We start from the raw sequence: 112,948 nt of genomic DNA on the forward strand, positions 1-112,948 counted from the left end.
GCCGCCGGCAACGGTCGCTTCCGCGGCATCAGGCATTCCTCCGCCTGGGACCAGGACCCCGTCGTCGCCGGCATGTACGCGAACCGGCCGAAGGGCTTGCTGCAGGACCCGACCTTCCGCAAGGGCTTTGCCTGCCTCGCGCCGCTCGGCCTCAGCTTCGATGCCTGGCTGTTTCATCCGCAGATCGGCGAACTCGCTGAACTGGCGCACGCCTTCCCCGACACCAGGATCGTGCTCGACCATTGCGGCGGGCCGGCCGGCGTGGGCCGCTTTGCCGGGCGGCGCGAAGAGGTATTCCCGCAGTGGCGCGCCGCGATCCGGGAGATCGCTCGTTGCGAGAACGTGGTGGTGAAGCTCGGCGGGCTCGCAATGTGCCTGCTCGGCTACGACTTCCACCTGCGCGAGAGGCCACCGTCGTCCGAGGAACTCGCCGCCGCGTGGAAGCCTTATGTCGAGACCTGCATCGAGGCCTTCGGGCCGAAGCGGGCGATGTTCGAAAGCAACTTCCCGCCGGACAAGGGCCAGTGCAGCTACCAGGTGATCTTCAACGCGTTCAAGCGCATCGCGGCACCCTTGAGCGAGGCCGAGCAGACGGCGCTGTTCTCGCAGACCGCGACCGACTTCTACCGGCTCGAATTGCCGTCATGACACGAAAAAGGGGCCGGGATGTTGATCCCGACCCCTGTTCCGTCGTGGTCGCTGGGAAGCGCCCGTGAATTCGACTAACCGGCACCCATGAGGGTCGCGGGGCGGCGCTCGCCGGCCGAGAGGAACATCCGCTTCAGCTTGTTGACGACGCGGACCATGAAGCCGATCACGGCGGGGTTGGTCTTGCGGCAGAATGCGATCTTCTTGACGTGGCCTTCGACATGCCATTTGGCATGCGCGCCGTCGCGGAAGAAGATGACGTCGCCGACGCCGTAGCGCTTCGGCGGCAGCCCATCGCTCTCCAGCACGATCGATCCTTCCAGGATCATGATCGTCTCGTCGAAATCATAGTACCAGTTGAAGCGGCCTTCGGTGCAGGACCAGATGATGGTCGAGGAGGTGCCGTCCGAACTGGTCGAGAGGATGTGCGAGCGCGAGACCGGGTTACCCTCGATGATCCAGGCCGGCTCGATAGGCCGTAGCTCCAAATCCACATTGCAACTACCGATTTCAATCAACGCGCGCGACATCTGCTTCCCCAGGGGATATAATATCGATGGCCGGGTCCAGGCCCGGATTGTTTCGAAAGATGTTGGAACGCTAGTGGCCGGCTTTTAATTCTTTCTTACGCGGGCCCCGACAATCAGCCGCAAGTTGCAGATGCGAAGCGGTTAACGCTTGGATTTGCCTGCAAATTCGCGCACATGAACCCATCTTTTCCGGGGTGCGACAAAATGCGCGACACGACTGAGAAGGAGCCGCATCGATGCCCCTGACCCCGGAGGCCCTGACAGCCCAAGGCGAGGTCATCGCCTGGCTCGGCAGCCTCGGTGTCTCGTTCGCGCCGGACGAGGAGCCCTGGTTCACCATCGACGGCTTCGAAAATCCTCAGCAGATCGGCAGCGACGGCTCAGGCGGCGCCTTTGTGCTGCTGCCGTCGCAGAATGTGCTCTACGTTTCGTCGGAGGGACGCGCCGGCATCATCGCCGAGAGTTTCGAGGCGTTGATCCAGCTGGTGGTCGCCCGCCCCTACTGGCTCGACATCCTCAAATTCTCCGCCGGCGGCGATCTCCAGGAAATGCGGCGCGCGGCGGATGCGCTCGAAGCGACACTCGAGGACGAGGACGACGTCAACGAGGCGAGGGAGGAAATCCGGGAGCGCCTCGACCTGCCCGAGCCGGACGATCCGGTCGGCGCGCTGTACGACGCGGTCGCGGCGTCCGACGCCATCGTGCGGGCCACCGACGGCAGCCCGTTCACGACACTGTTCAACCGCTTCAGCATCGACAACAACCCGATGCTGCGCAACGCGGCGGCGTGAGTGACGCGCTAACAAATAAGTTCGGGAAAGATTGTCGGCCGCCGCCGGGAACTCACCTCTCCCCGACGGGGAGAGGTGAAGAGTTACTTCGCCCACTCGCCCTTGCGGAACACCGGTACCTTGCTGCCGTCGGCAAGAATGCCGTCGATGTCAGTTTCGGCCGATCCGATCATCCAGTCGATATGGATCAGGCTCTGGTTGCCGCCTTGCGCTGCGATCTGCTGCGGTGTGAGCTGTGCGCCGTTGATGAAGCACTTCGAATAGCACTGGCCGAGCGCGATGTGGGACGCGGCGTTCTCGTCGAACAGCGTGTTGTAGAACAACAGCCCGCTCTGCGAGATCGGCGAGGAATGCGGCACCAGCGCCACCTCGCCGAGACGCCGCGCGCCCTCGTCGGTGTCGAGCACCTTGTTCAGCACTTCCGCGCCGCGCGAGGCCTTGGCATCGACGATCTTGCCGTCCTCGAAACGGACCGCGATGTTGTCGATCAGCGTGCCCTGGTAGGACAGCGGCTTCGAGCTCACGACATGGCCGTAGACCCGCCGGCAGTGCGGCGTGGTGAAGACCTCTTCGGTCGGGATGTTGGCGTTGCAGCTGATGCCGTTCTTGGACAGCGACGCGCCGCCTTCCCATTCATGGCCGTCGGCCAGCCCGATGGTGAGGTCGGTGCCGGGGCCCGAATATTGCAGCGCGCGGAATCGCTGGCCGTTGAGCCAGTTGGTGCGCTCGCGCAGCACCGCATTGTGGCTCGCCCAATTGGCCATGGCATCCTCGCGGTCGACGCGGGACGCCGCAAAGATCGCGTCCGCGAGCTTGCCGATCGCAACCTCTTCGGAATCGTCCGGGAAGACCTGCTTGGCCCAGGACGGACTCGGATAGGCGATGATGTTCCAGTTGGTGTCGAAATTGACGATCTTTTCCAGCGCCGGCTGATAGGCCATGGAATTGGCCTTGCTGGCGCGCGCGACTTTCGACGGATCCTCGTTCGACAGCAGCATCGGATTGTCGCCGACGATGGCGAGGCGCGCGGTATTCTCCGAGAACGCCTTCGCCATGCCCTCGTAGAGCCAGTTGGCCGCGCGATCGAAACTGTCGTCGTGGCCGTAGCGGTAGCGCGCCAGCGTCATCTCCTCGTCGGAGAGGATCGGCGTCACGATACCGGCACCGGCCTTGTAGGCGTGCGCGGCGATCCGGCGCACCAGCGGCAGCGCGATCGCCGGTGCCGTCAGGAGAAGATCCTGTCCCGGCCGCAAGCCCAATCCCACCTTCACCGCCACCTCGGCCAGCCGGTCGAGCTTGACGGGATCGATGGACGTGGCGGAATTGCGTTGATCGGTCATGCCGGGTCCTCTGTCGAAATCTCTCTTTCAATCTAAGCCTAGCATCACGAGACACAAGTGTGCGAGCGTCCTGCAAGACGTGAAAGATACGGAGTTTCACGCAGTTTGGTTTTCAACGCGTTGCCGATTTCAGCACCCGGTCGACCATGGCAGGAGCAAGACCAAGGTAATTTTTCGGTGAAGTGAGCGCCTCGATCGTAGCACGATCGATCCGGCTCGAGACGCGGGCGTCGGACGAGAGCGCGTCCGCGAGCGTCAGGCCCTTCTCGTTGGCGAGCCGGCAGGCATCGTAGACCACATCGTGCGCCTCCTGCCTCCCGATCTGCGGCGCCAGTCCCATCATGACCGCTTCGGCCACGATCAGGCCGCGACTAAGGGCGAGGTTGTCGTTCATCTTCGTCTCGTCCACGATGAGCCCGGCGAGCGCGAACTTCGCCTGGTGCAGCGCGCCTGCGGTCAGCACGAAGCTTTCCGGGATCGCCATCCATTCGGCGTGCCACGGACCGGTGGCGCGCTCGAAATCCTGCACCATGGCATCCAGCATCAGGCCGGCCTGCTGGCGCACCGCCTTGCTAGCCGCGAGCATCAGTTCCGAAGAGATCGGATTGCGCTTCTGCGGCATGGTCGAGGAGGCGCCGCGCCCCTTGACGAATGGCTCGTAGACCTCGGCGAATTCGGTCGAGGCCATGATCATGATGTCGAGCGCGATCTTGCCGAGCGAGCCGGTGACGAGTGCGAGGAAATTCACCGCTTCCGCGAATCCGTCGCGCGCGACGTGCCAGGTCGAGGCGGGAACGCCGAGCTCGAGCTCGGCGCAGAGCGCCTCCTGCACCTCGAACCCCTTGTCGCCCAGCGAGGCCAGCGTGCCGGCGGCGCCCGCGAACTGCCCGACCAGGACGCGCGGCTTCAGTTGAGCGAGACGCTCGGCGTGACGATCGAACATCGCGAGCCAGATCGCGGTCTTGTAGCCGAAGGTCACCGGCAGCGCCTGCTGGAGATGGGTGCGGCCGGCCATCGGCGTGTCGCGATGGCGCCGCGAGAGGTCGGCGAGGATCTTGCGCAGCTCGGCGATGTCGCGTTCGACGATCTCCAGCCCCGCACGCAGTTGCAGAACCACGGCGGTGTCCATGATGTCCTGCGTGGTCGCGCCCCAATGCACGTAGCGGCCGGCCTCGCCGCACTGCTTCACCATCTGATGCACCAAAGGGAGGATCGGATAGCCGACGATGTCGGTCTCCTGCCGCAGGAGATCGAAGTCGAGCGCGGCGACGTCGGTCCGCGCCGCGATCTGGTCCGCGGCCGACTGCGGGATCACGCCGCATCGCGCCTCCGCCCTGGCCAGCGCCACCTCGACCTCGGCATAGCGCCCGACCAGCGCGACATCGGAAAACACCTCGCGCATCGCGGGCGTGCCGAAGGCATCGCGGAACAGCATGGAGTCGAGCACGGTGGTCGAGGCAGGAAAAGCGGGCATGAGCGTTTCTTTTCGGCTGTTGTTGCGTGGGAGCAGCTTACGCGGGATATCGAGCCGAGCAATCAACATTCACTGTTCGACACACAGCCATCGTCGTCCTGGCGAAAGCCGGCGTTCGCCAGGACGACGATAGAGAGATGTCAGGCACTGTCGCAGTACCACCTTCCTGTCCAAACTTTAATTCAGCGCGCTTCTTCGACTGCACTATCACTTGTCACGCGGCGCGAATGCCGCCGCATGACGAGGAGAGCACAATGTTGAAATCGTTTCGCTTCGTTGCCGGCGCCTGCGTGCTGGCAGGCCTGTCGGCTGCGACATTGACCGCGGCATCGGCGGCGCCGATCGGACAGCCGCTCGCGATGGCAGAATCTGCGCCCGGCCGGATCGAGCAAGTGCGCTGGTATGGACATCGCGGCTGGGGCTGGGGCGGCGGCGCGTTCGTCGGCGGGCTTGCGGCCGGCGCGATCATCGGCGGCGCGGTCGCGGCGCCCTATTACTACGGTTCACCTTATTACTATGGGCCGGCCTATCCGCCGCCACCCGCCGGCTACGCACCGCCACCGGAAGGAGACGTCCAATACTGCATGCAACGCTACAGGTCCTACAACCCGAACACGGGTCTGTATCTCGGCAACGACGGCCGGCGCCATCCCTGCCCTTGAGGCTGTGCCGCGGCATCCGGATATCGCCCGGGTGCCGCGACAATCCGGCCAAAGGCGGCCACATTCTAACCCGGGTTGCATTCCTCGGCGCAAATGGCATAGCAGCCATCCGGACGTCGCGATGAACCGGATCGACCTTTCGTCGGACTCACAGACTTCAAGTCGAAATCCATTTGATTTCATCATTGCCTGAAGTCGCCGTGAGGCCTGAGTTTTCGACGTGCAGTTTCTGTTCCGGGATCACCTTCTCGACACCGACTTGCGCGAGCTGAGCCGCGAGCAGGTTCCCGTTTCCGTGGAACCGCAGGTTTTCGACCTCGTGGTCCATCTCATGGAGAACCGCGACCGGGTCGTCAGCAAGGACGAGCTGATCGACAAGATCTGGCACGGCCGCAGCGTCTCCGAATCGACATTGACGAGCCGGATCAACGCGGCGCGCAAGGCGATCGGCGACAGCGGCGCGAACCAGTTGCTGATCCGCACCATCGCGCGGAAAGGCTTTCGCTTCGTCGGCGACGTCGAGACCAAGTCCGGAGGCGTGGCTGTGGAACCACGCCGCAGCGTCACAGCGTCGCAGGCGACGCCCGCGCTGCCCGACCGGCCCGCGATCGCCGTGCTGCCCTTCACCAATATGAGCGGCGACCGCGAGCAGGACTATTTCTCCGACGGCATCAGCGAGGACATCATCACAGCGCTGTCGAAGCTGCGCTGGTTCTTCGTCGTCGCACGCAATTCCTCCTTCGTCTACAAGGGTCGCGCCGTGCATCTCAACGAGATCGCGCGCGAGCTCGGCGTGCGCTACGTGCTCGAAGGCAGCGTGCGGCGAAGCGGCGACCACGTCCGCATCTCGGCCCAGCTCAACGACGTCTCGACCGGCGGCCATCTCTGGGCCGAGCGCTACGACCGCGAGCTCGCCGACATTTTCGCCGTGCAGGACGAGATCACCGAAGCCATCGTCGCCGCGATCGAGCCGCAGCTCTATGCCGCCGAGAGCTTTCGTGCCCAGCAGAAGCCACCGGGCAGCCTGGACGCCTGGGATTTCGTGGTGCGCGCGCTGTCGCATTACTGGCGCATCACAGGCGAGGACAATGCCTCGGCACAGAGGCTGCTCGAGCAGGCGATCGCGATCGACCCCGCCTATGGCAAGGCCCTGGGCCTGCTCGCGACCAGCCACATCTTCGGCGCGCATATGGGCTGGGCCGACATGGGCGCAACCGTTCCCATCGCGGAAGCTGCGGCACTCGCCGCGGTGGAAGCCGATCGCGACGATGCCTGGGCCCATCACGGCCTTGCCTATACCTATCTATTCCGCCGCCGCTTCGACGACGCGCTGGCGGAGTTCGAGCTGGCGCTGTCGCTCAACCCGAATTTCGCGATGGCGCACGCCTTCTACGGGGTCACGCTGTGCTACGCCGGACGATGGCAGGACGGCGATGCCGCGGCGCGCCGCGCGCTCAGGCTCAGCCCGCGCGATCCGCTTGCGGCGATCTATTGCGGTGTAGCGGCCTATGCCCAGTTCATCGGCCGCAATTACGACCACGCCGTGCAGTTGGCGCGGGAATCGATGCGGCAGCGAGCCGATTTCGTCGGCGCGCATCGCGTGCTGACGGCGGCCGCCGGCATGTCAGGCGATCCTGCCCTTGCGGCCTCCGCGCTGGAGGGATTGCGCCGCACCCAGCCCGGCATCTCGCTGGCATGGCTCACGCGGGAGCTGCCGATGCTGCGCGACGAAGACCGCGCGCACTATCTCGACGGATTTCGGCGCGCGGGGATGAGGTAACGCCTTCTCTCTCCGCAAGCGGGGAGAGAGGTCCTACTCCTGCATCATCTCGCCGCTGCCGCCGAACTCGGCGGGAAAATCCTTCAACTTGGGCAAGCCGTCGCGCATCGGCAGCACCGACTCGGCATAGTTGACGTGGACGCCGGGGGTGAAGGCGAGCGTCGGGATGGTCGCCGCGAACACGTCGATCAGATCGAGCGGCGGGTGATTGGTCATGAGATGACCGCCGCACTTCTTGCAGTATTTGCGCTGGCTCAGCGGCGTCTTGGCAAAGGTCTCGACGTTCTGCGCGCCTTCGGTAATACGCACGGCTTCCGGCTTCCACAGGCTGAACGCGTTCACCGGACCGCCCGACCACGAGCGGCAGGATCGGCAATGGCAATAGCCCATCGCCGCCGGCTCGCCGGTGACCTCGACTGTAACGGCGCCGCAGAAGCAGTGTCCGACATGTTTCATCCTGGTTCTCCTGAGATGGACTGGGGTAGGAATGCTGGATTAGAATTGTTGGGTTGCAAATGAAGCCCCGCCACGCATCCTCCGTTCGGCGGATGCGCGGCAGAGGATGCGACGGCTAGACTGACCGGCGCCAGGGAATAAGCATCGACACCCGTTGCTTGTACTGCCGATATTCGTCACCGAAAAGATCGACGAGATCGTGCTCCTCCAGGGCGATACCGACGAAGATGTAGGCGGTGGTCACGGCCGCAAACAGCAGATGGCCCGCGGTCATGGTCGGTGCCGCCCAGAAGGCGATGATGAAGCCGAGATAGATCGGATGACGGACGAATTTGTAGAGCAGCGGCGTCTTGAACCGCGGCGGCTCGACCTGCTTGCCGACGAGGTGGTTGGTCACCTGATGCAGTCCGAACAATTCGAAATGATTGATGATGAAGGTCGAGGTGAACACCAGCACCCAGCCCGCGAAGGACAGCGTGACCAGTGTCACGGCAAGATCGGGGTCACCCGCGTCCCATACGACCGTCGGCATCGGACGCCACTGCCAGAACAGGAGGAGCAATGACAGGCTCGCGAACAGCACATAGGTCGAGCGTTCGACCGGCTTGGGGACGAACTGCGTCCACCATGCCTTGAAGCGCTGGCGCGCCATCACACTGTGTTGAACGGCGAACAGCGTCATCAGCAGCAGGTTGATGATCACTGCTTCGGCGGTCGGCGTGTCGGCTCCGGTGTCGATGGTCTTCGGCACCACCAACCCCATCACAAAGCCGATGGCATAGAGAATGGTGACGAAAAACACGAGATACGCCGCAATTCCGTAAAGAAAGGCGATGAACTTGAAAATGCGCGAGCCCGCAATCTCCGGGCTGATGGAATGAACCTGATGATCGATTTGGGTCATAGAAAGCTCCGTTGTGCCGAGGCATCGGCACTTTTTGGTCTCTGCACCATGCCGGACCGGACGGTTGAAGACTTTCGCGGACGGTTGATTTTCGCCTGAGACGACTTTGATTTTTGCTTGAGACGACAGAAACGTGCGATTTCTCTTTGAAAACAACGTGCTCGACGGCGACCGGCGCGAACTGACCTGCGCCGGGACGACCGTGCCGCTGCAGCCGCAGGTGTTCGATCTGCTGCTTTACCTCGTCGCGGAGCGCGCTCGCGTCGTCAGCAAGGACGATCTGATCAGCCGGATCTGGAGCGACCGCATCGTCTCGGATTCGGCACTGAACAGCCGAATCAATGCCGCGCGCAAGGCGCTCGGGGACGACGGCACGACGCAGCGGCTGATCAAGACGATCCCGCGCAAGGGGTTTCGTTTCGTCGGCGACGTCAGGGCGGAAGCGTCAGCAAAGCCTGCGCCGGCCGGAGCCGCCCCCAGTTCCCCACGCGTCGTGGCGGACCGTCCCGGCATTGCCGTGCTCGCCTTCGAGAACATGAGCGGCGATCCCGCCCAGGACTATTTCGGCGACGGCATCAGCGAGGACATCCTCACCGCGCTGTCGAAGCAGCGCTGGTTCATCGTGATCGCCCGCAACTCGTCCTTCACCTACAAGGGGCGCGCGGTACACATCAAGCAGATCGCCGAGGAGCTCGGCGTCCGCTACATCGTCGAGGGCAGCGTGCGCAAGGTGGACAACCGCGTGCGCATCACCGCACAGCTCAACGACGCCACCACCGGCGGTCATCTCTGGGCCGAGCGCTACGACCGCGAACTGGTCGATGTGTTCGCCGTGCAGGACGAGATCACCGAGCGGATCGTCGCGGCGATCGAACCGCAGATCCACGCCGCGGAGAATTTTCGCACGCATCGCAAGCCCCCGGCGAGCCTCGATGCCTGGGACCTCCTGATGCAGGCGCTCTCGCATTACTGGCGGATCACGCCGCAGGATCACGCCGTCGCGCAAAAGTTGCTCGAGCGTGCGATCGGGATCGATCCGGACTACGGCCAGGCGCTGGCGGTGCTGGCGGCGAGCCACATGTTCGGCGTGCATCTGGGCTGGGCCGAACTTGCCACCACCGCGCCGATCGCCGAGAACGCAGCGCTCGCCGCGATGCGCTGCGACCACGAGAATGCCTGGGCCCATGCCGCACTCGGCAGCGTCTGCTTCTCGACGAGCCGGCTTGCGGAAGCACTGTCCGAGTTCGAACAGGCGCTCGCGCTCAATCCGAACTTTTCGCTGGCGCAGGGATATTATGCGCTGGCGCTGTCCTATGCCGGGCGATCCGGCGATTCTTTCGAGGCGGCTCAGAAGGCGATCAGGCTCTCGCCGCGCGATCCGTCGCTGGCAATCTACTACGGCATCGCAGGCTATGCCCGCTTCACCGAGCGGCGCTATGACGAGGCCATCGCGCTGGCGCGCGAGGCGATCCGCCATCGCGGCGATCTCACCGGCGCCTATCGCGTGCTCGCCGTTTCCGCCGGCATGACCGGCGACAGCGCGCTCGCGGACATGGCACTGGGCGAACTCCGCCGCACCCAGCCGAACATCTCACTGGATTGGATCGCGACTCAGCTGCCTTGGGTGAACGATGCCGATCGCGAGCACTATCTGGAGGGATTTCGGCGCGCGGGATTGAGCTGATCGGTGCTGCCGCTACGGCCGCTTCCGGCGCAGATGGACAATGACGTCGAGCCGCTCGATCTCGTGGCCTGGGAGTGGATCCGGCAGCTTGCTGAAGGCAAGGCCGCCGGCAACGTCGACCAGCGCATCCTCGCCCTCCAGATAGAAGTGCGGATGGACCGATGTGTCGGTGTCGAAGAACGACTTGATGCCGTCGGCCGCGATCCGGCGCAACAGGCCGGCTTCGGTGAACTGGTTCAACGTATTGTAGACGGTGGCAAGCGACAGCCGCAGATTTGCGGCCGAGGCCTCCTCATGGAGGCCTTCAGCCGTGACATGCCGGTGGTCGCCCAGCAGCAGCATCTTGCCCAGCGCGAGGCGCTGCCGCGTCACCCGCATGCCCGCATCGGCAAGGACTTGCGCGCAACGCACGGCCGCCTCGTCCACGACCGGCACGGCGAGATCGTCTAAGTCCGTTTCGCGAAGGCCCGAGCTAACGTCCATCGTATAATCAGATCGCAGAAGCGACGGCCCGACTTTGATCCGGATCAAATTTGCGGCAACGGGCGCAACCTACTTCGCCTTGACCTGCGTTGGCTTCGGCGGCGGGACCTGCGCCCATTCCTTGTCGGCGCGGGGGCCATTGAGATCGCCGGTGAGGCCGATGAGCTGTCCGGGCTGGACGTCGAGGGTCTGCTGCCAGGTCTGGGTCTGGCACAGAAACTTGATCAGGCACCCCTTGAGCTTGAGACGGTCTGCGGATTCGCGCCACAGCGAGACCGAGTAGGATTTGCCGTCTTCGGCATTGTAGATGTCACCGGCGAACCGGCCCTCAGGCGTCGCCTGCAAGCCCATGATCAGCTGGTGGCCGAGCAGCGGGCGGGCGCGCTTGTCGGCATCGGGGTTTTCCCTGTCGCGAAGAGGCTGGCCGCGCTTGTCGGCCGGCTCCTTCATCCAGACGATGAAGCCGCAGATGCGATCGCGCGACGGACCGCAGCGCTCCAGCCTGATGCGGGCGCGGCCGTCCTCGACGAGCCAAGTGCCGCTGGGATCGGCGGGCGCAGCGGCGCCTGCGCGACCGCCGAAGGCCATCATCGCGATGGTGATGGCGACGCGCAGCACGAAGCGAAGGAGAATGTTCATCAGCGGCACCTGTCGTTGAATGGGTTGTGGGGTCAGTTCAGCTGCGCCATCAGCGCATCGGCGCCCTTGTCGACGCCGGCATAGGCGGCCGCGAGCGCACCGACGCTCGCCTCGATGTCGTAGGCGCCGGGGTATTGCTTGGTGACGTAGGCGGAGAGCAGCCGCGCGGTGGAAGCGTCGAAGATCTCGACGCCGTAGATCACCGAGCCGGTCAACATGCCCTCGCCGCCGCGCGCGGCCTGCACGCCGTTGTAGACCGCGCCGGCCATGTCGAAGCGGGAGAGCGTGCCGAGCACCGGCGTGTTGGTCACGGCGCCGGTGAGCGTGAGCCGGATTCGCAGCGTCTCGGGTCCACGCTCGCGCACGAGGCTGAAGCGGCTGCGCAACCGCTCGGCGAAGCGGCTCTGCATGTAGGCGGCGAGCAACGCCTTGTCCTTGTCGGACATGCCGCCGAACTGGTGATCCCTGCCGCGATAGATCACGACAGGCTCGAGGATCACCTTGCGATACCCGCGCCAGTCGACCGAGGTGGAATAGCGGTAGGGCACGCGGCCGGACGCGTCGGACTTGTCGGGCGCCATGTAGGCGGAGGACGCCATCTCCGAATAGGGCACGGGCGCAACCGAGGCGCAGCCGGCCAGCGCGGCGCCAAGCAACAGCATTCCCAGACCGCGCAGGGCGATCGAGCGATCCATTCCAGAACTCCTCTTGCGGCTGTTCGAAAGGCAAAGGCGACCGCAGCCGCGTGCGGGACCAGACGCGGCTGCGGCGCTCACCATTGCCAGCCCAAGGCACCGTCCGGGGCCATGTCAGACGCCTTGGGCCGCCTCAGCGTTTCGGTTTATAAAACCGACTAGTTGGTTTGTAAACAGCAAAAACGACGCTCCGGCACGTTTGACCGCAGGCGCGACTTTGGGCAGCGGCAGGACTTCGTTAACGATGTCTCAGGCGCGCTTGCGGGGGCTTGCAGCCTTTGCCGCCGATGATGCGCCGGATTTGGCAGGACGCTTCGTGGCCGGCTGTTCGAGGCCGGTCCACTGCGCGTCGTCGGCCAGACGCGCGAAAAGCCGCTGGTGCTCCTCCTTGCCGAGCGGCGACATGCCGAACAACGAGCTCAGCAGCAATCCCATCGCGCCAGCCCAGCGCAGCATCGCGAGGTCGGGATCGGCTGCCTCTTGCCTGATCGCTGCCATGCGCTCCATTTCGCGCCCGCGCGGCAGCGCCATCAGGCTGGGGTTTTCAACCATGGCTGCGACCAGCGCCAGCGCAGCGGAATTCGGCGATGTGGCCGCTTCTCGAATCGTGGCGAGTTGAGTCGCCAGATTGGGATTGGCGGAGTTGGTGCCCACCTTCGCCATATAGGCTGTCGAGAATTCCTCGAAATGCGCCATCTGCCGCTCGAGCAGCGCCTTCAGCACCGCTTCCTTGGTGCGGAACTGGTGCATCACGCCGCCCTTGCTTAGCCCGCTCTCGCGCGCGATCGCATCAAGCGTCAGCCGGCCGGGCCCGTCGCGCGCGATGATCGCGATGGCTGCTTCGAGCGCAGCATTGCGGGATCGTTCGGAGCGTGTGGCATTGTCCATGGGCCGACTTGTCTCCGTGACACGACAATGAATCAAGTGAAAACAGGACGCGCTGTACATTTTTTGTGCGAACAGTGTCGAGACTTTCATCTTGCGGCGCGGAACGGGACCGTGTGAGCCTCGCGCCCGGATGGGGACTGGGATGGGCCGCCGTCGCTTCGCGCGCGAGGACGTCGCGAAGCGTTCACGGCCGGTCGCGCTTGAGAAAGATACGACATGTCGAAACGAGTGTTGCTTGGTCTCCTCCTCGCTTGCGGCCTTACGGCCTCGGCGCTGGCGCAAGAGCCGAAGACGGGAGGCGTGATCAATGCGGTGATCCAGCCCGAGCCGCCCGGCCTGATGCTTGCGATGATTCAGAACGGTCCGACCCAGATGGTGTCGGGCAACATCTTCGAAGGCCTGCTGCGTTACAGCCCCAAGCTCGAGCCGCAGCCGCAACTCGCCGAAAGCTGGAGCGTCAGCGAGGACGCCAAGACCTACACCTTCAAGCTCCGGAAGGGCGTCACCTGGCATGACGGCAAGCCTTTCACCTCCGCCGACGTGCTGTTCTCGATCGAGATGCTGAAGCAGACCCACGCCCGCGCCCGCACCAACCTCGCGCAGGTCGACAAGGTCGAGGCGCCCGACGACTACACGGTCGTGTTCACGCTGAAGCAGCCGTTCGGCCCGTTCCTCGGCATTTTCGAGGTCGGTTCGATGCCGATGGTGCCGAAGCATCTGTATGAAGGCACCGACTGGAAGACCAATCCCTACAACAACGCGCCTGTCGGCACCGGCCCCTTCATGTTCAAGGAATGGCAGAAGGGCTCGTTCATCCGGCTGGTCAAGAACCCGAACTACTACGAGAAGGGCAAGCCCTATATCGACGAGATCTACTGGCAGATCATCCCCGACGCAGCCGCGCGCTCGGTAGCCTACGAGACCGGCAAGGTCGACGTGCTGCCCGGCGGCTCGGTCGAGAACTTCGACGTGCCGCGCCTGTCCAAGCTGAAGGACACCTGCGTCACCGGCGCCGGCTGGGAGTTCTTCTCGCCGCTGGCCTGGCTGTGGCTGAACAACCGTCAGGGTCCGCTCGCGGACAAGCGGGTACGGCAGGCGGTCATGTACGCGATCGATCGCGACTTCGCCAAGGACGTGATCTGGAACGGGCTCGGCAAGATTGCGACCGGCCCCTCGTCCTCGGCCATCAAATACTACACCGACGACGTGAAGAAATATCCTTACGATCCGGCCAAGGCGAAGGCGCGGCTGAAGGAAGCCGGCTACAAGGGCGAGAAGATCCGTCTGCTGCCACTTGCCTATGGCGAGACCTGGCAGCGCTGGGGCGAAGCCGTGAAGCAGAACCTCATCGACGTCGGCATGAACATCGAGACCGTCTCGACCGACGTCGCCGGAGGTAACCAGAAGATCGGCGACTGGGACTACGACATCGCCTTCACCTATCTCTACCAGTACGGCGATCCCGCGCTCGGCGTCGGCCGCAACTACATCTCCAGCAACATCGCCAAGGGCCAGGTCTTCAACAACGTCGAGGGCTACTCCAACCCCGAGATCGACAAGCTGTTCGCCGACGGTGCGGTCGCAACGCCCGACTCCAAGCGCAAGGAGATCTACGAGAAGGCGCAGAAGATCCTGGTCGAGGACGTGCCGGTGGCCTGGATGCTCGAGCTGCAATTCCCGACCATCATGCGCTGCAAGGTCAAGAACCTGATCACCACGGCGATCGGGGTCAATGACGGCTTCAAGGACGCATGGCTCGACAAGTGAGTTGTGATTCTCGATCGAGCGGCGACGACGATGTACCTCTCCCGCTCGCGGGGGAGGTCGGCGCGAAGCGCCGGGTGGGGGCTCCCTCCACTCGGGGTCCTTCGCCGCGGAAGCACCCCCGCCCCGGCCCTCCCCCGCGAGCGGGAGAGCGGGCGCACCGTCGCCGCGGCGACATTCTCGCAAGCCTGATTCAGTTCTAAAATGCTCTCCTTCGTCGCTCAGCGTGTCGTCAAGGGCGTGATCGTCCTGCTTGCGATCGTCGTCCTCAATTTCTTCCTGATCCGGCTTGCGCCCGGCGATCCCGCGGTCGTGATGGCGGGCGAGGCCGGCGCCAGCGACCAGGTCTTCGTGCAGCAGCTCCGCCAAAAATTCGGCCTCGACAAGCCGCTGCCCGAGCAGCTCTTCATCTACGTCAAGGGCATCGCAACCCTCGACCTCGGCTTCTCCTTCCGCCAGCAGGCCCCGGTCGCAAGGCTGATCGCGGAACGACTGCCGGCCACGCTGCTGCTCACGCTCACCGCATTTGCCATCTCGCTCGCGCTGGGCGTTCTCTTCGGCACGTTCGCCGCGCGCTTCGCCGGGACCTTCCTCGACACCGGCATCACGATCTTCGCGCTGATCTTCTACGCCATGCCGATCTTCTGGGTGGCGTTGATGGGAATCCTGCTGTTCTCGGTCACCGTCGATTGGCTGCCGAGCTTCGGCTACGAGACGGTCGGCGCCAACCTCACCGGCTTTGCCCATGCCGTCGACGTCGCAAAGCACCTGATCATGCCGGCGATGACGCTCGGCTTGTTCTTCACGGCGACCTACACCCGCATGACGCGCGCCTCGATGCTCGAGGTGAAACGGCTCGACTTCGTCAAGACCGCGCGCGCCAAGGGCCTCTCGGACGCCGTGATCCAGCGCCGCCACGTGCTGCGCAACGCGCTGCTGCCCGTGGTGACGCTCGCCGGCGTTCATGCCGGCACGCTGATCGGCGGCGCCGTCATCACCGAGACCGTGTTCGCCTGGCCCGGCATCGGGCGGCTGATGTACGACGCGCTGCTCCAGCGCGACTACAATCTGCTGCTCGGCGTCTTCGTGACCTGCTCGGTCATGGTCCTCATCTTCAACCTCATCACCGACCTGGTCTATCGCCTGGTCGACCCGCGCATCGAATTCGCCGCATGAAACAATTCTGGAAGGCGATGCTCAAGAGTCCGAGCGGCGTCATCGGCCTCATCATCCTGCTGCTTGCGATCTCGGTCGCGGTGTTCGGGCCGCTGCTGTTTCCGAACTCGCCCTGGCGCATGGTGCAGCGGCCGTTCCTGCCGCCCTTCACGCTGTCGACCGTGCCGCTCGGCACCGACGCACTCGGCCGCGACGTGTTCGCCGGCATGATCTTTGGCGCCCGCGTGTCGCTGCTGGTCGGCCTCGTCTCGACACTGGTGGCGCTCCTTGTCGGCGTCCCGATCGGGGCCATGGCCGGCTATTTCGGCGGCAAGGTCGACGATGCCCTGATGCGCTTCACCGAATTCTTCCAGACCATTCCGAGCTTCGCGCTCGCGATCGTGCTGGTCGCGATCCTGCAGCCCTCGATCTATTCGATCGTGGCCTCGATCGCGGTGGTGAGCTGGCCGCCGGTCGCGCGTCTCGTCCGCGGCGAGGTGCTGTCGCTGCGCACGCGCGAATATGTCCAGGCTGCCGTCGTCACCGGCCAGAGCAACAGCTGGATCATCCTGCGCGAGATCCTGCCCAATGCGCTGTCCCCGGTGATCGTGCTGGCCTCGCTGATGGTGGCGACCGCGATCCTGCTGGAGTCTTCGCTGTCCTTCCTTGGGCTTGGCGATCCCAACCTGATCTCCTGGGGCTACATGGTCGGCGCCGGCCGCACCGTGATCCGCCAGGCCTGGTGGATCACCGTGTTTCCCGGTGTCGCCATCCTGATCTCGGTGCTGGGGCTGAACCTGATCGGCGAAGGTCTCAACGACGCGCTCAATCCGCGCCTGTCGCGGGAAGGACGCTGATGATGACCGCCCTGCCCGCCGTCTCCATCAAAAATTTGCGGATCGCACTGCCCAAGGGCGCCGAGCGGCCATTCGCCGTCGACGGTGTTTCGCTGGACTTGCGGCCCGGCAGGATCGTCTGCGTCGTCGGCGAATCCGGCTCCGGCAAGTCGATGTGCGCGCATGCGCTGATGGGCCTGCTGCCGGACACGGTCTCGGTCACGTCAGGCCAGATCCAGTTCGAAGGCCGCGACCTGCTCGAGCTCGACGATGACGGCTGGCGTGACCTGCGCGGCCGCCGTCTCGCGATGATCTTTCAGGAGCCGATGACGGCGCTCAACCCGCTGATGCGGATCGGCGATCAGATGGCGGAGATGTTCGAGGCGCACGGCCTGCTGACGCCCAGGGAACGGCGCGCGAAGGCGCTGTCGCTGGCGCGCGAGGTCGGCCTGCCCGACCCCGAGCGTATCGTGCGCGCCTATCCGCACCAGCTCTCCGGCGGCCAGCGCCAGCGCGCCATGATCGCGATGGCGCTCGCGCTCGAACCGGCCGTGCTGGTCGCGGACGAGCCGACCACCGCGCTCGACGTCACCACGCAGGCGCAGATCCTGAAGCTGATCCGCAACCTCCAGCGCAACCGCAACATGGCGGTGATGTTCATCACCCATGACTTTGGCGTGGTCGCAGATATCGCCGACCAGGTCGTGGTGCTCCGTCATGGCAAGGTCGTCGAGGAGGGCCCCGCTGCGACCGTGTTCAACGAACCGCAGCACGACTACACCAAGGCGCTGCTCGCTGCCGTGCCATCGATGCACCCGCCGGCGCGCGCGCCTCTTGATGACCAGGCCAGAGCGGTCGAGGTGATCGGGCTGGACAAGACTTACGTCACCTCGGGCGGCTGGTTTCGCGAAGACCGCCGTGTCGATGCCGCGCGCGCAGTGAACTTCAACATCCTCAAGGGTGAGACGCTCGGCCTCGTCGGCGAGTCCGGATCGGGCAAATCGTCGGTGGCACGGCTGGTGATGCGGCTGATCGAAGCCGACCGCGGCACGGTGCGGATCGGCGACACCGACCTGACGCAGCTCTCGGGCAAGGCGCTGCGCGCCGAGCGCCATCGCATCCAGATGATCTTTCAGGATCCGTTCGCCTCGCTCAATCCGCGGCGCAAGATCGGCCACATCATCGCCGACGGCCCGATCGCGGCCGGCACCGATCCGAAAGTCGCGTTCGACCGCGCCCGCGATCTCCTCAAGATGGTCGGCCTGGATGCCGGCGCGCTCGAACGCTACCCGCATGAATTCTCCGGCGGCCAGCGCCAGCGCATCGGGATTGCGCGCGCGCTCGCGCTCGAGCCGGAGATCATCGTCGCGGACGAGGCCGTCTCCGCGCTCGACGTCTCGGTGCAGGCGCAGGTGCTCAAGCTGCTCGAGGACCTCAAGGCGCGGCTCGGCCTCTCGATGCTGTTCATCACCCACGATCTTCGCGTCGCCGCGCAAATCTGCGACCGCATCGCGGTGATGCAGCGCGGCGCCATCGTCGAGCTGAAGCCGACGGCGCAGCTCTTCGCGGCGCCGGAGCACGCATATACGCGCGAGCTGCTTGCGGCGGTGCCGGGGCAGAAGGAACGTGCGCCTGCGGCGTAAAGCGGTTCCGCTTGGTATCCCGGTCCGCTTAGGAACGGATCGGTCACGGGCTTTTTATCTGATGTGACCGCCTGCACGGCTGCAACGATGAAGCCGGCACCCCACATCCGCATGAAATGATTCCCATCATCTGATGACGGATCGAACATCGATTGGAGGCCGACATGGGCCAGATCATTCAGTTTGTCTCGAAATCCGAGCGCGAGCGTCTTCGCCTCATCCAGGAAGCGCGCGCGATCTACGACAGCATCTTCCCGCCGACTGATGCGGCCGGCGAGCAATCGAGCGCAACCAACGGGCGCCAGAGCGACCGGGGCAACCTCGCATGATCAAGATCATCGCGGTGCTTTGCAGTCTCGCCTCTCCGTCCAATTGCCACGAGCAGCTCGTCACCAGCTCCGACTTTGAGCAAGTCTCGGTGCAGTCCTGCCTGATGGGCGCGCCACAGCTCGCCGAATGGATGAACCAGCATCCGGCCGAGCGTCTGGCGGCCTGGCGCTGCGTGATCGGCCAGCAGACCGGCCGGGGAATTTAGCGGCGCAAGGCCGCCCATTCGGGGGCGGCGCGGTCCGGTTGAACCGTGACGAGCAGGCATCGCCAAGCTAGAGTGGCGATCTTGCTTGGCAGAGGGGCACACCGGATGGAGGTCGCCAGCCTCGTTCTTCCCGTCTTCGCGATCATCGTCACCGGGTGGCTCGCCGGGGCATCAGGCTATCTCTCACGCTCGCTCGCCGATGCGCTGGTGCATTTCGCCTACAACGTCGCGATGCCCGCGCTGCTGATCGTCACGATCGCGCAGGAGCCGGCTCGCAATCTCCTGGAATGGCGTTTCCTGCTCGCCTTCGGCGGCGGCTCCCTCATCTGCTTCGCGCTGGTCTTCCTGGCGGTCCGCACGGGCGGGCAACGCGACCTCGCCAGCAGCACGATCCACGGCATGGCGGCGGCGATGACCAATACCGGCTTCGTGGCGCTGCCGATCCTGCACGCGATCTACGGCCAGCCCGCCGTTCTGCCGGCCGCGGTGGCGACGGTGTTCGTCGCCGCCGTGATGTTTCCGATCACGGTCATCCTGCTGGAACGGGATGCGCACGGACCTGCGCAGTCGGCCGGCCTGGCGAAGCAGATCCTGCTCAATCCGATGGTGCTGTCGACGCTCATCGGCCTCGTCTGGGCGATCACCGGCCTGCCGATGCCGGCCGCCGTCGCAGGCTATCTGAACATGATCGCCGCGGCGCTCACGCCTTGCGCGCTGTTTGCCATCGGGCTCGGCCTGTCGGTCGACGGCCTGCGATCCAGTCTCGGGACGTCGTTCGGGCTCGCCGCCGTGAAGCTGGTGGTGATGCCGCTGATCGTCTACGGCTTCTGCGTGATATCAGGCCTCAATCCGCTCTACACCGTCGCCGCCGTCATCTGCGCGGCCGTGCCGACGGCGAAGACCGTCTACGTGCTGGCGCACGAGCACAAGGTCGAGGAGAAGCTGGTTGCGGCCACGGTCTCGGTCACGACGATGCTGTCGGTCGCGACCCTGCTGGTCGCGCTCTATCTGCTGTCGGGCCTCGCGACGAGCACGCGCTAGCCGCGTTGGAAGGCCGGGGCATGGCGCAGTCGCGCTGGATCTCACTTGGGATTGGTATTGCTCCAGGTCGGGACCGAATTGGTCACGCCGACCGACGGCCAATTATATGTTCCGATCGATGGCGCCGTGACCGTGCCGACCGTCGATCCTGACGACCCGTAAGTCGGCCTCGGCTGTGTCGCGGTTAAGCCGGAGCTTCCATACGACGGGGCGAGCACGCCCGTGCTGTGGGATCTGTGCGACCTCGACTTTTTCGCTTCCGCCGCAAAGGGCGCCAGGGCCAATCCGGTCGTGACGAGCGCGGCAAAGATGAACCTGGTCGTCGTCATCGCTGATCACCTCATTCGCGGCGGGCCTGTTCTCTCATGTGGTCATCCGCCCGAGAATTCCCATAGGCCCCCGTTCGTAACGCCCTGGAGGTGGAAATGTGCCGGAGCACGACCTGCCCGTGCCCGATGCGCCCGTGATCGAAGCCGACCGTCCCGAAACCGGACCCGCCATTCGCGTTCGCTTAACCCTGTCGGCGGATGGCAGGGTAAACGGACGCCATCCGGATACCTTGCGCAACCTGCCGCAACCATTGCTTACCCTTCCGCCCTCTACCGTCTCAGGTGAGGGGTGGTTCCAGATGACGACGATCGAGTTGCCCGCGGCCTCGCCGCCTCAAGCCGCTGCGCCCGCGCGAGTCCGAATCCTCTGCGTCCTCTTCTTTTTCTCCGGCTTCCCGGCGCTGATCTACACGTGCTGTCATCGCCACAGGAACAACCCGAATCAGGTCTAGCGCGTTCCGCTTACCGCATTTTCGGAACGAACAGCATGACCGGCCCCGAACTGAAGCAACTCCGCGACGACCTCTCCGAAGCCATCGAGCGAAAGCTCACCGCGGCCGACATGGCGAAGCTGTGCGCATTGCCTGAGCCGGGCGGCGCCGACACGATCCGGCGCTGGGAAGTACGTGGCCCGACGCTCGCCGCGACCAAGGTGCTGCGCGTGCTGGCGATGGCGAGCGAGCGCTATCCGATCCTGGAGAAGTTCGACATCTTCGATCGCCATGACGTGCGCGAGGAAGACCGGCCCGCCAAGCGCGCCGCCTTCCGCGCGCAGATGCGCGACGAGGTGCGGCGGCGTCTTGGTTAACGAGACGCGCGCGCGAGTTACCGCAAGCCTCGCGAATTAAACCTTCCTTCACCATTTCTTAAGCCGGCATTAAGCACGAAAATCATTTGCAGCCCAATAAGTTAGGTTGGGCACCGATGTGCCACGGATGTGACAGCATTTTCGTCGAAAGCGAGCTATCTGCAAAACCAACGCGGCGCGGACAGCGCGCCTGCCGGGGACCTTAGTGTTGGAGTTAGGACGATGAAGAAGATTCTGTTTGCAACCGTTGCGCTGCTCGTGGTGGGCGCAGCCGCCCCGGCGATCGGTGCCGATCTCGGCGCCCGCCCCTATTACAACAAGGCGCCGGCCTATGCCGCGCCGATCTACAACTGGACCGGCTTCTATATCGGCGCGCATCTCGGCGGCGCGTTCTCCAGCGACAACAATTTCAGCGGCCTCTCCACCGGCAACAACGGCAACGGCCGCTTCCTCGGCGGCTTGCAGGCTGGTGCAGACTGGCAGTTCCACCCGAACTTCGTGCTCGGCGCCGAGGCCCAGTATTCCTGGCTCTCCGGCAGTGTCGGCGCGGTGTTCCCGGGCGGGACCTACACCAACGACCAGCGCGGCCTCGGCTCGATCACCGGCCGCGTCGGCTACACCTGGGGTCCGGGCTTGGTCTACGTGAAGGGCGGCTACGCCTATTCGGACAACAACGAAAAGGTCACCGTCGGCGGCGTGCCGGCCGCCTTCATCATCGATGGCGATCATCGCAACGGCTACACCGTCGGCGCCGGTCTCGAATACATGTTCGCGCCGAACTGGTCTGCCAAGGCCGAGTACCAGTACTACAATTTCGGCGACGCGCACTTCACTGCGGGTCCGCTGGTCGGCACCGGCAACTTCACCACCGACGACCACACCTTCAAGGCCGGCGTCAACTACCGCTTCAACTGGGCTACCCCGGTCGCCGCGCGCTACTGATCGCGCCTAGAACTTTCGTCGCTATCAAGGGCCGGCAGACTTGCCGGCCCTTCTGTTTTTCGTCCTGCGGAACTGCCAAGCACTTGTGCAACTTGCGATTTTTTAACCCGCACCAAGGATACTCCGCAGCGAAAATACAAGATTACGGGTGTGGGGGAATTTTCGATGGCGATCCGTCTGGGTGTTGGCCGTGTCCTTGGCCGTCTCAAGCCTCGTTTCAAAATGCCGAAATGGGGCCTGCGCGGCAGCCTGTTTGCGGCCTTCGCCGTGATCGCGGGCATGGGCCTCGTCATCGCCGGCGGCGCCGGCTTCGTGTTCAGGCATCTCGGTTCGACCATGATGGATCTGAGCGGCCGCGACATCCCGCGCCTGTCCGCCAGCCTTCAACTCGCCTCGCAGAGCGCGACGCTCGCAGCGCAGGGACCGGGCCTGCTTGCTTCTCCAAGCGACGATGCGTTGAACGAGCGCACCAAGAACGTGAAGGACATCCAGCAGCTGGCGATGGCCAAGCTCGGCGAGATCATCGAGCTCGGCGCCGACCAGCAGACCGCGAGCGCGCTGCGCGACACCGCCAAGAGCATTGACGATGCCACGCAGAGCCTGGTCTCCGCGGCCCGCGAACGGCTCGACACCGGCGCGCTGCACGAGAAGCAGTATGAAGCGCTGCGCAAGGCGCAGATCGCGTTCGTCGGCGCCGCCGGCCCTGCGATGCTGGACGCACAGACGCGCCTGAACGCGATCCTCGGTTCGGCCGAAGTGTCGGCCGATGATGCCACCGAAGCCGCCCGCACCGTCGCCCAGATCTCGACGATCTCCGCCAATGGCAATCTGATGGCCGCCGACATGATGGCGGCACTCTCGGCCAACGGCAGCGACACGCTGGAGGCGATCGAGAAGGAATTCAAGACGACCCGCGACCGCGTCAAGTCCAACCTCGAGGACCTCCCGAACTTTACCTCGATGCAGGCGGTGCGCGACTCCGTTCAGAAGCTGTTTGTCTTCGGCGAGGGCAAGACCGGCGTGTTCAAGATCCGCCAGAAGGAGCTCGACTCCATCGACTATGGCCAGACCATCCTGGACGAGACCCGCAAGCTCAACGTCGGCCTCGGCATCAGCGTGCAGGCGCTCGTCGACGGCGTGCAGAAGGAGACCGATGCGTCGACCTTCCAGGCGCGCCAGGAAATCTCGCTCGCCACGACCGCAATGCTGGGCCTGGGCGGCCTGATGCTGATCGGCTCGGCCCTGTTCGTCTGGCTCTATGTCGGCCGCAACATCCTGCGCCGCATCCGCGAGCTCCAGCGCGCCATGCAGCTGCTCTCGGCCGGCGACCTCGACACCGAGATCGTCCGCTCGCGCCAGAACGACGAGATCGGCGCGATGAAGGAAACGCTGACGGTGTTCCGCGACAGCATGATCGAGGCCCGTGCGCTGGCAGGCGAGCAGGACAAGGATCGTGTCGCCAAGGCCGAGCGTGCCGCTCACATGGAAGCGAAGATTGCGGAGTTCGAGGGCACGGTGCGCACCGCGCTCGACAATCTCGCCCAGTCGGCCAATTCGATGCAGTCGACCGCGCAGAGCATGTCGACCACCGCGGACCAGTCCAACGTGCTGGTGAACGCGGTCGCCTCCGCCGCGGAGGAGACCTCGGTCAACGTGCAGACCGTGTCCTCGGGCACCGAGCAGCTGTCGTCCTCGATCGAGGAGATCAGCAAGCAGGTCGTCACTTCGGCTGCGATCGCCAAGAAGGCGGTCGATGAGGCCGGCGCCACCGATACGACGGTGCAGAGCCTTGCCGACAGTGCAAGCCGCATCAGCGTCGTGGTCGACCTGATCCAGACGATTGCCTCGCAAACCAATCTGCTCGCGCTCAACGCCACCATCGAGGCGGCGCGTGCGGGCGAAGCCGGCCGCGGCTTTGCGGTGGTCGCGTCCGAGGTGAAGAGCCTTGCGAGCCAGACCGCGAAGGCGACGGAGGAGATCCGCACCCAGATCGCCAGCATGCAGCAGGTCACGACCTCGGCTGTCGGCGCCATCCAGGGCATCGGCCGGATCATCGGCGAGATCAACGACGTCACCACGACCATTGCGGCTGCGGTCGAGGAACAGGGCGCGGCCACCCGCGAGATCGCCCGCAACATCCAGCATGCGGCCGGCGGCACCAGCGAGGTCTCCAGCAACATCGTCGGCGTCTCCACGGCTTCGGCCGAAGCCGGCGCTGCGGCGAGCGAGGTGCTCGGCGCCTCCGATGCGCTCCGCCGCGAGGCCGACATGCTGCGCGGAGAGATCGACGCGTTCCTCAACAACATGCGGGCGGCGTAAGCCGCTCTCCCGCGGCCCGGATCGAGTAATCCGGGCTGCGGAAAACCGCCCGGAATGACCGCTATGCGGGCTCGCCGCGCGTCCTTTTTCGGCTGGCGCGGCGCCCGCGGTGGGTTTAAGCGGGTAGCATGAACGCAAAAACCGACACCGTGCAGTCCTCGGCCGAGGCCCTGCGCTATCCCTGGGACCAGCATCCCGGCCCCGAAGAGGTCGTGGAGGTGCGGCCCGGCGTGTTGTGGGCGCGGCTGAAGCTGCCGTTCCGCCTCAACCACGTGAACATCTACCTGCTCGCCGACGGCGACGGCTACGCGATGGTCGATGCCGGCTTCGGCAACGAGGAGACGATCGAGGCCTGGACCAGGCTGTTCGAAGGGCCGCTGAAGGGCGTCAACATCACGCGCCTGATCGTCACGCATTCGCACCCCGACCATGTCGGTCTCGCCGGCTGGATCGTCGAGCGGTTCAAATGCCCGCTGGTGATGTCGCAGGTCGAATATCTGCAATCGGTCTATCACCAGAACCGCGGCACCGAGGAGCGGCGCGAGGCGCAGCGGCTGTTCTTCCGCCGCCACGGCATGGACGAGTCGCTCACCGAAAAGCTGCTTGGCCGCGGCCAGGATTATCTCAAGCGCGTCTCGGTGCTGCCGCCGTCCTACCGCCGCATCTCGCATGGCGACGAGGTCGTGATCGGCACGCGCCGCTTCAAGGTGATCACCGGCGGCGGACATGCGCTCGACCAGGTGATGCTGTATTGCGCCGACGACAAGCTGTTCCTCTCCGCCGACCAGGTGCTGAGCAAGATCTCGCCCAACGTCAGCGTGTGGGCGGTCGAGCCCGACCAGAATTCGCTCGGCGAATATCTGGCATCGCTCGCGAGCCTCACCACCACACTGCCGTATGATTTGCTGGTGCTGCCGGGCCACGGCGTGCCGTTCTACGGGTTGAAGACCCGCATCAAGCAGCTCGCCGACCATCACGAGGAGCGCTGCCGCCTGATCGCGGAAGCCTGCCGCGAGGTGCCGCAGACCTCGCGCGCGCTGGTGCCTGTCGTCTTCAACAAGCACGTGCTCGACGAGCACCAGATGGGCTTTGCCGCCGGCGAGCTCGTCGCCCACGTCAACTACATGATCGTCGAGGGCCGCCTGACGTCCGAGACGAAGGACGGCGTGCTGCAGTTCAGGACGACGTGAGCGCAAAGGCCGGCGGGACTGGCCTCGCATCGATGGTGCAGAGCAGCATAATAAGTCGCGTGGACTTGATCGGGATCAACTTTCAATTCGCACGATAGGGCATTTTGCCCAAATGCCCCTCACGGCCAAATGTGGGATAGCGCATAGACATTGGAGCTGGAAAAGCTCTAAGGATATCGCGCCCTTTTGGTCAGTTCCGTCTCAGGTTGCACCGATGGATTACGCTGAATTCTTCAATTCCGCCCTCGATCGCCTCCACACCGAGCGCCGCTATCGCGTGTTCGCCGATCTGGAGCGCACGGCCGGCCGGTTCCCGCACGCGGTCTGGCACTCGCCGAAGGGCAAGCGCGACGTCGTGATCTGGTGCTCCAACGATTACCTCGGCATGGGCCAGCACCCCAAGGTGGTCGGCGCCATGGTCGAGACAGCGACCCGCGTCGGCACCGGCGCAGGCGGCACCCGCAACATCGCCGGCACGCATCATCCGCTGGTGCAGCTCGAGGCCGAGCTCGCCGACCTCCACGGCAAGGAAGCCGCACTGCTGTTCACCTCGGGCTACGTCTCGAACCAGACCGGCATCGCGACCATCGCCAAGCTCATCCCGAACTGCCTGATCCTGTCGGACGAGCTCAACCACAATTCGATGATCGAGGGCATCCGCCAGTCCGGCTGCGAGCGCGTCGTGTTCCGCCACAACGATCTGGCCGATCTCGAAGCGAAGTTGAAGGAAGCAGGTCCGAACCGGCCGAAGCTGATCGCCTGCGAGAGCCTCTATTCCATGGACGGCGACGTCGCACCGCTCGCCAGGATCTGCGATCTCGCTGAAAAATACAATGCGATGACCTATGTCGACGAGGTCCATGCCGTCGGCATGTACGGCCCGCGCGGGGGCGGCATCGCCGAGCGTGACGGCGTCATGCATCGCATCGACATTCTCGAGGGCACGCTGGCGAAGGCGTTCGGCTGCCTCGGCGGCTACATTGCCGGCAACGGCCATATCATCGACGCGGTGCGTTCCTACGCGCCGGGCTTCATCTTCACCACCGCGCTGCCGCCGGCGATCTGCTCGGCCGCGACCGCCGCGATCAAGCATCTGAAGACCTCGAGCTGGGAGCGCGAGCGTCACCAGGACCGCGCCGCCCGCACCAAGGCGATCCTCAACGCCGCCGGCCTGCCTGTCATGTCGAACGACACCCACATCGTGCCGCTGTTCGTCGGCGATCCCGAGAAGTGCAAGCAGGCCTCGGATATGCTGCTCGAGGAGCACGACATCTACATCCAGCCGATCAACTATCCGACCGTCGCCAAGGGCACCGAGCGCCTGCGCATCACGCCCTCGCCCTATCACGACGACGGCCTGATCGATCAGCTCGCCGAAGCGCTGTTGCAGGTCTGGGACCGCCTCGGCCTGCCCTTGCGCGAGAAGTCGCTGGCGGCGGAGTGATCTGCCATCCCTGGTGAAAGCCAGGACGACGTTGGGGTCCGCACCTTAACGACAACCCCAGTTCCCGCCTGCGCCTGGCATTTCGCTGTCGCCTCCACCCGGCCAACGCGCTAGATTTGCTGGGAAAATGACAGCGGGCGAGGCCCGCGCCTTCGGAAGACGGGCGCTGCCGCGCCATGGGAGAAGCACGCTCGCCATGATGCACGATTGGGGCGTGATCGCCGCCGCCTTCGGCTATATCGGCTTTCTGTTCCTGGTGGCGAGCCATGGCGACCGCCGCTCGCCGGCCCGACACGGCCGCGCGGCCGGGCTGATCTATCCGCTGTCGCTGGCGATCTACTGCACGTCCTGGACCTTCTTCGGCTCGGTCGGCTTCGCCACCCGCACCTCGACCGACTTCCTCGCGATCTATGTCGGCCCGATCCTGATGATCGGGCTCGGCGCCGGCGTGCTCCGCCGCGTGATCCAGCTTGCCAAGGCGCACAACATCACCTCGATCGCCGATTTCATCGGCGCGCGCTACGGCAAGAGCCAGGCGGTGGCGGCAACGGTGGCGCTGATCGCGATCATCGGCTCGGTGCCCTACATCGCGCTCCAGCTCAAGGCCGTCGCCTCCTCGCTCGAGGTCATCCTGAGCGAGGACCAGGCGTTCTCCCACATCCCGATCCTCGGCGACATTGCGCTGATGGTGACGCTGGCGATGGCGGCCTTCGCGGTGCTGTTCGGCACGCGGCAGACCGATGCCACCGAGCACCAGCACGGCCTGATGCTCGCGGTCGCGACCGAGTCCATCATCAAGCTGACGGCCTTCCTCACCGTCGGCATCTTCGTCACCTTCTGGATGTTCTCGCCGCACGAATTGATCGAGCGCGCGATGAAGACGCCGGAAGCGGTGCGCGCCATCGACTATTCGCCGTCGATCGGCAACTTCCTGACCATGACGCTGCTGTCGCTGTGCGCGATCATGCTGTTGCCGCGGCAGTTTCACGTCAGCGTCGTGGAGAATTCCTCGGACGCCGAGGTCAGCCGGGCACGCTGGATGTTCCCGCTGTATCTCGTCGCCATCAATTTGTTCGTGATCCCGATCTCGCTCGCCGGCCTCATCACGTTCCCGTTCGGCGCGGTCGATCCCGACATGTACGTGCTGGCCCTGCCGATGGAGGGCGGTGCCGGACTTCTCAGCGTCGCCGTCTTCGTCGGCGGCCTGTCGGCGGCGACCGCGATGGTGATCGTCGAATGCGTCGCGCTCTCCATCATGGTCTCGAACGATCTCGTGGTGCCGCTGGTGCTGCAGCGACGGCCCGAGAGGCGCAGTGGAACCACCGACTTCGGCGACTTCCTGCTGCGCTCGCGGCGGCTTGCCATCTTCGCCATCATGGTGATGGCCTATTTCTACTATCGCGCGCTCGGCAACACCCAGCTCGCGGCGATCGGCCTGTTGTCCTTTGCCGCCATCGCCCAGCTCGCGCCGAGCTTCTTCGGCGGACTGCTGTGGCGGCGCGCAACCGCGCGCGGCGCCATCGGCGGCATGCTGGTCGGCTTCGCGGTGTGGCTCTACACGCTGTTCATACCGAGCTTCATGGATTCCTCGACGGCAGGGATCCTGCTGCTCCAGCATGGCCCGTTCGGGATCGAGGCGCTGCGGCCGCAGGCGCTGTTCGGCGCCGACCTGCCGCCGCTGATGCACGGCGTCGTCTGGTCGCTCTCGCTCAACGTCCTCACTTACGTGCTGCTGTCGCTGGCGCGGCAGCCCTCGTCCATCGAGCTGGTGCAGGCCGATCTGTTCGTGCCCAACACGCTCGCCCCGATCGCCCCGAACTTCCGCCGCTGGCGCACCACCATCACGGTGCACGACATCCAGACCACGGTCGCGCAATATCTCGGGCCCGATCGCGCCCGGCATTCGTTCGAGGCGTTCTCGGCCCGGCGCAACATGCGGCTGGAATCCGGAGCGCCGGCCGATTTCGAGCTGCTGCAGCACGCCGAGCACCTGATCGCCTCGTCGATCGGGGCGGCCTCCTCGCGCCTCGTGATGTCGCTGCTGCTGCGCAAGCGCACGGTCTCCGCGAAGGCCGCGCTGAAGCTGCTCGACGATTCCCATGCCGCGCTGCATTTCAACCGCGAGATTCTCCAGACCGCGCTCAACCATGTGCGCCAGGGCATCGCGGTATTCGACGCCGATCTGCAGCTGATCTGCTCCAACCGGCAGTTCGGCGACCTGCTCAACGTACCCCCGCATTTCATCCAGTTCGGCACGCCGCTGCGCGAGATCCTGGAATTCATGGGCGTGAGCGATCCCGCCGGAAAGAGTGACCGCGAGGCGATGATCGAGCAGCGGCTCGTGGCCTACACCACCGACAGCGAGCCCTATCTCGAACGCCTGCCGGAGCGGCACATGGTGATCGAGGTGCTCACCAACCGCATGCCCGGCGGCGGCTTCGTCATCACCTTCACCGACGTGACGCCGACCTTCGAGGCGGCGGAAGCGCTGGAGCGCGCCAACGCGACGCTGGAAAAGCGCGTGCGCGACCGCACCGAGGAACTGACCCGGCTGAACTCGGAGCTGGCGCTGGCCAAGAGCAGCGCGGAGGACGCCAGCATCTCCAAGACGCGCTTCCTTGCGGCCGCCAGCCACGACATTCTCCAGCCGCTCAACGCGGCGCGGCTCTACGTCACGAGTCTCGTCGAACGCCAGCACAATGGCGAGGAGACGCGGCTGGTCGAGAACATCGACGAATCGCTGCAGGCGATCGAGGAAATCCTCGGTGCGCTGCTCGACATCTCCCGGCTCGATGCCGGCGCGATGGCAACCTCGATCTCGAGCTTCAAGATGGCCGATCTGATGCGCTCGCTGGAGATCGAGTTCGCGCCGATCGCGCGCGCCAAGGGCCTCGATCTCACCTTCGTGCCCTGCTCGCTGCCGGTCGAGTCGGACCGGCTGCTGCTGCGACGGCTGCTGCAGAACCTGATCTCCAACGCGATCAAGTACACGCCGCGCGGGCGCGTGCTGGTCGGCTGCCGCCGGCACGGGGCGGCGCTCGGGATCTGCGTCTACGACACCGGCGTCGGCATCCCCGCGGTCAAGCGCGGCGAGATCTTCAAGGAATTCCACCGCCTCGAACAGGGCGCGCGGATCGCGCGCGGGCTGGGTCTGGGGCTCTCGATCGTCGAGCGGCTGGCGCGGGTGCTCAAACATGACATCGCCATCGACGCCAATGCCGGCGGCGGCTCGCTGTTCTCCGTGACGGTCCCGACCGCGAAGGCCGTGACGCTGACCGCGGCGGTGACCAGTGCAACGCCGCTGGCGCGCACCTCGATCACCGGCGCGCTGATCGTCTGCATCGAGAACGACGCCGCGATCCTCGACGGCATGCGGACGCTGCTCAAGGCCTGGGACGCCGAGGTGATCGCGGTCACCGACCCCGAAGGCGCGATATCGGCGATCGAAGCCGCCGGCCGTCGCGTGACCGGGCTGCTCGTCGACTATCACCTCGATCGCGGCAACGGTATCGCTGCCATCCGCGAGATTCGCCGCCGCTTCGGCGACGATATCCCCGCGATCCTGATTACCGCCGATCGCAGCCCCGCCGTGCAAACGGCTGCCCGCGACGAGAAGATCGCCGTGCTGAACAAGCCGGTGAAGCCGGCTTCGCTGCGCGCCCTGCTCGGACAATGGCGGACGCAGCAGATGGTGGCGGCGGAATAGCAAGCCGCCGCCGGGAATTCTCAGGCGCCCCCGTCGGCATCGATGACGGCCTTGGCAAAGGCCTGCGGCGCCTCCTGCGGCAGGTTGTGACCGATGCCGCCCGTGACCAGGCGATGGTCGTAGCGGCCGGAGAACTTCTTGGCGTAGGCGCCGGGATCGGGGTGCGGCGCGCCGTTGGCATCGCCTTCCATCGTGATCGCTGGCACGCTGATGATCGGAGCAGCCGCGAGCTTGTTTTCGATGTCCTCGTACTTCGCCTCGCCCTTGGCGAGCCCGAGCCGCCAGCGGTAATTGTGGATCGAGATCGCGACGTGATCCTTGTTCTCGAAGGCCTTCGCACTGCGATCGAAGGTGGCGTCGTCGAACTTCCACTGCGGCGAAGCCAGCTTCCAGATCAGCTTGGCGAAATCATGCGTGTACTTCTCGTAGCCGGCGCGGCCGCGCTCGGTCGCGAAGTAGAACTGATACCACCATTGCAGTTCGGCCGCCGGCGGCAGCGGCGCACTTCCCGCAGCCTGGCTGGAGATCAGATAGCCGCTGACCGACACCAGCGCGCGGCAGCGCTCCGGCCACAGCGCCGCGATGATATCGGCGGTGCGCGCGCCCCAGTCGAAACCGGCAACAACGGCCTTCTTGATCTCGAGCGCATCCATCAGCGCGACGATGTCGACGGCCAGCGCCGCCGGCTCCCCGTTGCGCAGCGTCTCGCCGGAGAGGAAGTTCGTCGAGCCGTAACCGCGCAAATAGGGGATGATGACGCGATAGCCGGACTGCGCCAGGATCGGCGCGACGTCGACGAAGCTGTGAATGTCGTAGGGCCAGCCGTGGAGCAGGATCGCGACCGGGCCGGTCGCGGGGCCGGCTTCGGCGTAACCGACATCGAGCACGCCGGCCTTGATCTGCTTGATCGTGCCGAAGGAGGCCTTCGTCGCCGGGGATGCCGAGGCTGCGGCTTCGGCGTGCGCGAGGTCGATCGAACCAAGGCCGACGGTGGCGACCCCGGCGGCGATGCCGAGGAAGCGGCGGCGATGCTGGTCGATAATCTGTTTCATCTCTTGGTGCCTTGTTGATGATCGTCCGAGTCGTCAGGTCAGATCGACACAGGCGTGGCTCGGTTGGGCTCTTCGTGCCGTCACGCAGCTGACTATCAGCGCCTGCCCTGAAAGGCTCGTTTGGACTTGTGAGAAGTTGTGAGGCCGGCATGGCATCCGCTTGCGGGGATCTGCAAGCAGGGCTTGCTTAGGGCTTCTGGAACCCGGATCAACGCACTCTCCTGTGAGATTGACGGGCCATGGCCTTCAAGAACTCGTCATTGCGGGAGTATGAGGACGCAGCCTCGCTGTTTCAGTTCGCTACTTGCAGACATACCTTCGCCTTCCCGCGGCGCGTTTCGCCCGGGGTTTGCTGTTCGCGTCACGCCCTCAAAACAAAGGGCGCAGGGAAGGCCGGGTGCCGGCCGGCACCCACGGTCCGCTGTGCGCATGTAGCGCAAAAAGAACTGCACAGCGGCATACAGGTGTGGCCGAACACACGGCCTTCCCTGCGCGATGGTTGGACGGCTTATGCCGTGCTCTCCCGGGAGCCGAATTCCTTCTGGCCTCCCTCGCCCGACGGAAGTCACCGGCACCGCGCCGGTTGGCGCAATGCCGCATCCGCAAGGCTTGACCGTAGCGACGACGGCCGGGACCACACGGTTTTGCCGTACGCAAGCGACCCTGCTTCGCCAAGAGGCTTCGCAAGACATCGAGCGCCGTTCGTACAACGCGGCTTGCGAGACGCTCACGGGGTTCGGCTCAATCCATCGCCCCGCCCTGCGACCCGCATCCGCGACGGCGCTGCCCGCGTCCACCGCGACCCGATCCGCGGCTCGTGACGACGTACGACCGCCCCTTTTCGCCGGATCAGGATGGGCGACACATACGACAAAACCGAATTTCGGTAAAGTAGAATATTTTGGCGCAGGCCGATTGACCTACCCGCTGCTGTTTTGCCCGACGAGGCTGGGCAAGAACGGGATTTTTTGAGAGTTGATGTAGGATTCGTCTTATGGCGAATCGCACATTTAAGACCGGCGAGAGCCGGGAGCAACCCAGTCTTCTGCCAGCGCGGATTGAGGACTATGTCGGGCCGGACAATCCGGTGCGAGCGATCGATGGCTTCGTTTGCGCGCTCGATCTTGCAAAGCTTGGCTTCGGCCACGCGGATCGTGGCGCGGAAGAAGTCGGGCAGCCGCCGTACGATCCTGCCGATCTGCTGAAGCTCTATCTTTACGGCTACATCAACCAGGTCAGGTCGTCGCGCCGGCTAGAGCGGGAAGCTGGCCGCAATCTGGAGCTGATCTGGCTGCTGAAGGGACTGAAGCCGGGTTATCGGACGATTGCCAACTTCCGCAAGGAGAACTGGAAGGCGCTGAAGGCCACGAACCGGAGCTTCGTGCTGCTGGCTCGGGAGCTTGGGCTTGTCGGCGGCACGATCGTAGCGATTGATGGTTCCCTGTTCCAGGGCGACGCCAGCAAGGCTTCCATCTTCACGCGCAGGCGGCTTGGCGAGCAGATCGCAAGGCTGGACCAGGAGATCGAGGCTTACCGCAAGTCTCTTGAAGACAATGATGCAACAGAGGCCAAGAAGCCGGGGACGGATCGCGCGGGCGGTGATGGCCGAGGAGATGGCGGCGATATCGGTGCGAAGGTCGCGGCGTTGATGGCGAAGCGTTCGCGTGCCGAGGCCGATGTGGCTCGGCTGGAAGAGAGTGGCGAGACACAAATGTCGCTGACGGATCCGGATGCCCGGCTTCTGGTCAAGAACGGTCAGGGCATTGCAGGCTACAATGTGCAGACCGCGGTTGACGACAAGCACAAGCTCATTGTCGCGAGTGAGGTGGTCAACGACAGCAGTGATGTTCGACAGCTCTCTGCGATGGCCAAGGCGGCCAAAGAGGCCCTTGGAGCCGAGACACTGCAGGCGCTGGCCGATGAGGGCTATTACAGCAGTGTCGAACTGAAGGCCTGCGAGGACGAGGGCATCATCGCCTATGTGCCGCTGCCCGAAGCTAACGCGCGGCTCGAGAAGCAAGGCCGCTTCGCGCTCAAGGACTTCAACTATGACGGCGCAATCGACGCCTACCGCTGTCCCGCGGGCCAGCTGCTGCATCCGTTCAAGAGCAGGCAAAAGAACGTCAGTGGCCGCGTCGAGATCCGCTACGCGGCCCGCGGAGTGACCTGCAGGAGCTGCCCGCTCAAGGTCCGCTGTCTCTCACCAACCACCACCTACCGCACCATTGGTCGCTGGGAGCATGAAGATGTTCTCGAACGCCACCGCGCACGGATGCAGGGCGCGGGCGAGCTGATGCGCCGTCGTTCGGGGATTGTCGAGCATCCGTTTGGCACGCTCAAATGCCGTGCCGGCTATCGTCATTTTCTGGTCCGCGGCTTCGACAAGGTCCGCGGCGAATGGAGCCTGATGGCGCTCTGCTACAATTTCACCCGTGCGCTCAACATCCTTGGATTTGACGGGTTCCTGGCTGCGCTCGCAAAGACGCTTGTCATTTGCCGAGGTATCCTCGCAGCCCTCCTGCAGCACATCCAGGTCACTCCAGAGGCACTTTGGACCAATATCCGGCCGCCGCTCCCAATTGGCCGCTTCGTTCCAGTCTGAAGCCGCCAACGCCCAATTCTTGCCCAGCCTCGACGAACAGCCCAAGAGCTTGGGGTGAGCGTGCTCATGGAATCGATTCCTTGAAGACCGCGCAATTGATGTTCGGCGCGCTCGCCCAGCGCGCGCCAAGGCTTTTGCGCCCAGCCCGCCACAGAACCGGGGCGAAGCGTCGGGCGGAGTTCGCCCCCCGGACCGCTCAACCTGGAACTAGACGCCATAAGCGGGTGTTTTGCCGCTCATCGTCGCAACGAGTGCGGCCAGCGCCCCGGCGTCGAGCATGACAGGTCGTTTCCGCGATCGAGATCACGGGCGCGCGGTGTGCGTGTCGATGCCGAGAAAGATGCGGCGATAGCGGGCCGAACGGGTTGCGCTTCGCGCTCGCGCGCATCAGCGCCTTACCCGGCCGGGGTGCCCTGCTTCCACTGGCTGCCGGCGATCTTCGCGGCGGCGATCACGGCCTGGGTGCGGCTCTCGACGCCGAGCTTTTGCAGGATCGCCGAGACATGCGCCTTGATGGTCGCCTCGGAGACGCCGAGCTCGTAGGCGATCTGCTTGTTGAGCAGTCCCTCCGACAGCATCATCAGCACCCGCACCTGCTGCGGCGTCAGCGTGACCAGGCGGTCGCGCAGCTTGGTCATGTCGGGGTCGGAAGCGGCCGTCAGGTCGGTGTCGGCAGGAACCCAGACATCCCCCTCCATCACCTTGAGGATGGCGTCGCGCAGCGTCTCGACCCCGAACCGCTTCGGGATGAAGCCGGAGGCGCCGAAATCGAGCGAGCGGCGGATCGTGGCGCTGTCGTCGGAGGCCGAGACGATCACGACCGGGATCGCGGGATATTGCGCGCGCAGATAGATCAGGCCGGAGAAGCCGGAGATGCCGGGCATCGAGAGGTCGAGCAGGACCAGATCGACGTCGGAGGTTTGTTCCAGGAGCCTTGTCAGGTCCTCGAACGATCCGGCCTCGTCGATCTTCGCCGTGCTGAGGACGCCCGCCACCGCTTGCCGCAGTGCATCGCGGAACAACGGGTGGTCATCGGCAATGACGAGATGGGTGGAAGGAGCGTTCATCGATCTCTTGCTGTCGTTCACGTCAGCGCCAGTAATCCGGACCGGCGCAATGGTCAATTCTTTCCCGGCCGGCCGTGGCATGCAAGGGCACAATATTCCTTTGCCGGAAAGGGGTTAATCCGCAGCCCGTGTGCCGGGTGCTGCACTATACACCCACATCGTCAGTTGCGTGTCAGGGCGCCCGGCCGAAAGTCGTATTGGGGCGGGTTTCACGCCGATGTTACTTTGAGGCAAGACCTCGGTTGATCCGGCATGCCCGGACAGCCGGGACGTGAGGAAACGAGCTTCGGGGAGCGCATTCACGATGTCCACAATGGCTGCAACGTCGGCAAGATCGACCGGCATGACGAAGGATGAGCGGTTCGTCATCCTCGCATCGTCACTCGGCACTGTCTTCGAATGGTACGACTTCTATCTCTACGGATCGCTGGCCCCGATTATCGGCGCGCAGTTCTTCTCGGCCTATCCGCCGGCGACCCGCGACATCTTCGCATTGCTGGCCTTTGCCGCAGGCTTCCTGGTTCGCCCCTTCGGCGCAATCGTCTTCGGCCGCATCGGCGACATCGTCGGCCGCAAATATACCTTCCTCGTGACCATCCTGATCATGGGTCTGTCGACCTTCATCGTCGGCCTGCTGCCCAGTGCGGCAACCATCGGCTTTGCCGCTCCGGTGATCCTGATCGCGTTGCGCCTGTTGCAGGGCCTGGCCCTCGGTGGGGAGTATGGCGGTGCTGCGACCTACGTCGCCGAGCATGCCCCGCACGGCAAGCGCGGCTACTACACCTCCTTCATCCAGACCACGGCGACCATGGGCCTGTTCCTGTCGCTGCTGGTGATCCTGTTCACCCGCACCGCGACCGGCGAGCCGGACTTCGCGGCCTGGGGCTGGCGCATCCCGTTCCTGGTTTCGGTGCTGCTGCTCGGCGTGTCGGTGTGGATCCGGTTGCGCCTCAATGAATCGCCGATCTTCCAGAAGATGAAGGAAGAGGGCAAGAGCTCGAAGGCGCCGCTGACGGAAGCTTTCGCCAACTGGCAGAACGGCAAGCTCGTGCTGCTGGCGCTGCTCGGCGGCACCATGGGCCAGGGCGTGGTCTGGTACACCGGCCAGTTCTATGCACTGTTCTTCCTGCAATCGATCCTCAAGGTCGACGGCTATACCGCCAACCTGCTGATCGCGTGGTCACTGCTGTTCGGCACCGGCTTCTTCGTCGTGTTCGGCGTGCTGTCCGACAGGATAGGCCGCAAGCCGATCATCCTCGGCGGCTGCTTGATCGCGGCGCTGACCTTCTTCCCGATCTTCAAGATGATCTCCAGCAACGCCAACCCCGCGCTGGAAAAGGCGATCGAGGCCACGAAGGTCGAGGTGGTGGCCGATCCCGCGGGCTGCGGCGACCTGTTCAATCCGGTCGGCACCCGTGTCTTCACCGCGCCTTGCGACACTGCCCGCGCCTTCCTCGCCGCCTCGTCGGTCAAGTACTCGACGAGCGCCGGCGCGGCCGGCTCGGGCGTAAAGGTCATGATCAACGGCAAGGACATCGCCTATCCCGACGCGAAGGCGGGCAACCCGGCGATCACGGCTGCGATCGCGGCGGCGGGCTATCCCAAGGCGGGCGACCCCGGCATCGTGAAGATGTCCAACCCGTTCGACATCTTCCGTCCGCAGGTTGCCGCAATCATCGGCCTGCTCTTCGTCCTGGTGATCTTCGTCACCATGGTGTACGGCCCGATCGCGGCGATGCTGGTCGAACTGTTCCCGACCCGCATCCGCTACACCTCGATGTCGCTGCCCTACCACATCGGCAACGGCTGGTTCGGCGGCCTGCTGCCGGCGACCGCGTTCGCGATCGTGGCCTCGACCGGCGATATCTACGCCGGCCTTTGGTACCCGGTCGTGTTCGCCGTCATCACGGCGGTGGTCGGCTTCCTGTTCCTGCCGGAAACCAAGGACGTCGATATCCAGTCGACCTGATTGCGCGCTGGCCGGCACGAGGCCGGCAGCATCCAAACGAACCGGCCGCGGCCTCCGCGGCCGGTTTTGTTTTGCCGTCTACTGATTGCTGCCGATGAATTGCAGCACGACCTCGCGCCGGTGCGGACGCGCGCGGTGCTCGACCAGGTAGACCGCCTGCCAGGTGCCGAGCGCGAGCCTGCCGCCCAGCACCGGCACGTGCAGCGAGGTCTGCGTCAGCATCGTCTTGATGTGCGCGGGCATGTCGTCGGGCCCTTCGGTGTCGTGCGTCCACGGCACATTCTCCGGCGCCAGCCGCGACAGCGCGGTGGCGAGATCGACCAGCACGGAAGGGTCGGCGTTTTCCTGGATGGTCAGCGACGCCGAGGTGTGGCGAATGAACAGCGTCAATGCGCCTTCGCCGGCGCGCGCCTCATTGATGAACTTCGCGACGTCGCCGGTGAGATCGGTGAATCCGCAACCGGGCGTCTGCACCGTCAAGAGCGACGAGACGATCTTGGTGGCTTGCACCGACGATGGCGCGGAGCGAGTGACGGACTTGGTCGACGTCATGAAAGGTCCCTCGTCGAGTCGTCCTGCCGAAAGCCAGGGCGACAAAATTCAAATCTTCCCCGACACGTCCTTCTGCACGCGATTGGCCATGTCGATGAGCCGGCGCCAGGCCTTTTCCAGGAACGACATCACGCGGTCCATGTCCTGGTCGCTCGGCAGCGGAATCTCGAACTTGCGCTCGCCCTCGGCGACCTTTGGTTCCTTTGCCTGCGGCTCGGACTTCTTCAGGGAATCGGACTTCGGCAGCGCCTCGTCGATCTTGCCCGAGACGGTCGGCCCGGCGGCGAGCTGCCCCTTCAATTTCTCGACCTCGGACTGGAGACGGCCGATCTCGGCATCGAGCGCCGAGCGCTCGTCGGGCACGGCGTAGCAGGCCCAGCCGGCGTCGTTCTTGGTGCAGGTCGAGACCGTGCCGGTGCGGGTGTCGAGCCGCAGCACGCCTTCGGGGATCGGCGTCATGCTGTAGCGGCCGTTTTCGCCGTCGGGCGCCGATTGCGCGGCAACCAGGCCGCCGCCGACGGTCGTCACCACGACGATCGCGGCCGCAAGCCATGATGTTGTGGATGATTTCGCAGGTCTCATCGCGCTCTCCGCCACGCCGCGCAGGTGGCCCATCGAAGGATTCTACACCCCGGCGGGCCATGGCGCATCGCCAACACCCGCGAATCCGCCGTCAAAAACCGCATCCGCGAAATCAACATTGGCGGCCATCGCTTTGATCCAACCAGAGCGGCGAAATATCGGCCATATCGGCAGATCGCGCGGAGAGCTGCTGCGGTGCGGCGTCACGCTGTGTGCAGCGCTGGCGCGCAAGGCAATATCATGAATAAAATCAAATATATAAACGAACACGACGCGATCGTGACTTGGCTTGACTTGATTATGTGCGGTCAGTATGGTCCGCGCGGCTTTTGAGGGTGGCGGGCGTAATTTCCATTCAACCGCAGCGTTTCGGGTCTTCGTGGCATGGCTCAAGACACGGGACACGGCGAGAATGGAGATCGCGATAGATCGCCTGAGGAAGCTGCGCTTTCCGAACGGCTCGGAAGTCTTGATAAGCGGTTGTCCGAATTTCGCGATCGCCACATCAAGACCGAGCAACCCGCAGGTGACGGTGGAGACGGAGCGGCCAGAGCCTCGGCGATGGCGCTTGGTTTTCGGTTATCCTCCGAGTTGGTCGCCGGTGTCGCTGTCGGAGCGGGGATTGGCTGGGGTTTCGACCGCTTGCTGTCGACGTCGCCCTTCGGATTCATCGTGTTCCTGCTGCTGGGCTTCGTGGCCGGCGTGGTGAACGTGGTGAGATCGGCGGGCGCGGGTCAGAACAGGCGCGGTGGTTCTTAAGGCCGATCCGACACGAGGAGAGGAATGTCGCGCCGGCTTCGCCGGTGCGGGCCGGCCCGGCCGGCAGACCGAGACCCGCCGGCGTTGCCCGGCAGACCAAGAGATGCCGCGCCGATGAAAATCGATCCGATCCACCAGTTCAACATCGAGCCTCTCTTCACGATCGGCCATATCGGCCATCAAACGATCGCCTTCACCAATTCGTCGCTCTACATGCTGGTGGCCGTCGCCATCATCTCGATCCTGATGCTGGCGAGCGGCACGCAGCTGGTTCCCGGGCGCCTCCAGTCGGTCGCCGAGATCTCCTACGAATTCGTCGCCTCGACCATCCGTTCGACGGCCGGCTCGGAAGGCATGAAGTTCTTCCCGCTGATCTTCTCGCTGTTCATGTTCATCTGCGTCTCGAACCTGGTCGGCGTCATTCCCTACACCTTCACGATCTCGAGCCATTTGATCGTCACCGTGGGGCTGGCGCTGCTGGTCTTCTTCACCGTGCTGATCTACGGCGTCGCCAAGAACGGCCTGAAATTCTTCTCGATTTTCGTTCCCCACGGCGTCCCCGGCTACATCCTGCCGCTGGTCATGTTCATCGAGATCCTGTCGTTCTTCCTGCGGCCGGTCTCGCACAGCATTCGTCTGTTCGCCAACATGCTGGCCGGCCACATCGCGCTGAAGGTGTTCGCGGGCTTCGTCGCCATGCTCGGCTTCTCGCTCGGCGCCATCGGCTGGGTCGGCGGCGTGCTGCCGCTGGCGCTCACCATCGCGCTGTACGCCCTCGAGATCCTGGTCGCGTTCCTGCAAGCCTATGTGTTTGCGATCCTGACCTGCATCTACCTCAACGACGCCATTCATCCGGGACACTAAGCGGTCCGGGGAATTTCCACCCAAAACCCAATCTTTCTTCCAAGGAGTCTAAAATGGATCCGACAGCAGCAAAACTTATCGGCGCGGGCATCGCATGCATCGGCATGGGCGGCGCGGGCGTCGGCGTCGGCGTGATCTTCGGCAACTACCTCGCCGCGGCCGTCCGCAACCCGTCGGCCGCTCAGGGCCAGTTCGGCAACCTGATCTTCGGCTTCGCCGTGACCGAAGCGCTCGGCATCTTCTCGCTGCTGATCGCGCTGCTTCTGCTGTTCGTTTTCTGAAGAACGACTTCTTATCGCGCCGCTTCATCCGAAGCGGCGCGTGACAGCAACAGGAGTACTCCATGGCCGAGAGTCATGGCGGGGCGAAGGGTCCGGCGACCGACGCTCACACTGAAGCCGATGGCGGTCATCACAGCGGCGGTTTTCCGCCGTTCGAGAGCAGCACCTTCGCTTCGCAGCTGGTGTCGCTCGCGATCTTCTTCGTCTTGCTCTACGTGATCGTGTCCAAGCTCGCTCTGCCGAAGGTCGGCGGTGCGATCGAGGCGCGTCAGAACAAGATCGAGGGTGACCTCGCCGAGGCGCAGACGCTGAAGGACCAGTCCGACGCGGCGCTGAAGGCCTATGAGGGCGAGCTCGCTTCGGCGCGTTCGCGCGCACAGGCGATCGGCAACGAATCCCGCGACAAGGCGAATGCGCAGGCGGAAGCCGAGCGCAAGGCCCTGGAAGAGCAGCTGGCGGCCAAGCTCGCCGAGGCGGAGAAGACCATCGCCTCGACCCGCACGGCCGCCATGAGCAACGTCCGCGGCATCGCGGCCGATGCGGCAGGCACCATCGTGCAGCAGCTCACCGGCGTCGTTCCGGATGCGGCATCGGTCAATGCCGCCGTTGATGCGTCCTTGAAGGGTTAGTCGATATGTTCTTCGATCCTGAAACCTGGGTCGCCGTCGCCTTCGTGATCCTGATGGTCGTGTTCGGCTATCTCGGGATCTTCAAGTCGGCGATGACGGCGCTCGACCACCGCGCCAACCGCATCAAGGCCGAGCTCGACGACGCGACACGCCTGAAGCAGGAGGCCGCCAAGGTGCTCGCCGACTACAAGGCGCGCAGCGCCTCCGCCGAACGCGAGGCCGCCGACATCATCGCCAACGCCAAGTCCGAAGCCGAGCGCATCGCGACCGAGGCCAAGGCGAAGATGGAAGACTTCGTCGCCCGCCGGACCAAGACCGCGGAGAGCAAGATCGCGCTCGCCGAGGCCCAGGCGCTGGCCGATGTCCGCGCCGCAGCCGCGGAAGCCGCCGTCCAGGCCGCTTCCACGATCCTGTCGCAGTCGGTCAAGGGCCAGGTCGCCGACGACCTGCTCGCCAAGGGCATCACCGAGGTTCGCCAGAAGCTGAACTGAGGGCAGACGCCTCCCCGATCAAAAAGCCGGCGCTGATAGCGCCGGCTTTTTTTGTTGGGGACGCTGGGCCGGCGAAGCTGCAGCGAAGACGGCAAGCCGGAGCATGACGACCGAGCTCGTTGCTACTTCCTCTTCCGCGCCTTCGGCTCGGGACCGAGCGCCTGCGGGTCGAAACCGACGTAGAAGATGTAGGAATCGGCGACTGCGGCCGACGGCACCGGATAGGACAGGTCCTCGGCGACGAAGGTGAAGGGCACGCTGCCGTTGTCCGACATCGCAACCGTGGTCCGGTAGGCCTTTGAGGCGATCACCTTCTCGCCGACGCCGCCCTGCACAACGGCAACGCGCAGCGGCACCTCGACCGTGGGAGGCGCGCCGGCGGGGCCTGCGATGACGCGGCCCTGGATGCCGATGCGCGCGGTGATCTCGCCGCCATTGCGGGCGCATTCCCGCGCCATTTTGGTGATCGAGGCCTGGAAACGCACGTCGTTGCCGACGGCCGGCTTGCCGGTCGCGCCGACCCCGTAGGTGGACGCACCGGCGCGCACCGTGACCTGCGGGCACTCGATATCGTCATCGGCGGCCGGCTGGCCTGGCGCAGGCGCCGGCTTGGGCTGGGCAGGCTGCTCGTCGGATTTGCCGCCGAACAGGCTCTTGAAGCGGTCGGTCAAGGACTGCGCCGCGACCGGCGAGATGGTCGCGAACGAGACCGACAGCGCCAGCGCGATCACCGGGCCCCGCCGCAGCGCATTCCGCAATGATCGAAGCTCATTCATGAACGCCAGTACTCCATGACAACATTCCCGGCCGATCGCCGGCTCGTGCGGGTTATATCGCCAAAATCGGCGATCCCAAGGCGATAAAACAAGACAGGAAAAGGGTGAACCCGGCGTACGCGCGAGCTCCGCTCAGCCGCGAAAATCCTCATGCAGCATGCCGAACAGCAGATGGTCCTGCCAGACCCCGTTGATGCAGAGATAGCGGCGCGCCAGGCCCTCGCGGGAGAAGCCGCATTTCTCCAGCACCCGGATCGACGGCGCATTGGTGGGGATGCAGGCGGCCTCGACCCGGTGCAGGTTGAGCTCGCCGAACAGCGTCGGCAGCAGCACCCGCAGCGCCGCCGTCATGTAGCCGCGATGGGCGTGGGGCTGTCCGACCCAATAGCCGATGGTGCCGGCCTGGACGATGCCGCGCCGGACATTGGCCAGGGTGATGCCGCCGACCATGGCGCCGTCGAGCTCGCGGAAGATCAGGAAGGGATAGGAACGGTCCGCGGCGATATCCTCGGAATAGCGGCGCAGGCGGCGGCGGAAGCCGGACCGGGTCAGATCGTCCGACGGCCAGATCGGCTCCCAGGGCGTCAAATAATCGCGGCTGCTCTCGCGCAGATGCGCCCACTGCAAGAAGTCCGACATCTGCGGCGCGCGCAGCAGCAGGCCGTTGCCGCGGGGGGCGAGAGCAGCAGGTCCACTGGATGGCAGTCGAAACAGGGCCATGGTGATGCTTCCCGGGACGGGCGGTCCCTGGCGCGGCTCCTAGTGCAGCCGCGCCTTGGCGCGCGCCCGGGTCAATCCTTCCGCAAAAGACACCGCCGTGTCCAGACCCCTGCCGCTGCCCAATGCAACCACCGCAGGGCGGCTGCGCGAAAGCAGTGCACGCGCCGCATCGCGGGTCGATTCGACGCTGACCGCGTCGATCCGGGACACCAGCTCCTGCACCGTCTGCGGCCGGCCATAGGCCAGCACGTGCCGGGCGAGCTGCTCGGCGCGCGAGGAGCAGCTCTCCAGCGCCATCAGCAGGCCCGCCTTCATCTGCGCCTTGGCACGGGCGATCTCGGCCTCGGTCAGGGTTTCGACCGAATCATTCATGATGTCGACCACGACCTCCATCATCTCCGGCGCGTCGGCGGGATCGGTGCCGGTGTAGAGGCCGAAGAAACCGGTATCGGTATAGGGCGCGTGGAACGAATAGATGGAGTAGCAGAGGCCGCGCTTCTCGCGCACCTCCTGGAACAGCCGCGACGACATTCCGCCGCCGAGGATGTTGGTGAAGACCTGGAGCGAGAACAGCGACAGATCGGTCTGCGGCACGCCTTCCAGCGCCAGCGTCAGATGCGCCTGTTCGAGCTCGCGATGCACGACCTTGGCGCCGCCCTTGCCGAACATGGCCGCTTGCGGCTTCGGTCCCGGCGTCGCCTCGAAGCTTGCAAAACGCTTCTCGACCTCGGCCACGACCTGCTGGTGGTCGACGGCACCGGCCGCCGCCACCACCATGTCGGGGCCGCGATAATGCGTCGCGAGGTAATCGCGCAGCGAATCGCGGTTGAAGGCGCGCAAGGTCTTGGCGGTACCGAGCAGCGAGCGCCCCATCGGCTGGTCGGGATAGCAGAGCTCGTTGAGATGCTCGAACACGACGTCGTCGGGCGTGTCCTGGGCTGCGCCGATCTCCTGCACGATGACGTTCTTCTCGCGCTCCAGCTCGTCGGGCTCGAAGGCGGGATTGGCCAGGATGTCGGCGAGCACGTCGAGCGCCAGCGGCACGTCGGCCTTCATCACGCGGGCATAGTAGGACGTCGTCTCGGTCGAGGTGCCGGCATTGAGGTCGCCGCCGACCGCCTCGATCTCCTCCACGATCTCGCGCGAGGAACGCCCGGTCGTGCCCTTGAACGCCATGTGCTCGAGCAGATGCGAGATGCCATGCTCGTTCGGCTTCTCGTCGCGACCGCCGACGCCTGCCCAGACGCCGAGCGCTGCGGTCTCGAGGTGAGGCATGTTGTCGGTGACGACGGTCAGGCCGGAGGCAAGCTTGGAAATCTCGACGCTCATCCGGCAACTCCCTGTTTAGCGGCGCGGCTGACCGACAGCACGAACCGCTCCACCTCGGCCTGATCGTTCTTCATCACCTTCATGTGTTCGGATTTGGTCATGAGACCGTCGAGCCAGGCCGGCAGTTGCGGCCGCTGGCCGCAGGCCGCTTCCACCGCATCAGGGAATTTGGCGGGATGCGCGGTCGAGAGCACGATGCTGGGCACGGTCGTGTCGGTGGTGTCGCGATCGGCGACCGCGAGCGCCACGGCCGTGTGCGGATCGACCAGTTCGCCGGCCTCGCGCCAGGCGGCGCGGATCGCAGCGGCGGTCTCGGTCTCGTCGGCGCGGCCGGCGTCGAATTCCGCGCGGATCGCGGCCAGCGTCGCATCCGGCAGCACGAAGCGGCCCGACTGCTTCAGCGAATCCATCAGCCGGCGCACGCTGGTCGCATCGCGATTGCTCGCTTCGAACAGCAGCCGCTCGAAGTTCGAGGAGATCTGGATGTCCATCGACGGCGAGGCGGTGGCGTGCACCTCGCGCACCTCGTAGATGCCGGTCTTGAGCGTGCGGGCGAGGATGTCGTTGACGTTGGCGGCGATGCGCAGCGTGCGAACCGGAAGTCCCATGCGCTTGGCGACGTAGCCTGCGAAAATGTCGCCGAAATTGCCGGTCGGCACGATGAAGTCTACCGCGCGCGCCGGCGCGCCGGCAGCGACCGCCGAGGTGAAGTAGTAGACCACCTGGGCAACGATGCGCGCCCAATTGATGGAGTTGACGCCGGACAGCGAAGTCGCATCGCGGAAGCGATGGTTGTTGAACATCCCCTTCACGAGCGCCTGGCAGTCGTCGAAATTACCCTCGATCGCGAGCGCGTGGACGTTGGCGGCGCCTGTCGTCGTCATCATGCGCTGCTGCACCTCGGAGATGCGCTTGTGCGGGAACAGCACGATGAGGTCGACATTATCGAGCCCTGCGAAGGCCTCGACCGCCGCGCCGCCGGTGTCGCCCGACGTCGCGACCACGATGGTGGTGCGCTGGCCGCGCTTGGCCAGCACATGATCCATCAGCCGCGAGATCAGCTGCATCGCCACGTCCTTGAAGGCGAGCGTCGGACCGTGAAACAGCTCCAGCACGAATTGATGCGGCGACATCTGGCGCAGCGGCACCACGGCCGGATGGCGGAAGGTGGCGTAGGCCTCGTTCGCCATGCGGCCGAGCTCGGCGTCGGACATCTCACCGCCGACGAACGGACGGATGACGTCAACCGCGACCTCCCAATAGGGACGACCGAAGAAGCCGGCGATGGTCTCGGTCGAAAGCTGCGGCCAGGTTACCGGCACGTACAGGCCACCGTCGCGGGCGAGCCCGGTCAGCATCACGTCACAGAAGCCGAGCTCAGGGGCCTCGCCCCGGGTCGAGATATAACGAGTCAAACTGCCCTCCAAAGGCCGGCCCGGCTTGAATTCGGGCCTTAAGCCTTTGATTTCACGATGTTCCTAGTTCTTGAGCCAGAGGCTTGCGGCACCATAGAGGGTTTTGCCGGGCCGCACCATGCCCCAACGAAAAGGGGCTGCGGCGATGCCGCAGCCCCTCTCTTGGAAGGTCTGTCGTTGATGTGTGCAGACCCGGTTTTCCGTGGTGGGGCACCTGCCCCGAAATCGTCGGTTCGAGCTATCGTCGCCCGTCATGGGATCGTCAAGGAGAAAAACGGCGCGCAGCGCCGAACGTTCCTGTTTTTCCTGACGCGCCTCGGTTGCATCCGATACCAGCGCACGGCTTGGGCGGCCTTCGATACCTGTTTTTCCCGAAGTGCCGCGCCGGGAAAGGAACGAACGGCGCGTCGGCCCATTGTGTCCGCGGATGGTATCAGCCGTCGTCCACGCATTGCCCGGACGCGCGGCGACGCCGATCCGTCGACTGAGCCGGCTGCATCCTGGAGCAGCCGGTTCGGTCCCTGACGGTGTCAGCCAATCCCGATTTCCACCGCGATCCGGATCAGGTCGGAATGGTTCTTGGCCCCTAGCTTCTGCTTGAGCAGGGACGTGGTGTTGGCCACGGTCTTGTAGGAGATGCCGAGGGCCTCGGCGACCTCGACGATCTTGTCGCCGCGCCCGAGCAGGCGGAGAATCTCGAGCTCCCGCGGCGTCATCTGCGAGGCCGGATTGGCCTTGATCGCAGCACCCGAGAACGTCACCGCCTCCGCAAGCTGGGGCGAGATGAAATTGTCGCCTGCGACCACCTTGCGCACCGCCTTGAGCAGGATCCGGGGATCGTCGCCCTTGGAGACATAGCCCTGCGCCCCAAGCTCCACCGCACGGACCACGAAGGCCGGATCGTCGTTCATGCTGAACATGATGATCTTGGCGTCAGGGTCGTCCTTGCGGATCCGGCGCATCAGCTCGAAACCGGAGACATCGGGCAGGCTGATGTCGATCACCGTCACGTCGGGGCGCTTGCTGATATAGGCACGATGGCCTGATTTGGCGTCGGTTGCCTCCTCGATCCGGATCGAATGGTCCGATGCGAACAGGGTCCGGCAACCGGACAGCACCACGGGATGGTCGTCGACAATCAGGACTCGGGTCGCCGGCTTGGCGGTATCTTGCATCGCGCGCTCTCTTGCTGACTGGACTCATAGACTGGCAGGAACAAATGGAAAGAGAAAATCCCGCGGGAGGGCGTTAGAATTGCCCAAATGTGGCAACGACTTTCGTTTAAAACCCAGCTGGTTCTCCCGCTCCTGGTGAGTTTTCTCGCCGCCCTGGCGCTGGGTGGCGTACTGCTGCAGATTTTTGCAGCCGGCCAACTGGCTGACGAGAACGAGCCCGGTCGACGCTCGACCCGGACCGTCGCTGACGCGCTCAACAGCAGCCTGGGCGCGTCGGACAACCCCCAAAAAATGCTCGACGCCTTTGTCGGCTCCTTGGGCAGCTCCTCCGATATCCAATTCCGGCCGCTGGAAGCGGGTCCTCCGCCACCCGCGAGGGAGCGCTTGCAGGATTTGCATGGCGTACCGCAATGGTTCGTGGACCTGATCGCCGTCCCCGAGATAGACGCGGCCACTCCGGTCATCATCGGCGGCCGGCGTGTCGGCGATATCGTGTTCGTGCCGGACCTGTCGGCCGAGCTGTTCGAGAAATGGATCGGCTTTCTGGCGCTGACGGGCCTGATTGCGGTGTTGATGGTGCTGACCGGAACGATCGCCTATCTGTTCGCGGGATCCGCGCTGCGCCCGCTGCGAGATCTCGGCACAGGCCTCACCCGCATCAGGCGCGGCGATTACACGACGCCGATCCCGGTCGCGGGCCCGCCGGAAATCCGGCAGAGCTGCGAGGAGGCCAATGCGCTGGTGACAACGCTCGCGCAATTGAGCGAGGACAATCGCGATCTGCTGCACCGGCTGGTGTCGCTCCAGGACAATGAGCGGCGCGATCTCGCCCGCGAACTGCATGACGAACTCGGCCCGCTGCTGTTCAGCATCCGTGCCGGCACGATCGCGCTGAGCGAAGCTTCACCGCAGACGGGGCATCTCGGCAATTCCGTGCAGGAGGTGATGCGGTCGGTCGAGGCGCTTCAGCAGACCAACCGTCGCATCCTCGACCGGCTGCGTCCGCTCTACATCGAGGAACTGGGACTCGAGACCAGCCTGCAAACGCTGCTCCAGAACTTTCGGAAACAGGCGCCGCATATCGGCCTGACGACCGCGCTCGACCCTGATCTGAACGGGATCGACGGTCCGCTGGCCCAGACGGTCTATCGGCTGATCCAGGAGGCGCTGACCAACGTGCTGCGCCATGCTGCGGCACGCAACGCCCATGTACAGGCGAGCATCGCCGGCAAGGCACTCGCCATCGAGATCTCCGACGACGGCGCCGGCTTTCCCGCCGACAACGTCTTCGGCCGGGGCCTGACCGGGATGCAGGAGCGGGTACGTGCGCTCAGCGGATCGCTGACGCTGCTGCGGGCGGATGAGCGAACCTATGTGCGCTGCCGGCTGCCGTTGGAAACGGCACGAGACGGGTCTGCCTCGATCTAGCTAGTGCCGCGTTGCTTCGCTCGAAAACGCTTTAGCAGACGCAGCCCTCGTACGCATCCTGATGAGCCGGTTCGCACAGCGTGCTGTGGATCTTGCCTTCCGCACTGAACCGAAACGAGGCGCGAATCCGCAGCGCGCCTGCAACGGAATATTCGAGATCGACGCCATTCTGCGCGGGATGGATTTCCTCCAGACCAAAACCCGCTGACGGGAAAGCGTTGAGCTTCGGTCCCCAATAGGTCTCGAGCTCGCGCCGGCCGCGATAGAGACGCGTGCCGTTGCAGGTGCATTCCACTTCGGCATCGTCGGCATAAAGGTCGAGCAGCGTCGCGAGATCGCCCCTCCGACACGCATCCACCCAATCGACAACGAGTCCCATCTGATCGAAATCGCGCACGCCAGCCATCCTGTTTGCCGCGAAAAAATCAGACGCGGCTTAAAATCACCCTCGTGAATATGGGCTGAATAATAAAGCCCGGATGATTCCGGGTTCCTACCGGGAACCTACGGATGTCCACCACTCTGTCCACGTCCCCTCAGCCAGACACCGAATGCGATCAGCACCGCGCCGGCAAGCGTGAACCACGTGATGGCGTATTGCAGATGATCGTCCTTCAGATGCACGTCGAGCGGCCCCGGACGCGGAATGCCGTTCTCGGGCGCCGGCTGTTCGAGATCGATGTAGAACGGCGCGACCGTGCCCCAGCTCAAAGCGCTTGCGATCGCAAGATGGTCACGCACGAACCACAGCCGCTTGTCCCGATTCTCCGCCGGCGTGAGCCAGCCTGCCTGTTCCGGGAAGCGCAGATAGCCCGTGAGCACGACGGGCGCCCCGGTGACGAGCTTCTTCACCGCGCGATCCTCGACACTGCGCTCCTGCATCGTGTTCTCGACGAAGCCCGCATCGATCACCACGATCTCACCGCTCGGCAGCCGCGCCGGCAGGAAGGCCCAGGTGCCGGGACCGGAGGCATCCTTGCGCACCGCGGAGCCGGAGGAATAGACCATCGCATCCGGCGCAGCCACATAGGTCGCGGTGAAGCTGACGCGGCGAAACTCGTCGCGCGCAGGCGTCAGCGCGGCCCATTGCGCGGGCGGCAGCAGCGCGATGGGTGCGGCTGCGAGGCGCTCGGTGAGCGCAGCGATCAATTCGTGCTTGGCGGTGCGGCGCTGCAATTGCCAGACACCGAGCGCGACGAAGGCCGCGGTCAGCAGCAGCGTGAACAGCATGAAGCCGGCCACGCCGGGCTTGCGGGCAGTCTCGTTCATTTCGCGCGGTCGACCAGTCGGCCAGGTGCCGCCTTGTGATGGAATTGCAGCGCGATCAGAAGCGACTTCATCGAGCGGAGCGGCAGAAGCGTGGTGGCCAGGATCAGCGGCAGCCACAGCACCGCATGAACCCAGAACGGCGGCTGATACTTGACCTCGACGACGAGCGCGCAGCCGACCACGATCGCGCCGGCCAGCATGATGATGAAGATCGCCGGGCCGTCGCCGGCATCGATGAAAGCGTAGTCGAGGCCACAGCGGTTGCAGGCGGGCGCCAAGGTGAGGAAGCCCGCATAGAGCTTGCCCTCACCGCAGCGCGGGCATTTGCAGGCGAGCCCGCGCAGCGCGCTTTGCAGGACGGTGGGTTGGGACTGAGGTGTGTCGGCGGTATCGTTCATCGCAAGCAAGCCTATCACAGTTTCGGACGAGACTCCGGGCTCTGGAAAGCGAAAGGGCGGCCCTGCGGCCGCCCCTTGCAGATTGATCCGTCGCGGCTCAGTGCGCGCCGTGGGCCATGGTCTCGGCACCGTGTCCCCAGACGTAGATGCACAGGAACAGGAACAGCCAGACCACGTCGACGAAGTGCCAGTACCAGGCAGCGAACTCGAAGCCGAGATGCTGGGTCGGCGTGAAGTGGCCGGCATAGGCGCGCGCCAAACACACGATCAGGAAGATGGTACCGACCAGCACGTGGAAACCGTGGAATCCGGTCGCCATGAAGAAGGTCGCGCCGTAGACGTTGCCGGCGAACGAGAACGCCGCGTGGCTGTACTCATAGGCCTGTACGCAGGTGAAGGTCGCGCCCAGCAGCACCGTGAGGATCAGGCCGTACTTCAGGCCCTGGCGATCGTTCTCGAGCAGCGCGTGGTGCGCCCAGGTGACCGTGGTGCCCGAGGTGAGCAGGATCAGCGTGTTGAGCAGCGGCAGATGCCAGGGATCGAAGGTCTCGATGCCGTGGGGCGGCCAGGTGCCCGGGACCGCGCAAGCGCCGGCAGCCGTGCCGAGACCGCAGCCGAACACGGCGTCGCGGGTGGCGTGGACGGCATCGGCCGGGAACAGCGCGGCATTGAAATAGGCCCAGAACCAGGCGACGAAGAACATCACCTCGGAGGCGATGAACAGGATCATTCCGTAACGGTGATGCAACTGCACGACGCGGGTGTGGTCACCCTTGTACTGGGCTTCCTTGATCACGTCGCCCCACCAACTCGCCATGGTGTAGAGCACGCCGATGGTGCCGACACCGAACACGATCGGCGCGGCCGAGAACATGTGGTGCATCCAGGAGATCGCGCCGACCGCCATGATGAAGGCCGAGACGGAGCCGACCGCCGGCCACGGAGAGGGATCGACCAGATGGTAGTCGTGATGCTTGCCTTGCGCGGTAGCCATTGCGGTCTGTCTCCTCAATCCCGTGCCTGTCGGGCACTTATCCCCTTGTTCCAACCCCTGAGCATCAACCCGGCGGCTGGAGATTTCCCTTGCGCTTGTCGTCGTCGCCGGATGCGAGCGGCTTCACCACCGGATCCTTCACGGGATAGAACGTGTAGGACAGCGTGATGGTGTTGAGCCCGTCATTGTCGTGATCCTTGACGATCGACGGATCGACATAGAACACCACCGGCATCTCGCGCTTCTCACCGGGCGCCATGGTCTGCTCGGTGAAGCAGAAGCAGTTGATCTTCTGGAAATAGGACCCGACCGTCAGCGGCGCGACGTTGTAGGCGGCCTGGCCCGAGGTGGTGCGCGCGGCCTGGTTGGTCACGTTGTAATAGATCGTCGTGACCTGGCCGATATTGACCTCGATTTCGGTCTGCTCCGGCTCGAATTTCCAGGGCAGGCCGGGCGCGACGTTGGAATCGAAACGCACCGCGATCTTGCGGGCGATTGGGCCGCTGGCGGGCGCCGAGGTCGCGACCTGGGTCGTGCCGTTGAAGCCGGTGGCGCGGCAGAACCAGTTGTAGAACGGCACGGCTGCGTAGGACGCGCCGACCATCAGCGCGACAACGCCGCCGCAGATCGAAGCGACCAGCACATCACGACCCAAGGCCCCTGAACGGCCCTTGCTGGCCGTTCGGCTCTGATCCTGCGGTATGGTCGGCTTCTGATCCATCTCTGTCACATTGGGCGAACTAGAACCGCCGGTCCCTTGACCATGGTGACGGCGAAGAAAAGGATGACGAGCACACCGAGCGCGAGCGCGATTGCGATCGAGCGCTGACGACGGCTCTTCTTCTGCGCCTCGGTGAGGACGATTCCATCTGGCTCGGGTTTGTCAGCCATTCCTGCCTCATGCGCCCCCGACCATCGGAGCAAGCGCCCGGACCACGACCTCGGCCAGCAAGGTCGCGAACAGCGCGAACAGATACAGGATCGAGAAGGCAAACAGTTTTCGCGTTGCGCGCAGCGACTGGCTGCGTTCGCGGCGCATGTAGACGTTGATCGCGAGCACCAGCATGCCGGCCCCGAGCACCAGCGAGGTCACGCCGTAGATGGCATCGAAATAGCCGAGCGCCCAGGGTGCCGCGGCGACCGCGATCAGCACGATGGTGTAGAGCAGGATCTGGAGGCGGGTCGCGTCCGGACCGGCGACGTTGGGCAGCATCGGAATGCCGGCGCGGGCATAGTCGTCGGAGCGGAACAGCGCCAACGCCCAGAAATGCGGCGGCGTCCAGAAGAAGATGATGGCGAACAGCAGCAGCGGCTCGACGTCGACCGTGCCCGTGACGGACGCCCACGCCACCACCGGCGGCAGCGCGCCCGCGGCGCCGCCGATCACGATGTTTTGCGCGGTCCAGCGCTTCAGGCCCATCGTGTAGATCACGACGTAGAAGAAGATGGTGAAGGCGAGCAGCGCGCCCGCGATCCAGTTGACGAGAATGCCGAGTGTCATCACCGAGAAGAAGGCGAGCGTCATGCCGAACGCCATCGCCTCGGGCCGGGTGATGCGGCCGCGCGGGATCGGACGGTTTGCAGTGCGCGACATCTTGGAATCGATGTCGCCCTCGAGCGCCATGTTGAGCGCGCCGGAAGCGCCGGCGCCGACGGCGATGCAGAGCATCGAGGTGATCGCCAGCACCCAGTGGAAGCGTCCGGGCGCCATCGCCATCCCGACCAGCGCAGTGAAGATCACGAGCGACATCACCCGCGGCTTGAGCAGCGCGAGGTAGTCACCAACCTCCGCTTCAGAGATGCGAGGATTGATGTCGATGGCGTTCTGATCGAGGACGGACACTTAAACCTGCTCGTTTCGTTGCCGAGCCGCGGCGCCCGTCACGGGCGCCGCGGGAGTTTCATCGCTTACTGCACGCGAGGCAGCACTTCGAACTGGTGGAAGGGCGGCGGCGAGGACAGCGTCCACTCCAGCGTGGTGGCGCCCGCACCCCAGGGATTGTCGCCCGCCGGGACCTTCTTCATGAAGGCGTCGAACACGCAGTAGAGGAAGATAAGAACGCCGAAGCCGGAGATGTAGGAGCCGATCGACGAGATCAGGTTCCAGCCGGCGAACGCATCCGGATAGTCGACGTAGCGGCGCGGCATGCCCGACAGGCCGAGGAAGTGCTGCGGGAAGAACACCAGGTTGACGCCGATGAAGGTGACCCAGAAGTGCGTCTTCGCGATCGTCTCGTTGTACATGTAGCCCGTCATCTTCGGGAACCAGTAGTACCAGCCGGCGAAGATCGCGAACACCGCACCGAGCGACAGCACGTAGTGGAAGTGCGCGACGACGTAATAGGTCTCCTGCAGCACGCGGTCGACGCCGGCGTTCGCCAGCACGACGCCGGTGACGCCACCGACCGTGAACAGGAAGATGAAGCCCACCGCCCAGATCATCGGGGCGCGGAATTCGATCGAGCCGCCCCACATCGTGGCGATCCAGGAGAAGATCTTCACGCCGGTCGGAACCGCGATGACCATCGTGGCGGCGACGAAATAGGCCTGCGTCGCCGAGGACATGCCGACCGTGTACATGTGGTGCGCCCAAACCACGAAGCCGATGCCGCCGATCGCGACCATGGCGTAGGCCATGCCGAGATAGCCGAACACGGGCTTGCGCGAGAAGGTCGAGACGATCTGGCTGATCATGCCGAAGCCGGGCAGGATCAGGATGTACACTTCGGGGTGACCGAAGAACCAGAACAGGTGCTGGAACAGCACGGGGTCACCGCCGCCCTCGGGGTTGAAGAAGGTGGTGCCGAAATTGCGGTCGGTGAGCAGCATGGTGATCGCACCGGCGAGCACCGGCAGCGACAACAGCAGCAGGAACACCGTCACCAGGATCGACCAGACGAACAGCGGCATCTTGTGCAGGGTCATGCCCGGCGCGCGCATGTTGAAGATCGTGGTGATGAAGTTGATGGCGCCGAGGATCGACGAGGCGCCCGCCAGATGGAGCGAGAGGATCGCGAAGTCGACGGCCGGGCCGGGATGGCCGGAGGCCGACAGCGGCACATACATGGTCCAGCCGGCACCGACGCCGTTGGCGCCCGGCTCGCCTTCGACGAAGGTCGACAGCAGGAGCAGCGCGAAGGAGGCCGGCAGCAGCCAGAACGAGATGTTGTTCATGCGCGGGAACGCCATGTCGGGCGCGCCGATCATCAGCGGCACGAACCAGTTGCCGAAGCCGCCGATCATCGCGGGCATGACCATGAAGAAGATCATGATCAGGCCGTGCGAGGTCACGAACACGTTATAGGTGTGCGTCTCGTGGAATATCTGCACGCCGGGATACATCAACTCGGCACGGATCGCGACCGACATCGCGGCACCGATGATGCCCGCGATGACCGCGAAGATCAGGTACATCGTGCCGATGTCCTTGTGGTTGGTCGAATAGACGTAGCGACGCCATCCGGTCGGATGGGCGTGCTCGTGGTCATGTCCGTGGTCTTGCGCGTGATCGCCGTGTGCCGCTGCGCTGGTTGCCATTTTCAAATCCTGCCTTGCGTCCCGTTCGGACCGTTGGAGGTCCCGCCCTTTATGTCGCTTTCAGTCCCTCAAGCCGTCGCCCGGCGCTTACTGCGTCGGGCCGGCTGCGGAGGCGAAGGTGCTGGTGTCGCCGCTCGCAAACTTCTTCTTCGCCGATTCAACCCAGGAGGCGAAATCCTGGTCGTTCACCACGCGGATCGCGATCGGCATGAAGGCGTGGTCCTTGCCGCAAAGCTCCGAGCACTGGCCGTAGAACATGCCGGTCTTGGTGGCCTTGAACCAGGTCTCGTTCAGCCGGCCCGGAATGGCATCGATCTTGACGCCGAACGCCGGCAGCGCAAACGCGTGGATGACGTCGGCGCCGGTGACCTGAACGCGAATCACCTTGTTGACCGGCACCACCATCTCGTTGTCGACGCCGAGCAGGCGGGGCTGCTTGTCCTGGGCCATCAGCGAGTCGAACTCGAACTTGCCGTTGTCGGGATAGGCGTAGGACCAGTACCACTGCTTGCCGGTCGCCTTGATCGTCAGGTCCGCCTTCGGCACGTCGAGCTCGAGGAACAGCAGGCGGAACGACGGCACCGCGATGCCGACCAGAATCAGCACCGGCACCAGGGTCCACACCACCTCGATCAGCGTGTTGTGGGTGGTCCGCGACGGCACCGGATTGGCCTTCGCGTTGAACTTCACCACCACGATGACGAGCAGCGCCAGAACGAACAGCGTGATCAGGATGATCAGCACCGACAGGAAATTATGGAACCAGACGATGTTGTCCATCACCGGGGAACCGGAGCCCTGCAGGTGCCACTCCCACGGCTCAGGCTGACCGAGCTCGGCAAATGCCGCGCCGCCCGTCGCCAGCATGATGCCAGCCGCCACTACGGCGATGGTGGCCATTCCCAGCAAATGCCGGCCCACCCGACCCATCGACATCCTCATGCCGTTCGCGCTCCCCTTACGAAATCACCCCAAGTGCATCCCCCCATTTTGTGGGGAACGCTTATTCGATCCGCCCGTCTGACAAACCGCCGCTCAAGAATACCTCTAAGAGGAATTGGGGCCAGATCGCTAGAACGCCGAAATCAAGCCTCTCAAACCATAATTCTTGATCTATCGCAATGCAGTCTTGAGCCCCCTCTGTCAGCGATCACCCGCAAGATATTTCCCAGTAACATCAGACAAAAATACCGCTTGCCGGGATGCCGCGGCTTGACAGCCGGATTGCCCGCTGTAGGCACAGGCGCAGGGCCCCGCAGGAACCTGATTCGTGGCGGCAATGGCGGCCAAGGCGGCGCGGAATTTGCTTGCGATTTGCCTTCAAGACGCCGTCATTCCCGTATCAGTCCACCAGCGCGAGCGACCCGAGCGAGCAGAGGGACCGACCCTGATGGGGCTTTCGAGACGGATGGCACGATCGGCTCTATGGCCGAATGACGGTCTCACGACGCTGATCGGCCTCCTGGCTGTCGTCCTTTTCCTTGCCGTGCCCGGCCTTGCCCATGCGCAGGGCGCGGTGCGCTCCCTCCATGGCGACTGGCAGATCCGCTGCGACACGCCTCCGGGCGCCCAGGCCGAGCAATGCGCCCTGATCCAGAGCGTGGTGGCGGAAGACCGCTCCAATGCCGGCCTCACCGTGATCGTACTCAAGACCGCCGACCAGAAGAGCCGCCTGATGCGCGTGGTCGCCCCCTTGGGCGTGCTGCTGCCCTCCGGCCTCGGGCTGAAGCTCGACAACCAGGACGTCGGTCGCGCCGGTTTCGTTCGCTGCCTGCCCAACGGCTGCGTCGCCGAGGTCGTCATGGACGACAAGCTGCTCAGCCAGCTCCGCAGCGCCAAGACCGCGACCTTCATCATCTTCGAGACACCCGAGGAAGGCATCGGCTTCCCGCTCAGCCTCAACGGCCTCGGCGAGGGCTACGACAAGCTGCCGTAGGACCTGGTCGCGGCGAACCTATTGTTTCCGTAATGTGACGCCTCGCGCTCTCGCGGAACCGTTCCGAAACCATTATCTTGCCTCACATCCCCCGATAATGGACGGACGCATGACCAACCCTGCCACAACCTCCCTGCTCGACCGCGCCAATCTCGACCGCGACCAGGTTCGCAACGAGGTCGCACGCGGCCTTGCCGGAGCCGACGACGGCGAATTGTTCCTGGAATACAGCCAGACCGAAGCGCTGATGTTCGACAATGGGCGGCTGAAGCAGGCGACCTACGACACCTCGCAAGGTTTTGGCCTGCGCGCCGTCAAGGACGACGCGGTCGGCTATGCGCATTCCTCCGACGTGTCGCTGCCGGCGCTGATTCGCGCGGCCGATGCGGTCGCGGCCGTGCGCGGCGGCTATTCCGGCAGCTTCGCGGCCCCGCCTCCGCACACCAATGTGCGGCTCTATGGCGATGAGAATCCGCTCGACGCTCCGGGCTTCGAGACCAAGGTCAAGCTGCTTGCCGAAATCGACGCGTACCTGCGCGACAAGGATCCTCGGGTGCGGCAGGTCAGCGTCAGCCTGGGTGCGACCTGGCAGGTGGTCGAGATCCTGCGGCCCGACGGCGAGAGCTACCGCGACATCCGCCCGCTGGTGCGCGTCAATGTCTCCGTCGTCGCTGGACAAGGCGACCGCCAGGAGAGCGGCAGCAAGGGCTATGGCGGTCGCGCCGGCTATGCCGAATTCATCGAGACCAGGTCCTGGCGCGATGCCGCCGACGGCGCGCTGCGCGAGGCGCTGGTGAATCTGGAATCGATTCCCGCCCCCGCCGGCGAGATGGACGTCGTGCTCGGCGCCGGCTGGCCCGGCGTGATGCTGCATGAAGCGGTCGGTCACGGCCTCGAAGGCGACTTCAACCGCAAGAAGACGTCGGCGTTCGCCGGCCTGATGGGCCAGCAGGTCGCCGCCAAGGGCGTCACCGTGATCGACGACGGCACCATTGCCTCGCGCCGCGGCTCGCTGTCGATCGACGACGAGGGCACGCCGACCAATCGCACCGTTCTGATCGAGGACGGCATTCTCGTCGGCTACATGCAGGACCGCCAGAACGCGCGGCTGATGAACATGAAGCCGACCGGCAACGGCCGTCGCCAGGGCTACGCCCATGTACCGATGCCGCGCATGACCAACACCTACATGCTCGCAGGCGATCGCGACCCGGCCGAGATTTTGGCGTCGGTGAAGAACGGCGTGTTCGCCGCGAATTTCGGCGGCGGACAGGTCGACATCACATCGGGCAAATACGTGTTCCAGTGCACCGAGGCCTACAAGATCGAGAACGGCAAGATCGGCGCGCCGCTGAAGGGCGCCATGCTGATCGGCAACGGGCCGACCGACCTGCATCGCATCCGCATGATCGGCAACGATCTGGCGCTCGATACCGGCATCGGCACCTGCGGCAAGAACGGTCAGGGCGTGCCTGTCGGCGTCGGCCAGCCGTCGCTTCTGATGGAACGCATTACGGTGGGTGGAACGGGCGCATGAGCGTTGAGGACAAAGTGACTGTCAGCACCAAGCGAAAGAGCAGCGGCTGGGGCAGCCAGCTGGTGCAGCTCGCCGGCATCGTCGCCGCCGTCTTCATCGCCAAGGGCGCGCTGGCGGAGCCGTTCTACGTGCCGTCGGGCTCGATGGAGCCGACGCTGTTGATCGGCGACGCCTTGCTCGCCTCGAAATTTCCCTATGGCTACGGCACCTCGTCGCTGCCGATCCAGATCAACCTGCCCGAAACCGGCCGCGTGTTCGCGGAGACGCCGAAGGCAGGCGACGTGGTCGTGTTCCGCTGGCCCGGCGATCGCTCGCAGGCCTGGGTCAAGCGCGTCGTGGGCCTTCCCGGCGACCGCATCCAGATGCGGCAGGGCCAACTGTTCATCAACGACCGTCCGGCCGAACTGAAGCCGGATGGCGTCGGCGCCGCCGAGGACGACAATGGCGGCAGCGAGCCCGCCTACCGCTACGTCGAGACGCTTCCGAATGGCGTCAAGCACCTGATCTTCAAGATGCGCGACAACGGTCCGCTCGACAACACGCCCGAAGTCACGGTGCCCGCGGGGCACCTGTTCGTGCTCGGCGACAACAGAGACAACTCGGCCGACAGCCGCGTGCCGCTGCGCTCCGGCGGCGTCGGCCTGCTGCCGATCGACAATCTGGTCGGCCGTGCGGACGCCGTGCTCGGTTCCTGGGATCTCGGCATGCGCGGTCAGCCGGTCTGGACCTGGCTCTCCGGCTTCCGCCTCGCGCGGTTCTTCACCGCCGTGCACTGAGCTGAGCTCGTGACCTTCGACGACGTCAGGAAATTCGTGCTGACGTGGCCGGAGGTCGAGGACGGCACCTCCTACGGCACACCGGCGCTGAAAGTGCGCAAGAAGATGCTGGCGCGCCTGAAAGAGGACGGCGACAGCCTGGTGATGCCTGATGTTCCGATCGACGAGCGTGCGATGCTGGTCGAGAGCCAGCCGGAAATCTTCCACTTCACCGACCACTACGCCGATTATCCGATCGTGCTGATCCGCTTGTCCAAGGCGAAGCGCGCGATCCTGGAGCCGCTGCTGCGGCGGCGTTGGCGCACGCTGGCCTCGAAGGCGGCGCGGGCGGATTATGATGCGCGCGAGAGCGCGTGACGCTCGCGATGGATGAAGCCCGCTTCCTCGCGCTGGCACTGAAGAATCCGGTCAACGTTGCAATCCTCGACGAGCTCCACCACCTCGCGCTGCCGGATGCGTGGCTGGTCTCTGGATGCCTGGTGCAATCGGTGTGGAACGTGCTGACCGGCCGCGCCATCGATCACGGCATTGCCGATTACGACGTCTTCTACTTCGACCCTGATACCTCCTGGGACGCGGAGGACGCCGTGATCCGCCGACTGCAAGCGCGGCTCGATCATCTCGGCGCCAGGATCGAGATCCGTAATCAGGCACGCGTGCATCTGTGGTACCCGGCCAAGCATGGCCTGCCGTATCCGCCACTGCGGTGCTCGGCCGACGGTATGGACCGTTTCCTCACGCAGAACACGCAAGTGGGCGTGAGGCGCGTGGACGGCGGGTTCGACGTCTATGCGCCACACGGCTTCGACGATGTCGCAGGTCTGGTTGCGCGGCCAAATCCGGGCGCCAATTTCTCCGCGGCGAATTACGCGGTGAAAGCCGAGAGATGGAAGGCCTTGTGGCCAGAGCTTACGGTGATTGCGGCAGAATGATCCTTGCCTATCTCACCACGCCCGATATGAACCCGGCCTTGCGCCGTGGCGGCTTGATGTCCTTTTTCAGGAAGCAGCGCGCTTCGCGGCCGGTATAGCCGGGACGCGCATAGGTGAAGGCGCGGCATTTGTTGTCGGCGGTGCAGGCGGCCTTGCAGACCTCCTCGCCCTCGCCTTCCTTGAGGTCGAAATTGCGCAGATCGCCGCCGGGGCGGTCGATCGAAGTCTCCACGCCCTCGACGCGAGGCTCGATCACGCCGGCACCGCGCACCCCGGAGATGCAGCAATTGGCGGGCTGTCGCGGCGGCACGGTATTCTTGAGCCAGCACACCGCCGCAGCGCCGTCGATATCAGGATAGCTGAAGCTCCAGGCGCGGCACTTTCGATCGCGCTCACAGAGCAGCGCACAATCCTCGGGATCGCCTGATGTGACCGGCGTGTTGAAATAGTCGCCACCCGGCCGGTCGAACGCCGTCTGCGCACGCGCGGGCACGCTCGCAAAGGCGAGCGCAAGCAGCGTGACACAGGCCACGACGCAGGCCATGACGGCCCCAGGCAGGCGGCCCTTCCCCATCGGAACAGCTTTCGAGTTATTGACGGCGCTCAGGTTTTTCGGCCGGTCATTTGATCGCCGCAAACCTGTACGGGCGATGAACGGCCTAAAACCTGGTCGTTGGCCTATTTGCCTAGAGGCTTCTCGACAAGAACACGCGTCAGGGCCGGAATCTAGAACGCGTATTCCGCGTAGGCCGGTTCCACCGAGCCCTGCCAGGCACCGTTGAACTTCTCGAGCATCTCCTCGGCCGGGGTCCGGCCGGAATCGATGATGCGGTCGAGCGGCTCCAGATGCCGCGTTTCGTCGCGGCCGATTGCATCGATGCGGCCGCGGCGACGCAGGCCCGCATGTGCCAGAACGAGGCATTCCTTGGCGATCTCGAACAGATAGCGGTCCTTGATCCGCGCCTTGAAGCCGAAGCGCGGCACGTCGTCGCGCAGCGCCTGGCGCTCGAGCGCGGTCCAGTGCTTCACCAGATCCCAGGCCGCATCGAGCGACACGTCGTCATAGAGCAGCCCGGCCCAGAACGCCGACAGCGCCGGCAGGCGGCCCCACGGGCCACCATCGGAGCCGCGCATCTCGAGGTAACGCTTCAGCCGCACCTCCGGGAAGATCGTTGAGAGATGATTGGCCCAGTCCGACAGCGTCGGACGTTCGCCGGGCAGATTGTTGTTGCGGCCGTCGAAGAAGGCGCGGAACGAGGAGCCCGATACGTCGATGTAATCGTCGCCACGCTTGACGAAATACATGGGCACGTCGAGCGCATAGTCGACATAGCGCTCGAAGCCCATGCCGTCCTCGAAGGCCCACGGCATCATGCCGGCGCGCGCATTGTCGGTGTCGCGCCAGATCTCGGAACGGAAGGAGAGGAAGCCGTTCGGCTTGCCTTCGGTGAACGGCGAGTTCGCGAACAGGGCGGTTGCGACCGGCTGGAGCGCCAGCGAGACGCGCAGCTTCTTGACCATGTCGGTTTCGGAGGAGAAGTCGAGATTGGTCTGCACCGTGCAGGTCCGGTACATCATGTCGAGGCCGTATTGACCGACCTTCGGCATGTAATTGGTCATGATCTTGTAGCGACCCTTGGGCATCACCGGGATGTCGGCGCGCGACCAGGACGGCGTCATGCCGAGGCCGAGGAAGCCGATGCCGAGCGGGGTCGCGATCTCGCGCACTTGCGCCAGATGCGCCATCAGCTCGCTCTGGGTTTGGTGCACGTTCTCGACCGGTGCACCCGAAAGCTCGAACTGTCCGCCGGGCTCCAGCGAGATCGCGCCGCCGCCGGTGACGTCGTAGAGGCCGATGATGTTGCCCTTCTCCATGATCGGCTCCCAGCCGAGCAGGAGCTTCATGCCTTCGAGCAGCGCGCCGATGCCGCGTGCGCCTTCGTAGGGCACGGGGCGGTGGCCCTCGAGCGTGAACGGCGTCTTCTCGTGCTCGGTACCCATGCGGAATTCGGACGGGTCCTTGCAGCCGGCCTCGAACCACGCAACGAGCTCGTCGCGCGATTGCAGCGGCGTCATATCGATCTGGTCTCGCGCCATATCAAACTCTAATCAAAAGGGCGCTTCGACCGAAGGCGCGCGGGTGACGGGGATGGTCCGCGAACCCACCGGGCGCGCGGACGAGCTTGTGAGCCGCGCGGTCATCGCGACGGCGAGGTTTCGTTGACGTTGGCGACGGGCGGCAGCTTCATCTCGCCGCACGAGCAACCCAGCCGGTCGAGCAGACCGCTGAGCTTGAGGGCATCGGCATCGGACAGTTTCGAGCCGACATATTTCTCGATCGCGGCCGAGTAGGCGCCCCACATCCGCTTCTGCAGCTCGCGGCCGGCCTCCGTGATCTCGACGAACTGGCCGCGCTTGTCGATCTTGCATTCGCGCCGCGAGGCGAGGCCTTCGTCGACGAGGCGATCAATCAATCGCGAGGTGGAGTATTGCGGGATCAGCATCTGCCGCTCGAGTTCCACCGGCCGCAGCTCCCCGCTCGGGGCGCGCGACAATTCGAGGAGCGCGTCGTACCAGGCGAGCGGCGGGAACCCGGCCTTCTTCAGATCCTGCTCGACACAGTCGAGCACGCGGCTCTGTACCCGCATCAGGCGGATCCAGGCGCTGGTTGCCTCGGTCGATGGTTTACGTTTCATGGTCCCGCTCAAACTCGTCGTCCGCTTCTTACCCCACTCGATGCACCTGCATCAATCTTGACTATTGCATGCAGATGCATGTAGGCGTTCCTTCGCCCCAACCAAGCGTCAAGAGGAGGAAATTCCATGAAACTGTATTACTCGCCCGGCGCCTGCTCGCTGTCCCCCCATATCGCACTCCTCGAGGCCGACCTGCCTTATGAGTTGGTCAAGGTCGATATCCGGGCCAAGAAGCTCGAGAACGGTGAAGACTATCTGAAGGTCAATCCGAAGGGTCAGGTCCCCGCGCTGGGCCTCGACAGCGGGGAGATCGTGACCGAAGGCCCGGTCATTGTCCAGATGATCGCCGACAAGGCCCCGGCCAAAGCACTGGCGCCCGCGCGCGACAGTTCCGAGCGCTACAAGCTGCTCGAATGGCTGAACTTCCTCACCTCCGAGGTGCACAAGAGTTTTGGCCCGATGTTCGCGCCGGCGCTGAACGACGACGCCAAGGCGTTCTTCAGGGATCGCGTCATGGGCAAGCTGAAGCATATCGACAGCGAGCTCGCCGGCAAAGACTACCTCATGGGCAAGCAGTTCTCGGTCGCCGACGGCTATCTCTTCACGATGCTGACCTGGGGCGACCGGATGAAGTTCGACCTCTCCGCCATGCCTCACCTCACCGCCTACAAGGCCCGCGTCGCGGCACGGCCGAAGGTGCAGGAGGCGTTGAAGAAGGAAGGGCTGGCGCAGGCCGCCTAAGGCGCGCAAAAACCATCAGTCATCAAGGGCCGGGTCGATGATCCGGCCCTTTTTACCGCCGACGCGCTGAAACCGAGCCCGCTTCGTCGGATCATCGTACCTTAATTAGACTTATGAACTACTGTTCGCCAAACGTAAGTGGTGCTGTCTTGTCTCTGCCCGTGAAGCGGGCGAGCGTGGTCGAATTCATTGAAGAATTTTTGGACTCTCATCGGAGTTGAACTTGACGATTGCCATCGTCCTGATCGTTGCAAGCGCATTGGTGGGAATAGCGACAGGTTACGTATTCAGGATCTGGGCGCTGGTCGTGTTCTCGCCACTCATCGCGGTCTTCTCGGCAGTAATTCTGCACGCCTATCAGTTCGGAATGCTGGCGGGCGTGATCATCATTGCGGTCTGCCTTGCCGTTTCTCAGCTCGCCTACTTTGCAGCTGCGTATCTGTTGCAGGCGCGCGAGGCCTCACCCCATGAGGAAGTCGACGGCCAGCCACGCAAGATAAGCGAGCAGAAAATCCCCCGCCAGCACGAGTAATGCCAACGCGGCCCAAAGCAGCGGTCCCTTGCGGCGCAGCCGCGCCGGCTTCTGCATAGGCGAGAGACGGCCAAACGTGGGCGCAACGGCGTATTTCGCGGTGAGATCGCGACAGAGCGCGGTCTTCCGCAGCACCAAAGAATTCATCAAGGACACTTTCTTATTTCTTCAACTTGCCGATGGCCCGGCAAGCGTCCCAACGCGATTCGTGACCCTGACCCTCAGCAAGACTAGTGCCAGGGCCGAGCAAAAGAACGGCGCCGCTTTGTCGCGTCCATGACAATTGTGCGACGCGCGGCAGCGGGACTGTTGCACGGCTCCTACGCGATTTCTGTGACGGGTTCCACAACCGGGGAGATCCTGACGCAACCGTGAGGACATTGCGCCAAAAGAAAAAGGCCGGATCGACGATCCGGCCTGTTGTCTCGAACGACTCCAATTGATCAGGCGGCCGCGGCCTTCTTCGGCGCGAAGCGGCCGTAGAATGTCTCGCCCTTCGCCGCCATGTCTTCGAGCAGCTTCGGCGGCGTGAAGCGCGAGCCGTACTTCGCTTCCAGCCTGTGGCAGAGCTCGACGAACTTCTTCGTGCCCATGAAGTCGATGTAGGACAGCGTGCCGCCGGTGAACGGCGCGAAGCCGAAGCCGAGGATCGAACCGACATCCGCCTCGCGGGGATCGGTGATGACGTGATCCTCGACGGTGCGCGCCGCTTCCACAGCCTGCACGACCAGGAAGCGCTGCTTCAGCTCCTCGACGTCGAGCGTGTCAGGATCGAGCTGCTTCGGCTGCAGCGCCGAGAGCCCCGGCCACAGACTCTTCTGGCCCTTGCCCTTCTCGGGATAGTCGTAGAAGCCCTTGCTGTTCTTGCGACCAAGACGCCCTTGCGTCTCGACCATCTCCACCATCAGCTTCTTCTGATCGGGATTGATGGCGTTCGGGCCTAGATCGGCTTCGGTCGCCTTCATGATCTTCAGGCCGAGGTCGAGCGCGACTTCGTCCGACAGCGAGAGCGGGCCGACCGGCATGCCGGCCATCTTGGCGCAGTTCTCGATCATCGCCGGCGGCACGCCTTCGAGGAACATCTCGTTGCCCTCGGCGACGTAACGGCCGACGCAGCGGTTGGCGAAGAAGCCTCTGGAGTCGTTGACCACGATCGGTGTCTTGCCGATCTGCCGGACGTAATCCAGCGCAGTCGCGAGCGCGACGTCGCCGGTGTTCTTGCCGAGAATGATCTCGACCAGCATCATCTTCTCGACCGGCGAGAAGAAGTGGATACCGACGAACTTGCCCTGGTCCTTGAAGCTCTCGGCCAGCGAGGTGATCGGCAGCGTCGAGGTGTTCGACGCGAAGATCACGTCGGGCTTCAAATATTCCTGCGCCTTGGCAAAGGTGTCAGCCTTGACCTTGCGGTCCTCGAACACGGCCTCGATGACGAGGTCGACGTCCTTCAGCGCGGCATAGTCCGCGGTCGGCGTGATGCGCGCGAGCAGCTTCTCGGCATCCTCAGGCTTGGCGCGACCCTTCTTGATCTGGTCCTCGATCACCTTCTGCGCGTGCGCCTTGCCCTTGTCGGCGCTCTCCTGGTCGCGATCGATCAGAACGACGTCGAGGCCGGCGCGGGCCGAGACGTAGCCGACGCTTGCGCCCATGAAGCCGGCGCCGATCACGGCGATCTTCTTGACCTTGGTCGGCGGCACGTCCTTCGGCCGTCGCGCTCCCTTGTTGAGCTCCTGCATCGACAGGAACAGGCTGCGGATCATCGCCGCTGCCTCCTTCGAGCGCAGCACCGAGGTGAAGTAGCGCGACTCGACACGCAGCGCCGCGTCGATCGGCAACTGCAGGCCCTCATAGACGCAGCTCATGATGGCGCGCGCGGCCGGATAGTTGTCGTAGGTCTCGCGGCGATAGATCGCGTTGCCGGCCGGGAACATCATCATGCCGGCCTTGGAGAAAACCGGGCCGCCGGGCAGCTTGAAGCCCTTCTCGTCCCAGGGCGCGACAGCCTTGCCGCCGCCCTTGATCCAGTCCTTAGCCGCCTTGATCAGGTCAGCGGCCGGAACGATGGCGTGGATCAAATTGAGCTGCTTCGCCTTGTCGATCGTAACAGGGTCGCCCTTGAGCAGGATCGTCATGGCGTCCTGCGGCGGCACCAGGCGCGGCACGCGCTGCGTGCCGCCGGCCCCCGGGAACAGGCCGACCTTGACCTCGGGCAGGCCCAGACGGGTCTTGGGATTCTCCGCCGCCACGCGATAATGGCAGCACAGCGTGATCTCGAAACCGCCGCCGAGCGCGAGGCCGTTGATCGCGGCCGCCCACGGCTTGCCCGACGTTTCGATCGAGCGCAGCACCTGCGAGAAGCGCCGGCTCTGCTCGAACAGCATCTGGTTCGCGGCGGTCTCGCCCTGCTCCTTGAGAACCTTGGCGTAGGCCTGGTTCATGCCTTCGAGCATGGAGAGATCAGCGCCGGCGCAGAACGCGTCCTTCGCGGAGGTGATGACGACGCCCTTCACCGCGCCATCGGCAGTCGTCTCCTTGACGATCGCGTCGAGCTCGCTGGTCGAGGTCTCGTCGAGCACGTTCATCGAACGGCCCGGGATGTCCCAGGTGACGAGCGCGATACCGTCGGAATCGGTCTCAACCTTGAAATTCTTGTAAGCCATGTTGGTTGCTCCCCTACCCCTTAGACGCGCTCGATGATGGTCGCGGTGCCCATGCCGCCGCCGATGCACAGCGTGACCAGGGCGGTGGACTTGTTGGTGCGCTCGAGCTCGTCGAGCACTGTGCCGAGGATCATCGCACCGGTGGCGCCGAGCGGATGGCCGAGCGCGATGGCGCCGCCATTGACGTTGATCTTGGCGTTGTCGATGTCGAAGGCCTGGATGTAGCGCAGCACCACCGAGGCGAAGGCCTCGTTGAGCTCGAACAGGTCGATGTCAGACTTCTTCATGCCGGAGCGCGCGAACAGCTTTTCGGTGACGTCGACCGGACCGGTCAGCATCATCGCCGGCTCCGAGCCGATATTCGCAAAGGCGCGGATCTTTGCACGCGGCTTGAGGCCATACTTCGCACCTGCCTCCTTGCTGCCGAGCAGCACGGCGCCGGCGCCGTCGACGATGCCCGAGGAGTTGCCGGCGTGATGCACGTAATTGACGCGCTCGATCTCCGGATGCGACTGCACCGCGACGCCGTCGAAGCCGCCCATCTGCGCCATCATCGTGAACGACGGCTGCAGCTGCGCCAGCGACTGCATCGTGGTCGAGGGACGCATGTGCTCGTCCTTGGCGAGGATCGTGAGGCCGTTGATGTCCTTCACCGGCACCACCGACTTGTTGAAGCGGCCCTCGTCCCAGGCCTTGCCGGCACGCTGCTGGCTCTGCACGGCGTAGGCGTCGACGTCGTCGCGGGAGAAGCCGTATTTGGTCGCGATCAGGTCGGCCGAGACGCCCTGCGGCATGAAATAGGCGGGGACCGCCATCGACGGGTCCATCGGCCAGGCGCCGCCGGAGGCGCCGATGCCGACGCGGCTCATCGATTCGGCGCCGCCGCCGATCACCAGCTCATGCTGCCCGCTCATCACCTGGGCTGCGGCAAAATTCACGGCATCGAGGCCCGAGGCGCAGAAGCGGCTGATCTGCACGCCGGGCACGGCTTCGCCGAGTCCGGCCTTCAACGCCGCAAAGCGCGCGATGTCGGAGCCGGCCTCGCCGACCGGATCGACCACGCCGAGCACGACGTCGTCGACGGAATCCTCGGGAAGGTTGTTGCGGTCCTTCAGCGCCTTCAGCGGCACGGTGGCAAGCGCGAGCGCGGTGACTTCGTGCAGCGAACCGTCCGCCTTGCCGCGGCCACGGGGGGTGCGAACGTGATCGTAGATGAATGCCTCAGGCATGACGCCCTCCTGATCTGGTGTTCTGATGTCGATGTCGCGGAAGCAGGCTCAGAACGCTTCCGCCGGCAATTCCATGATGGTGGCGCAACCGGACTGGATGCGCGTAAGGTTGGCCGCGGTCTCCGGCAGCATCCGCTCCATGAAGAAGCGGCCGGTGACGAGCTTGGTCGAGAGATAGGGGGTCGCCCCGCCGGCGGCAATCTTGGCCTGGGTGACCTTGGCCATCTTCGCCCACATGTAACCGAGCGCGACGAAACCGAAGAGATGCAGATAGTCGGTCGCCGCAGCGCCGGCATTGTCAGGCTTCATCATCGCGTTCTGCATCAGCCAGGTCGTCGCCTGCTGGAGATGGCCGAGCGAGGTCGAGAGCGGGGAGATGAAGGGCTTGAGCGCCTCGTCGCCGCCGTTCTCCTTGGCGAAGGCCATGACCTCGCCGAAGAAGGCCATGATGGCGCGGCCGCCGTCGCGCGGCAGCTTGCGGCCGACGAGGTCGAGCGCCTGGATTCCGTTGGCGCCTTCATAGATCATGGCGATGCGCGCATCGCGCACGAACTGCTCCATGCCCTGCTCGGCGATGTAGCCGTGACCGCCATACATCTGCTGCGCCTGCACCGCATTGGCGAAGCCGTAGTCGGTGAGGAAACCCTTCAGCACCGGCGTCATCAGGCCCATGTGATCGTCGGCGGCCTGGCGGTCCTTCGGGTCCTCGGAGCGATGGGCGACGTCGCTCTTCAGCGCGGTCCACATCACGAAGGCGCGCGCGGCCTCGTTGAAGGCGCGGATCGAGAGCAGCGTCCGGCGGACGTCGGGATGCACGATGATCGGATCGGCCGGCTTGTCTGGCGCCTTCACGCCGGTGAGCGAGCGGCCCTGGATGCGCTCTCGCGCATAGGCGACCGCGTTCTGATAGGCGACCTCGGATTGCGCGAGCCCCTGAACGGCGACGCCGAGGCGGGCCTCGTTCATCATCACGAACATGCCCTGCATGCCCTTGTTCTCTTCGCCGATCAGCCAGCCGGTGGCGTTGTCGTAGTTCATCACGCAGGTCGAATTGCCGTGGATGCCCATCTTGTGCTCGATCGAGCCGCAGACGACGCCGTTGCGGCTACCCACCGAACCATCGGCATTGACGAGGAACTTCGGCACCACGAACAGCGACACGCCCTTGATGCCTGCGGGCGCGCCCTCGATGCGGGCGAGCACGAGGTGGATGATGTTGTCGGCGAGGTCATGCTCGCCGGCCGAGATGAAGATCTTGGTGCCCGTGATCTTGAAGCTGCCATCGGCCTGGCGCACCGCCTTGGTGCGGAGCATGCCCAGGTCGGTACCGCAATGCGGCTCGGTCAGGTTCATGGTGCCGGTCCATTCGCCGGCAACCATCTTCGGGACGTAGGTCTGCTTCTGCTCCGGCGAGCCGTGAACGATCAGCGCGGCGGTCGCGCCCATGGTGAGACCGCCATACATCGAGAACGCCATGTTGGCGGAGATCTGGAATTCGTTGACCGCCTGGGAGAGCGTCACCGGCAGGCCCTGGCCGCCGAACTCGGTCGGCGCGGAGAGACCGAGCCAGCCGCCCTCGGCGACCTGCTTGAAGGCGTCCTTGAAACCCTTCGGCGTGGTGACGCTGCCGTCGTCGGCACGCTTGCAGCCTTCGAGATCGCCGACGCGATTGAGCGGCTGCAGCACCTCTTCAGCGAGCTTGGCGGCTTCCCCCAGGATCGCCTCGCGCACGTCGCTCGACGCATCGGAGAAGCCGGCGAGGTTGTCGTAGCGGTCGATCCGGAAGACGTCGTTGAGCAGGAAGTTCACGTCTTCGACGGGGGCTTTATAGATCGGCATTGCGGTCTCCCGGCATGGGCTGAAGCGATGGAAATTTTCAGGAATGGGCGGCGAGCTGCTCCGCCATCAGTCGGTGCAGCATGTTGATGGCCTTGAGCGGACGCACCATCACCTTGAAACCGGTGATGCGCCCCTCGGCGTCGAAGGTGATGATGTCGACGCCATTGATCTCGATGCCGTCGAGGATGGTCTTGAATTCGAGCACGGCGCCGTCGGCACTGCGCCATTCGCCCACATAGGTGAAACCGGGACCACCGAGCACCTTCTCGGCGCTGGCGAGATATTTGAAGGTGATGTCGCGCCCGCGCTGCGGGGTGTGCACGACGGGACTTTCGAACACGGCGTCGGGGTGGAGCAGGTCCCACAGCGCCTTGCTGTCGTGGGACTTCATGTAGGCGTACCAGGAGTCGAGGCCGGTCATTGTCAGGTGCCTCCCAAAGGGCTTTGGCAAAAACGCGAAAACAACCCCATGCACAGTAGCGCCAGGGGGATGCTCTTCCGGGGGTCTGAAGCCCCACCTCATATGCACATTGACGCATATGCGCCGATGCGCATAAAGTCAAGCTGGTTGGTTAAGCTTACGGGGAGGCAGGTCACATGGCACTGGGCGACGCGATCCTCGCATGCCTCACGGAACGTCCGATGACGGGCTACGAGCTCGCCAAGACGTTCGACTCCTCGGTCGGCTTCTTCTGGAAGGCCGACCACCAGCAGATCTACCGCGAACTCTCCAAATTGCGCGACCGTGGATACATCCAGGGCCGCGAGGTCGTGCAGACGGGCAAGCCTAATAAGCTCATCTATACGCTGACTCCGGAAGGCCGAACAGCGCTGCGGCACTGGGCCGCGCGGCCGAGCACCCCGCCCTCGATCAAGGACGATTTGCTGGTCCGGCTGCATGCGCTCGACAGCATCGACATCGAGCCGATCCGCACCGACCTGATGGACCGGCTGGAGCATCATCGCGACCGGCACGAGAACTACGAGCGGATTCTGAAAAAGCGATTCCCGGAAGGAACGGCATCAGGCGTGCTCGACCTCGGCAATCTGCTGCTGCTGCGCCTCGGCGCGCGGCACGAGCAGATGGTGGCCGATTTCTGCGAAGAGGCCCTCGAGGCGCTGTCGGCCATGTCAGGCAAGGGCACGGTGGTACCGCTGGACGACAGCAAGCGCGAGAAGGGTTGAGGCTACCCCCGGTTCCCGCCGCCCAACTTTAAGACACCGGGACTGCGTTCCTTAACCCGTTATTTACCCTAACGGACAAAAGTCTGACTTCGAGGCAGACGACCCGCGCCAAATCCGATTGTCTTTGCAACCGGCACGCGTGGGGAGACTGGAGGCGCCGGGTGGGGCGCCGGAGTCGGAACCGGACAGAGTCATGAATTCGCGCGTATCGTGGAGTGTTGACGGCATCGATCCATCCGTCCGGGAGCGGGCCGAAGCTGCTGCGCGCCGTGCCGGCATGTCGCTCAACGATTGGCTGAACTCCACGCTCGGCGAGACGGCTCCGCCGAACTTTCGCGGGCCTTCCGACCAGCGCCAAGATCAGCGTCAGGAGCAGCGTCCCGATCCGCGCGCGATGCCGATGCCGAACCAGGGCGCCAGCCAGGAGAGCCGCGAGGTCGCCGACATCCATCAGCGGCTCGACGCGATCACCCAGCAGATCGAACGGATTTCAAAGCCCGCCGCGCCGCGCCAGGAAATGTCGCGCGAGCAGGGCGTCGCCCGCCAGCTCAACGACGCGATCTCGCGGTTGGATGCCCGCCTCTCGCAGATCTCGCGGCCCCAGCAACCGCAGCCGCAAGCACAGCAGCCTCAGCCGCCGCGACCGGCACCTGCGCCGGCACCGGCCCCGGTTGAACCGCGCCAGCGCCAGGCCGATGCGGTCGAGCGCGCGGCCGCGCAAGTCTATCGCAGCTCACCTCCCCTGAGCCCTGCATCGTTCGACGTCGCGGTCGCCGAGATCACCGCGCGCCAGAGCGAGCTTGACGGCTTTGCGCCGCGGCAACTGCCGCCGCGCGCTGCCCCGCCGATCGCGCCGTCTCCCGCTCCTTACGCGCCTCCGATGGCGCCAATGGCGGCGCCGCCCGCGCCGGTCTATGCCCCTCCGCCACCGCAAGCAGGGCCGGATTTCTCGTCGCTCGAACGCCATCTGCTCAAGATCACCAGCCAGATCGAGTCGCTGCAGCGTCCTGATCATACCGAGCAGGCGATCAACGGCTTCCGCGCCGAGCTCGCCGAGATCCGCAACGCCATCACCGAGGCGATGCCGCGCCGCGCGATCGAATCGATCGAGAACGAGATCCGCTCGCTGCACCGTCGCATCGACGAGACCCGCTCCAACGGCACCGACGGCCAGGTGCTCTCGGGCATCGAACACGCCCTCTCCGACATCAAGCAGGTGCTGCGCACGCTGACGCCGGCCGAGCAGCTCGCCGGCTATGACGAGGCGATCCGCAATCTCGGCGCCAAGCTCGACATGATCCTGCGCGCCAATGACGACCCCTCGACGGTGCGCCAGCTCGAAGGCGCTATCTCCGCCCTGCGTGGCATCGTCTCGAACGTCGCCTCCAACGAAGCGCTGGCACGGCTTTCCGAGGACGTACAGCTGCTGTCGTCCAAGGTCGACCAGGTCAATCGCACCTCGGACCGCGGCGACAGCTTTGCCGCCCTGGAGCAGCGCATCGCCGCGCTCACCGCCGCGCTGGAAACGCGCGAGCGGCCGCAGGCGGCCGAGAGCTCCGAACATCTGGAAGCCGCGATCCGCGCGCTGTCCGATCGTTTCGACCGCATGCAGGTCGGCAACGATTCGGCCTCGACCTTCGCGCATCTCGAGCAGCGCGTCTCCTATCTGCTGGAGCGTTTGGAGGCCACCTCCGATTCCCGCGGCGGCGATTTCAGCCGTGTCGAGGACGGGCTGCACGACATCCTGCGACACCTGGAGCGGCAACAGGCGACTTATGCCGCGCTCGCCGAGAGCCGCAATTCGGCGCCCCCTCCCGATTCCGGCATGGTCGATCTCGTCAAGCGCGAGCTCTCCGACATCCGCTTCAGCCAGGCCGAGACCAACCGCAGCACCCAGGATTCGCTGGAGGCCGTGCACAACACGCTCGGCCATGTCGTCGATCGCCTCGCCATGATCGAGGGCGACCTGCGCGCGGTGCGATCGGCGCCGCCGGCTCCTGCACCACAGCCAATGCCGATGGCTGCGCCCATGCCGATGGCCGCGCCGGTCGAGCCGGCGCCGATGGCGCGCGAGCAATGGCAGCCGCAGCCGCCGGCGCAATACGATCCGAAGCCCGAGCTGCCGAATCCGGCCAGCGCGCAGCAGCCGGCGCATTCGGCGTTCGTCGCCGCGCCGCGTGAATTTCATGCCGCCGCGCCCGCAGCGCCGCCGCCGGTACCGGCGGCTGCGCCGGTGCCACCGCGCGCGATCAGCGAGATTCTCGAGCCGCACACGGCACCCGCGCGCGCCGCGATCGCGCCCGAGCTGCCGCCGGATCATCCGCTCGAGCCCGGCACGCGTCCGGGCGGCCGCCCCGCCACGCCGTCCGAGCGCATTGCCGCCTCCGAAAGCGCGATCAGCGAAATCCCCGCCGCGCCGAAGGAGCCGGTGTCGTCGTCGAGCTTCATCGCGGCCGCACGCCGCGCCGCGCAAGCTGCCGCCGCGCAGCCGCCGGAAAAGCCCGCTCGCGGCGTCAAGGCTGCGCTCGCGGCCCGCACCAAGGACAAGGGCCAGGCAAAAGCACCGGCCGCAGGTCAGGAAGGCGGCTCGACCATCACGTCGAAGATCCGCTCGCTGCTGGTCGGCGCGAGCGTGGTCGTGATCGTGCTCGGCACCTTCAAGATGGCGATGAACCTGCTCGACGGCGGCGGCCCGCCGCCGACGCCGCAGGCGATGGAGGATACCAGCCAGCCGGCGCCGCAGGCGCCGCCCCCGGTCGAGAGCAAGCCTGCCGCGCCCGAACAGATCACGCCGTCGATGACTTCGCCGACGCCGATCGGCAAGCAGTCCCTGAACAATGCCGCACCGGCGCCCGCGCCGGCGAGCTCCAGCAGCACGGCTTCGGTCGAAATTCCGCCTGCGCCTGCGGCAGTAGTGCCGCCGCAGCCCGCGGCGAACAGCGACGTCACCGGCGCGCTGTCCGGCACGAGCCGCGCACGGCTCGGCGTCGTCCAGGTGCCACCGAGCGAGAAGCTGCCTGATGGCATCGGCGGCCCCGCCCTGCGCACCGCCGCGATGAAGGGCGATGCGACGGCGGCCTACGAGATCGGCGTGCGCTTTGCCGAAGGCAAGGGCGTGGCTGCGAACTACGACGAAGCCGCGAAATGGTACGACCGCGCGTCGCAGGCCGGCGTGGTGCCTGCGACCTTCCGCCTCGGCACGCTCTATGAAAAGGGCCTCGGCGTGAAGAAGGATGCCGACATCGCCCGCCGCTATTACGCGCAGGCCGCCGAGCGCGGCAACGCCAAGGCGATGCACAATCTCGCGGTGCTCGACGCCGACGGCGGCGGACGCGGCGCCAACTACAAGAGCGCCGCACAGTGGTTCCGCAAGGCCGCCGACCGCGGCGTCGCCGACAGCCAGTTCAACCTCGGCATCCTCTATGCCCGCGGCATCGGCGTCGAACAGAACCTCGCCGAGTCCTACAAATGGTTCAGCCTGGCTGCTGCCCAGGGCGACGCGGATTCGTCGAGCAAGCGCGACGATGTCGCCAAGCGCCTCGACCCGCAATCGCTCGCCGCCGCCAAGCTCGCGATCCAGACCTTCAGCGCCGAGCCGCAGCCCGACGACGCCGTCAACGTTCCGGCGCCCACCGGCGGCTGGGACAGCGCACCGCAAGCGGCCAAAAAGCCGGCGCCGAAGCCGGTCGCGACGAAGAAGACGGCTTCGGCGGCGCATTGAAATTCGACGAGATCGGACGCGGTGCCACCTCTCCCCGACGGGGAGCGGTGATCCGAGTTCGCCGGCTCGCACCGGTTCAAGCAACCGACATTGCAGCTACGGCGCCTCGATCACCGTGGGCACGCCCGGCTCCAGCAGGCGCAGCCGCGTGCCGAAGCCGAGCACGTCGAACGTCTTGCGCAGATCCTCGCTGCTCTGGCGGAAATGCGCCCAACCCTCGGTGTGCACGGGCACGATCATCGCATCGGGAAAGGCGCGCGCGGTCTCGATGGTGTCGTTGGTGTCCATGGTGAGATGGAACGGTCCGCGGGTTTGCGCGGCACCGGCGAACGGCAGCACCACGCCGCATTTGAAGCGGCGCGCGACCTCGGCGACGCCGTCGAACCAGGTGGTGTCGCCACTGATGTAGACCGGCCGCGTGTCCTTGCGGCTCGACTGCACCACGAAGCCGATGACGTCGCCCGACAGCGGCTCGATGCCGGCCGGACCGTGCCGCGCCGGCGTCGCGGTGATGGTCAGCGTGTTGCCGTCATCGTCCTTCAGATGCGCGGTCGCCCAGGGCGCGAGGCCCTCGACATGGCCGCCGAGGCGCCTGGCGCCCGCCTCCGTGGTCAGCGCGCGCGGCGCCTTCAGCAGATAGTCGCGCCCGGACTTGTCGAGGTTGTCCGAGTGCTGGTCATGACTGAGCAGCACGGCGTCGATCGGGCCGATAGCGTCGGCCTTCACCGCGGGGCCGATGGTCTTCTCCAGCTTCACATGTGGCAATTGGTAGGCGCCGGGCGCATCGAAGGTGGGATCGGTGAGCAGGCGAAAGCCGTCGATCTCGATCAGCGCGGTGGGGCCGCCGATCAGGGTGATGGAAACGGGCATGAGGGGAACTCCTCTTACACGACGGGCTTTGCGGGGCGCGTCACCAGGTAAATGCCGAGCGCCACCGGAATGATCCCCAGGAGGTCGCGCATCTCGACATGCTCGCCGAGCACGAGGAAGGCGAACAGCATGCCGAGCGGCGGCATCAGGAAATGATAGGCGCTGGCCGCGGTCGCGCCACACACTTTCAGGAGATGAAACCAGAGCCAGTAGGCGAGGATCGAGCCGCCGAGCACGAGGAACGCAAAGGCGCCGATCAGGCTCGGCGTGAGGTCGATGGCATGAACGTCCGCAAAGGTCAGCGCGACCGGCGTCAGCACGATGCCGGCCGCGAGATTCTGCACGCCGTTGCCGATCCACAGGGAACCCCTGGGCGCGAACAGCTTGAACAGGATGGTGCCTGATACGATGGAGGCGAGCGAGGCCAGCGTGAAGATGATGCCGTGCAGGGAATCAGTACCGACCGAGAGGCGATGCCAGACGATCAGGGTCACGCCGATGATGCCGAGCGAGAGGCCGCTCGCCTTGCGCCACGTCATGCCCTCGCCGAGCAAGAGCGCTGCGAGCGCGGCGGTGAACACGGGGTTGGCCGAGACGATCAAGCCGCCGAGGCCGGCGGAGACCGATTGCAGGCCGGTGTAGCCGAGCCCGAGATAGAGCGCATTGTTGGCGATGCCGAGAACGGCGAAGATCAGCGCATCGCGCCACGACAACGACCAGTCGCCACGGACCAAGGTGGTGCCGAGGATCAGTATGCCCGCGAGCGAGAAGCGCGCAGCGAGCAGGATCAGCGGCGGGCAATGGGTGACGCCGATCTTGCCGGCGACGAAAGCGTAGCTCCAGAGCAGGCAAAACAGGCCGATGGCAAGCGGCAGCGCATTGAAGCGGCTGGTGGGAGCGGACATCGAGGGGGCGAGGGACATGGCATTCTCCTGAGCCCTCGATCTAGGGAGCTGGCTTGCCATTTGGAAATTAAATGATTAACTCGTAACCAGTGGATTTTCGAATGGAGGCTTCCATGCTCGATCTGGAGCTCCTGCGCAGCTTCGTCTCGGTGGTCGAGGCCGGCGGCTTCACTCGCGCCGGCGAGCGCGTCCATCGCACCCAATCGACCGTCAGCCAGCAGATCAAGCGGCTGGAAGAGGACGTCGGCCAGGTGCTGCTGCACCGTGACGGCAAGGACGTGCGCCCGACCGAGGCCGGCGAGCGGCTGCTGTCCTATGCGCGCCGGCTGCTGACGCTCGCCGAAGAGGCGCGCGACGTGCTGCGCGAGCCCGACGGCGAAGGCGCGATCCGCCTCGGCATCCCCGAGGATTTTGCCGCCTATCGCCTGGCCAAGCTGCTGGGCGCGTTCTCGCGCTCGCATCCGAGCCTGCGGCTCGACGTGCGCGCCGACCAGAGCAAGAACCTCGCCCGCGATCTCGAACGCGGCGAACTCGATCTGGCGCTCTACAAGCGCGAGGCTGGCGGCAAGGACGCGATCGCGGTGTGGCCGGAAGAGGTGCACTGGGTCACCAGCAAGAGCCATCCGGTCGATGTCAACGCGCCGTCGGTGCCGCTGATCGGCTTTCCGCTCGGCTGCCTCTACCGCGCCGGCGCCATCCACGCGCTGGAAAGCGCCGGCCGCGCCTGGCACATGTCGTATTCGTCATCGAGCCTCGCCGGCATCCAGGCCGCGGTTGCCGCCGGCATGGGGCTAAGCATCCTGTCGGAGATGTCGATCCAGTCAGACCATCGCGTACTGACGGCCAAGGACGGCTTTGCGCCGATCAACCGCACCGAGGTGGCGCTGATGGCCGCCCCGAACGCGAGCTCCGCGACGCTGCGGCTGGCCGATCGGCTCGCGGAGTTTTGCGAGGACGTGCAGGCGAAGGCGGCGTAGTCGCCGCGGGGGCGGTGCGTTCCCTCCCCCCTTGTGGGGGAGGGAGCGCAGTTGTGCGCGTGGCCCGCAGCGCGGCTTAGTAACACCTTGACGCGGCAATCGCATGCACGCGGCGGTCGCCGAGCAGATGCGCGACAAAGCCGTTCTTCGGAAAAATCCTTGCAAACGCAGCGTCGCGGATGCTGAGGCCGCCGGCATAGGCACCGAAGGCCGGCATCACGGCGCGCAGGCCGTCGCTGGCAAAACAGCGCCGCTCCATCGAACGACCGCGCGCGGAGACGCGGGCCTTCGGATGAAGATGGCCGGCGATCTCGCCCTGCGCGCCTGATGGCTCGTGGCGGAAGGTGATCGGGCCGATCGAGACCTCGTCCGCAATGGTGCCGCCAAGATCGCGCGGCAGCATGGGATCATGATTGCCCGAGATCCAGATCCAGTCGCGGCCGGTCTGCAGCGCGGCGACGGCATCGCGGTCGTCCGCCGAGAGGCGCTCATGCGCGGTGCGATCGTGGAAACTGTCGCCGAGTGCGATGACGGTGCGCGGATCATGGCGGGAGGTGACAGCAGCGAGCCGGCTCAGCGTCGCCAGCGTGTCATAGGGCGGCAGCAGCACCCCGCGCGTGGCGAAGCTGGAACCCTTTTCGAGATGCAGGTCGGAAACGACGAGCAGACGCTGCTCTTCCCAGAACAGCGCGCCGGAGAGATCGGCCGCGAAGGTCACATCGCTGATCGTGACCCTGGAAACGCGCATGTCTTCAACATCCTCCGAAACCAGCGCGCCCAACGTCAAGACCTGCTCTTATCCCATCGCTTCCTTGACCAGCTCGTCGGCAGCTTCCGCCAACAGCTCGTCTGCAGCTTCGCCATAAACTGACTCGCGGCCGATTTCCAGCATCACGGGGACGGCGAGCGGGGAGACGTGGTCGAGTTCCCGATGGGTGATGCGGCCCTGGATGCGCCCTAGCATGCCGCCGAGGCGGCGCAGATCGAGCAGGCCGGTGGCGGCATCGGCGCGCGCCGCGCGCAACAGCACGTGATCGGCCTGGTGTTTTCGCAAGACGTCATAGACGAGATCGGTCGAGAACAGCACCTGGCGACGGCTCTTGTCCTCGCTGGTGAAGCGGCGCTCGATCAGGCCTGAGATCAACGCGCAATTGCGGAAGGTGCGCTTCATCAACGCTGACTCGGCGAGCCAGGCTTCGAGATCGTCGCCCAGCATGTCCGGGTTGAACAGCGCATCGAGGTCGAGTTGTCCGTTACGGATCATGAAGGAGGCATCGCCGAGCCCCCAGATCGCCACCGCATATTCATTGGCAACGAAGCCGAGCGGCCGGGCGCGGGCGCGCTCGAGCCGCCGCGTCAGCAGCATGCCGAGCGTCTGATGCGCGAGCCGGCCTTCGAAGGGATAGCAGATCAGGTAATGCTTGTTGCCGCGCGGAAAAGTCTCGACCAGCAGTTCGCGAACGCCGGGCACGCGGCTGACGTCCTTCTGCAATGACAGCCAGTCGCGAACCTGTTCGGGCAGGCCATTCCAGGCGCGCCTGTCATCAAGGATACGGCGCACGCGCTCGGCGAGATAAGTCGAGAGCGGAAACTTGCCGCCCATATAGGACGGCACCTTCGGGTCCTTGTCGTTGGCGCGGGATACGTAGACCTGGTCTTCTGCCAAAGCCTCGTAGCGCACGACCTCGCCACCAAAGACAAAAGTATCGCCGGCGGTCAGGCCCTCAATAAAGTATTCCTCGATCTCGCCGAGCACGCGGCCGCCGCGCGCGATGGCGCCGGTCGAGCCGGTGCCCGTAGAGCGTCCCCGCACCAGCCGCACCTTCAGCATCGGCTCCTCGACGATGGTGCCGACGTTGAGGCGATAGCTCTGCCGCACCTTCGGATTGGCGACGCGCCAGCGGCCCTGCTTGTCCTGCTTGATGCGGGCGAAGCGCTCGTAGGTTTTCAGCGCGTAGCCGCCGGTGGCGACGAAATCGACGACGTCGTCGAAATCTCCGCGCGCAAGTCCGGCGTAAGGCGCGGCCGTGCGGACCTCTTCAAAGAGATCGTCGCTCAAAAACGGTTCGCCGCAGGCGCAGCCGAGCACGTGCTGGGCCAGCACGTCGAGCGCGCCGGTACGCAAGGGCGGCGTGTCCTGCGCATTCTCGGCGATGGCATCGATCGCGGCGCGACATTCCAGCACCTCGAAGCGGTTGGCGGGCACCAGCACGGCGCGCGAGGCTTCGTCGAGGCGATGATTGGCGCGGCCGATGCGCTGCATCAGGCGCGATGAGCCCTTGGGTGCGCCGATATTGACGACGAGATCGACGTCGCCCCAGTCGATGCCGAGGTCGAGCGAGGAGGTGCAGACCACACCGCGCAGTCTGCCCGCCGACATCGCTTCCTCGACCTTGCGCCGTTGCGCCACGTCGAGCGAGCCGTGATGCAGCGCAATCGCAAGGCCGTCGTCGTTGATGCGCCAGAGATCCTGGAACAGCATCTCGGCCTGGCTGCGGGTGTTGACGAAAACGAGCGTGGTCTTGTTCTGCTTGATCAGCTCATAGACTTCAGCGAGCGCGTGGCGCGCGCCGTGGCCGGCCCAGGGCAGCCGCTCGCGCGTATCCAGCATCTCGACCAAAGGCGGCGCAGCGCCCCCGGCGACGACGATGTCGGCCGCGGATTCCTTTCCGCCGGGCTGCGGCACCAGGAAACGCGCGAGCTGATCCGGCTCGGCGACGGTCGCCGACAGGCCGATCGCGCGCATCTGCGGCGCCAACCGCCACAGCCGCGCGAGGCCGAGCGAGAGCAGATCGCCGCGCTTGGACGTCACCAGCGCATGCAGCTCGTCGAGCACGATGCGCTCGAGCGAGGAGAACAGAAACGGCGCGTCATCGGAGGAGAGCAGCAGCGCGAGCTGCTCCGGCGTGGTCAGCAGGATATCGGGCGGATAGCGCCGCTGGCGCTGGCGCCGCGACACCGGCGTGTCGCCGGTGCGGGTCTCGACCTTGATCGGCAGGCTCATCTCGGCGATCGGCCGTTCCAGATTGCGCGCGATGTCGACGGCGAGCGCCTTCAGCGGCGAGATGTAGAGCGTGTGCAGGCCGGCGCTGCGCTGAACGCTGCGGCCGGTGGAGACGAGCTTGCTGCTGTTACCTCCCCCCTTGTGGGGGAGGTCGGCAGCCGCAGGCTGCCGGGAGGCGGGTAGCCCCACGAGCGGTGTCTGCGGCCACCCCCCTCCCCGCCCCTCCCCCACAAGGGGGGAGGGAGAAGAAGACAGCTCCACCAATGTCGGCAGAAACCCCGCCAGCGTCTTGCCGGCGCCGGTCGGCGCGATCAGCAACGCCGACCGATCCTCGCGCGCCTTCTGCAGCAGCGCGAGCTGATGCTCGCGCGGCGACCAGCCGCGCCCCGCGAACCATTGCTGGAAGCGGTCGGACAGCAGTGCGGCCGGCTCGGCCGGGATTTTGAGGATGCGGGGCGGCACGGCGCAACAGGTAAGCCGTGGGACAGGGTTCGTCGAGGGGTGTGGGCGCCCCCCTCCTCTCCGCGAACTATTCTCTCCCGGGCACGCCGAGAGAACCCCTCATCCGGCGCTTCGCGCCACCTTCTCCCACAAGGGGCCTGTTGCGCTACTGCCTTTTGATGCGGGAGACGTAAGGAGAGAGGGCGTTGTCGGCCCCGATTGTCGGGCCGAAGCTGTATTTTGCGCCCTTGATGGGCGTCAGGCGGCGATCGTGGCCCACCGCCTCATATTGAACGCGATGGAGGCAAGCAGGACTTGTCCGCGTGCCTTGGCGAGACCGACGTATCGGATGCAGGTGAGCCGCATCCGACGTTTGAGGGTGGCAAAGGTTGTCTCCACCGTTGCCCGTCGTCGTGCGATGAGACGGTTGTAGCGTTTGAGCCTCGGCGGCAGTTCCGGGTGATGCCTGTTGGGACGGCGGGCGATGCGGGGCTTCTTGCCTTCCGCTTTCAGCCGCGCCCGCCGGGCGTGGGTGTCGTAGGCCGCATCGGCCCATACCACGGCTTCGTCGCCGCGGATCAGTTCGTCGGCTGGCGTTGTATCGTTGATATTGGCGGGCGTGGTCAGGACTGAGCGGATCAGACCGGATCCCTCGTCGACACCCATGTGAGCCTTGTAGCCGAAGGTCGAACCACCCTTGCCCTGTCGCTTGGTGAACCGGGCGTCTGGGTCGTTTGATGGACGATCCTCCTTGGGAGGAGCTGAGACGGCCTGGATCAGGGTCGCGTCGAGCATCGTGCCGCGCTTGAGGATGACACCAGCATTCTCAAGCTGGCGGTCCAGCTCGCCAAACAACTTCTCCAGCAGGCCTTGTTCGATGAGTTGATTCCGGAAACGGTTCAGAACCGTATGGTCGGGCGTCGCATCCTCGAGGCTCAGACCAACGAAGCGCTTGAACGACAGCCGGTCGCTCAGCGCTTCCTCAAGCTCGCGGTCCGAAAGACCATAGAGCGACTGCAACAGCAGCGCCCGAAACAGCACCAACACCGCGTACCCCGGCTGACCGGGTCCCTTCTCGTCCCGCAAATGGCCGATCAGCTTCTCGAACCGGTACCACTTGACCAGGCCGGCCAGCCGATCCAGCGACGCATTGGCGCCGGCTCCCTTCGGCATCAGCGCATCTACAAAGCTCGGCTGTCCCGTCTGCTTCACCGCCATCGTCATTCCCCCAAAAGGCTCAACCGCAGGGAATCACAACTGGCGAATTACGCAACAGGCCCACAAGGGGAGAAGGAAGAAAACACCTACTCGACCACCGGCTTGTCCGAGACCTCCCAGTCCTTGCCGTTGAAGATCTGCGTGAACAGCGTCTTCATCGGGGTGTAGTCGTCGGGGGTGTAGCTGTAAGTGACGCCGTCGAGGAAGAACGGCGAGTGGAAGCCGTTGAGGGTTGATGCCTGCTTCAGCACGTTGGCCCGCGTCAGATCATCGCCGCAGCGGCGCAGGATCTCGCCCATGGTGACGGCCTGGCCGTAGCCGGCATAGGCGATCGTGTTGTCGGGAGCGATGTTCGGCAGATATTTCTTGCGCAACTCTTCGAACGCCGTGGGACCCGGATCCTTTTCCCAGCGGCCGGGCCCGGCATCCTTCGCATAGCTGATCGAGACGATATCCTTCGCATTCTCGAAGCCTGCGGCGCTGAGAATGGACTTGCCGGTCGAGCCCGCCGAGAGCAGCTGCAGCGGCTTCCAGCCGAGTTCGGCGACCTTGCGGATCGACTGCGACGACGCCTTGCCGGTGGAGATGTTGTAGAAAACGTCCGCGCCCGACTTGGAGAGATTGATGAGCTGGGAATCGACCGTGGGATCGGTGAGATCGTAAGTCTGCTCCATGATGACGGATGCGGTGCCGCCGGCATCGGCCAGCACCTTCTTGAACGGACCCAGGAAGTCGCGGCCGAAATCGTCGTTCTGATAGAGGATACCGATCTTGGCGTTCGGCCTCACGGCGAGGACGTGCCGCGCCAGGATGCGCGCTTCGGTCGGATAGAGCGGGAGACCCGCCATCGTCCACTTGAACTCCTTGGGGTTATTCCACTTCGAGGCCCCGGTGTTGAGCAGCAGCTGCGGCACGCCCTTGGAGTTCAGGTATTTGTGCACGGCGGTCTGCGGCGCGGTGCCGAGCGAGCCGTAGAGCGCCAGCACCTCCTCCTGCTCGACCAGCCTCCGCGTCGCCTCGACGCATTTCGGCGCGCTGTACGCGTCGTCGAGCGTGAGGAAGTTGATCTTGCGCCCGTTGATGCCGCCTCCTTCATTGAGCATCTGGAAATAGGCCTCGCCGACGCGGCCGAGCACGCCATAGAGCGAGCCGGGACCGGAATGAGGCACGGTCTGGCCGATCTTGATTTCGGTGTCGCTGGCACCGGCGTCGTATTTCTTCTCGGCGGCCCAGACATAAGGCGCGGGCAAAACGGATGCGGCGATGGTGGCAAGCGCGGCGGCGCTGACATCGCGACGCGAAGGATTCTTCGTCATTGTTGTTTCTCTCCCTAATGCGCGCATTGTGCTGGCATCCGCACAGCTCGCAAGTAGGAAGTCGTCGATTTGCGACGCAATGGCGCTTAAATTACAGCGAATCTAGCGCCTAGACTCAAGTTTTCTCGGCAACGACGACGAGGCCGCGCACCGGCTCGTTGTTCTCGTTGCGTGGCGAGGCGGGCTCCAGCGTGAGAAGCTTCAGTCCGGCGTGCGCGATCGCGCCGCGCACATATTCCGCGGAATGGGCATAGCGCAGGCCTTCGCCGAGCACGATGCCATCGCCCGCATGCGTCTCAAGCGTGAAGGCGAGCGTGCCGCCAGTCGCAAGCACGCGCTTCGTCTCAGTGAGCACCGGCGCGAGATCGGAGAGATAGACGAAAGCATCCGCGGCGACGACGAGGTTTGCGCTGGCGTCCACCTTGCCGCGCAGGCCCTCGATCATGTCGGCGACTTCGAGCTCGGCGTAAAGCCCGGTCGCGCGCGCCTCCTTGATCATGCCTGACGACAGGTCGATGCCGATGAAATGATCGACCTGCTTGGCGAAGGCGGCGGCGGCAAGCCCCGTGCCGCAGCCGAGATCGATGGTGCGCTTGAAGAAGGCCGGCTTCTTGGCGGCGACGCGCGCGGCCAGCACGGCCTTGAAGATCAGCGCGGGGGCGCGATAGCCGAGGTCGTTGATCAGCGCGTGCTCGAAGCGCGGCGCATATTGGTCGAACAGCGCCTGCACATAGGCCTTGGGCATCTCCGCCATCTGCGCGTCGCCAAGCCGCATCAGATGCAGGCCGGCGCCGTGCTGATCCTCAGGGTCGGAGTCGCGCGCCTTGCGGAATGCCGCGATGGCCTTGTCGCGCTCGCCGAGCTGCTGGCGGATTTCGCCGAGCGTGAACCAGGCCGAGGTGAAGTTCGGCGCCAGCTCGATCGCCTGCTCGATCAGGTCGGCGGCGGCGGGCAGGTCGCCCTTGAGCTGGAGGTCGCGCGCGAACTCGAAACGGCGGTCGGCCATGAGATCGCCGGAGGTCAGGAACAGGCGGAGCGGCATTGGGAACCAGGAAGCGCAGCGGGTGATGACTCGAAGACGCGGTGGAGCGACCTATATACCAATCATGCGCCCGCAAGACATCCTGCTGCCAACTGCTGACGGCCTGTGCTGCAAGCCCGGCGGCTTCCATATCGACCCCGTCCGCCCGGTGGAGCGAGCCCTGATCACCCACGGCCATTCCGACCACGCCCGCGCCGGCCATGGCGCGGTGCTGGCGACGCAGGAAACGCTCGACATGATGCGGCTGCGCTATGGCGAGAATTTTGCCGGATCGACGCAGGCGATCAGCTACGGCGAGGACATCAGGCTCGGCGACGTCCGCGTCAAATTCCACCCGGCCGGCCATGTGCTGGGCTCGGCACAGATCGCGGTGACCTGCAAGGACACCTGCATCGTCGCCTCCGGCGACTACAAGGATGCGCCCGACCCGACCTGCGCACCGTTCGAGCTCGTCCCCTGCGACGTCTTCATCACCGAGGCCACGTTCGGCCTGCCGGTGTTTCGCCATGGCGATGCGGCCGACGAGGTGAAGAAGCTGCTCGCCTCGGTCGCATTGTTTCCCGAGCGCGCGCATCTCGTCGGCGCCTATTCGCTCGGCAAGGCGCAGCGCGTGATCGCGCTGCTGCGCAAGGCCGGCTATGACGCGCCGATCCATCTGCATGGCGCGATGGAATCGATCACGCATTACTACCAGAGCCGCGGCATCGACCTCGGCGAGCTCAGGCCGGCGACGGGCGTGAAGAAGGCTGCGCTCGCCGGCACCATCACGCTGGCGCCGCCCTCGGCGACATCAGACGTCTGGACGCGTCGGTTTCCCGATCCCGTCACCGCATTCGCGTCAGGGTGGATGCGCGTGCGCGCCCGCGCGCGGCAGCGCGGGATCGAACTGCCGCTGGTGATCTCCGACCACGCCGATTGGGACGGCCTCACCGCGACGATCGCCGCGACCGGCGCCGGCGAGATCTGGGTCACCCACGGCCAGGAAGACGCGCTGGTGCATTGGTGCAGGTCGCGCGGCCTGCGGGCGCAGCCGCTCGATCTCGTCGGCTATGGCGAGGAAGAGGAAGGCGAGCCGCCGCGCGCCAGAGAGGCCGAGGCATGAACCGCTTCGCCGAACTGCTCGACCGTCTCGCCTACGAGCCCGGCCGCAACAACAAGCTGCGCCTGCTCACCGGCTATTTCCGCGAAGTCGGCGATCCCGACCGCGGCTATGCGCTGGCCGCGCTCACCGGCGCGCTCAGCTTCAAGCACGCCAAGCCCGCGCTGATCCGCGACCTCATTGCCTCGCGCACGGACGAGGTGCTGTTCGGGTTGTCCTACGACTATGTCGGAGATCTCTCGGAGACGGTCGCGCTGATGTGGCCGAAGGCGGAGCTGGCGGCCCACAACAACCCGCCTCCGCCGTCCCTGACCGAGGTCGTCACCACGCTGCGCACCCTTGGCAAGAGCGAGCTGCCGAAGCAGCTCGAGCGCTGGCTCGACGAGCTGGATGAGACCGGCCGCTGGGCGCTGCTGAAGCTTGTCACCGGCGCCATGCGTATCGGCATTTCCGCGCGGCTGGCGAAGACGGCCGCTGCCGCGCTTGGCGACAAGGACCCGCATGAGGTCGAGCTGATCTGGCCGGGTCTCAGCGCCCCCTATCTCGACCTGTTCGCCTGGCTGGAGGGCCGCGCCGAGAAACCCGTCAATCGCGATCCCACGCCGTTCCGGCCCGTGATGCTGGCGCATGCGATCGAGGACAGCGATTTCGAAAACCTCGATCCCGCCGACTACGTCGCCGAATGGAAATGGGACGGCATCCGCGTGCAGGCGGTCGCCGGCCGCGACGACCAGGGGCAGATCACCGCGCGGCTCTATTCGCGCACCGGCGAGGACATCACCGGCAGCTTTCCGGACCTCGTGCCGTCGCTGCGCCTGCCGGGCGCGATCGACGGCGAGCTCTTGATCCTGCGCGAAGGGCGCGTACAGAGCTTCAACGTCCTGCAGCAGCGGCTCAACCGCAAGGCCGTCTCGCCGAAGCTGATCAGGGAGTTTCCGATTCACTTACGCGCCTACGATCTACTCGGTGACGACGAGAACGATCTGCGCGAGCTGCCGTTCGCGGAACGGCGCGAGCGGCTGGAGAGCTTCATCAACAAGCTCGGCGATCCCCGCATCGATCTCTCACCCACCGTTCCCTTCGCAAGCTGGGACGCGCTGACCGCGGCGCGCGCCGATCCGGCCTGCGCCGGCGCGGGCGAGGATGCCGACGCCGTCGAAGGGGTCATGCTGAAGCGGCGCGATGCGGCCTATCTGCCGGGACGGCCGAAGGGGCAGTGGTGGAAGTGGAAGCGCGATCCGCACATCATCGACGCCGTGCTGATGTATGCGCAACGCGGTCACGGCAAGCGCTCGTCCTATTATTCCGACTACACCTTTGGCGTCTGGACCGAGACCGAGAGCGGCGAGGAGTTGGTGCCGGTCGGCAAGGCCTATTTCGGCTTCACCGACGAGGAGTTGCTGCAGATCGACCGCTTCGTCCGTCGCAACACCACGGAAAAGTTCGGCCCCGTCCGCCATGTCGTGCACGAGGGCGACAAGGGGCTGGTGCTGGAGGTGGCCTTCGAGGGGCTGCAGCGCTCGCCGCGGCACAAATCCGGTGTCGCCATGCGTTTTCCCCGCATCAGCCGCCTGCGCTGGGACAAACCGCCGCGGGAGGCAGACCGACTGGAAACGCTGGAAAAAATGCTGAAGGCGGAGGCGGCGGAGATCGAGGCGTGAGGCATTCTATCTCGCCGCGACGGCAGCGCGCGCCCTCTCCCGCTTGCCGGGAGAGGTTGCAGCCAGCCCGCGGCGCCCGCACTGCCCGAATTAAAATGCGGTAAGCTGATTGACGCTCAGGTCAGGGTTCCCCATGTCCCCCGCCGTGACCTATAATCGGGGCGAATCCCCGCGAGGAGTTTTGTGAGATGGCCCACGACGTCAGAGATTTGCCGGCCGGCCACAGCGATGGCCTGCACCGCTTTCTCGGCGGCTCACCGCTGGCGGTCGCGTTCCGCCTGGTGCTGCTCTCGATCCTGGTCGGCGTCGTGCTGGCCGCGATCGGCTTCGATCCGTGGAATATCCTCATCAGCATTCGCCTGCTGTTCCAGCGCATCTGGGATCTCGGCTTCGATGCCGTGAATTGGCTGTGGCGCTACTTCCTGCTCGGCGCCGTCATCGTGATCCCGATCTGGCTGCTGTCGCGCGTCTTCGGGTCGCCGCGACGCTAGAGTGAATCCGACACAGGGAGCCCGCAGCCGATGCAACTACGCTTTGTCGGCTGCGGCGACGCCTTCGGCTCCGGTGGCAGGCTCAACACCTGCTTCCATATCTCGGGGCGTGAAGCCAACTTCCTGATCGATTGCGGCGCGTCGGCCCTGCCGGCACTGAAGCGGCTCGAGATCGAGCGCAGCGAGATCGATCTCATCCTCATCACGCATTTCCACGGCGATCATTTCGCCGGGCTGCCGTTCTTCCTGCTCGACGCGCAATTCTCGCGGCGGACACGGCCGCTGACGGTCGCGGGCCCGCGAGGCATCGAGACACGGCTCGCCTGCGCGATGGAGGTGCTGTTCGAGCATTCCTCCAAGACCAGGCAGCGCTTCGAGCTGAACGTGGTCGAACTCGCGCCTGGGCAAGTCCAAGGCTTCGGCGCGGTGACTGTGACGCCCTACCCGGTCGTGCACGGCGACTCCGGCGGGCCGTTCCTGGCCTACCGCGTCGAGACCGAGGGCCGCACGCTCGCCTACAGCGCCGACACCGAATGGACTGATACACTCATTCCGCTGGCGCATGGCGCGGACCTTTTCATTGCCGAGGCCTATATGTACGAGAAGGTGGTCAAGAACCATCTCAGCCTGAAGACCTTGGAACAGCATCTGCCAGCGATCGGCGCCAGACGCCTCGTGCTCACCCATATGAGCGACGACGTGCTGTCGCGTCTTGACGAGATCGCGCATCTCGCGGCCGAGGACGGCATGGTGCTGGTGTTCTGACATGCACGCCCCTGCTCATCCCAAGGTCGGCTCCCGCCAGGTCTTCGCCATCGCGGGCCCCGCGATGGTTGCGAACCTCACCACGCCGCTGATCGGCGTGGTCTCGACCACCGCGATCGGACGGCTCGACGATGCCGCGCTGCTCGGCGGCGTCGCGATGGCCTCCGTCATCTTCGACTGCCTGTTCTGGCTGTTCGGCTTCCTGCGCATGAGCACGCTCGCCTTCACCGCGCAGGCGCTCGGCGCCGGCGAGACGCGCGAAGAGACCGTGATCCTGGTGCGCGGATTCATCGTCGCAGGCCTGATCGGCGGCGCGCTGATCGTGCTGCAGTTGCCGCTGGCCGGCATCCTGTTCGACCTGATGGGCGGCAGCGCGGGCGTGACGCACGCCGCCAAAACCTATTTCATGATCCGGATCTGGTCGTCGCCCTTCGCGTTCGCCAACTACGTCATCCTCGGCTGGCTGGTCGGGCAGGCCCGCGCCAATCCGGCGCTCGCGCTCCAGGTCGCCATCAACCTCATCAACATGGCGGCGACGATCTTGCTGGTGCTGGTCTACGACACCGGCATCGCGGGCGCCGCCATCGCCGCGCTGTTGTCCGAGGGCATCGGCTTCGTGCTCGGCGTCGTCGTCTGCCGGCGCCATGCGCATGGCGGCTTTGCCGTTCCCCGCGCAATTCTGTTCGACCGCGCCAAGCTGATGCGGCTGCTGTCGGTGAATTCCGACATCATGATTCGCACCGCGGCGCTGACCACCGTATTTCTGTTCTTCACCGCCAAGGGCGCGCGCGCCGGCGACGTGACGCTGGCCGCAAATTCCGTGCTCAACAATTTCCTGCTGGTCAGCGCCTTCTTCCTCGACGGCCTCGCCAACGCCGCCCAGCAGCTCTGCGGCCGCACCTTTGGCGCGCGCGATGCCAGGGGATTTGCGGATTCGACAAGGCTGGTGCTGCTGTGGGGCCTCGGCTTCGCGCTGGTCGTCGCGGTGCTGTTTGCGACGTTCGGGCCCGATATCATCAATTTCATGACCACAAGCGAGGACGTTCGTCGCGCCGCGCACGAGTTCCTGCCGTTCATCGTGCTGGCGCCGATCCCCGGCGTGTTCGCGTTCGGCTTCGACGGCATCTATGTCGGCGCCACCTGGGCGCGCGAGATGCGCAACCTGATGCTGGCCTCGCTCGCGATCTTCTTCGGCATCTGGCTGGCGCTGCAATCGCTGGGCAATGCCGGACTGTGGTGCGCGCTGCTCGCGTTCTATGTCGCACGCGGGGGATTGCAGGGCGCGAGGTATCCAGCGCTGTACCGGGCGACGTTTCTTTCTTCTCCTTCTCCCCGCTTGCGGGGGCGCGACGAGCAAAGCTCGCTCTGAGAAGGTCGGGATTGAGGGGGAGTCTCCGCAAGGGCGGTGAGAGTGGGATTCCCGGAGAGTTCCCTCACTCCTCTCCCCACACGCGGACCAACGCAGGAGAGACGAAGAGCCTACATCCCCGGCCAGTCTTCCGCCGTCAGCGTCGCAGCATCGGCGCCGACAATCTCCGACAGCGAATCCCGTCCCGTGCGCAGCAGTGTCGAGGTGAGGTCGCGCTTGATCTCGTCGACGAGGCCGAGGCCCTTGTAGACCAGCGACGAATAGAGCTGGATCAGGCTGGCACCGGCGCGGATTTTCGTCAGCGCGGCGCCGCCGGAGTCCACGCCACCGACGCCGATCAGCGGGAATGCGCCTTCGACGCGCACATAGGTCTCCGCGACCATGCGCGTCGACAGGCGGAACAGTGGCCGGCCGGACAGGCCGCCCTGCTCCTTCGCGCGCATCTCCTCGCGCAGCGTGCTCGGCCGTGCGATCGTCGTGTTCGACACGATCATGCCGTCGACCCGGCGCGAGCGCGCGACCTGCACGACGTCGTCGAGCTGGGCAAGGCTGAGATCGGGCGCGATCTTGAGCAGCACCGGCGTGTCACCGGCCTTCTGCCTGACACGCTCGCGCGCATCGATCACCCGTCCGAGCAAATCGTCGAGCAGCGCGCCTTCCTGCAGATTGCGCAGACCGGGCGTGTTGGGCGAGGAGACGTTGACGGTGAAATAGCTCGCGACCGGCGCGAAGGTCTCGATCAGCTTGACGTAATCGGCGACGCGATCGGGCGAATCCTTGTTGGCGCCGACATTGACGCCGACGATGCCGCCGTTCGCCGCGCGCGCGGCAAGCCGGCGCAGCACCGCTTCAGCGCCGTCGTTGTTGAAGCCCATGCGGTTGATGACGGCCTCATCCCGCTCGAGGCGAAACAGCCGCGGCCTCGGATTGCCTCCTTGCGGCTTCGGCGTCACCGAGCCGATCTCGACGAAGCCGAAGCCGAGCCGCAGCAGCGCATCGGGCACCTCAGCGCTCTTGTCGAAGCCCGCAGCCATGCCGATCGGGTTGGGAAAGTTGAGCCCGAAGGCGCGCACGGCGAGCTTGGGATCATCGGTGCGCGGCTTCACCGGCGGCAGGAAGCGCAGGCCCTGGATCGCGAGCCGGTGTGCGTCTTCCGGATCGAGCCAGCGCAGCACCGGCAGCGAGAAAGCATCGAAAGCGCGGATCACGGGGCAAGCTCCGGGGTATCGTGGCCGCCATCGGAGCGCATGTTCAGGTTCATCACCGAGAGCACGGCGCCGAGATCGAGCTCGCCATAGAGATGCGGAAACAGTTCGTCATTGCGCGAGCGCTCCCAGCGCAGTTCGGCGCCACACGCATCGCCGTCAACCTCGACCAGGAACAGCGCGCGCTGGCCGGAATAATGCTTGCGCAGCGTCTCAGGAACCTGGGTGGCGGTCGAAAAATGGATGAATCCGTCGCGCGCGTCGTCCGCGCTGCCCCGGTACACGCCCTGCCGTTCCGCCTCGCGCCAGGCCGAGGCCGGACAGATTTTGTAGATCTTGACCACCGCTTACCGGAGCCCTGTTTGCTCGTTGAGTCAGCTCTTTGACTCTCTTGGGGTTTTTCGTTCCCGAACGGGTCTCAAAACCCGGCGCGACCGTAAAGGCCGCCCCTTCCGAACTCAAGAGTTAGAGGTCGCCCCTTGCGCGAAAAACGGAAAACCGGTTGATTTGAGGACAGTTTTCCTGAGTTGCGACGGGCTGGACCTTCCATGGTCAAACAGGCCAAAGCGCAGAGGATGCTGACCCACGACCAGATCTGGGCCGCGCTGGACCGGCTGGCCGCGCGCGCCGGACTGTCGCCATCGGGCCTTGCCAAGCGGGCCGGGCTCGATCCCACCACCTTCAACAAGTCCAAGCGCGTCACCACCGATGGCCGCGAGCGCTGGCCTTCCACCGAATCGATCGCGAAGGCGCTGGCGGCGGCAGAATCGTCGATCGAATTCTTTGCCAGGCTGATCGACGATGATGCCGGCGATGGCCACACTGTACCGCTGCTCGGCTTCGCGCAGGCAGGCCTCGGCAGCGCTTTCGACGAGAAAGGCTTCCCGTCAGGCAAAGGCTGGAGCGAAATCGCGCTGCCGAACGCCGAGGACAGCCGTGCCTTCGCGCTGGGGATTTCCGGCAACACGTTGATGCCTGCCTATCGCGACGGCGATGTCATCCTGGTTTCACCGGGCACGCCGGTCCGCAAAGGCAATCGCGTGGTGGTGAAGACGAAGACGGGCGAGGCGATGGTCGCGACGCTAAAGCGCCGCACGGCGAAGGCGCTGGAGTTGCAGTCGCTCGATGCGACGCAGGCGGAGCGGACCTTGGCGGCAGGTGATGTCGCGTGGGTCGCAAGGATCGTGTGGGCGAGCCAGTGAGACTTGCTCCGCTGTCATTCCGCGCGACCCGGCTACGCCAAGGCTTCGCCGAGGTTTCAATCTTGGGCGCGCCGAAGCTTTAGCGCAGGCGGCAAGCGGGGAATCCAGTACGCCGCGGCGTCTCGGCGCGTCACAACTGCCTCGGAGTACTCGATCGCCCGGTCAAGCCGGGCGATGACAGCGAAAGGATCCCTCACGCACTCCTTGCCAGCGCACCGTCGATCATGTTGACCGCGTTCTGCACGCCGTACACCGCGACGAACGAGCCGAAGCGCGGGCCCTTTTCCTGGCCGAGCAGCACCTGGTACAGCATGTTGAACCAGTCGAGCGTGACGCCGGGGCGGCCGTCCTTGCCCTTCTTGACCTGGTCGAGGAACGGCTCGCGGCGGCCGATCTCGTAAACGACGTTCTGGATCTCTTCGGCTGACGCCTCGGCCGGAAGTTGCGACAGCGCATCGCGCAGGTCCTGCAACGCGGCGCGCTCGGTGTCGGTGGGCACGCGGAACTGCTTCGTCGGCGCGACGAAATCGCGATAATAGTTGATGGCGTAGCCGACCATCGCATCCAGCTTCGGATGCGTCTGCGGGCTCACGCCCGGACGGTAGCGGCCGATGAACCCCCACAGCGTCTCGGCGTTCTCCGCGTTCGACGACGACACCAGCGTCAAGAGAAGCTGGAACGTCACGGGCATGTCGCCCTGCGGCGGCTTGCCGTTGTGGATGTGCCAGACCGGATTGCCGAGCTGCTGCTTGTCATCCTGCCTGGCAAAGCCATCGACGAACTGCTGATAGTCGTCGACCTGGCGCGGGATGACGTCGAAAAACAACCGCTTCGCCGCCTTCGGCTCGCGATACATGAACAGCGACAGCGATTCCGGCGAGGCGTAACGTAGCCATTCGTCGATGGTGAGACCGTTGCCCTTCGACTTCGATATCTTCTGGCCCTTCTCGTCGAGGAAGAGTTCGTAGTTGAAGCCTTCCGGCGGCGTGCCGCCGAGCGCCCTGGCGATGGCGCCGGACAGCTTCACGGAATCGATCAGGTCCTTGCCGGCCATCTCGTAGTCGACGCCGAGCGCGACCCAGCGCATCGCCCAATCGGCCTTCCACTGACACTTGACGTTGCCGCCGGTGACTGATGTTTCGACTTCCTCGTTGGTGTCGGGGTCGACATAGGTCACGGTGCCCGCGGCAACGTCGCGGCGGATCATCGGCACTTGCAGCACGACGCCTGAGGTCTTGCTGATGGGCAGGAACGGCGAATAGGTCGCGCGGCGATCGGGGCCGAGCGTCGGCAGGATGATGTCCATCACCTTGTCATAAGCGGCGAGCATCTTGAGCAGCGTCGCGTCGAAACGGCCGGACTTGTAATAGACGGTCGAGCTCGCGAACTCGTAGTCGAAGCCGAAATGATCCAGGAACGCGCGCAGGCGCGCATTGTTGGCATCACCGAACGACGGATGCTCGTTCGAGAACGGGTCGGGCACCGCGGTGAGCGGACGTCCCAGATATTGCGCCAGGAGATCCTTGTTCGGCACGTTGTCAGGCACCTTGCGGAAGCCGTCCATGTCGTCGGAGAAGGCGAGCAAGCGCGTCTTGATCTTGTCCTCGGTCAGCACGCGGAAGGCGTGGCGCACCATCGAGGTGCGCGCGACCTCGCCGAACGTGCCGATATGCGGCAGGCCTGAGGGTCCGTAGCCGGTCTCGAACAGCACCTCGTCCTTCGGGCTTTTCTTCAGCCGCGCGACAATGGCCTTCGCCTGCTCGAACGGCCAGGCGTTGGATTGTTCGGCGAGCGCACGAAGATCGCTCGGGCTCATGCTGGGATCAATTACGGACATCAAAGGGGCCTCCGGGCCGCGGAAAATAGCGATTTCCGGGCAGAATGCAAAACTTGGCGCGGCTATCGCCGCTCTTACTCCCTCGCCCCGTTCTTACGGGGAGAGGGTTGGGGTGAGGGGCTGCTTCCGCAATGACGGTGAGAATTTGACTCGCGGAGAGTCCCTCTCACCCGAATTGCACCTTCGATGCAATCCGGCCTCTCCCCGCACGCGGGGAGAGGCGAAGAAGAATCTAGAACGGGCTCACCGAAAAATACTTGAGCCACAGATCGGTGTAGCGACCTTTTTCCCAGACGCGGAACAGGGCCCAGTTCAGGGCCTGACGCAGCACGTCGTTGCCCTTGCGCACGGCGATCCCGATGCCTTCGCCGAAGAAGCGGCTCTCGACGAACGGGCCGCCGGAGAAGGCGCAGCAATCGCCGGAGTCCGTGCCGTTGATCCAGAACGCCAGCGAGATGGCATCGCCGAAGATGAAATCGACCTCGCCCTTGCGGAGCGCGGCGCGAAGCGCATCGTCGTTCGGGTAGGGGTGCAGCTCGGCGTCGGTGAACATCGCCTTCAGGTAAGCCTCATGCGCGGAGCCCGCGATGACGCCCACCTTCTTGCCTTCGAGATATTCGGGCCGAATCTCCGGCATCACCGCATCCTTGCGCGAGGCGAAGCGCGCGGGCACGCGATAATAGGGATCGGTGAAGTCGACGCGGGCGCGAAGCTGCGGGCTCACCGCCATGGAGGCAATGATCGCATCGCCCCGGTTGGAGGTGAGCGCATCGACCAGCGTCTCGAAGCGGCGCATCTGCACCGTGCAGGAGACCTTGATCTCCTCGCACAGGCTGCGTGCGAGATCGACGTTGAAGCCGGCCGGATTGCCGTCGGCGCCGGTGAAGTTGAACGGCGGGTAATCGGTCTCGGTCAGGAAGCGGATCACGGTCAGGCGCGACAGGTCCGGCCGCTCCGGGCGCCGCCGCGGGTCCCAGAAGCCGGGTACCGCCTGGGGGGCGGCTTGAGGCGCGGTTGGCGTCGTCGCTTGAGGGGCCGCCGGGGGCGGCTTGGCCGGAGCCTGGGCGCGGGCGCCGGACAGGCCTGCGAGCAAGCACGCGGTGACGGCGAGCCCTGTCAGCAAGCCACGGGCAGATTTGGACGATTTCGCCTGTTGCGATGGAGCCATCGGCCGGAAAGGAATGAATTTCATTGGGATCGGAAGGCCTTATAGACCATCCGGCCGGGAACGCGAGCGCCGATTGCAGTTAACCAGAGGCCTTAGAGATACCGCTTCAGCTCGGTCGCAGCCTCTTCCGGCGACCGTTTCAGGTTGAACGGCGAGACGAAGCGGCCGTCGCGGTCCATCAGGTAGATCAGCGCGGTATGGTCCATGGTGTAGTCGCCGTCCTTGGTCGGGACCTTCTTGGCGTAGACCCGGTAGGAGGTGATCACCTTGGCGGTCTCGGCGGGATCGCCGGACAGGCCCTCGAGATGCGGATCGAAGCTCGAGAGATAGTCCTTCATCGTCGCGGGCGTGTCGCGCTCGGGATCGACCGAGATGAAGACGGCGTTGACCTTGTCGGCGTCCTTGCCCATCGCGCGCAGCACTTCCGACATCTCGAACAACGAGGTCGGGCAGACGTCGGGACAATGGGTGTAGCCGAAGAAGATCAGGGTCGGCTTGCCCTTGAGACTCTTGTCGGTGACGGCCTTGCCGTTCTGGTCGGTGAGCTGGAACGGGCCGCCGATCGCGGCCGGCTGCGCCACCTTGCTGACCCCGCCCATGGCCCAGAACAGCACCAGCAGGCCGACGACGAGGCTCGAGGCGAAGGCGGTCGCGATCACCAGCGGACGGGCGGCTGAACTCATGAGCGGAAGACTTCCTGTCGCGGGTCAGAAGCAGGCTGCAAAGCCGGTCCTGATCATTTCGAAGAACACCTGGGTGCCGTAGTGGAACCAGAGCGCCAGCGCGCCAATCACCATCAGCCCACCGGCGCCCGCTCCAGTCCACAGCAGCACGGACGGCGCGCGCCCGACAGTGGGCGAAACGTCCTGTAGCCGGTGTGCGGGATGCGGTGATTGCGCCATGACAAGGATCAGGTTCCCTGCCCTTCAAATAGGCGCTCGCGCTGGGGCGGGCAAGCAGAACGGAGTGGGCGGAGATCACGTGGTGATGAGGTGCGCAGCCTTCGCAGCGAAGGCGGTGCCCGCCTCTCCCGTTTGCAAGCGGGAGAGGGGGCTCACCGCGTGCGCGGCGTCACCCAACTCTACAATGACGAAGCGAGATCTTACCTAGACGACGGCTTGTTGGCCGAGGCCTGCGCGTCGAGGTAGCAGGGCTTGTACATCGCCTGGAGCTGCTTGCCCTTCAGAAACAGCATGTGCGGTGTGAGGCCGCCGCGCTGCGTGATCCAGCGCTTCACCTGCGAGGGATACATCGCATAGAGCATCTGGGTGGCTTCGGGATTGGTGACGGCGCGGCCGTTGCTGCCGAAGTCCCAGGCGGCGTGGAAGCCGAGTGTCGCGTGCGAGGTGACGCAGATGCGGTCGTGCGGGATGGCGCCGAGGACAATGGTGCAGGCGGAGGCGCAAAGGCCATCGATGATGACGGTGTCACCGGACTGGCGCAGGTCCTGGTACTTGTCGACGTAGGTTCCGATCCGGCCGCCGCGGTCATCCGCGATCCGCACCACCGCGTGAGACGCCCCCATGCAAGCGATCAAGCAAACCGCCGCAAGCAACCCCGTCAGAAACTTCATTGTCCCCCGCCCCAGTCGTTTTCGAATCTGCGTGTCAGGTGGTGATGCGCGCCTAGCGTCGGTCGTTACCGTGGTTTTGTCTAGGCAGGCCGGCTCGTTCAAAACAAATTCAAATCCAGTGTTGCGTCCGCGCTGCACTCAGTCCGCCCGATCCCAAAGTGGAACAAGTTAACGATGTCTGACGCGACAAGCCCTTGATCTCAGTTGCGCCAGCTGGCTTCAATCCGGGCGACTACAGGGGGGAACTCATGGCCGGGGATTCGACTGAGCAGGCGGACGTCATCGTCGTCGGCGGAGGACTATCGGGACTGGTGGCGGCGACCGAGATTGCCGACGCCGGCAAGCGCGTGATCGTGGTCGACCAGGAAGGCGAGCAGTCGCTCGGCGGCCAGGCCTTCTGGTCGTTCGGCGGACTGTTCCTGGTTGATTCGCCGGAGCAGCGCCGGCTCGGCATCAAGGACTCGTTCGACCTCGCCATGCAGGACTGGCTCGGCACCGCCGGGTTCGACCGCGACGAGGATTTCTGGCCGCGCAAATGGGCCGAGGCCTACGTGGCCTTCGCGGCCGGCGAAAAACGCGACTGGCTGCGCGCGATGGGGCATCGCATCTTCCCCGTGGTCGGCTGGGCCGAGCGGGGCGGCTATGACGCCATGGGCCACGGCAATTCGGTGCCGCGCTTTCATGTCACCTGGGGCACCGGCCCCGGCATCGTCGAGCCGTTCGAGCGCCGCGCGCGCGAAGCCGCAAGCAGCGGCCGGCTGACCTTCAAGTTCCGCCATCGGGTGGATGCGCTCTCCATCACCAATGGCACGGTCGACGGCGTCAGCGGCGCGATCCTCGCCCCTGACAATGTCGAGCGCGGCAAGAGCTCGTCGCGCAATGTAGTCGGCGAGTTTACCCTGAAGGCGCAGGCCGTGATCGTGGCGTCCGGCGGCATCGGCGGCAACCACGACCTGGTGCGGGCAAACTGGCCGAAGCGGCTCGGCGAGCCGCCGAAGTTCATGATTTCAGGCGTGCCCGAGCATGTCGACGGCCGCATGATCGGCATCACCGAGAAATCCGGCGCGCGGCTGATCAACCGCGACCGCATGTGGCATTACGTCGAAGGCATCCAGAACTGGTCACCGATCTGGCCGCGCCACGGCATCCGCATCCTGCCCGGCCCGTCCTCGATGTGGTTCGATGCGACGGGCACGCGGCTGCCGGCGCCGCTGTTCCCCGGCTCGGACACGCTCGGCCAGCTCAAATACATCATGTCGACAGGATACGATTATTCCTGGTTCATCCTGACGCAGGCCATCATCAAGAAGGAGTTTGCACTGTCGGGCTCGGAGCAGAATCCCGACCTCACCGGCAAAAGCTGGCGCATGACCTTGCGCCGCGCCACCAACAAGGGCGCGCCGGCGCCGGTCGAGGCGTTCAAGAGCCATGGCGTCGACTTCATCGTGCGCGACAAGATCGAGGATCTCGTCACCGCCATGAACAAGCTCGCCGGCAACGATCTGCTCAAGCTCGACGAGATCAAGATGCAGATCGAGGCGCGCGACCGCGAGATCGCCAATCCTTACGTCAAGGATGCGCAGGTGATGAACATCCACAATGCGCGGCGCTACATCGGCGACAAGCTGATCCGCACCGCGTCCCCACATCGGATTCTCGATCCGGAGAAGGGCCCGCTGATCGCGGTCAAGCTCAACATCCTCACCCGCAAGACGCTGGGCGGCTTCGAGACCGATCTCGACTCGCGCGTGTTCGGCGCAGAGGGGCGGATCATTCCCGGCCTCTATGCGGTCGGCGAAGCCGCGGGCTTCGGCGGCGGCGGCGTGCACGGCTATCGCTCGCTGGAGGGCACGTTCCTCGGCGGCTGCCTGTTCTCGGGCCGCAATGCCGGCCGCGCTACGGCCAAGGCGGTGGGCTGAGTGGTGCGCGGCCGTGGGCCGACGCGCCCGCATCAGCCGCGGCGAAGCAGCTCCTGCAACAGGCATTCGGTCCGGGAGATCTGAGCGAGCCGCAGCGACAGCAGCTCGTTCAGCTCCGCCATGTGCGCCCGAAGTCCCTCGGCTTCCGGCCTGTCATCGAAATTCCGAAGAAAATCGCCGAGCGCCCCGAGACAACGCTGCAGCGTCGCGACGCTACGTTGCAGCGTCTCGCAATCTCTCCTGGCGTTGGCGACCATGCTGGTCGCCCTGAACGGCCAGGCGATGACGTTGTCGCCTGCGGGCCGTTCCTGTGCGAATGGATCGGTCATTGCCTTCCCTCATGCGATCATGAAGAACGACGCGTCTCCTCGGGGTCAGGCTGCGCGCACCGTGGTCAGGAACTGCTCGACCTCGGCATGCAATCGCGAGCTGTCCTTCGACAGCATCTGAGCCGAGGCAAGCACCTGGGTCGAAGCGGAGCCGGTCTCCGCCGCGCCGTGCTTCACCTCGCTGATGTTGGCGGCGACCTCGTCGGTGCCTTGCGCCGCCTGCTGGATGTTGCGGGCAATCTCCTGCGTGGCCGCTCCCTGCTCTTCGACGGCCGAAGCGATCGCCGAGGATATTTCCGAGATCCTGCCGATCGTTCCGCTGATCTCCTTGATCGCGAGCACCGAGTCGTGGGTGGCCGCCTGAATGTCGGAAATCTGGTGACCGATTTCTCCGGTCGCCTTCGCGGTTTGCTCGGCGAGCGCCTTGACCTCGGACGCAACCACGGCAAAGCCGCGCCCCGCTTCACCGGCCCGCGCCGCTTCGATCGTGGCGTTCAGCGCGAGCAGGTTGGTCTGCCCCGCGATCGTGTTGATCAGCTCGATCACGTCGCCTATGCGGGTTGCGGCCTGCGACAGCTTATGGACCCGATCATTGGTCCGCTGCGCCTGCTCCACCGCCGCACCGGCGATCCTGGCCGCGTCCTGCACCTGGCGGCTGATTTCCGAGACCGAGGAACTCATTTCCTCGGTGGCGGAGGCCACCGATTGAACGTTGGTCGACGCTTCCTCGGATGCGGCAGAGACCACGCTCGATAGTTCCTGGGTGTTCTCGGCGGTCTTGCTCAGGGTCCGCGCCGCGGCTTCAAGCTCGGTCGAGGAGGACGACAGCGTCTTCACGATCTCTCCGACTGCTTCCTGGAACTGGCCGGCGAGCTTGTGCATGTCCGCCTTGCGCTGGGCGGCCGCGCGAGCCTCGGCCTGCGCCTGCTCGGCGCGCAGGCGCTCGGCCTCGATCATGTTCTCCTTGAACACCTGGACGGCATCGGCCATCTCGCCGACCTCGTCGGTGCGGCCCACGCAGGGGATCGCCGTGGAGGTGTCGCCGCCGGCGAGCTTGCCCATGGCGGAGGTCATTCCCCGGATCGGGACGGCGATCGAGCGGGACGTGAACAACGCGATTGTCCCGCCGAAGCCGACTCCCGCGGCCAACAGGACCCACAGCACCAGCTTGAGCAGCGAGATGCTCTCCTGCACGTCCCGGCTCTCCTCGGCGAGCATCTTTTTCTGATTGGACTTGATGCCTCCCGAACGTGCGCCGTCGGCCCCCTTGGGCCCGTCGAGCAGATCGAGAATCCTTGCCGCGCGCGGTGCAGCTTCGGTCATCAGCAGGTAAACCGGCGCATTCCAGTCTTGCGACTCGCGAAGCGCGAAGATCTTTTCGTAGAGCGGCGCAAGCTCGTCTCGCGCTTTCGAGATCTTGTCGAAGGAAGCCTGTTGCGGAGACGTGAGCAGGTCCTTTCGCGCATTGACCCCGGCATAGCCTTTCTCGAACGCCGCCCAGGGCTTGGCGAACCTTTCCTTGTCGGCCTTTTCGCCCGAGAGCAGATACATCCGAAGCAGGGCCGTGGCGGCGGCAAAATTGCCGCGCGTATCGGCCATGGCCTTGAGCAATTTCTTCCGCTCCGGTGTCGCTTCCTGCGCCTCCTCCTGATCGATCATCCTCGTGATCTCGGAGAAGATCATGTCCGCGCGCGGGCTGGCCTCGCCGACCATCAGCTTGGTCGCAGGATACGCATCAGGGGTGAAGGCGATCGCTTCTGCCTTGTCCTGCGCCGCGCGAAACTCGGCCAGCAGCGCCTTGGCGTCTTGCCATTTCTGCCTGTTCTCGGGGTTGGTGAATTGCGCCGCCTGCTCGTCGAATGCAGCGGCTGCCTTGTCCATCTCCTTCCACATCGCCGTGCGGTCGAGCTTGCCTTGCGGATTTCCGCTCAGCAGATAGCCGCGCAAGGTCGCGAGCGTGGAATAGAGGTTGCCGACCAGTTCGGTGCTCGCCAGCGCCACCGGCGTGCGCAGATTGGTCATGCGATCGACGGTCGTCGAGATGCGTCCGACCGCGAACACGGTATAACCGACGGACAGCGCGATGATGGCGCAGACTGCGGCAAATCCGGCGATCAACCGGCCGCCGATGCGAAATCCGAAATGAAAAGGCATTGATAATACTCCAAAGCTACGGCCTCAGGCGCATCGCATGAAATCCCGCACGGAAGATGCCGCACGGATGCGATCGTTCGAGGCGATACTGAACATTCCGACCCGGGCAGCATTGGCGCGCCCGCTTGCAATGATTCCTGATTGATCGAAGCGCGCGACGCTTCGGCAATGATCCAGCACTCCAAACTCACGCTCTACCGTCAGTCTTCACATCCCCACGAATCCGACTTTGACGTGTGGGGCGATGGTGACCAAAAATGCTTATTTCAGCATTAAGAAAAATTTGTCCGCAATGTCTCTCAGCGTGCGCAAAAATTGCGCGCGACACTGCGCCGGGAATTAAAGTGCCGGAATGGCGACAATGAATGGCCGTGCCACGATCATCTTGACGATCATCTTGGCCTCACGCCGGGCTTCCCGGCTCCGAACGTGAACTCGATGCCGGCAGACGAAAGCGCGTCGCGAAGAACGGTCAACGTCTCGTCGGGCAGTCGCAACAGGCCATTCTCTTCCTCGAGCCGGCGAATCACGGCGGCGGAAATCCCGGTTCGCGCGGCCAGTTGCTTCACCGACCAATTCAGCATGCCGCGGGCCGCGCGCAGCTGAGCGCCGGTCAGCCGCGACGTCGCTGCGTGCTGGATCGAAAATCGCTCCTGGTGCACGTCCGTGGAGATTCCCAGCCACTCCCGAATGCTGCCATCCGCCTCCGTGACCGGCACCGCCCTGCAATGATACCAGCGATAAGAGCCGTCGGACTGGCGCAGCCGGTGCTCGACGTCGTACGGCTGTCCCGTTTCGGCCGCGGTCGCCCAGCTCTGCAACGCCGCTTCACGTTCCTCTTCAGGCAGGAGATCGACCCAGCCCTTGCCGAAGAATCGCTGCGCGTCCGGCTTGTTCTCCGCGTTCAGCAGCGCGGTGATCCGGCCATCCCGGCTACCGACCCACAGAAACCCGCCTGCGACCTGCGTCAGCGCCGCGTAGCGGCCCGCCTCGATCCTGAGAGGTTGCGGCGACCTGCGCTGTTCAGTGACGTCGACGGCGATACCGAGCACGCATTCGGGCTCGCCGGCAGCATTGAGAAATGTCTCGGATTGGACGCGGATCCAGCGCAGCGCCCGATTGGGCCGGGTGATACGAAACTCGCCCTCGAGCAGGAACCGGTCGAAGACCGATTCGCGCGGATCACGCGGTGGCCCACGATCCTCCGGATGAATTCGTCGCTCGAGCTCCGCGTAGGAGGGCGCGACGGAATGGGGATCAAGCCCCAGCAGGCCGTAGAAGCCACGCGACCACTGCATCCGGCCCTCGGCGTCGCAGCGCCAGACGCCAGTCCCGATTTTTTCTTCAAGAAAACGAAGTATATCCGAAGGGTCGAAATATTTTTCCAGTTGGAGCAAATCAGCCCCCGTCGTCAAAACCTAACTCAACTCCTAATTGCAGCTTATCGCAAGTCCGCGCGCTGACGCAGGTTCAGCGATCGATTCCTGCATCATTTTTGTGCACCACTCCCGAAAGAGGAAGGGGGCCCCTTGAGCATCGCGCCCCGGGGCCTTGCGCTTGGGTGCGCGCGTCGAAACGGTTAAACGCAGACGACCATGGTGCCGAGCATGCCCTTGACGACGCGATCCGCCCTGCAGCTTGCCGCGCTTTGGCTGGCATCGATCTGCTGCCTCTCTCCCGCATGCGCCGCTACGATCGACGTCGATGGCGTAATGCGATCGTACACCGCGCAATTGCCGGCACGGAAACCTGCGCCGCTCGTCGTCGTGTTGCACGGCAAGACCCAGCGCGGCGCCGATATGATCGCACGGACGGCGTGGCCGCAGGTGGCGAAGCGCGAAGGCTTTGCCGTGGTGTTTCCTGACGGCCTCAACCGCGCCTGGGCCGATGCGCGGACCGAAGCGGGGCGCGCCGGACGCGGTCCGCCCGCAGGCACGGACGATGTCGCCTTCATCGCAAAGCTGGTCGAGAAATTCGTGGCCGACGGCGCCGCGGACGCGAAGCGCATCTATGTCACAGGCATCTCCAACGGCGGGGCAATGACGATGACGCTGCTCTGCACCCGCGCCGATCTGTTTGCGGCCGGCGCCAGTGTGATCATGAACCTGACCGACGAGCTCGCGGCCGCCTGCCATCCGTCCCGGCCGCTGCCGATGCTGATCATGAACGGCACCGCCGATCCGCTGATCCCCTATGAGGGCGGGCGCGGGGCGAGCTATTTTGCCGCGCATGGATTCTGGTCAACCGAGAAGACCGTGGCATTCTGGCGCAAGCTCAATGGTTGCGGTCCGGGCGACGCCGACGCGACCGAAATGCCGGACAGGGCGCCGGATGATCAGTCCACGGTCACACGGATCACATCACGTTGCCCTGAAGGGCATGACGTCCTGCTCTATCGCATCAACGACGGCGGACACCGCATGCCCGGAGTTGCGCCGGATGCCCGTTTCCCGAAGGTTGCAACCGGCCTGCTCGGGCCGCAGAACGCCGACATCGACGGCGCCGAAACGATTTGGGCTTTCTTCAGCCGGTTTCGATGAACCGACGCATTTTTTTGCCGGTCATGCATGCGTGCCCGGCAACGCCATGCGTGCCCGGGGTGGCAGAGCGCAGGGGGCTGCGCTAGACAGGGCCGCCATTCCCATCAGGAGATCCCGTAAATGAGCATTCAGCGTTTTGAAACCGGCCCGCGCATGAGCCAGGTCGTGGTGCACGGCAACACCGTCTATCTCGCCGGCGTCGTCGCCAGCAACGCGGCCGGCGAAAGCGTGACCAAGCAGACCCAGGACATCCTGAAGACCATCGACGGCCATCTCGCCAAGGCCGGCACCGACAAGTCGAAGCTGCTGTCGGCCACGATCTACATCACCGACATGAAGACGTTCCAGGAAATGAACGCCGTGTGGGACGGCTGGGTGTCGCCCGGCAACACCCCGGCCCGCGCAACCGTCGAAGCCAAGCTGGCCGCGCCGCAGTATACCGTCGAGATCATGGTGACCGCGGCGAAGTAATTTTCGCGTAAACTTCACGCGCGCTGATGACCTCAGAGGTAATCGATCGGCGCGCGTGAACCTTCGATAGTGACGGTCAGCCGAACCACGGCGCCATCGAAGGAGAGTTTTATGACCGACCATGTCACGATCGCCCGCCGCTATATCGATCTCTGGAACGAGCGCGCACAGAATCGCCGCCGCGAATTGCTCGGCGAGTTCTGGACCGCGGACGCGAGCTATGTCGACCCGCTGATGAAGGGCGAAGGCCCTGATGGCATCGACGGGCTGATATCAGGCGTGCAGCAACGCTTTCCCGACTTCAAGTTCAGCCTGATCGGCGAGCCCAACGGCTACGGCGACCAATTGCGCTTTTCGTGGGGCCTCGGTCCTGATGGTGTCGACAGCCCGATCAAGGGCACCGATTTCGCGGTGCTGAAGGACGGGCGGATCAAGAGCATCACGGGATTCCTGGATCAGGTGCCCGCGGGCGCGTGAGGCACGAGCGCTGACACAAACTCGATCGTCGTCCCGGCGAACGCCGGGACGACACCATTTGCTGGGTGCGCGCTCAGGTTATGACAGCCGATACGCAGTCTTCGCGTTCACCCCGAACGCCTTCTCGCGCGTGCTCGCGCCGAGCTTGGTCAGGCACGTCTCCAACGCGCCCTCGATCTCGCCATAGCTGCCGGCGAGCAGACACACCGGCCAGTCGGAGCCGAAGATCAGGCGATCCTCGCCAAAGCACTTCGCTACATGCTGAACGAACGGAAACAGCCGCTCGGCGTCCCAATCGTTCCACTTCGCTTCGGTCGCGAGCCCAGAGACCTTGCACCAGACATTGCCGCAGGCGGCGAGCGCTGCGACGCGCTCGGACCATTCGACGCTGCCGCCATCGGCGATCGGCGGTTTTGCGGCGTGGTCGAGCACGAATCGGCTTCGCGGAAAGGCTTTTGCTGTTGCGGTCGCTGCGGGGAGCTCGCGGGTGCGGACGAGGACGTCGTAGGTAAGATCGCGGGCGAATATTTCAGCCAATCCGCGCTGGACCTCGGTGCGCAGCAGCCATTCGGGATCGGCCTCGTCGTGGACCTGGTGGCGCACGCCGACCAGCTTTGCGCCGCCGGGCAAGGTGCGCAGGCGGTCGAGCGTGTCGCCGATCGCGGCATCGGTCAGATCGGCCCAGCCGACGACACCGATGACGGAAGGCGTCGCATCCGCAATCGCCAAGAACTCTTCGGTCTCGGCCAGCGCGGAGCGGCATTGCACGACGATGCTTGCATCGATGCCGTTCGCCTTCAGCAGCGGCGCGAGATCGGCCGGACCGAAGGCGCGACGGATCGGCGCAAGCTCAGGCGCCGACATCCAGGGGTAATCTGCGCGCGCGGGATCCCAGAAATGCTGGTGAGCGTCGATGGCCATGGCTCACACTCCGCCCGGCAGCGGCGCCCGCGCGTCGACGAGATTTTTCGCACGAAGCTCCTGCCAGAAGGCTTGCGGCACCGCGCGCTCCGACATCGCGATGTTGTCGGCGACCTCGGCCGCATTGCGCGCACCCATCACGGCAACCGTCACGGCCGGATGGGCCATGCAGAACTGCAGCGCGGCGGCCTTCAGCTCGGTGCCGTGCTTACGGCAGAGCCGGTCGAGATCGAGCGCACGCGCCACGAGCGCTGCATCCGCGTCCTCATAGTTGAACTTCGCACCCGCATGCGGATTGGCCAGAATCCCGCTGTTGTAGATGCCGCCGAGCAGGATGCCGATCCTCTTCGAGATGCAAACCGGGAACAGCGCATCCAGAGCGCCCTGGTCGAGCAGCGTGTAGCGGCCGGCCAGCAGGAAGCAGTCGACCGGCACGGCCTCGGCGAAGCGCGTGAGTATCTCGCACTGGTTCATGCCGGAGCCGATCGCCTTCACGGTGCCGTCGTCGCGCAGACGCATCAACGCGCGGAAGGCGCCGCTGACGGCAGCGTCATAGTGATCATCGGGGTCATGCACCAGCAGAACATCGACGCGATCGAGCCCGAGGCGGCCGAGGCTTTCCTCGACCGAGCGCATCACGCCATCATAGCTGAAATCGAATTGCGGCCGCAGCGCAGGCGCGCCCTTGTAATGATCGTCCTCGACCGTCGCACCACCAGGCTCGCGCAGCAGGCGGCCGACCTTGGTCGAGATCGCATAGGATTCGCGCTTCTGTCGCCGCAGGAAAGCACCCAGTCGTCGTTCCGCGAGGCCAAAGCCGTAGAGCGGCGCGGTATCGAAGAAGCGGATGCCGGCCGACCAGCCGGCCGCGAGTGTCGCTTCCGCATCCGCATCACTGACCGCCGAGAACAATCCGCCGAGCGGCGCCGAGCCGAGGCCGATCGAAGTGACATCGAGACCGTCAGCAAGCCGGGTACGCTTCATTGCAGTTCCTTCCAAATGCAGCACTCCCTCCCCCGCAGGGCGGGAGAGGGAGTGTAGCGCAGGAACGTCGGGGCTGGGAGACGTTCCTGCTCGACGTCTCTACTTCAGGAGCTTCGCGACGTTGTCCTTCGTCACCAGATCGAGACCGGTGTAGATCGTTTCCGGAACCTTCTGGCCCTTCTTGATCGCCAGCAACGTGTCCATCGACTTCTCGCCCATTTCGAACGGGCGCTGACCGGTGAGCGCGTTGGAGTAGCCATCGCGAAGCAACTCGAGCTGCATCTTCAGTGTATCGGCGACGACGAGCGTCAGCTTGCCGCTGTCGATGTCCTTCTTGTTCTTGTTGACGAAGGCCTTGAAGCCCTCGGGCGCGAACATCGGCCAGCCGCCGACCGGAACGATTGCGGCGAGATCCGGCGTCGCCGTGCGCAGGTCGGACATCTGCTGGACCGCGAGCGTGGAATCGTCGTTGCAGAAGGTCGGCGACCCCTGCACCTCGACCCACTTCGAGCCCTTGAGCGCCTCGCGAACACCATCGACGCGTTCGGCGAGATTCTTCGCACCCGGGCCGCCGGACACCATGGCGTATTTGCCGCCCTCGGGCCGGAGCTGGAGCAATTGCTTGCCAAGCGCCAAGCCGAAATCCTTGTTGTTGGTGCCGATATAGGCGATGCGCTTGGAGCCCGGCGCATCCGCGTCGAACGTGATGACGGGGATGCCGGCCGCGGTCGCAGCCTCAATCGACTTGGTCATGGACGCGACGTCGGCCACCGAGATCGCGAGCCCATCCACCTTCTGGGTGATGAAGTCCTGGATGATCTGCGCCTGCGTCGCCGGCTCGTGCTCGATCGGCCCCTTGTAGATGCACTCGACGTTGCCGAGTTCCTTGGCTCGCTTCATGCAGCCGTCACGCGCCACGTCGAAGAACGGGTTGTTCATCGCCTTGGGAACGACGGCGAACTTGTAGGTCTGGGCAAATGCCGGGGTCGCCATCATCGCGATGGTCACGCCGGCCAACAGAAGCTTCTTCATGCTTTCCCTCCACACTTTAATGCCTATCCATTTGTGATGTGATGCTCCGGCAGGCGGATAGACGATCTTTCGTTGTCCTTCCGGAGTAACCCGTTACGTCATGCGCGAGCGGACGCGGTCGACCAGCACGGCAAGGATGATGATCACGCCAACCAGCGTCTGCTGCCAGTAGGAGTTGACCTGCGCCAGCACGAGGCCGTTGCGGATCACCTCCAGCAGCACGCAGCCGACGATGGCGCCGAGCGGGCCGCCGAGGCCGCCCGCGAGATTGGCGCCGCCGATGACGGCGGCGGCGATGACGTTGAGCTCGTAGGACGTCGCCATGTTTGCGGGTGCGGATCCCAGCCAGCCCGAGATGATGATGCCCTGCAGGCCGGCGGCGAGCGCGCAGATCACATAGACCTCGATTTTCACGCGCACGACCGGAATGCCGGTCAATTCCGCCGCCTTCTCGTTGCCGCCGAGCGCGAAGACGTGGCGACCGAAGCTGGAGTGATGCAGCACGACCGCCATCACCACCGCGAGGATCACCAGGTAGATGAAGGGCGCGGGCATGCCGTACACGTCACCCGAGGTCAGCGCGTAGAAGAGATCGGCATCGGGCCCGCCCGGGAAGCTGCCACGGCCGTTCGAGACGACATAAGCGAGCCCGCGCACGATCGACAGCATGCCGAGCGTGGTGACGAAGGGCGACAGGCCGAGCACCGCAATGCAGAAGCCGTTGACTATTCCGACGATGAACGCGACGAGCAGACCTGCAAGCACCGAGATCAGAAGGATCAAGCCGGGCACATTGGCGACGACCGTCTTGCCGTCGGCGGCCAGATGGACGAAGGGCGATCCCGGTGCCGACAGCTCGACCATGACCATGGAGGTGATCATCGCCGAAAAACACATCATCGAGCCGACGGAGAGATCAATCCCGCCGGTGATGATGACGAACGTGATTCCGAGCGTGGCAATGGCGATGAAGGAAAAGTTCTTCGCCACATTCTGCATGTTGCCTTCGGTGAAGAAGTAAGGGCTGGCAAAACGCATTGCGATCATCAGCACGATCAGCGCCAGCAGGACGTAGCCGGTCTGCGAGGCAAAGATGCCGCGCTGCCACCACTTGGTCTTGCCGACGTTGGAGAACGTAACGGGGGATTCCAGGGGCATGGCCATCACGCCGCCTCCTTCGCGCCGGTGATGAGGGCGGTGACTTCCTCGGGGGACGTCTCGTGGATCGGCTTGTCGGCCCGCTTCTCGCCGCGACGCATGACGATCACGCGGTCGCAAACCGCGAACACGTCGGGCATGCGATGGGAGATCAGCATGACGGCAACGCCCTGCTCCTTCAGGCGATGGATCAGACCGAGGACCTGCTCGACCTGGCGCACGGAGATCGCGGCCGTCGGCTCGTCCATCATCACGAGCTTTGCGTTGGACAGACGCGTGCGGGCGATCGCCACGGCCTGGCGCTGACCGCCGGACATCTGCTTGACCAGATCATGCGGCCGGGTCTCCGAGCGCAGCTCGCCGAACAATTCCAGCGCGCGCGAGGCCATTGCCTTGTGGTCGAGCAGCGCAATTGGCCCGAACTTTCGCTTGAGCTCGCGGCCGAGGAAGACGTTCGCCGCCGCCGTCAGGTTGTCGGCGAGCGCGAGGTCCTGATAGACGACCTCGATCCCGACCGCGCGGGCGTCGACCGGGCGGCTGAAGTGGACGGCGTTGCCGCCGAAGCGGATCTCGCCATGGGTGGGGCGGAAATTGCCGGCGATGATCTTGACCAGCGTCGACTTGCCGGCGCCGTTGTCGCCCATCAGCCCAACCACTTCGCCCGGGCGGACGTGCAAGTCCACACCGTGCAGCGCGCGGATGGCGCCGAACTCCTTGCCGATACCGGTGAGTTCGAGGACCGGCGTTGTGTCATCATGTGACATCACGACCTCGCTCAGACGTAGCGGTTGACGAGTGATTCCAGATATTCCTGCCGGCCCGACCGCGGCTGCGGGTCGAAGCCCGCCCCGAGCGCGCGATCGGAGAGATCCGCGAGCGACCGCTGGCCGCCGAGAATGGCGCGACCCTCGGGCCCGGCCCATCCCTCGTAGCGCTTGGCCAGCGGCGCCGTGAGCGCGCCGGCATCGAGCATGTCGGCGGCGGCGAGGAACGCCCGTGCGCAGGCATCCATTGAGCCGACATGGGCATGGATGAGATCATCGGGATCGATCGACTGCCGGCGGATCTTGGCGTCGAAATTGAGCCCGCCGGAGGTGAAGCCGCCGCGATTCAGGATCTCGTGGAACACCAGCGTGAGCTCACCGACGTTCATCGCGAACTGGTCGGTATCCCAGCCGAGCAGATCGTCGCCGCGGTTGACGTCGAGCGAGCCGAACACGCCGAGCGCCTCGGCGAGCGCGACCTCGTGATGAAAGGAATGCCCGGCAAGAATGGCGTGGTTCTGCTCGATGTTGAGCTTGACGTCCTTGAGCAGATCGTAGCGTGCGAGGAAGCCGTAGCAGGTGGCCACGTCGAAATCGTATTGATGCTTGGTCGGCTCCTTCGGCTTCGGCTCGATCAAGATCGGGCCTTTGAAGCCGATCTTGTGCTTGTGCTCGACCACCAGCGACACGAACCGGCCGAGCTGGTCGAGCTCGCGCTTGAGATCGGTGTTGAGCAGCGTCTCGTAACCCTCGCGGCCGCCCCAGAGCACATAGTTCTGGCCGCCGAGCCGGTGCGTCACCTCCAACGCGGCGCGGACCTGGCCGGCGGCATAGGTGAAGATCTCGGGGTCCGGATTGGTTGCGGCCCCCGCCATGTAGCGGCGATGCGTGAACAGGTTCGCAGTGCCCCAGAGCAGGCGAACCTTGGCTGATGCCATCTTGGCTTCGAACACATCGGCGATGGCGTTGAGGTTGGCGACGGATTCTTGGAGCGAGTTGCCCTCGGGCGCCGCGTCGACGTCGTGGAAGGTGTAGAAGGGCACATCGAGCAGACGAAACAGTTCGAAGGCGACATCAGCCTTGGCGCGCGCCATCGCCATCGCATCGCTGCCGTGGTGCCAGGGCCGCATGAACGTCTCGCCCCCGAAGGGATCGCCGCCCGGCCAGCACAGCGAATGCCAGTAGCAGACCGCAAAGCGTAAGTGATCCTCCAGCCTGCGGCCGTGGACCATGCGGTCCTTGTCGTACCAGCGGAAGGCGAGTGCATGTCCCGCATCCTTGCCGACAAAGGCAACAGGCGTGCTGGCATCGAAGAATTTCGTTGGCGCGTTCACTTACGTCGTCTCCTTCAACGCGGGATAAAGCTTGCGCCAACTGCGATAGGCCTCGTCATAGACGGACGCAGCGGAGGCGCGAGGCGTGAAACTGGCAAGCCGTCGCGGACGGGTGCACACTTGGGCCGGGTCTTCGCCTGATACCGCAAGCCGGCCGAGCCGCGCGGCGCCGAGTGCGGCGCCGACCTCGCCCTCCTCGACGCGATGCACGGCAATGCCGAGCACGTCGGCGCAGATCTGCGCCCAGAGCGGTGAGCGCGAACCACCGCCGACGAGATCAACGTCGGTGATCGCCCCGCCCGCAGCGCTCAGCGCAGCCAGATTGTCGCGCGCGGCGAAAGCGACGCCTTCGAGCACGGCCTGGACGATCTGGTTGCGGCCGGTCGCAGCCCGCAGGCCGACGAAGGCGCCGCTCGCGGCGGCATCATTGTGCGGCGTGCGCTCGCCGTCGAGATAGGGCAGGAATTTGACGGGGCTCGGGCCGTCGACGCGCTGGCCGAGCGGGGCCAGCAAGGCCGCTGCGGGCGTCTCCATCACGTTCGCGAGCCAGGCGAGCGAGGCCGCCGCCGACAGCATCACGCCCATCTGGTGCCAGAGGTCAGGCAGCGCGTGGCAGAACGCATGCACCGCCGCTTCGGGCGCCGGCGCAAAGCGATCGGTGACGCGGAACACCACGCCGGAGGTGCCGAGCGACAGGAAGGCGTCGCCCGGTGCGATGGCGCCGAGACCGATCGCGCTGGCGGCGTTATCGCCGGCGCCGCCGGCAACCACGACGTCCCTCGCCATGCCCCAGCGCTGCGCGAATTCACCGGCGAGCACCGCACTCACCTCGCTGCCTTCGACGAGGCGCGGCATGTGATGCAGATCGAGACCGGCGGCGTTGAGCAGCTCCGCCGACCAGTCACGTCGGCCAACGTCGAGCCACAGCGTGCCTGATGCGTCCGACATGTCCTCGGCCATCTCGCCGGTGAGGCGATAGCGGACATAGGCCTTCGGCAGCAGCACCTTCGCCACCCGCTTGAAAATATCGGGCTCGTGCCGCGCGACCCAGAGCAGCTTTGGCGCGGTGAAGCCGGCCATCGCGAAATTGCCGGCGATCGCGCGCAATGACGGGCAGCGGCGTTCGAGCTCGATGCATTCGGCATGCGAGCGGCCATCGTTCCAGAGGATGGCGGGGCGCAGCGGGCGCCCATCCCCATCCAGCAGTGTCGCGCCGTGCATCTGGCCCGAGAGGCCGATGCCGCGCACGCCGGCGACGTCACGCGGATGAGCGGCGGCGAGATCGTCGATGGCACCGATGGCTGCCTCGACCCAGGCATCGGCATCCTGCTCGGACCACAACGGTGCGGGGTGCGACAACGCAAGCTCGCGCGCGGCCGTCGCGACCACCGCGCCGGCCTCGTTCACAAGCACCGCTTTCACACCGGACGTGCCGATGTCCACTCCGAGATACAAGTTCGTCCTCCCCTTCCCTTTTGCAGCGCACGAACTGACGTCGCGCTTCCTGCAATCGGTCTCCTAAAAAAGCACCGCGCCTTGCGGCTACGGCAGATTGTCCCGCATCAGGATGTCGATGCGGATATTCTCCTGTTCGCTCAGGATCGGCTCGTTGCGCGCAAGCGACAGCAGCACGCGCACGGCGGCGCGGGCCTCGTGCCCCGGATTCTGCGAGATCGCGGCATCGAGCGTGCCTTGAAGCAGCAGTCTTCGCGTCATCGCCGTGAGATCATGGGCGATGAAGACGATCTGCTTCTCGCGGCCGGCCTCGGTCAGGGCCTTTGCGACGCCCTGCGTGCCGGCGCCGACATTGTAGAGGCCGATGATGTCGGGGTGCTTGCCGAGCAATCGCGATATCAGCTGCTCGGATCGGTCGTCGTCGTCGCGTCCCTCGAGCAGAGGCAGGATGTCGAGGTGCGAAAATTCCGACGCCATCACCTGATTGAAGCCGAAGATACGCTCGGCATGGTCGCGCAGGCCCTGCGAACCCGCGATGATGCCGATCTTGCCGGACTTCTGGCCGACCAGCCGCCCGACCAGCGCGCCGGCGGTGCGGCCGGCAGCGATGTTGTCGATGCCGACATAATGGTGCCGGCGCGACGACGGCACATCCGAGACCAGCGTCACCACCTTGGTGCCGGCATCGACGAGATCGTTGATCGCAGCGCGAACGCCGGGATGATCCAGCGCCACCACGGCAATGCCGTCGTAATTGCCCGACAGCGCCTCGAGCGAGGCCGCGAGCACGGATGGATCGAACACATCCGTATTGATCAGCTCGACGCCGAGACGGCGGGCCGAGAGCCAGGCGGACATCTCGCCGAGATAGGCCTCGATCTGCTGCATGAACGGGTTCGCTCCCGTCG

The 112,948-nt window shown here is 65.1% G+C and carries 108 protein-coding genes (2 of these 108 running past the window's edge); 47 read left to right on the top strand and 61 right to left on the bottom strand.

Annotation, left to right across the window (positions count from 1 at the left end; all coding sequences use genetic code 11):
• Positions 1 to 648, top strand: partial view of an amidohydrolase gene (locus XH90_RS32420; protein ID WP_194478289.1) — the 3' portion only. It extends 405 nt beyond the left edge of the window; the window shows 648 of its 1,053 coding nt (coding positions 406-1,053); its start codon lies beyond the left edge, outside the window; it ends in the stop codon at positions 646 to 648.
• A 74-nt stretch (positions 649 to 722) separates the two neighbouring features.
• Here the strand turns inward: XH90_RS32420 and XH90_RS32425 are convergent, their stop codons facing one another.
• Entirely contained in the window at positions 723 to 1,178 is a 456-nt protein-coding gene (locus XH90_RS32425) for a cupin domain-containing protein (protein ID WP_194478290.1), read from the bottom strand.
• A gap of 236 nt (positions 1,179 to 1,414) precedes the next feature.
• Between XH90_RS32425 and XH90_RS32430 the strand changes: the two genes are divergently transcribed.
• Positions 1,415 to 1,969 carry a hypothetical protein gene (locus XH90_RS32430; protein WP_194478291.1) on the top strand — a complete coding sequence of 185 codons (555 nt, stop codon included), beginning with the start codon at positions 1,415 to 1,417 and terminating at the stop codon, positions 1,967 to 1,969.
• An 83-nt stretch (positions 1,970 to 2,052) separates the two neighbouring features.
• Here XH90_RS32430 and XH90_RS32435 read toward each other — a convergent pair whose 3' ends face one another.
• Positions 2,053 to 3,309, bottom strand: coding sequence for an aminopeptidase (locus XH90_RS32435; protein WP_194478292.1), 1,257 nt, complete (start codon positions 3,307 to 3,309; stop codon positions 2,053 to 2,055).
• 112 nt (positions 3,310 to 3,421) lie between these two features.
• Positions 3,422 to 4,783, bottom strand: coding sequence for a 3-carboxy-cis,cis-muconate cycloisomerase (gene pcaB / locus XH90_RS32440; RefSeq protein WP_194478293.1), 1,362 nt, complete (start codon positions 4,781 to 4,783; stop codon positions 3,422 to 3,424).
• 254 nt (positions 4,784 to 5,037) lie between these two features.
• Between pcaB and XH90_RS32445 the strand changes: the two genes are divergently transcribed.
• Entirely contained in the window at positions 5,038 to 5,445 is a 408-nt protein-coding gene (locus tag XH90_RS32445; protein WP_194478294.1) for a BA14K family protein, read from the top strand.
• Positions 5,446 to 5,665: 220 nt separating this feature from the next.
• On the top strand, positions 5,666 to 7,225 hold the full coding sequence (locus XH90_RS32450; protein WP_194478295.1) for a winged helix-turn-helix domain-containing tetratricopeptide repeat protein: 1,560 nt from the start codon (positions 5,666 to 5,668) through the stop codon (positions 7,223 to 7,225).
• 33 nt (positions 7,226 to 7,258) lie between these two features.
• On the opposite strand, the gene XH90_RS32455 is transcribed toward XH90_RS32450, so the two are convergent.
• Both XH90_RS32455 and mddA read right to left on the bottom strand, forming a co-directional pair.
• Positions 7,259 to 7,681, bottom strand: coding sequence for a GFA family protein (locus XH90_RS32455; protein WP_194478296.1), 423 nt, complete (start codon positions 7,679 to 7,681; stop codon positions 7,259 to 7,261).
• Positions 7,682 to 7,796: 115 nt separating this feature from the next.
• On the bottom strand, positions 7,797 to 8,585 hold the full coding sequence (gene mddA, locus XH90_RS32460; protein ID WP_194478297.1) for a methanethiol S-methyltransferase: 789 nt from the start codon (positions 8,583 to 8,585) through the stop codon (positions 7,797 to 7,799).
• A gap of 133 nt (positions 8,586 to 8,718) precedes the next feature.
• On the opposite strand from mddA, the gene XH90_RS32465 reads away from it, so the two are divergent.
• Complete coding sequence (locus XH90_RS32465) at positions 8,719 to 10,269, top strand: winged helix-turn-helix domain-containing tetratricopeptide repeat protein (RefSeq protein ID WP_194478298.1); 1,551 nt, start codon at positions 8,719 to 8,721, stop codon at positions 10,267 to 10,269.
• Between the two features lie 12 nt (positions 10,270 to 10,281).
• Here XH90_RS32465 and irr read toward each other — a convergent pair whose 3' ends face one another.
• The 4 genes from irr to XH90_RS32485 all read right to left on the bottom strand — a co-directional run bounded on the left by irr (position 10,282) and on the right by XH90_RS32485 (position 12,974).
• Positions 10,282 to 10,752, bottom strand: a complete 471-nt coding sequence (gene irr / locus XH90_RS32470; RefSeq protein ID WP_194478299.1) for a Fur family transcriptional regulator Irr — start codon at positions 10,750 to 10,752, stop codon at positions 10,282 to 10,284.
• Between the two features lie 69 nt (positions 10,753 to 10,821).
• Entirely contained in the window at positions 10,822 to 11,391 is a 570-nt protein-coding gene (locus tag XH90_RS32475) for a DUF2147 domain-containing protein (protein WP_194478300.1), read from the bottom strand.
• 32 nt (positions 11,392 to 11,423) lie between these two features.
• Complete coding sequence (locus tag XH90_RS32480) at positions 11,424 to 12,086, bottom strand: DUF3313 domain-containing protein (protein ID WP_194478301.1); 663 nt, start codon at positions 12,084 to 12,086, stop codon at positions 11,424 to 11,426.
• Positions 12,087 to 12,335: 249 nt separating this feature from the next.
• Entirely contained in the window at positions 12,336 to 12,974 is a 639-nt protein-coding gene (locus tag XH90_RS32485) for a TetR/AcrR family transcriptional regulator (protein ID WP_194478302.1), read from the bottom strand.
• Positions 12,975 to 13,190: 216 nt separating this feature from the next.
• On the opposite strand from XH90_RS32485, the gene XH90_RS32490 reads away from it, so the two are divergent.
• From XH90_RS32490 to XH90_RS32520, 7 genes are all read left to right on the top strand, one after another.
• Positions 13,191 to 14,741, top strand: coding sequence for an ABC transporter substrate-binding protein (locus tag XH90_RS32490; RefSeq protein ID WP_194478303.1), 1,551 nt, complete (start codon positions 13,191 to 13,193; stop codon positions 14,739 to 14,741).
• A gap of 201 nt (positions 14,742 to 14,942) precedes the next feature.
• Positions 14,943 to 15,914 carry an ABC transporter permease gene (locus XH90_RS32495; RefSeq protein ID WP_194478304.1) on the top strand — a complete coding sequence of 324 codons (972 nt, stop codon included), beginning with the start codon at positions 14,943 to 14,945 and terminating at the stop codon, positions 15,912 to 15,914.
• Complete coding sequence (locus XH90_RS32500) at positions 15,911 to 16,750, top strand: ABC transporter permease (protein WP_194478305.1); 840 nt, start codon at positions 15,911 to 15,913, stop codon at positions 16,748 to 16,750. Before XH90_RS32495 ends, XH90_RS32500 begins: the two co-directional genes overlap by 4 nt.
• A 2-nt stretch (positions 16,751 to 16,752) precedes the next feature.
• Positions 16,753 to 18,372, top strand: a complete 1,620-nt coding sequence (locus XH90_RS32505; protein WP_194482884.1) for an ABC transporter ATP-binding protein — start codon at positions 16,753 to 16,755, stop codon at positions 18,370 to 18,372.
• A 152-nt stretch (positions 18,373 to 18,524) separates the two neighbouring features.
• Positions 18,525 to 18,701, top strand: a complete 177-nt coding sequence (locus tag XH90_RS32510; protein ID WP_210348748.1) for a hypothetical protein — start codon at positions 18,525 to 18,527, stop codon at positions 18,699 to 18,701.
• On the top strand, positions 18,698 to 18,907 hold the full coding sequence (locus XH90_RS32515) for a hypothetical protein (RefSeq protein ID WP_194478307.1): 210 nt from the start codon (positions 18,698 to 18,700) through the stop codon (positions 18,905 to 18,907). Before XH90_RS32510 ends, XH90_RS32515 begins: the two co-directional genes overlap by 4 nt.
• Before the next feature lie 105 nt (positions 18,908 to 19,012).
• Positions 19,013 to 19,948, top strand: coding sequence for an AEC family transporter (locus XH90_RS32520; protein WP_194478308.1), 936 nt, complete (start codon positions 19,013 to 19,015; stop codon positions 19,946 to 19,948).
• A gap of 41 nt (positions 19,949 to 19,989) precedes the next feature.
• Here XH90_RS32520 and XH90_RS32525 read toward each other — a convergent pair whose 3' ends face one another.
• The gene (locus XH90_RS32525; RefSeq protein ID WP_194478309.1) at positions 19,990 to 20,277 is read right to left on the bottom strand and encodes a hypothetical protein; all 288 of its coding nucleotides are present in this window, start codon (positions 20,275 to 20,277) and stop codon (positions 19,990 to 19,992) included.
• Between the two features lie 98 nt (positions 20,278 to 20,375).
• Between XH90_RS32525 and XH90_RS32530 the strand changes: the two genes are divergently transcribed.
• The 7 genes from XH90_RS32530 (at position 20,376) to XH90_RS32560 (ending at position 30,686) form a co-directional block, all read left to right on the top strand.
• On the top strand, positions 20,376 to 20,729 hold the full coding sequence (locus tag XH90_RS32530; RefSeq protein ID WP_194478310.1) for a hypothetical protein: 354 nt from the start codon (positions 20,376 to 20,378) through the stop codon (positions 20,727 to 20,729).
• Positions 20,730 to 20,764: 35 nt separating this feature from the next.
• A complete protein-coding gene (locus XH90_RS32535; RefSeq protein WP_194478311.1) occupies positions 20,765 to 21,085 on the top strand; it encodes a hypothetical protein in 321 nt (106 codons plus the stop codon).
• A gap of 222 nt (positions 21,086 to 21,307) precedes the next feature.
• Positions 21,308 to 22,027 (top strand): outer membrane protein, encoded by a 720-nt coding sequence (locus tag XH90_RS32540; protein WP_194478312.1) that lies wholly within the window; start codon positions 21,308 to 21,310, stop codon positions 22,025 to 22,027.
• 165 nt (positions 22,028 to 22,192) lie between these two features.
• The gene (locus tag XH90_RS32545; protein ID WP_194478313.1) at positions 22,193 to 24,346 is read left to right on the top strand and encodes a methyl-accepting chemotaxis protein; all 2,154 of its coding nucleotides are present in this window, start codon (positions 22,193 to 22,195) and stop codon (positions 24,344 to 24,346) included.
• A gap of 128 nt (positions 24,347 to 24,474) precedes the next feature.
• A complete protein-coding gene (locus XH90_RS32550; RefSeq protein WP_194478314.1) occupies positions 24,475 to 25,536 on the top strand; it encodes an MBL fold metallo-hydrolase in 1,062 nt (353 codons plus the stop codon).
• Between the two features lie 214 nt (positions 25,537 to 25,750).
• Entirely contained in the window at positions 25,751 to 26,980 is a 1,230-nt protein-coding gene (hemA, locus tag XH90_RS32555) for a 5-aminolevulinate synthase (RefSeq protein ID WP_194478315.1), read from the top strand.
• Positions 26,981 to 27,176: 196 nt separating this feature from the next.
• Positions 27,177 to 30,686 (top strand): PAS domain-containing hybrid sensor histidine kinase/response regulator, encoded by a 3,510-nt coding sequence (locus XH90_RS32560; RefSeq protein ID WP_194478316.1) that lies wholly within the window; start codon positions 27,177 to 27,179, stop codon positions 30,684 to 30,686.
• Between the two features lie 20 nt (positions 30,687 to 30,706).
• Here XH90_RS32560 and XH90_RS32565 read toward each other — a convergent pair whose 3' ends face one another.
• Positions 30,707 to 31,738: an alpha/beta fold hydrolase gene (locus XH90_RS32565; protein ID WP_194478317.1), complete on the bottom strand. Its 1,032-nt coding sequence runs from the start codon at positions 31,736 to 31,738 to the stop codon at positions 30,707 to 30,709.
• Between the two features lie 994 nt (positions 31,739 to 32,732).
• Here XH90_RS32565 and XH90_RS32570 point away from each other — a divergent pair.
• A complete protein-coding gene (locus XH90_RS32570) occupies positions 32,733 to 34,340 on the top strand; it encodes an IS1182 family transposase (protein ID WP_194475735.1) in 1,608 nt (535 codons plus the stop codon).
• A 395-nt stretch (positions 34,341 to 34,735) separates the two neighbouring features.
• Here XH90_RS32570 and XH90_RS32575 read toward each other — a convergent pair whose 3' ends face one another.
• Complete coding sequence (locus XH90_RS32575; protein ID WP_194478318.1) at positions 34,736 to 35,407, bottom strand: response regulator transcription factor; 672 nt, start codon at positions 35,405 to 35,407, stop codon at positions 34,736 to 34,738.
• 343 nt (positions 35,408 to 35,750) lie between these two features.
• Between XH90_RS32575 and XH90_RS32580 the strand changes: the two genes are divergently transcribed.
• Positions 35,751 to 37,376: an MFS transporter gene (locus XH90_RS32580; protein ID WP_194482885.1), complete on the top strand. Its 1,626-nt coding sequence runs from the start codon at positions 35,751 to 35,753 to the stop codon at positions 37,374 to 37,376.
• A 78-nt stretch (positions 37,377 to 37,454) separates the two neighbouring features.
• Here the strand turns inward: XH90_RS32580 and XH90_RS32585 are convergent, their stop codons facing one another.
• Genes XH90_RS32585 through XH90_RS32595 form a run of 3 tightly spaced genes read right to left on the bottom strand, consistent with a single transcriptional unit; the run spans position 37,455 to position 39,014 of the window.
• Positions 37,455 to 37,928: a secondary thiamine-phosphate synthase enzyme YjbQ gene (locus XH90_RS32585; protein WP_194478319.1), complete on the bottom strand. Its 474-nt coding sequence runs from the start codon at positions 37,926 to 37,928 to the stop codon at positions 37,455 to 37,457.
• A 48-nt stretch (positions 37,929 to 37,976) separates the two neighbouring features.
• Positions 37,977 to 38,510, bottom strand: coding sequence for a hypothetical protein (locus XH90_RS32590; protein WP_194478320.1), 534 nt, complete (start codon positions 38,508 to 38,510; stop codon positions 37,977 to 37,979).
• Positions 38,511 to 38,552: 42 nt separating this feature from the next.
• Complete coding sequence (locus XH90_RS32595; RefSeq protein ID WP_194482913.1) at positions 38,553 to 39,014, bottom strand: hypothetical protein; 462 nt, start codon at positions 39,012 to 39,014, stop codon at positions 38,553 to 38,555.
• Between XH90_RS32595 and XH90_RS32600 the strand changes: the two genes are divergently transcribed.
• From XH90_RS32600 to XH90_RS32620, 5 genes are all read left to right on the top strand, one after another.
• Positions 38,895 to 39,269 carry an AtpZ/AtpI family protein gene (locus XH90_RS32600; protein ID WP_194478321.1) on the top strand — a complete coding sequence of 125 codons (375 nt, stop codon included), beginning with the start codon at positions 38,895 to 38,897 and terminating at the stop codon, positions 39,267 to 39,269. The genes XH90_RS32595 and XH90_RS32600 overlap by 120 nt on opposite strands.
• A 114-nt stretch (positions 39,270 to 39,383) precedes the next feature.
• Entirely contained in the window at positions 39,384 to 40,133 is a 750-nt protein-coding gene (locus XH90_RS32605) for a F0F1 ATP synthase subunit A (RefSeq protein WP_194478322.1), read from the top strand.
• Positions 40,134 to 40,186: 53 nt separating this feature from the next.
• The gene (locus XH90_RS32610; protein WP_092238250.1) at positions 40,187 to 40,414 is read left to right on the top strand and encodes a F0F1 ATP synthase subunit C; all 228 of its coding nucleotides are present in this window, start codon (positions 40,187 to 40,189) and stop codon (positions 40,412 to 40,414) included.
• Between the two features lie 62 nt (positions 40,415 to 40,476).
• A complete protein-coding gene (locus XH90_RS32615) occupies positions 40,477 to 41,043 on the top strand; it encodes a F0F1 ATP synthase subunit B (RefSeq protein WP_194478323.1) in 567 nt (188 codons plus the stop codon).
• A gap of 5 nt (positions 41,044 to 41,048) precedes the next feature.
• Positions 41,049 to 41,534: an ATP F0F1 synthase subunit B gene (locus XH90_RS32620; RefSeq protein ID WP_194478324.1), complete on the top strand. Its 486-nt coding sequence runs from the start codon at positions 41,049 to 41,051 to the stop codon at positions 41,532 to 41,534.
• A 122-nt stretch (positions 41,535 to 41,656) separates the two neighbouring features.
• On the opposite strand, the gene XH90_RS32625 is transcribed toward XH90_RS32620, so the two are convergent.
• From XH90_RS32625 to XH90_RS32645, 5 genes are all read right to left on the bottom strand, one after another.
• Positions 41,657 to 42,310, bottom strand: a complete 654-nt coding sequence (locus XH90_RS32625) for a hypothetical protein (RefSeq protein ID WP_194478325.1) — start codon at positions 42,308 to 42,310, stop codon at positions 41,657 to 41,659.
• Between the two features lie 132 nt (positions 42,311 to 42,442).
• Positions 42,443 to 43,030, bottom strand: coding sequence for a GNAT family N-acetyltransferase (locus XH90_RS32630; RefSeq protein WP_194478326.1), 588 nt, complete (start codon positions 43,028 to 43,030; stop codon positions 42,443 to 42,445).
• A 39-nt stretch (positions 43,031 to 43,069) separates the two neighbouring features.
• Positions 43,070 to 44,359 carry a pitrilysin family protein gene (locus tag XH90_RS32635; protein WP_194478327.1) on the bottom strand — a complete coding sequence of 430 codons (1,290 nt, stop codon included), beginning with the start codon at positions 44,357 to 44,359 and terminating at the stop codon, positions 43,070 to 43,072.
• On the bottom strand, positions 44,356 to 45,774 hold the full coding sequence (gene thrC / locus XH90_RS32640; RefSeq protein WP_194478328.1) for a threonine synthase: 1,419 nt from the start codon (positions 45,772 to 45,774) through the stop codon (positions 44,356 to 44,358). The genes XH90_RS32635 and thrC overlap by 4 nt, the downstream gene beginning before the upstream one ends.
• 530 nt (positions 45,775 to 46,304) lie before the next feature.
• The gene (locus tag XH90_RS32645) at positions 46,305 to 46,949 is read right to left on the bottom strand and encodes a response regulator transcription factor (RefSeq protein WP_194478329.1); all 645 of its coding nucleotides are present in this window, start codon (positions 46,947 to 46,949) and stop codon (positions 46,305 to 46,307) included.
• An 87-nt stretch (positions 46,950 to 47,036) separates the two neighbouring features.
• Between XH90_RS32645 and XH90_RS32650 the strand changes: the two genes are divergently transcribed.
• Positions 47,037 to 48,377 (top strand): histidine kinase, encoded by a 1,341-nt coding sequence (locus XH90_RS32650; protein ID WP_194478330.1) that lies wholly within the window; start codon positions 47,037 to 47,039, stop codon positions 48,375 to 48,377.
• Positions 48,378 to 48,408: 31 nt separating this feature from the next.
• Here XH90_RS32650 and XH90_RS32655 read toward each other — a convergent pair whose 3' ends face one another.
• The 9 genes from XH90_RS32655 to coxB form a co-directional block, all read right to left on the bottom strand.
• Positions 48,409 to 48,774, bottom strand: a complete 366-nt coding sequence (locus XH90_RS32655; RefSeq protein ID WP_194478331.1) for a nuclear transport factor 2 family protein — start codon at positions 48,772 to 48,774, stop codon at positions 48,409 to 48,411.
• A gap of 107 nt (positions 48,775 to 48,881) precedes the next feature.
• Positions 48,882 to 49,646, bottom strand: coding sequence for an SURF1 family protein (locus tag XH90_RS32660; RefSeq protein WP_194478332.1), 765 nt, complete (start codon positions 49,644 to 49,646; stop codon positions 48,882 to 48,884).
• Positions 49,643 to 50,044, bottom strand: a complete 402-nt coding sequence (locus XH90_RS32665; RefSeq protein WP_194478333.1) for a DUF983 domain-containing protein — start codon at positions 50,042 to 50,044, stop codon at positions 49,643 to 49,645. Before XH90_RS32665 ends, XH90_RS32660 begins: the two co-directional genes overlap by 4 nt.
• A gap of 97 nt (positions 50,045 to 50,141) precedes the next feature.
• Positions 50,142 to 51,038, bottom strand: coding sequence for a cytochrome c oxidase subunit 3 (locus XH90_RS32670; RefSeq protein ID WP_194478334.1), 897 nt, complete (start codon positions 51,036 to 51,038; stop codon positions 50,142 to 50,144).
• Positions 51,039 to 51,102: 64 nt separating this feature from the next.
• Positions 51,103 to 51,759, bottom strand: coding sequence for a cytochrome c oxidase assembly protein (locus tag XH90_RS32675; protein ID WP_194478335.1), 657 nt, complete (start codon positions 51,757 to 51,759; stop codon positions 51,103 to 51,105).
• Positions 51,760 to 51,764: 5 nt separating this feature from the next.
• On the bottom strand, positions 51,765 to 51,929 hold the full coding sequence (locus XH90_RS32680) for a CoxF protein (protein WP_148754405.1): 165 nt from the start codon (positions 51,927 to 51,929) through the stop codon (positions 51,765 to 51,767).
• A gap of 7 nt (positions 51,930 to 51,936) precedes the next feature.
• Positions 51,937 to 52,881 (bottom strand): heme o synthase, encoded by a 945-nt coding sequence (locus tag XH90_RS32685; protein WP_194478336.1) that lies wholly within the window; start codon positions 52,879 to 52,881, stop codon positions 51,937 to 51,939.
• Between the two features lie 65 nt (positions 52,882 to 52,946).
• Complete coding sequence (gene ctaD, locus XH90_RS32690; RefSeq protein ID WP_194478337.1) at positions 52,947 to 54,575, bottom strand: cytochrome c oxidase subunit I; 1,629 nt, start codon at positions 54,573 to 54,575, stop codon at positions 52,947 to 52,949.
• Between the two features lie 87 nt (positions 54,576 to 54,662).
• Positions 54,663 to 55,517, bottom strand: a complete 855-nt coding sequence (gene coxB, locus XH90_RS32695) for a cytochrome c oxidase subunit II (RefSeq protein ID WP_194478338.1) — start codon at positions 55,515 to 55,517, stop codon at positions 54,663 to 54,665.
• Between the two features lie 448 nt (positions 55,518 to 55,965).
• Between coxB and XH90_RS32700 the strand changes: the two genes are divergently transcribed.
• The 5 genes from XH90_RS32700 (at position 55,966) to XH90_RS32720 (ending at position 59,756) form a co-directional block, all read left to right on the top strand.
• Complete coding sequence (locus XH90_RS32700) at positions 55,966 to 56,511, top strand: invasion associated locus B family protein (protein WP_194478339.1); 546 nt, start codon at positions 55,966 to 55,968, stop codon at positions 56,509 to 56,511.
• Positions 56,512 to 56,620: 109 nt separating this feature from the next.
• Positions 56,621 to 58,048 carry a metalloprotease TldD gene (tldD, locus tag XH90_RS32705; RefSeq protein WP_194478340.1) on the top strand — a complete coding sequence of 476 codons (1,428 nt, stop codon included), beginning with the start codon at positions 56,621 to 56,623 and terminating at the stop codon, positions 58,046 to 58,048.
• Positions 58,045 to 58,824, top strand: a complete 780-nt coding sequence (gene lepB, locus XH90_RS32710; protein WP_194478341.1) for a signal peptidase I — start codon at positions 58,045 to 58,047, stop codon at positions 58,822 to 58,824. Before tldD ends, lepB begins: the two co-directional genes overlap by 4 nt.
• Before the next feature lie 9 nt (positions 58,825 to 58,833).
• Entirely contained in the window at positions 58,834 to 59,181 is a 348-nt protein-coding gene (locus tag XH90_RS32715; RefSeq protein ID WP_194478342.1) for an MmcQ/YjbR family DNA-binding protein, read from the top strand.
• An 8-nt stretch (positions 59,182 to 59,189) separates the two neighbouring features.
• Entirely contained in the window at positions 59,190 to 59,756 is a 567-nt protein-coding gene (locus XH90_RS32720) for a nucleotidyltransferase family protein (RefSeq protein WP_194482886.1), read from the top strand.
• Between the two features lie 7 nt (positions 59,757 to 59,763).
• Here the strand turns inward: XH90_RS32720 and XH90_RS32725 are convergent, their stop codons facing one another.
• From XH90_RS32725 to XH90_RS32735, 3 genes are all read right to left on the bottom strand, one after another.
• The gene (locus XH90_RS32725; RefSeq protein ID WP_194478343.1) at positions 59,764 to 60,330 is read right to left on the bottom strand and encodes a PAN domain-containing protein; all 567 of its coding nucleotides are present in this window, start codon (positions 60,328 to 60,330) and stop codon (positions 59,764 to 59,766) included.
• A 152-nt stretch (positions 60,331 to 60,482) separates the two neighbouring features.
• A complete protein-coding gene (locus XH90_RS32730) occupies positions 60,483 to 61,853 on the bottom strand; it encodes a glutamate--cysteine ligase (protein ID WP_194478344.1) in 1,371 nt (456 codons plus the stop codon).
• A gap of 101 nt (positions 61,854 to 61,954) precedes the next feature.
• The gene (locus XH90_RS32735) at positions 61,955 to 62,452 is read right to left on the bottom strand and encodes a MarR family winged helix-turn-helix transcriptional regulator (RefSeq protein WP_194478345.1); all 498 of its coding nucleotides are present in this window, start codon (positions 62,450 to 62,452) and stop codon (positions 61,955 to 61,957) included.
• A 126-nt stretch (positions 62,453 to 62,578) separates the two neighbouring features.
• On the opposite strand from XH90_RS32735, the gene gstA reads away from it, so the two are divergent.
• Complete coding sequence (gstA, locus tag XH90_RS32740) at positions 62,579 to 63,193, top strand: glutathione transferase GstA (RefSeq protein WP_194478346.1); 615 nt, start codon at positions 62,579 to 62,581, stop codon at positions 63,191 to 63,193.
• Between the two features lie 223 nt (positions 63,194 to 63,416).
• Entirely contained in the window at positions 63,417 to 63,725 is a 309-nt protein-coding gene (locus XH90_RS32745; protein ID WP_194478347.1) for a hypothetical protein, read from the top strand.
• A 443-nt stretch (positions 63,726 to 64,168) separates the two neighbouring features.
• Here the strand turns inward: XH90_RS32745 and XH90_RS32750 are convergent, their stop codons facing one another.
• The 4 genes from XH90_RS32750 to XH90_RS32765 are packed head-to-tail and all read right to left on the bottom strand — an operon-like array spanning position 64,169 to position 69,874.
• A complete protein-coding gene (locus XH90_RS32750; protein ID WP_194478348.1) occupies positions 64,169 to 66,385 on the bottom strand; it encodes an FAD-dependent oxidoreductase in 2,217 nt (738 codons plus the stop codon).
• Between the two features lie 20 nt (positions 66,386 to 66,405).
• A complete protein-coding gene (locus XH90_RS32755) occupies positions 66,406 to 67,614 on the bottom strand; it encodes an acetyl-CoA C-acetyltransferase (RefSeq protein ID WP_194478349.1) in 1,209 nt (402 codons plus the stop codon).
• A gap of 48 nt (positions 67,615 to 67,662) precedes the next feature.
• Entirely contained in the window at positions 67,663 to 69,453 is a 1,791-nt protein-coding gene (locus tag XH90_RS32760) for an acyl-CoA dehydrogenase C-terminal domain-containing protein (RefSeq protein WP_194478350.1), read from the bottom strand.
• 37 nt (positions 69,454 to 69,490) lie between these two features.
• Complete coding sequence (locus XH90_RS32765) at positions 69,491 to 69,874, bottom strand: nuclear transport factor 2 family protein (protein WP_194478351.1); 384 nt, start codon at positions 69,872 to 69,874, stop codon at positions 69,491 to 69,493.
• A 176-nt stretch (positions 69,875 to 70,050) separates the two neighbouring features.
• Between XH90_RS32765 and XH90_RS32770 the strand changes: the two genes are divergently transcribed.
• A complete protein-coding gene (locus XH90_RS32770; RefSeq protein WP_194478352.1) occupies positions 70,051 to 70,638 on the top strand; it encodes a PadR family transcriptional regulator in 588 nt (195 codons plus the stop codon).
• A gap of 193 nt (positions 70,639 to 70,831) precedes the next feature.
• Positions 70,832 to 74,359, top strand: coding sequence for a tetratricopeptide repeat protein (locus XH90_RS32775; RefSeq protein WP_194478353.1), 3,528 nt, complete (start codon positions 70,832 to 70,834; stop codon positions 74,357 to 74,359).
• A gap of 96 nt (positions 74,360 to 74,455) precedes the next feature.
• Here XH90_RS32775 and XH90_RS32780 read toward each other — a convergent pair whose 3' ends face one another.
• Complete coding sequence (locus XH90_RS32780; protein WP_194478354.1) at positions 74,456 to 75,229, bottom strand: MBL fold metallo-hydrolase; 774 nt, start codon at positions 75,227 to 75,229, stop codon at positions 74,456 to 74,458.
• Between the two features lie 14 nt (positions 75,230 to 75,243).
• Positions 75,244 to 76,152, bottom strand: a complete 909-nt coding sequence (locus XH90_RS32785; RefSeq protein ID WP_194478355.1) for a DMT family transporter — start codon at positions 76,150 to 76,152, stop codon at positions 75,244 to 75,246.
• Between the two features lie 95 nt (positions 76,153 to 76,247).
• Here XH90_RS32785 and XH90_RS32790 point away from each other — a divergent pair, with 95 nt between their 5' ends.
• The gene (locus tag XH90_RS32790; protein ID WP_194478356.1) at positions 76,248 to 77,111 is read left to right on the top strand and encodes a LysR substrate-binding domain-containing protein; all 864 of its coding nucleotides are present in this window, start codon (positions 76,248 to 76,250) and stop codon (positions 77,109 to 77,111) included.
• Positions 77,112 to 77,187: 76 nt separating this feature from the next.
• Here the strand turns inward: XH90_RS32790 and pdeM are convergent, their stop codons facing one another.
• The 5 genes from pdeM to XH90_RS32815 form a co-directional block, all read right to left on the bottom strand.
• Positions 77,188 to 77,859, bottom strand: coding sequence for a ligase-associated DNA damage response endonuclease PdeM (gene pdeM / locus XH90_RS32795; RefSeq protein WP_194478357.1), 672 nt, complete (start codon positions 77,857 to 77,859; stop codon positions 77,188 to 77,190).
• A 48-nt stretch (positions 77,860 to 77,907) separates the two neighbouring features.
• Complete coding sequence (locus XH90_RS32800; RefSeq protein ID WP_246755653.1) at positions 77,908 to 80,577, bottom strand: ligase-associated DNA damage response DEXH box helicase; 2,670 nt, start codon at positions 80,575 to 80,577, stop codon at positions 77,908 to 77,910.
• Between the two features lie 237 nt (positions 80,578 to 80,814).
• Positions 80,815 to 81,780, bottom strand: a complete 966-nt coding sequence (locus XH90_RS32805) for an IS5 family transposase (RefSeq protein WP_194476884.1) — start codon at positions 81,778 to 81,780, stop codon at positions 80,815 to 80,817.
• Positions 81,781 to 81,860: 80 nt separating this feature from the next.
• Positions 81,861 to 83,090 (bottom strand): ABC transporter substrate-binding protein, encoded by a 1,230-nt coding sequence (locus XH90_RS32810; protein ID WP_194478358.1) that lies wholly within the window; start codon positions 83,088 to 83,090, stop codon positions 81,861 to 81,863.
• Between the two features lie 115 nt (positions 83,091 to 83,205).
• Complete coding sequence (locus XH90_RS32815; protein WP_194478359.1) at positions 83,206 to 84,132, bottom strand: class I SAM-dependent methyltransferase; 927 nt, start codon at positions 84,130 to 84,132, stop codon at positions 83,206 to 83,208.
• Between the two features lie 64 nt (positions 84,133 to 84,196).
• On the opposite strand from XH90_RS32815, the gene XH90_RS32820 reads away from it, so the two are divergent.
• The 5 genes from XH90_RS32820 (at position 84,197) to XH90_RS32840 (ending at position 89,517) form a co-directional block, all read left to right on the top strand.
• The gene (locus XH90_RS32820) at positions 84,197 to 85,234 is read left to right on the top strand and encodes a ligase-associated DNA damage response exonuclease (protein WP_194478360.1); all 1,038 of its coding nucleotides are present in this window, start codon (positions 84,197 to 84,199) and stop codon (positions 85,232 to 85,234) included.
• Positions 85,231 to 86,892, top strand: a complete 1,662-nt coding sequence (locus tag XH90_RS32825; protein ID WP_194478361.1) for an ATP-dependent DNA ligase — start codon at positions 85,231 to 85,233, stop codon at positions 86,890 to 86,892. Before XH90_RS32820 ends, XH90_RS32825 begins: the two co-directional genes overlap by 4 nt.
• Before the next feature lie 188 nt (positions 86,893 to 87,080).
• Positions 87,081 to 87,383 carry a DUF6460 domain-containing protein gene (locus tag XH90_RS32830; RefSeq protein ID WP_194478362.1) on the top strand — a complete coding sequence of 101 codons (303 nt, stop codon included), beginning with the start codon at positions 87,081 to 87,083 and terminating at the stop codon, positions 87,381 to 87,383.
• Between the two features lie 30 nt (positions 87,384 to 87,413).
• Positions 87,414 to 88,148 carry an MBL fold metallo-hydrolase gene (locus XH90_RS32835; RefSeq protein WP_194478363.1) on the top strand — a complete coding sequence of 245 codons (735 nt, stop codon included), beginning with the start codon at positions 87,414 to 87,416 and terminating at the stop codon, positions 88,146 to 88,148.
• Position 88,149: 1 nt separating this feature from the next.
• Positions 88,150 to 89,517, top strand: a complete 1,368-nt coding sequence (locus tag XH90_RS32840) for an MATE family efflux transporter (RefSeq protein WP_194478364.1) — start codon at positions 88,150 to 88,152, stop codon at positions 89,515 to 89,517.
• 110 nt (positions 89,518 to 89,627) lie between these two features.
• On the opposite strand, the gene XH90_RS32845 is transcribed toward XH90_RS32840, so the two are convergent.
• Complete coding sequence (locus tag XH90_RS32845; protein ID WP_194478365.1) at positions 89,628 to 90,725, bottom strand: quinone-dependent dihydroorotate dehydrogenase; 1,098 nt, start codon at positions 90,723 to 90,725, stop codon at positions 89,628 to 89,630.
• Positions 90,722 to 91,066: a DUF952 domain-containing protein gene (locus XH90_RS32850; protein ID WP_194478366.1), complete on the bottom strand. Its 345-nt coding sequence runs from the start codon at positions 91,064 to 91,066 to the stop codon at positions 90,722 to 90,724. The genes XH90_RS32845 and XH90_RS32850 overlap by 4 nt, the downstream gene beginning before the upstream one ends.
• A 204-nt stretch (positions 91,067 to 91,270) precedes the next feature.
• On the opposite strand from XH90_RS32850, the gene XH90_RS32855 reads away from it, so the two are divergent.
• Positions 91,271 to 91,924 (top strand): helix-turn-helix transcriptional regulator, encoded by a 654-nt coding sequence (locus XH90_RS32855; RefSeq protein ID WP_194478367.1) that lies wholly within the window; start codon positions 91,271 to 91,273, stop codon positions 91,922 to 91,924.
• 193 nt (positions 91,925 to 92,117) lie between these two features.
• Here XH90_RS32855 and XH90_RS32860 read toward each other — a convergent pair whose 3' ends face one another.
• The 5 genes from XH90_RS32860 to XH90_RS32880 form a co-directional block, all read right to left on the bottom strand.
• Entirely contained in the window at positions 92,118 to 93,761 is a 1,644-nt protein-coding gene (locus tag XH90_RS32860; RefSeq protein WP_194478368.1) for a lysine--tRNA ligase, read from the bottom strand.
• Positions 93,762 to 93,993: 232 nt separating this feature from the next.
• Positions 93,994 to 94,929: a transporter substrate-binding domain-containing protein gene (locus XH90_RS32865; protein ID WP_194482888.1), complete on the bottom strand. Its 936-nt coding sequence runs from the start codon at positions 94,927 to 94,929 to the stop codon at positions 93,994 to 93,996.
• Between the two features lie 92 nt (positions 94,930 to 95,021).
• Positions 95,022 to 95,612, bottom strand: coding sequence for an SCO family protein (locus XH90_RS32870; RefSeq protein ID WP_194478369.1), 591 nt, complete (start codon positions 95,610 to 95,612; stop codon positions 95,022 to 95,024).
• A gap of 24 nt (positions 95,613 to 95,636) precedes the next feature.
• On the bottom strand, positions 95,637 to 95,831 hold the full coding sequence (locus tag XH90_RS32875) for a hypothetical protein (protein ID WP_194478370.1): 195 nt from the start codon (positions 95,829 to 95,831) through the stop codon (positions 95,637 to 95,639).
• Positions 95,832 to 96,031: 200 nt separating this feature from the next.
• Positions 96,032 to 96,502 carry a hypothetical protein gene (locus XH90_RS32880; RefSeq protein ID WP_194478371.1) on the bottom strand — a complete coding sequence of 157 codons (471 nt, stop codon included), beginning with the start codon at positions 96,500 to 96,502 and terminating at the stop codon, positions 96,032 to 96,034.
• Positions 96,503 to 96,750: 248 nt separating this feature from the next.
• Between XH90_RS32880 and XH90_RS32885 the strand changes: the two genes are divergently transcribed.
• A complete protein-coding gene (locus XH90_RS32885) occupies positions 96,751 to 98,421 on the top strand; it encodes an FAD-binding dehydrogenase (RefSeq protein ID WP_194478372.1) in 1,671 nt (556 codons plus the stop codon).
• Between the two features lie 32 nt (positions 98,422 to 98,453).
• Here XH90_RS32885 and XH90_RS32890 read toward each other — a convergent pair whose 3' ends face one another.
• From XH90_RS32890 to XH90_RS32900, 3 genes are all read right to left on the bottom strand, one after another.
• Positions 98,454 to 98,750, bottom strand: a complete 297-nt coding sequence (locus XH90_RS32890) for a hypothetical protein (protein ID WP_194478373.1) — start codon at positions 98,748 to 98,750, stop codon at positions 98,454 to 98,456.
• Positions 98,751 to 98,795: 45 nt separating this feature from the next.
• Positions 98,796 to 100,904 carry a methyl-accepting chemotaxis protein gene (locus XH90_RS32895; protein ID WP_194478374.1) on the bottom strand — a complete coding sequence of 703 codons (2,109 nt, stop codon included), beginning with the start codon at positions 100,902 to 100,904 and terminating at the stop codon, positions 98,796 to 98,798.
• Between the two features lie 392 nt (positions 100,905 to 101,296).
• The gene (locus XH90_RS32900; protein ID WP_194478375.1) at positions 101,297 to 102,301 is read right to left on the bottom strand and encodes a PAS domain-containing protein; all 1,005 of its coding nucleotides are present in this window, start codon (positions 102,299 to 102,301) and stop codon (positions 101,297 to 101,299) included.
• Positions 102,302 to 102,616: 315 nt separating this feature from the next.
• On the opposite strand from XH90_RS32900, the gene XH90_RS32905 reads away from it, so the two are divergent.
• The 3 genes from XH90_RS32905 to XH90_RS32915 all read left to right on the top strand — a co-directional run bounded on the left by XH90_RS32905 (position 102,617) and on the right by XH90_RS32915 (position 104,392).
• Positions 102,617 to 103,444, top strand: coding sequence for a PHB depolymerase family esterase (locus tag XH90_RS32905; RefSeq protein ID WP_371748285.1), 828 nt, complete (start codon positions 102,617 to 102,619; stop codon positions 103,442 to 103,444).
• Positions 103,445 to 103,564: 120 nt separating this feature from the next.
• Positions 103,565 to 103,915, top strand: a complete 351-nt coding sequence (locus XH90_RS32910) for a RidA family protein (protein ID WP_092289080.1) — start codon at positions 103,565 to 103,567, stop codon at positions 103,913 to 103,915.
• A gap of 111 nt (positions 103,916 to 104,026) precedes the next feature.
• Positions 104,027 to 104,392, top strand: a complete 366-nt coding sequence (locus XH90_RS32915) for a nuclear transport factor 2 family protein (RefSeq protein ID WP_194478377.1) — start codon at positions 104,027 to 104,029, stop codon at positions 104,390 to 104,392.
• A 78-nt stretch (positions 104,393 to 104,470) separates the two neighbouring features.
• Here XH90_RS32915 and XH90_RS32920 read toward each other — a convergent pair whose 3' ends face one another.
• From XH90_RS32920 to XH90_RS32955, 8 genes are all read right to left on the bottom strand, one after another.
• The gene (locus XH90_RS32920) at positions 104,471 to 105,313 is read right to left on the bottom strand and encodes an amidohydrolase (RefSeq protein WP_194478378.1); all 843 of its coding nucleotides are present in this window, start codon (positions 105,311 to 105,313) and stop codon (positions 104,471 to 104,473) included.
• Positions 105,314 to 105,316: 3 nt separating this feature from the next.
• Complete coding sequence (locus XH90_RS32925; RefSeq protein WP_194478379.1) at positions 105,317 to 106,297, bottom strand: aldo/keto reductase; 981 nt, start codon at positions 106,295 to 106,297, stop codon at positions 105,317 to 105,319.
• A 99-nt stretch (positions 106,298 to 106,396) separates the two neighbouring features.
• Positions 106,397 to 107,329, bottom strand: coding sequence for a sugar-binding protein (locus XH90_RS32930; protein WP_194478380.1), 933 nt, complete (start codon positions 107,327 to 107,329; stop codon positions 106,397 to 106,399).
• A 93-nt stretch (positions 107,330 to 107,422) separates the two neighbouring features.
• Positions 107,423 to 108,493, bottom strand: coding sequence for an ABC transporter permease (locus tag XH90_RS32935; protein WP_194478381.1), 1,071 nt, complete (start codon positions 108,491 to 108,493; stop codon positions 107,423 to 107,425).
• Positions 108,493 to 109,251 (bottom strand): ATP-binding cassette domain-containing protein, encoded by a 759-nt coding sequence (locus tag XH90_RS32940; protein ID WP_194478382.1) that lies wholly within the window; start codon positions 109,249 to 109,251, stop codon positions 108,493 to 108,495. The genes XH90_RS32935 and XH90_RS32940 overlap by 1 nt, the downstream gene beginning before the upstream one ends.
• Before the next feature lie 11 nt (positions 109,252 to 109,262).
• Complete coding sequence (xylA, locus tag XH90_RS32945) at positions 109,263 to 110,585, bottom strand: xylose isomerase (RefSeq protein WP_194478383.1); 1,323 nt, start codon at positions 110,583 to 110,585, stop codon at positions 109,263 to 109,265.
• On the bottom strand, positions 110,586 to 112,040 hold the full coding sequence (xylB, locus tag XH90_RS32950) for a xylulokinase (protein ID WP_194478384.1): 1,455 nt from the start codon (positions 112,038 to 112,040) through the stop codon (positions 110,586 to 110,588). It lies immediately after the preceding gene.
• A gap of 87 nt (positions 112,041 to 112,127) precedes the next feature.
• Positions 112,128 to 112,948, bottom strand: partial view of a LacI family DNA-binding transcriptional regulator gene (locus XH90_RS32955; protein WP_194478385.1) — the 3' portion only. The gene runs 238 nt beyond the window's last position; the window shows 821 of its 1,059 coding nt (coding positions 239-1,059); its start codon lies beyond the right edge, outside the window — the gene reads right to left on this strand; it ends in the stop codon at positions 112,128 to 112,130.

The sequence above is a fragment of the Bradyrhizobium sp. CCBAU 53338 genome (genome assembly GCF_015291665.1).
Lineage (GTDB): Bacteria > Pseudomonadota > Alphaproteobacteria > Rhizobiales > Xanthobacteraceae > Bradyrhizobium.

What these genes read in the sequence shown, in the direction of transcription:
- XH90_RS32880 (WP_194478371.1), bottom strand. Translation starts at nt 96,502, where the DNA reads ATGAAGTTTCTGACGGGGTTGCTTGCGGCGGTTTGCTTGATCGCTTGC.
- tldD (WP_194478340.1), top strand. Translation starts at nt 56,621, where the DNA reads ATGACCAACCCTGCCACAACCTCCCTGCTCGACCGCGCCAATCTCGAC.
- XH90_RS32570 (WP_194475735.1), top strand. Translation starts at nt 32,733, where the DNA reads ATGGCGAATCGCACATTTAAGACCGGCGAGAGCCGGGAGCAACCCAGT.
- XH90_RS32670 (WP_194478334.1), bottom strand. Translation starts at nt 51,038, where the DNA reads ATGGCTACCGCGCAAGGCAAGCATCACGACTACCATCTGGTCGATCCC.
- XH90_RS32495 (WP_194478304.1), top strand. Translation starts at nt 14,943, where the DNA reads ATGCTCTCCTTCGTCGCTCAGCGTGTCGTCAAGGGCGTGATCGTCCTG.
- lepB (WP_194478341.1), top strand. Translation starts at nt 58,045, where the DNA reads ATGAGCGTTGAGGACAAAGTGACTGTCAGCACCAAGCGAAAGAGCAGC.
- gstA (WP_194478346.1), top strand. Translation starts at nt 62,579, where the DNA reads ATGAAACTGTATTACTCGCCCGGCGCCTGCTCGCTGTCCCCCCATATC.
- XH90_RS32755 (WP_194478349.1), bottom strand. Translation starts at nt 67,614, where the DNA reads ATGCCTGAGGCATTCATCTACGATCACGTTCGCACCCCCCGTGGCCGC.
- pdeM (WP_194478357.1), bottom strand. Translation starts at nt 77,859, where the DNA reads ATGCGCGTTTCCAGGGTCACGATCAGCGATGTGACCTTCGCGGCCGAT.
- XH90_RS32435 (WP_194478292.1), bottom strand. Translation starts at nt 3,309, where the DNA reads ATGACCGATCAACGCAATTCCGCCACGTCCATCGATCCCGTCAAGCTC.
- XH90_RS32550 (WP_194478314.1), top strand. Translation starts at nt 24,475, where the DNA reads ATGAACGCAAAAACCGACACCGTGCAGTCCTCGGCCGAGGCCCTGCGC.
- XH90_RS32665 (WP_194478333.1), bottom strand. Translation starts at nt 50,044, where the DNA reads ATGAACGATACCGCCGACACACCTCAGTCCCAACCCACCGTCCTGCAA.
- XH90_RS32630 (WP_194478326.1), bottom strand. Translation starts at nt 43,030, where the DNA reads ATGGCCCTGTTTCGACTGCCATCCAGTGGACCTGCTGCTCTCGCCCCC.
- XH90_RS32580 (WP_194482885.1), top strand. Translation starts at nt 35,751, where the DNA reads ATGACGAAGGATGAGCGGTTCGTCATCCTCGCATCGTCACTCGGCACT.
- XH90_RS32430 (WP_194478291.1), top strand. Translation starts at nt 1,415, where the DNA reads ATGCCCCTGACCCCGGAGGCCCTGACAGCCCAAGGCGAGGTCATCGCC.
- mddA (WP_194478297.1), bottom strand. Translation starts at nt 8,585, where the DNA reads ATGACCCAAATCGATCATCAGGTTCATTCCATCAGCCCGGAGATTGCG.
- XH90_RS32675 (WP_194478335.1), bottom strand. Translation starts at nt 51,759, where the DNA reads ATGGATCAGAAGCCGACCATACCGCAGGATCAGAGCCGAACGGCCAGC.
- XH90_RS32825 (WP_194478361.1), top strand. Translation starts at nt 85,231, where the DNA reads ATGAACCGCTTCGCCGAACTGCTCGACCGTCTCGCCTACGAGCCCGGC.
- XH90_RS32445 (WP_194478294.1), top strand. Translation starts at nt 5,038, where the DNA reads ATGTTGAAATCGTTTCGCTTCGTTGCCGGCGCCTGCGTGCTGGCAGGC.
- XH90_RS32790 (WP_194478356.1), top strand. Translation starts at nt 76,248, where the DNA reads ATGCTCGATCTGGAGCTCCTGCGCAGCTTCGTCTCGGTGGTCGAGGCC.
- XH90_RS32935 (WP_194478381.1), bottom strand. Translation starts at nt 108,493, where the DNA reads ATGGCCATGCCCCTGGAATCCCCCGTTACGTTCTCCAACGTCGGCAAG.
- XH90_RS32620 (WP_194478324.1), top strand. Translation starts at nt 41,049, where the DNA reads ATGTTCTTCGATCCTGAAACCTGGGTCGCCGTCGCCTTCGTGATCCTG.
- XH90_RS32700 (WP_194478339.1), top strand. Translation starts at nt 55,966, where the DNA reads ATGGGGCTTTCGAGACGGATGGCACGATCGGCTCTATGGCCGAATGAC.
- XH90_RS32535 (WP_194478311.1), top strand. Translation starts at nt 20,765, where the DNA reads ATGACCGGCCCCGAACTGAAGCAACTCCGCGACGACCTCTCCGAAGCC.
- XH90_RS32515 (WP_194478307.1), top strand. Translation starts at nt 18,698, where the DNA reads ATGATCAAGATCATCGCGGTGCTTTGCAGTCTCGCCTCTCCGTCCAAT.
- XH90_RS32540 (WP_194478312.1), top strand. Translation starts at nt 21,308, where the DNA reads ATGAAGAAGATTCTGTTTGCAACCGTTGCGCTGCTCGTGGTGGGCGCA.
- XH90_RS32455 (WP_194478296.1), bottom strand. Translation starts at nt 7,681, where the DNA reads ATGAAACATGTCGGACACTGCTTCTGCGGCGCCGTTACAGTCGAGGTC.
- XH90_RS32810 (WP_194478358.1), bottom strand. Translation starts at nt 83,090, where the DNA reads ATGACGAAGAATCCTTCGCGTCGCGATGTCAGCGCCGCCGCGCTTGCC.
- XH90_RS32870 (WP_194478369.1), bottom strand. Translation starts at nt 95,612, where the DNA reads ATGAGTTCAGCCGCCCGTCCGCTGGTGATCGCGACCGCCTTCGCCTCG.
- XH90_RS32635 (WP_194478327.1), bottom strand. Translation starts at nt 44,359, where the DNA reads ATGAGCGTCGAGATTTCCAAGCTTGCCTCCGGCCTGACCGTCGTCACC.
- XH90_RS32725 (WP_194478343.1), bottom strand. Translation starts at nt 60,330, where the DNA reads ATGGGGAAGGGCCGCCTGCCTGGGGCCGTCATGGCCTGCGTCGTGGCC.
- XH90_RS32820 (WP_194478360.1), top strand. Translation starts at nt 84,197, where the DNA reads ATGCGCCCGCAAGACATCCTGCTGCCAACTGCTGACGGCCTGTGCTGC.
- XH90_RS32750 (WP_194478348.1), bottom strand. Translation starts at nt 66,385, where the DNA reads ATGGCTTACAAGAATTTCAAGGTTGAGACCGATTCCGACGGTATCGCG.
- XH90_RS32485 (WP_194478302.1), bottom strand. Translation starts at nt 12,974, where the DNA reads ATGGACAATGCCACACGCTCCGAACGATCCCGCAATGCTGCGCTCGAA.
- XH90_RS32940 (WP_194478382.1), bottom strand. Translation starts at nt 109,251, where the DNA reads ATGTCACATGATGACACAACGCCGGTCCTCGAACTCACCGGTATCGGC.
- XH90_RS32815 (WP_194478359.1), bottom strand. Translation starts at nt 84,132, where the DNA reads ATGCCGCTCCGCCTGTTCCTGACCTCCGGCGATCTCATGGCCGACCGC.
- XH90_RS32645 (WP_194478329.1), bottom strand. Translation starts at nt 46,949, where the DNA reads ATGCAAGATACCGCCAAGCCGGCGACCCGAGTCCTGATTGTCGACGAC.
- XH90_RS32885 (WP_194478372.1), top strand. Translation starts at nt 96,751, where the DNA reads ATGGCCGGGGATTCGACTGAGCAGGCGGACGTCATCGTCGTCGGCGGA.
- ctaD (WP_194478337.1), bottom strand. Translation starts at nt 54,575, where the DNA reads ATGGCAACCAGCGCAGCGGCACACGGCGATCACGCGCAAGACCACGGA.
- XH90_RS32925 (WP_194478379.1), bottom strand. Translation starts at nt 106,297, where the DNA reads ATGAAGCGTACCCGGCTTGCTGACGGTCTCGATGTCACTTCGATCGGC.
- XH90_RS32590 (WP_194478320.1), bottom strand. Translation starts at nt 38,510, where the DNA reads ATGAGACCTGCGAAATCATCCACAACATCATGGCTTGCGGCCGCGATC.
- XH90_RS32775 (WP_194478353.1), top strand. Translation starts at nt 70,832, where the DNA reads ATGAATTCGCGCGTATCGTGGAGTGTTGACGGCATCGATCCATCCGTC.
- XH90_RS32770 (WP_194478352.1), top strand. Translation starts at nt 70,051, where the DNA reads ATGGCACTGGGCGACGCGATCCTCGCATGCCTCACGGAACGTCCGATG.
- XH90_RS32915 (WP_194478377.1), top strand. Translation starts at nt 104,027, where the DNA reads ATGACCGACCATGTCACGATCGCCCGCCGCTATATCGATCTCTGGAAC.
- XH90_RS32480 (WP_194478301.1), bottom strand. Translation starts at nt 12,086, where the DNA reads ATGGATCGCTCGATCGCCCTGCGCGGTCTGGGAATGCTGTTGCTTGGC.
- XH90_RS32625 (WP_194478325.1), bottom strand. Translation starts at nt 42,310, where the DNA reads ATGAATGAGCTTCGATCATTGCGGAATGCGCTGCGGCGGGGCCCGGTG.
- XH90_RS32835 (WP_194478363.1), top strand. Translation starts at nt 87,414, where the DNA reads ATGCAACTACGCTTTGTCGGCTGCGGCGACGCCTTCGGCTCCGGTGGC.
- XH90_RS32475 (WP_194478300.1), bottom strand. Translation starts at nt 11,391, where the DNA reads ATGAACATTCTCCTTCGCTTCGTGCTGCGCGTCGCCATCACCATCGCG.
- XH90_RS32860 (WP_194478368.1), bottom strand. Translation starts at nt 93,761, where the DNA reads ATGTCCGTAATTGATCCCAGCATGAGCCCGAGCGATCTTCGTGCGCTC.
- XH90_RS32805 (WP_194476884.1), bottom strand. Translation starts at nt 81,780, where the DNA reads ATGACGATGGCGGTGAAGCAGACGGGACAGCCGAGCTTTGTAGATGCG.
- XH90_RS32895 (WP_194478374.1), bottom strand. Translation starts at nt 100,904, where the DNA reads ATGCCTTTTCATTTCGGATTTCGCATCGGCGGCCGGTTGATCGCCGGA.
- XH90_RS32680 (WP_148754405.1), bottom strand. Translation starts at nt 51,929, where the DNA reads ATGGCTGACAAACCCGAGCCAGATGGAATCGTCCTCACCGAGGCGCAG.
- XH90_RS32650 (WP_194478330.1), top strand. Translation starts at nt 47,037, where the DNA reads ATGTGGCAACGACTTTCGTTTAAAACCCAGCTGGTTCTCCCGCTCCTG.
- XH90_RS32505 (WP_194482884.1), top strand. Translation starts at nt 16,753, where the DNA reads ATGACCGCCCTGCCCGCCGTCTCCATCAAAAATTTGCGGATCGCACTG.
- XH90_RS32615 (WP_194478323.1), top strand. Translation starts at nt 40,477, where the DNA reads ATGGCCGAGAGTCATGGCGGGGCGAAGGGTCCGGCGACCGACGCTCAC.
- XH90_RS32560 (WP_194478316.1), top strand. Translation starts at nt 27,177, where the DNA reads ATGATGCACGATTGGGGCGTGATCGCCGCCGCCTTCGGCTATATCGGC.
- XH90_RS32840 (WP_194478364.1), top strand. Translation starts at nt 88,150, where the DNA reads ATGCACGCCCCTGCTCATCCCAAGGTCGGCTCCCGCCAGGTCTTCGCC.
- XH90_RS32865 (WP_194482888.1), bottom strand. Translation starts at nt 94,929, where the DNA reads ATGGCTCCATCGCAACAGGCGAAATCGTCCAAATCTGCCCGTGGCTTG.
- XH90_RS32490 (WP_194478303.1), top strand. Translation starts at nt 13,191, where the DNA reads ATGTCGAAACGAGTGTTGCTTGGTCTCCTCCTCGCTTGCGGCCTTACG.
- XH90_RS32735 (WP_194478345.1), bottom strand. Translation starts at nt 62,452, where the DNA reads ATGAAACGTAAACCATCGACCGAGGCAACCAGCGCCTGGATCCGCCTG.
- XH90_RS32575 (WP_194478318.1), bottom strand. Translation starts at nt 35,407, where the DNA reads ATGAACGCTCCTTCCACCCATCTCGTCATTGCCGATGACCACCCGTTG.
- XH90_RS32730 (WP_194478344.1), bottom strand. Translation starts at nt 61,853, where the DNA reads ATGGCGCGAGACCAGATCGATATGACGCCGCTGCAATCGCGCGACGAG.
- XH90_RS32905 (WP_371748285.1), top strand. Translation starts at nt 102,617, where the DNA reads ATGCGATCGTACACCGCGCAATTGCCGGCACGGAAACCTGCGCCGCTC.
- XH90_RS32855 (WP_194478367.1), top strand. Translation starts at nt 91,271, where the DNA reads ATGGTCAAACAGGCCAAAGCGCAGAGGATGCTGACCCACGACCAGATC.
- XH90_RS32875 (WP_194478370.1), bottom strand. Translation starts at nt 95,831, where the DNA reads ATGGCGCAATCACCGCATCCCGCACACCGGCTACAGGACGTTTCGCCC.
- XH90_RS32565 (WP_194478317.1), bottom strand. Translation starts at nt 31,738, where the DNA reads ATGAAACAGATTATCGACCAGCATCGCCGCCGCTTCCTCGGCATCGCC.
- XH90_RS32605 (WP_194478322.1), top strand. Translation starts at nt 39,384, where the DNA reads ATGAAAATCGATCCGATCCACCAGTTCAACATCGAGCCTCTCTTCACG.
- XH90_RS32785 (WP_194478355.1), bottom strand. Translation starts at nt 76,152, where the DNA reads ATGTCCCTCGCCCCCTCGATGTCCGCTCCCACCAGCCGCTTCAATGCG.
- XH90_RS32525 (WP_194478309.1), bottom strand. Translation starts at nt 20,277, where the DNA reads ATGACGACGACCAGGTTCATCTTTGCCGCGCTCGTCACGACCGGATTG.
- XH90_RS32765 (WP_194478351.1), bottom strand. Translation starts at nt 69,874, where the DNA reads ATGACCGGCCTCGACTCCTGGTACGCCTACATGAAGTCCCACGACAGC.
- XH90_RS32520 (WP_194478308.1), top strand. Translation starts at nt 19,013, where the DNA reads ATGGAGGTCGCCAGCCTCGTTCTTCCCGTCTTCGCGATCATCGTCACC.
- XH90_RS32930 (WP_194478380.1), bottom strand. Translation starts at nt 107,329, where the DNA reads ATGAAGAAGCTTCTGTTGGCCGGCGTGACCATCGCGATGATGGCGACC.
- XH90_RS32600 (WP_194478321.1), top strand. Translation starts at nt 38,895, where the DNA reads ATGGCTCAAGACACGGGACACGGCGAGAATGGAGATCGCGATAGATCG.
- coxB (WP_194478338.1), bottom strand. Translation starts at nt 55,517, where the DNA reads ATGAGGATGTCGATGGGTCGGGTGGGCCGGCATTTGCTGGGAATGGCC.
- irr (WP_194478299.1), bottom strand. Translation starts at nt 10,752, where the DNA reads ATGGACGTTAGCTCGGGCCTTCGCGAAACGGACTTAGACGATCTCGCC.
- XH90_RS32780 (WP_194478354.1), bottom strand. Translation starts at nt 75,229, where the DNA reads ATGCCCGTTTCCATCACCCTGATCGGCGGCCCCACCGCGCTGATCGAG.
- pcaB (WP_194478293.1), bottom strand. Translation starts at nt 4,783, where the DNA reads ATGCCCGCTTTTCCTGCCTCGACCACCGTGCTCGACTCCATGCTGTTC.
- XH90_RS32760 (WP_194478350.1), bottom strand. Translation starts at nt 69,453, where the DNA reads ATGCCGATCTATAAAGCCCCCGTCGAAGACGTGAACTTCCTGCTCAAC.
- XH90_RS32660 (WP_194478332.1), bottom strand. Translation starts at nt 49,646, where the DNA reads ATGAACGAGACTGCCCGCAAGCCCGGCGTGGCCGGCTTCATGCTGTTC.
- XH90_RS32610 (WP_092238250.1), top strand. Translation starts at nt 40,187, where the DNA reads ATGGATCCGACAGCAGCAAAACTTATCGGCGCGGGCATCGCATGCATC.
- XH90_RS32910 (WP_092289080.1), top strand. Translation starts at nt 103,565, where the DNA reads ATGAGCATTCAGCGTTTTGAAACCGGCCCGCGCATGAGCCAGGTCGTG.
- XH90_RS32920 (WP_194478378.1), bottom strand. Translation starts at nt 105,313, where the DNA reads ATGGCCATCGACGCTCACCAGCATTTCTGGGATCCCGCGCGCGCAGAT.
- XH90_RS32585 (WP_194478319.1), bottom strand. Translation starts at nt 37,928, where the DNA reads ATGACGTCGACCAAGTCCGTCACTCGCTCCGCGCCATCGTCGGTGCAA.
- XH90_RS32890 (WP_194478373.1), bottom strand. Translation starts at nt 98,750, where the DNA reads ATGACCGATCCATTCGCACAGGAACGGCCCGCAGGCGACAACGTCATC.
- hemA (WP_194478315.1), top strand. Translation starts at nt 25,751, where the DNA reads ATGGATTACGCTGAATTCTTCAATTCCGCCCTCGATCGCCTCCACACC.
- XH90_RS32500 (WP_194478305.1), top strand. Translation starts at nt 15,911, where the DNA reads ATGAAACAATTCTGGAAGGCGATGCTCAAGAGTCCGAGCGGCGTCATC.
- XH90_RS32830 (WP_194478362.1), top strand. Translation starts at nt 87,081, where the DNA reads ATGGCCCACGACGTCAGAGATTTGCCGGCCGGCCACAGCGATGGCCTG.
- XH90_RS32425 (WP_194478290.1), bottom strand. Translation starts at nt 1,178, where the DNA reads ATGTCGCGCGCGTTGATTGAAATCGGTAGTTGCAATGTGGATTTGGAG.
- XH90_RS32720 (WP_194482886.1), top strand. Translation starts at nt 59,190, where the DNA reads ATGGATGAAGCCCGCTTCCTCGCGCTGGCACTGAAGAATCCGGTCAAC.
- XH90_RS32545 (WP_194478313.1), top strand. Translation starts at nt 22,193, where the DNA reads ATGGCGATCCGTCTGGGTGTTGGCCGTGTCCTTGGCCGTCTCAAGCCT.